The organism is Acinetobacter sp. PW68 (assembly GCF_020982655.1).
Taxonomy (GTDB): domain Bacteria; phylum Pseudomonadota; class Gammaproteobacteria; order Pseudomonadales; family Moraxellaceae; genus Acinetobacter; species Acinetobacter towneri_A.
This window is the reverse complement of the sequence record NZ_JAHZSX010000001.1, coordinates 865071-980413: the sequence shown is the minus strand read 5'-3', so window position 1 is coordinate 980413 and position 115343 is coordinate 865071. Positions and strand designations below refer to the sequence as shown.

101 protein-coding genes, 2 tRNA genes and 2 pseudogenes (2 of these 105 cut by a window edge) are annotated in these 115343 nt (G+C 41.0%); 33 read left to right on the top strand and 72 right to left on the bottom strand.

From position 1 onward, the window contains the following. Positions 1-774, top strand: partial view of a SulP family inorganic anion transporter gene (locus tag K1T76_RS04610; RefSeq protein WP_230244316.1) — the 3' portion only. It extends 678 nt beyond the left edge of the window; the window shows 774 of its 1452 coding nt (coding positions 679-1452); its start codon lies off the left edge, out of view; it ends in the stop codon at positions 772-774. Between the two features lie 190 nt (positions 775-964). Then, positions 965-1681, top strand: a complete 717-nt coding sequence (gene trmB / locus K1T76_RS04605) for a tRNA (guanosine(46)-N7)-methyltransferase TrmB (protein WP_230244315.1) — start codon at positions 965-967, stop codon at positions 1679-1681. 83 nt (positions 1682-1764) lie between these two features. Here trmB and K1T76_RS04600 read toward each other — a convergent pair whose 3' ends face one another. The 8 genes from K1T76_RS04600 to K1T76_RS04565 form a co-directional block, all read right to left on the bottom strand. Beyond that, positions 1765-2541, bottom strand: a complete 777-nt coding sequence (locus K1T76_RS04600; protein WP_230244313.1) for a Rossmann-like and DUF2520 domain-containing protein — start codon at positions 2539-2541, stop codon at positions 1765-1767. 104 nt (positions 2542-2645) lie between these two features. Further along, on the bottom strand, positions 2646-3443 hold the full coding sequence (locus K1T76_RS04595) for a thioesterase family protein (protein WP_230244311.1): 798 nt from the start codon (positions 3441-3443) through the stop codon (positions 2646-2648). Between the two features lie 111 nt (positions 3444-3554). Then, entirely contained in the window at positions 3555-3833 is a 279-nt protein-coding gene (locus K1T76_RS04590; protein WP_230244309.1) for a hypothetical protein, read from the bottom strand. A 663-nt stretch (positions 3834-4496) separates the two neighbouring features. After that, complete coding sequence (locus K1T76_RS04585; protein ID WP_230244307.1) at positions 4497-5981, bottom strand: OmpA family protein; 1485 nt, start codon at positions 5979-5981, stop codon at positions 4497-4499. Positions 5982-6173: 192 nt separating this feature from the next. Then, a protein-coding gene (locus K1T76_RS04580; protein ID WP_230244305.1) for an IS3 family transposase occupies positions 6174-7396 on the bottom strand; the annotation gives its coding sequence in 2 pieces (ribosomal slippage) (positions 6174-7060 and positions 7060-7396; 1224 coding nt in all). 117 nt (positions 7397-7513) lie between these two features. Beyond that, the gene (locus tag K1T76_RS04575; protein ID WP_004971548.1) at positions 7514-8749 is read right to left on the bottom strand and encodes a dihydroorotase; all 1236 of its coding nucleotides are present in this window, start codon (positions 8747-8749) and stop codon (positions 7514-7516) included. A 10-nt stretch (positions 8750-8759) separates the two neighbouring features. Continuing rightward, a complete protein-coding gene (locus K1T76_RS04570; RefSeq protein ID WP_230244303.1) occupies positions 8760-9776 on the bottom strand; it encodes an aspartate carbamoyltransferase catalytic subunit in 1017 nt (338 codons plus the stop codon). Positions 9777-10082: 306 nt separating this feature from the next. Continuing rightward, positions 10083-10463 (bottom strand): hypothetical protein, encoded by a 381-nt coding sequence (locus K1T76_RS04565; RefSeq protein WP_230244301.1) that lies wholly within the window; start codon positions 10461-10463, stop codon positions 10083-10085. A gap of 325 nt (positions 10464-10788) precedes the next feature. Between K1T76_RS04565 and rlmKL the strand changes: the two genes are divergently transcribed. Continuing rightward, entirely contained in the window at positions 10789-12993 is a 2205-nt protein-coding gene (gene rlmKL, locus K1T76_RS04560; RefSeq protein WP_230244299.1) for a bifunctional 23S rRNA (guanine(2069)-N(7))-methyltransferase RlmK/23S rRNA (guanine(2445)-N(2))-methyltransferase RlmL, read from the top strand. 73 nt (positions 12994-13066) lie between these two features. On the opposite strand, the gene K1T76_RS04555 is transcribed toward rlmKL, so the two are convergent. The 3 genes from K1T76_RS04555 to K1T76_RS04545 all read right to left on the bottom strand — a co-directional run bounded on the left by K1T76_RS04555 (position 13067) and on the right by K1T76_RS04545 (position 17891). After that, positions 13067-14350 carry a DUF945 family protein gene (locus K1T76_RS04555; RefSeq protein WP_230244291.1) on the bottom strand — a complete coding sequence of 428 codons (1284 nt, stop codon included), beginning with the start codon at positions 14348-14350 and terminating at the stop codon, positions 13067-13069. 227 nt (positions 14351-14577) lie between these two features. Further along, on the bottom strand, positions 14578-17157 hold the full coding sequence (gene clpB / locus K1T76_RS04550; protein WP_230244289.1) for an ATP-dependent chaperone ClpB: 2580 nt from the start codon (positions 17155-17157) through the stop codon (positions 14578-14580). A gap of 311 nt (positions 17158-17468) precedes the next feature. Continuing rightward, the gene (locus K1T76_RS04545; RefSeq protein WP_230244287.1) at positions 17469-17891 is read right to left on the bottom strand and encodes an OsmC family protein; all 423 of its coding nucleotides are present in this window, start codon (positions 17889-17891) and stop codon (positions 17469-17471) included. A gap of 148 nt (positions 17892-18039) precedes the next feature. Here K1T76_RS04545 and crp point away from each other — a divergent pair, with 148 nt between their 5' ends. Both crp and K1T76_RS04535 read left to right on the top strand, forming a co-directional pair. Next, the gene (gene crp, locus K1T76_RS04540; RefSeq protein WP_070156043.1) at positions 18040-18744 is read left to right on the top strand and encodes a cAMP-activated global transcriptional regulator CRP; all 705 of its coding nucleotides are present in this window, start codon (positions 18040-18042) and stop codon (positions 18742-18744) included. 205 nt (positions 18745-18949) lie between these two features. Beyond that, positions 18950-19999 (top strand): NADP(H)-dependent aldo-keto reductase, encoded by a 1050-nt coding sequence (locus K1T76_RS04535; RefSeq protein ID WP_230244285.1) that lies wholly within the window; start codon positions 18950-18952, stop codon positions 19997-19999. A 100-nt stretch (positions 20000-20099) separates the two neighbouring features. On the opposite strand, the gene K1T76_RS04530 is transcribed toward K1T76_RS04535, so the two are convergent. From K1T76_RS04530 to K1T76_RS04505, 6 genes are all read right to left on the bottom strand, one after another. Next, positions 20100-20882 carry a M48 family metallopeptidase gene (locus K1T76_RS04530; RefSeq protein ID WP_230244276.1) on the bottom strand — a complete coding sequence of 261 codons (783 nt, stop codon included), beginning with the start codon at positions 20880-20882 and terminating at the stop codon, positions 20100-20102. 156 nt (positions 20883-21038) lie between these two features. Beyond that, entirely contained in the window at positions 21039-21347 is a 309-nt protein-coding gene (locus K1T76_RS04525) for a hypothetical protein (RefSeq protein ID WP_230244274.1), read from the bottom strand. A 238-nt stretch (positions 21348-21585) separates the two neighbouring features. Beyond that, the gene (locus K1T76_RS04520; RefSeq protein ID WP_230244272.1) at positions 21586-22905 is read right to left on the bottom strand and encodes an adenylosuccinate synthase; all 1320 of its coding nucleotides are present in this window, start codon (positions 22903-22905) and stop codon (positions 21586-21588) included. Positions 22906-22974: 69 nt separating this feature from the next. Then, positions 22975-24141 carry an ATP phosphoribosyltransferase regulatory subunit gene (locus K1T76_RS04515; RefSeq protein ID WP_230244270.1) on the bottom strand — a complete coding sequence of 389 codons (1167 nt, stop codon included), beginning with the start codon at positions 24139-24141 and terminating at the stop codon, positions 22975-22977. A gap of 164 nt (positions 24142-24305) precedes the next feature. Further along, positions 24306-24620 (bottom strand): hypothetical protein, encoded by a 315-nt coding sequence (locus K1T76_RS04510; RefSeq protein WP_019837624.1) that lies wholly within the window; start codon positions 24618-24620, stop codon positions 24306-24308. Between the two features lie 134 nt (positions 24621-24754). Continuing rightward, positions 24755-25789: a type I glyceraldehyde-3-phosphate dehydrogenase gene (locus tag K1T76_RS04505; protein ID WP_019837625.1), complete on the bottom strand. Its 1035-nt coding sequence runs from the start codon at positions 25787-25789 to the stop codon at positions 24755-24757. A gap of 463 nt (positions 25790-26252) precedes the next feature. Here K1T76_RS04505 and alaS point away from each other — a divergent pair, with 463 nt between their 5' ends. From alaS to csrA, 3 genes are all read left to right on the top strand, one after another. Further along, a complete protein-coding gene (gene alaS, locus K1T76_RS04500) occupies positions 26253-28946 on the top strand; it encodes an alanine--tRNA ligase (RefSeq protein WP_171257448.1) in 2694 nt (897 codons plus the stop codon). Positions 28947-29010: 64 nt separating this feature from the next. Further along, positions 29011-30291: an aspartate kinase gene (locus K1T76_RS04495; protein WP_019837627.1), complete on the top strand. Its 1281-nt coding sequence runs from the start codon at positions 29011-29013 to the stop codon at positions 30289-30291. A gap of 251 nt (positions 30292-30542) precedes the next feature. Continuing rightward, positions 30543-30803, top strand: coding sequence for a carbon storage regulator CsrA (csrA, locus tag K1T76_RS04490; protein WP_019837628.1), 261 nt, complete (start codon positions 30543-30545; stop codon positions 30801-30803). Between the two features lie 155 nt (positions 30804-30958). Here csrA and rnhB read toward each other — a convergent pair whose 3' ends face one another. The 12 genes from rnhB to efp form a co-directional block, all read right to left on the bottom strand. Beyond that, positions 30959-31534: a ribonuclease HII gene (rnhB, locus tag K1T76_RS04485; protein WP_070156051.1), complete on the bottom strand. Its 576-nt coding sequence runs from the start codon at positions 31532-31534 to the stop codon at positions 30959-30961. Positions 31535-31626: 92 nt separating this feature from the next. Further along, a complete protein-coding gene (locus K1T76_RS04480; RefSeq protein WP_019837630.1) occupies positions 31627-32013 on the bottom strand; it encodes a hypothetical protein in 387 nt (128 codons plus the stop codon). A gap of 538 nt (positions 32014-32551) precedes the next feature. Continuing rightward, positions 32552-33565, bottom strand: a complete 1014-nt coding sequence (locus K1T76_RS04475) for an adenosine deaminase (protein WP_070156053.1) — start codon at positions 33563-33565, stop codon at positions 32552-32554. 97 nt (positions 33566-33662) lie between these two features. Then, positions 33663-34985: an NCS2 family permease gene (locus K1T76_RS04470; RefSeq protein ID WP_026438181.1), complete on the bottom strand. Its 1323-nt coding sequence runs from the start codon at positions 34983-34985 to the stop codon at positions 33663-33665. Positions 34986-35401: 416 nt separating this feature from the next. Further along, a complete protein-coding gene (locus tag K1T76_RS04465) occupies positions 35402-35581 on the bottom strand; it encodes a hypothetical protein (RefSeq protein ID WP_070156055.1) in 180 nt (59 codons plus the stop codon). 519 nt (positions 35582-36100) lie between these two features. Continuing rightward, a tRNA-Val gene (locus tag K1T76_RS04460) sits at positions 36101-36177 on the bottom strand. Positions 36178-36209: 32 nt separating this feature from the next. Further along, positions 36210-38240, bottom strand: a complete 2031-nt coding sequence (locus K1T76_RS04455; protein ID WP_442780693.1) for a transglutaminase family protein — start codon at positions 38238-38240, stop codon at positions 36210-36212. Between the two features lie 2 nt (positions 38241-38242). Next, positions 38243-39148, bottom strand: a complete 906-nt coding sequence (locus K1T76_RS04450; RefSeq protein WP_442780692.1) for a DUF58 domain-containing protein — start codon at positions 39146-39148, stop codon at positions 38243-38245. A gap of 10 nt (positions 39149-39158) precedes the next feature. Continuing rightward, entirely contained in the window at positions 39159-40154 is a 996-nt protein-coding gene (locus K1T76_RS04445; RefSeq protein ID WP_230244264.1) for an AAA family ATPase, read from the bottom strand. A 116-nt stretch (positions 40155-40270) separates the two neighbouring features. Next, complete coding sequence (locus K1T76_RS04440) at positions 40271-40576, bottom strand: YbdD/YjiX family protein (RefSeq protein ID WP_019837636.1); 306 nt, start codon at positions 40574-40576, stop codon at positions 40271-40273. A 10-nt stretch (positions 40577-40586) separates the two neighbouring features. Further along, positions 40587-42686 (bottom strand): carbon starvation CstA family protein, encoded by a 2100-nt coding sequence (locus K1T76_RS04435; RefSeq protein WP_230244262.1) that lies wholly within the window; start codon positions 42684-42686, stop codon positions 40587-40589. 168 nt (positions 42687-42854) lie between these two features. Continuing rightward, a complete protein-coding gene (gene efp, locus K1T76_RS04430; protein WP_230244260.1) occupies positions 42855-43424 on the bottom strand; it encodes an elongation factor P in 570 nt (189 codons plus the stop codon). A 314-nt stretch (positions 43425-43738) separates the two neighbouring features. On the opposite strand from efp, the gene epmB reads away from it, so the two are divergent. Genes epmB through K1T76_RS04415 form a run of 3 tightly spaced genes read left to right on the top strand, consistent with a single transcriptional unit; the run spans position 43739 to position 48620 of the window. Continuing rightward, positions 43739-44755, top strand: coding sequence for an EF-P beta-lysylation protein EpmB (epmB, locus tag K1T76_RS04425; protein ID WP_230244258.1), 1017 nt, complete (start codon positions 43739-43741; stop codon positions 44753-44755). A gap of 14 nt (positions 44756-44769) precedes the next feature. Beyond that, positions 44770-46515: a GTPase gene (locus K1T76_RS04420; RefSeq protein ID WP_230244257.1), complete on the top strand. Its 1746-nt coding sequence runs from the start codon at positions 44770-44772 to the stop codon at positions 46513-46515. Further along, complete coding sequence (locus K1T76_RS04415) at positions 46497-48620, top strand: EAL domain-containing protein (RefSeq protein ID WP_230244255.1); 2124 nt, start codon at positions 46497-46499, stop codon at positions 48618-48620. Before K1T76_RS04420 ends, K1T76_RS04415 begins: the two co-directional genes overlap by 19 nt. An 86-nt stretch (positions 48621-48706) precedes the next feature. On the opposite strand, the gene rpmE is transcribed toward K1T76_RS04415, so the two are convergent. From rpmE to K1T76_RS04395, 4 genes are all read right to left on the bottom strand, one after another. Then, a complete protein-coding gene (gene rpmE, locus K1T76_RS04410; protein ID WP_004971624.1) occupies positions 48707-48931 on the bottom strand; it encodes a 50S ribosomal protein L31 in 225 nt (74 codons plus the stop codon). Positions 48932-49134: 203 nt separating this feature from the next. Beyond that, positions 49135-50133 carry a bile acid:sodium symporter family protein gene (locus K1T76_RS04405; RefSeq protein ID WP_230244253.1) on the bottom strand — a complete coding sequence of 333 codons (999 nt, stop codon included), beginning with the start codon at positions 50131-50133 and terminating at the stop codon, positions 49135-49137. Positions 50134-50320: 187 nt separating this feature from the next. Continuing rightward, the gene (gene gloA / locus K1T76_RS04400; protein WP_230244251.1) at positions 50321-50722 is read right to left on the bottom strand and encodes a lactoylglutathione lyase; all 402 of its coding nucleotides are present in this window, start codon (positions 50720-50722) and stop codon (positions 50321-50323) included. A 17-nt stretch (positions 50723-50739) separates the two neighbouring features. Next, positions 50740-52920: an AmpG family muropeptide MFS transporter gene (locus K1T76_RS04395; protein ID WP_230244249.1), complete on the bottom strand. Its 2181-nt coding sequence runs from the start codon at positions 52918-52920 to the stop codon at positions 50740-50742. Positions 52921-53114: 194 nt separating this feature from the next. Between K1T76_RS04395 and K1T76_RS04390 the strand changes: the two genes are divergently transcribed. After that, positions 53115-55784, top strand: a complete 2670-nt coding sequence (locus K1T76_RS04390; protein ID WP_442780669.1) for a Lon protease family protein — start codon at positions 53115-53117, stop codon at positions 55782-55784. A 124-nt stretch (positions 55785-55908) separates the two neighbouring features. Here K1T76_RS04390 and grxD read toward each other — a convergent pair whose 3' ends face one another. Beyond that, entirely contained in the window at positions 55909-56250 is a 342-nt protein-coding gene (gene grxD, locus K1T76_RS04385; protein ID WP_230244247.1) for a Grx4 family monothiol glutaredoxin, read from the bottom strand. A 161-nt stretch (positions 56251-56411) separates the two neighbouring features. On the opposite strand from grxD, the gene K1T76_RS04380 reads away from it, so the two are divergent. Beyond that, positions 56412-57623, top strand: a complete 1212-nt coding sequence (locus tag K1T76_RS04380; RefSeq protein WP_230244245.1) for an aspartate aminotransferase family protein — start codon at positions 56412-56414, stop codon at positions 57621-57623. Between the two features lie 77 nt (positions 57624-57700). On the opposite strand, the pseudogene K1T76_RS04375 reads toward K1T76_RS04380, so the two are convergent. From K1T76_RS04375 to surE, 3 genes and pseudogenes are all read right to left on the bottom strand, one after another. After that, positions 57701-58611, bottom strand: a pseudogene (locus K1T76_RS04375) (LysR family transcriptional regulator). Positions 58612-58707: 96 nt separating this feature from the next. After that, a complete protein-coding gene (locus K1T76_RS04370) occupies positions 58708-59535 on the bottom strand; it encodes a peptidoglycan DD-metalloendopeptidase family protein (protein WP_230244243.1) in 828 nt (275 codons plus the stop codon). A gap of 106 nt (positions 59536-59641) precedes the next feature. Next, on the bottom strand, positions 59642-60418 hold the full coding sequence (gene surE / locus K1T76_RS04365; protein ID WP_019837651.1) for a 5'/3'-nucleotidase SurE: 777 nt from the start codon (positions 60416-60418) through the stop codon (positions 59642-59644). Between the two features lie 211 nt (positions 60419-60629). On the opposite strand from surE, the gene K1T76_RS04360 reads away from it, so the two are divergent. The 9 genes from K1T76_RS04360 to K1T76_RS04320 all read left to right on the top strand — a co-directional run bounded on the left by K1T76_RS04360 (position 60630) and on the right by K1T76_RS04320 (position 68218). Beyond that, complete coding sequence (locus K1T76_RS04360; RefSeq protein ID WP_026438185.1) at positions 60630-61001, top strand: MCR_0457 family protein; 372 nt, start codon at positions 60630-60632, stop codon at positions 60999-61001. 315 nt (positions 61002-61316) lie between these two features. Then, positions 61317-61709 carry an MCR_0457 family protein gene (locus K1T76_RS04355; RefSeq protein WP_230244241.1) on the top strand — a complete coding sequence of 131 codons (393 nt, stop codon included), beginning with the start codon at positions 61317-61319 and terminating at the stop codon, positions 61707-61709. A 116-nt stretch (positions 61710-61825) separates the two neighbouring features. After that, positions 61826-62974: a D-alanyl-D-alanine carboxypeptidase PBP5/6 gene (dacC, locus tag K1T76_RS04350; protein ID WP_230244239.1), complete on the top strand. Its 1149-nt coding sequence runs from the start codon at positions 61826-61828 to the stop codon at positions 62972-62974. Between the two features lie 105 nt (positions 62975-63079). After that, positions 63080-63610, top strand: coding sequence for a gamma carbonic anhydrase family protein (locus K1T76_RS04345; RefSeq protein WP_230244232.1), 531 nt, complete (start codon positions 63080-63082; stop codon positions 63608-63610). Positions 63611-63680: 70 nt separating this feature from the next. Then, positions 63681-64166: an NUDIX hydrolase gene (locus K1T76_RS04340; RefSeq protein WP_019837656.1), complete on the top strand. Its 486-nt coding sequence runs from the start codon at positions 63681-63683 to the stop codon at positions 64164-64166. A 4-nt stretch (positions 64167-64170) separates the two neighbouring features. Beyond that, entirely contained in the window at positions 64171-65304 is a 1134-nt protein-coding gene (gene mnmA, locus K1T76_RS04335; RefSeq protein ID WP_230244230.1) for a tRNA 2-thiouridine(34) synthase MnmA, read from the top strand. A 12-nt stretch (positions 65305-65316) separates the two neighbouring features. Then, a complete protein-coding gene (gene hflD, locus K1T76_RS04330; RefSeq protein WP_004971659.1) occupies positions 65317-66048 on the top strand; it encodes a high frequency lysogenization protein HflD in 732 nt (243 codons plus the stop codon). 55 nt (positions 66049-66103) lie between these two features. Beyond that, a complete protein-coding gene (gene purB, locus K1T76_RS04325; protein ID WP_019837658.1) occupies positions 66104-67492 on the top strand; it encodes an adenylosuccinate lyase in 1389 nt (462 codons plus the stop codon). Positions 67493-67582: 90 nt separating this feature from the next. After that, the gene (locus K1T76_RS04320) at positions 67583-68218 is read left to right on the top strand and encodes a DUF2238 domain-containing protein (RefSeq protein ID WP_230244228.1); all 636 of its coding nucleotides are present in this window, start codon (positions 67583-67585) and stop codon (positions 68216-68218) included. A 63-nt stretch (positions 68219-68281) separates the two neighbouring features. Here K1T76_RS04320 and K1T76_RS04315 read toward each other — a convergent pair whose 3' ends face one another. From K1T76_RS04315 to K1T76_RS04275, 9 genes are all read right to left on the bottom strand, one after another. Continuing rightward, positions 68282-68521: a hypothetical protein gene (locus tag K1T76_RS04315; RefSeq protein WP_230244226.1), complete on the bottom strand. Its 240-nt coding sequence runs from the start codon at positions 68519-68521 to the stop codon at positions 68282-68284. Positions 68522-68548: 27 nt separating this feature from the next. Beyond that, the gene (locus K1T76_RS04310; RefSeq protein WP_230244224.1) at positions 68549-69010 is read right to left on the bottom strand and encodes a hypothetical protein; all 462 of its coding nucleotides are present in this window, start codon (positions 69008-69010) and stop codon (positions 68549-68551) included. A 109-nt stretch (positions 69011-69119) separates the two neighbouring features. Further along, entirely contained in the window at positions 69120-70082 is a 963-nt protein-coding gene (gene sohB, locus K1T76_RS04305) for a protease SohB (protein WP_230244215.1), read from the bottom strand. Positions 70083-70298: 216 nt separating this feature from the next. After that, complete coding sequence (gene pstB / locus K1T76_RS04300; protein WP_230244213.1) at positions 70299-71225, bottom strand: phosphate ABC transporter ATP-binding protein PstB; 927 nt, start codon at positions 71223-71225, stop codon at positions 70299-70301. Between the two features lie 15 nt (positions 71226-71240). Continuing rightward, positions 71241-72629, bottom strand: a complete 1389-nt coding sequence (pstA, locus tag K1T76_RS04295; RefSeq protein WP_230244211.1) for a phosphate ABC transporter permease PstA — start codon at positions 72627-72629, stop codon at positions 71241-71243. Continuing rightward, positions 72629-74008: a phosphate ABC transporter permease subunit PstC gene (gene pstC / locus K1T76_RS04290; protein ID WP_230244203.1), complete on the bottom strand. Its 1380-nt coding sequence runs from the start codon at positions 74006-74008 to the stop codon at positions 72629-72631. The genes pstA and pstC overlap by 1 nt, the downstream gene beginning before the upstream one ends. Positions 74009-74107: 99 nt before the next feature. Further along, complete coding sequence (locus tag K1T76_RS04285) at positions 74108-75133, bottom strand: substrate-binding domain-containing protein (protein ID WP_230244202.1); 1026 nt, start codon at positions 75131-75133, stop codon at positions 74108-74110. 474 nt (positions 75134-75607) lie between these two features. Beyond that, positions 75608-77140, bottom strand: a complete 1533-nt coding sequence (locus K1T76_RS04280; RefSeq protein WP_230244200.1) for a pyridoxal phosphate-dependent decarboxylase family protein — start codon at positions 77138-77140, stop codon at positions 75608-75610. Between the two features lie 4 nt (positions 77141-77144). Further along, positions 77145-78518 (bottom strand): diaminobutyrate--2-oxoglutarate transaminase, encoded by a 1374-nt coding sequence (locus K1T76_RS04275; protein ID WP_230244198.1) that lies wholly within the window; start codon positions 78516-78518, stop codon positions 77145-77147. 494 nt (positions 78519-79012) lie between these two features. Here K1T76_RS04275 and K1T76_RS04270 point away from each other — a divergent pair, with 494 nt between their 5' ends. Then, positions 79013-79717, top strand: coding sequence for an SIMPL domain-containing protein (locus K1T76_RS04270; protein ID WP_230244190.1), 705 nt, complete (start codon positions 79013-79015; stop codon positions 79715-79717). A gap of 137 nt (positions 79718-79854) precedes the next feature. Here K1T76_RS04270 and proB read toward each other — a convergent pair whose 3' ends face one another. Together proB and cgtA are read right to left on the bottom strand one after the other, a co-directional pair. After that, a complete protein-coding gene (gene proB, locus K1T76_RS04265; RefSeq protein WP_230244188.1) occupies positions 79855-80988 on the bottom strand; it encodes a glutamate 5-kinase in 1134 nt (377 codons plus the stop codon). Between the two features lie 27 nt (positions 80989-81015). Next, on the bottom strand, positions 81016-82230 hold the full coding sequence (gene cgtA, locus K1T76_RS04260) for an Obg family GTPase CgtA (RefSeq protein ID WP_230244186.1): 1215 nt from the start codon (positions 82228-82230) through the stop codon (positions 81016-81018). Between the two features lie 153 nt (positions 82231-82383). On the opposite strand from cgtA, the pseudogene K1T76_RS15025 reads away from it, so the two are divergent. Then, positions 82384-83109, top strand: a pseudogene (locus tag K1T76_RS15025) (MFS transporter); the annotation flags it as partial. On the opposite strand, the gene K1T76_RS04250 reads toward K1T76_RS15025, so the two are convergent. The 5 genes from K1T76_RS04250 to uvrB form a co-directional block, all read right to left on the bottom strand. Continuing rightward, entirely contained in the window at positions 83110-83463 is a 354-nt protein-coding gene (locus K1T76_RS04250; protein ID WP_230244182.1) for a winged helix-turn-helix transcriptional regulator, read from the bottom strand. Between the two features lie 198 nt (positions 83464-83661). Next, a complete protein-coding gene (locus tag K1T76_RS04245; protein WP_168418170.1) occupies positions 83662-85119 on the bottom strand; it encodes a glyceraldehyde-3-phosphate dehydrogenase in 1458 nt (485 codons plus the stop codon). Positions 85120-85467: 348 nt separating this feature from the next. Next, positions 85468-86391: an EamA family transporter RarD gene (rarD, locus tag K1T76_RS04240; protein WP_230244180.1), complete on the bottom strand. Its 924-nt coding sequence runs from the start codon at positions 86389-86391 to the stop codon at positions 85468-85470. Between the two features lie 261 nt (positions 86392-86652). After that, positions 86653-87261, bottom strand: coding sequence for a lipocalin family protein (locus K1T76_RS04235; RefSeq protein WP_168525707.1), 609 nt, complete (start codon positions 87259-87261; stop codon positions 86653-86655). 165 nt (positions 87262-87426) lie between these two features. Further along, a complete protein-coding gene (gene uvrB, locus K1T76_RS04230; RefSeq protein WP_154320884.1) occupies positions 87427-89454 on the bottom strand; it encodes an excinuclease ABC subunit UvrB in 2028 nt (675 codons plus the stop codon). A 233-nt stretch (positions 89455-89687) separates the two neighbouring features. Between uvrB and K1T76_RS04225 the strand changes: the two genes are divergently transcribed. Beyond that, a complete protein-coding gene (locus tag K1T76_RS04225; RefSeq protein ID WP_230245618.1) occupies positions 89688-90476 on the top strand; it encodes an A1S_2505 family phage non-structural protein in 789 nt (262 codons plus the stop codon). Positions 90477-90532: 56 nt separating this feature from the next. Here the strand turns inward: K1T76_RS04225 and K1T76_RS04220 are convergent, their stop codons facing one another. Further along, positions 90533-90712, bottom strand: coding sequence for a hypothetical protein (locus K1T76_RS04220; RefSeq protein ID WP_168418167.1), 180 nt, complete (start codon positions 90710-90712; stop codon positions 90533-90535). Positions 90713-90929: 217 nt separating this feature from the next. On the opposite strand from K1T76_RS04220, the gene K1T76_RS04215 reads away from it, so the two are divergent. Continuing rightward, positions 90930-92165, top strand: a complete 1236-nt coding sequence (locus tag K1T76_RS04215) for a pyridoxal phosphate-dependent aminotransferase (protein ID WP_004971708.1) — start codon at positions 90930-90932, stop codon at positions 92163-92165. A 198-nt stretch (positions 92166-92363) separates the two neighbouring features. On the opposite strand, the gene K1T76_RS04210 is transcribed toward K1T76_RS04215, so the two are convergent. Together K1T76_RS04210 and K1T76_RS04205 are read right to left on the bottom strand one after the other, a co-directional pair. Continuing rightward, entirely contained in the window at positions 92364-93191 is an 828-nt protein-coding gene (locus tag K1T76_RS04210; protein ID WP_230244179.1) for a DMT family transporter, read from the bottom strand. Between the two features lie 139 nt (positions 93192-93330). Beyond that, positions 93331-93789, bottom strand: a complete 459-nt coding sequence (locus K1T76_RS04205) for a hypothetical protein (protein WP_230244178.1) — start codon at positions 93787-93789, stop codon at positions 93331-93333. Between the two features lie 249 nt (positions 93790-94038). Here K1T76_RS04205 and K1T76_RS04200 point away from each other — a divergent pair. Then, a tRNA-Asn gene (locus K1T76_RS04200) sits at positions 94039-94114 on the top strand. A 275-nt stretch (positions 94115-94389) separates the two neighbouring features. Here K1T76_RS04200 and K1T76_RS04195 read toward each other — a convergent pair. The 11 genes from K1T76_RS04195 to K1T76_RS04145 all read right to left on the bottom strand — a co-directional run bounded on the left by K1T76_RS04195 (position 94390) and on the right by K1T76_RS04145 (position 103853). After that, positions 94390-95043 (bottom strand): tRNA-(ms[2]io[6]A)-hydroxylase, encoded by a 654-nt coding sequence (locus K1T76_RS04195; RefSeq protein ID WP_230244177.1) that lies wholly within the window; start codon positions 95041-95043, stop codon positions 94390-94392. A 45-nt stretch (positions 95044-95088) separates the two neighbouring features. Beyond that, positions 95089-95814 carry a pyridoxine 5'-phosphate synthase gene (gene pdxJ / locus K1T76_RS04190; protein ID WP_230245617.1) on the bottom strand — a complete coding sequence of 242 codons (726 nt, stop codon included), beginning with the start codon at positions 95812-95814 and terminating at the stop codon, positions 95089-95091. 11 nt (positions 95815-95825) lie between these two features. Beyond that, complete coding sequence (gene recO / locus K1T76_RS04185) at positions 95826-96539, bottom strand: DNA repair protein RecO (RefSeq protein ID WP_230245616.1); 714 nt, start codon at positions 96537-96539, stop codon at positions 95826-95828. Positions 96540-96547: 8 nt separating this feature from the next. Then, entirely contained in the window at positions 96548-96748 is a 201-nt protein-coding gene (locus tag K1T76_RS04180; RefSeq protein ID WP_230244176.1) for an NF038104 family lipoprotein, read from the bottom strand. A 22-nt stretch (positions 96749-96770) separates the two neighbouring features. Beyond that, a complete protein-coding gene (gene era, locus K1T76_RS04175; RefSeq protein ID WP_168418160.1) occupies positions 96771-97799 on the bottom strand; it encodes a GTPase Era in 1029 nt (342 codons plus the stop codon). Then, positions 97796-98497, bottom strand: coding sequence for a ribonuclease III (gene rnc, locus K1T76_RS04170; RefSeq protein WP_230244175.1), 702 nt, complete (start codon positions 98495-98497; stop codon positions 97796-97798). The genes era and rnc overlap by 4 nt, the downstream gene beginning before the upstream one ends. Further along, positions 98469-98840, bottom strand: a complete 372-nt coding sequence (locus tag K1T76_RS04165) for a DUF4845 domain-containing protein (protein ID WP_230244174.1) — start codon at positions 98838-98840, stop codon at positions 98469-98471. Before K1T76_RS04165 ends, rnc begins: the two co-directional genes overlap by 29 nt. A 24-nt stretch (positions 98841-98864) precedes the next feature. After that, positions 98865-99692 carry a signal peptidase I gene (lepB, locus tag K1T76_RS04160; protein WP_230244173.1) on the bottom strand — a complete coding sequence of 276 codons (828 nt, stop codon included), beginning with the start codon at positions 99690-99692 and terminating at the stop codon, positions 98865-98867. Positions 99693-99712: 20 nt separating this feature from the next. After that, on the bottom strand, positions 99713-101530 hold the full coding sequence (gene lepA, locus K1T76_RS04155; protein ID WP_230244172.1) for a translation elongation factor 4: 1818 nt from the start codon (positions 101528-101530) through the stop codon (positions 99713-99715). Between the two features lie 309 nt (positions 101531-101839). Continuing rightward, positions 101840-102295 carry an acyl-CoA thioesterase gene (locus K1T76_RS04150; RefSeq protein ID WP_230244171.1) on the bottom strand — a complete coding sequence of 152 codons (456 nt, stop codon included), beginning with the start codon at positions 102293-102295 and terminating at the stop codon, positions 101840-101842. A gap of 175 nt (positions 102296-102470) precedes the next feature. After that, a complete protein-coding gene (locus K1T76_RS04145) occupies positions 102471-103853 on the bottom strand; it encodes a Do family serine endopeptidase (RefSeq protein ID WP_230244170.1) in 1383 nt (460 codons plus the stop codon). Between the two features lie 330 nt (positions 103854-104183). On the opposite strand from K1T76_RS04145, the gene nadB reads away from it, so the two are divergent. Next, positions 104184-105818, top strand: coding sequence for an L-aspartate oxidase (gene nadB / locus K1T76_RS04140; protein ID WP_230244169.1), 1635 nt, complete (start codon positions 104184-104186; stop codon positions 105816-105818). A 178-nt stretch (positions 105819-105996) separates the two neighbouring features. On the opposite strand, the gene mtlD is transcribed toward nadB, so the two are convergent. The 5 genes from mtlD to pabC all read right to left on the bottom strand — a co-directional run bounded on the left by mtlD (position 105997) and on the right by pabC (position 111361). After that, complete coding sequence (mtlD, locus tag K1T76_RS04135) at positions 105997-108126, bottom strand: bifunctional mannitol-1-phosphate dehydrogenase/phosphatase (RefSeq protein WP_230244168.1); 2130 nt, start codon at positions 108124-108126, stop codon at positions 105997-105999. Between the two features lie 194 nt (positions 108127-108320). Further along, positions 108321-108731, bottom strand: coding sequence for a PaaI family thioesterase (locus K1T76_RS04130; RefSeq protein ID WP_268259884.1), 411 nt, complete (start codon positions 108729-108731; stop codon positions 108321-108323). A 140-nt stretch (positions 108732-108871) separates the two neighbouring features. Then, positions 108872-109468, bottom strand: coding sequence for a dTMP kinase (gene tmk, locus K1T76_RS04125; protein WP_179990080.1), 597 nt, complete (start codon positions 109466-109468; stop codon positions 108872-108874). Between the two features lie 2 nt (positions 109469-109470). Then, positions 109471-110535: an endolytic transglycosylase MltG gene (gene mltG / locus K1T76_RS04120; RefSeq protein ID WP_230244167.1), complete on the bottom strand. Its 1065-nt coding sequence runs from the start codon at positions 110533-110535 to the stop codon at positions 109471-109473. Continuing rightward, positions 110528-111361, bottom strand: a complete 834-nt coding sequence (gene pabC / locus K1T76_RS04115; RefSeq protein WP_230244166.1) for an aminodeoxychorismate lyase — start codon at positions 111359-111361, stop codon at positions 110528-110530. The genes mltG and pabC overlap by 8 nt, the downstream gene beginning before the upstream one ends. A gap of 159 nt (positions 111362-111520) precedes the next feature. Between pabC and K1T76_RS04110 the strand changes: the two genes are divergently transcribed. The 5 genes from K1T76_RS04110 to K1T76_RS04090 all read left to right on the top strand — a co-directional run. Then, entirely contained in the window at positions 111521-112528 is a 1008-nt protein-coding gene (locus K1T76_RS04110) for a sulfate ABC transporter substrate-binding protein (protein ID WP_230244165.1), read from the top strand. 319 nt (positions 112529-112847) lie between these two features. Further along, on the top strand, positions 112848-113453 hold the full coding sequence (locus K1T76_RS04105; RefSeq protein ID WP_230244164.1) for an alpha/beta hydrolase: 606 nt from the start codon (positions 112848-112850) through the stop codon (positions 113451-113453). A gap of 87 nt (positions 113454-113540) precedes the next feature. Then, complete coding sequence (gene cysT, locus K1T76_RS04100) at positions 113541-114374, top strand: sulfate ABC transporter permease subunit CysT (RefSeq protein ID WP_230244163.1); 834 nt, start codon at positions 113541-113543, stop codon at positions 114372-114374. Beyond that, positions 114371-115264 carry a sulfate ABC transporter permease subunit CysW gene (gene cysW, locus K1T76_RS04095; RefSeq protein WP_230244162.1) on the top strand — a complete coding sequence of 298 codons (894 nt, stop codon included), beginning with the start codon at positions 114371-114373 and terminating at the stop codon, positions 115262-115264. The genes cysT and cysW overlap by 4 nt, the downstream gene beginning before the upstream one ends. Before the next feature lie 11 nt (positions 115265-115275). After that, a protein-coding gene (locus K1T76_RS04090; protein WP_230244161.1) for a sulfate/molybdate ABC transporter ATP-binding protein crosses the window boundary here: on the top strand, positions 115276-115343 show its beginning. The gene runs 994 nt beyond the window's last position; 68 of the gene's 1062 nt are visible here — the first part of the coding sequence; it begins with the start codon at positions 115276-115278; the stop codon falls past the right edge of the window.

The following is a 115343-nucleotide window of genomic DNA, read 5'->3' as shown; positions in this document are numbered from 1 at the left end:
ATGACATTAGCCACAGTCGGTTTGCTTGAAACCATGATGACCACGACGATTGTCAATGAAGCCACAGGCACAGAAGCAGATCGGCATCAGGAATGTCGTGGTCAAGGTTATGCCAATATTGTCAGTGGCTTTATGGGCGGTATGGCAGGTTGTGCCATGATTGGACAATCCATTATCAACGTCAGCTCTGGGGCGCGCACACGTCTATCTACACTTACGGCAGGCGTGTTTTTACTGTGCTTGGTGGTGTTTCTCAAAGATTGGTTGGCATATATTCCTATGGCAGCACTGGTTGCGATTATGATTATGGTGTCATTCACGACTTTTAACTGGGATTCAATCCGTAACTTCAAAAAGCATCCGAAACAAAGCAATATTGTTATGTTCGCTGTGGTGATTGTGGTGTTAGCTACCCACAACCTTGCTTTGGGTGTTTTTGTTGGCGTACTGCTTTCTGCTTTATTTTTAGTGAATAAACTGGAAAGTGAAGTTAAAGTCAGCTCATTTTTATTGGGCGAACATACTCGCCAATATGTAATTTCAGGGCAAATTTTCTTTAGCAGTTCTGAAAAGTTTTATCAATTTTTTGATTTTTCAGAAGACATCAGCAATGTCACCATCGACTTAACGCATGCACATATTTGGGATATTACCTCTGTAAATATGCTAAATACCGTGGTGAACAAATTTAAAGCCCAACAAATTAAAGTGCATATTATTGGATTGAATGAAGCCAGTCATACCTTAATTGATCAATACAGTACCCGTTCGTAATTGCTGCAAAATATTCAAACACCATTAAAGACCCAAAATGCTGAATCTTAATGATTCAACATTTTTTATGCTCAAAAGATGCAGATGGATCGCAATCTTGCGCGGTGCTGCGAAAAACCGCGAAAAAATTTGACTTCAATGGCTCAGGACTTAAAATACCGCATTCGAATTTATTAGATTTGCCAAAATTATGTCGAACGATCAATTAGACCAGCACGTTGTCGAGCTGGACAACCTCAACGAGCATCGTGAAATTGTAACGTTCATGCGCCGTTCTTCACCATTGAATACGTCACAACGTAGCGCCTTGGAACAATACGGCAACTTAATTTTGGAATATCCTGTTGGCGATTTACGTCAGCATTTTGAACACCCTGAACGCCCGCTCACCGTTGAAATTGGTTTTGGGATGGGGCGTTCTTTAGTATTGATGGCGCAGGCCAATCCTGAACGTAACTTTGTCGGGATTGAAGTCCATATTCCAGGGATTGCACAGTGCGTTTATGAAGCAGGTACAGCAGGTTTAAGCAATTTACGTGTATTAGATGCCGATGCAATTCAAGTTCTACGTGAAATGCCAGACAACAGCATTGATACGGTTCAACTCTATTTCCCAGACCCATGGCAGAAAAAACGTCACTTCAAACGCCGTTTCGTTGCCCATGAACGCATGGAATTGGTAGAGCAAAAATTAGTGTTAGGCGGTACGTTCCATGCAGCAACTGACTGGGAGCCGTATGCAGAATGGATGCTGGATGTCTTGGACAATCGTTCACGTTTAGAAAACTTAGCGGGGAAAGGCAATAGCTACCCTCGCCCTGAATGGCGTCCACAAACCAAGTTTGAACGTCGTGGAATTGAAGCAGGTCATAAGATTAATGACTTTATCTTCAAGAAAATTAACTAGTTTCTACAATAAAAAATGCTTCCCTTTGGAAGCATTTTTTTCTAGGATGGTTTTATGGCATAAGTCCAAAGATTAAGAAACGACTAAGATTGATGACGTTCTAAAATCTGTTGGCTCATCAGTGTATAAACTTCGGCAAGTGCATATTGCTGCCCTGCTGCCAATACGTCTTGATGCATGTTTAAAATATTGCGATCGCCCCGCATAGCAGGTCCTGTTTGCATTTTACGCGGATCATTCTGGGTCGCTTTATGCGCAGTTTCCATCATAAGAGGATACAGCAAACTAAAATCTACTTGCTGGTCATCCACCACTTGCTTCGCCATGTCATAACAATAATTACTAAAATTACAGGCAAATACCGCAGCCAAATGCAAACTCAAACGCTGCTCTGAAGTATAGGCATAGACTTTTTTGCTTAGGCTATTTGCCAAAGTCATTAAAAGCTGCTGATCTTCAGCAAATGCAGCTTCTATGAATAAAGGTGTTTCTGTCCAGTCAATTTCACGCTCTAAACTAAAGGTTTGTAAGGGATAAAATACCCCTGAACGTGCATGATGCTGTTGCAATACATCTAATTTGGTACTGCCAGAGGTATGCACTATCAACACATGATTTAAGTCATGATGAATTTCCTGAATCACCTGTGCAATCGCCTGATCACTCACTGCGATAATCAGTAAATCTAGGTCTGAATGAAGCTGTTCTACTTCTGCAATCGCTTCTGCGCCAACCTGTGCAGCCAAATCCTGTGCCTTGTCCAGACTACGGCTATAAATTTGCACAATTTGATGCTGTGCGTTTAAAACATGAGCCAAATGATGTGCAACTCGCCCTGCACCAATCAAACCAATTCGCATAATATTTTCAAATAAAATAAGATGAAATAATCTGCACACAGCATGCCAATAAAAAAAGGACGAAGCAATTCGTCCTAAGATTTTTTGTTTAATTCTGAATCAATTTAGAATTGACGCAAAGTTAAAATTTGCTCACTGCGTCCAAATGGCCCTTGAGTATCATGCAAGACTGCACTCGTTAAGCCAATACCATCTTCACCATATTGTTGTGTCACTTCCAAACCCAGCCATTCGCCTTGCGGTAAACGGTGTAAATGCATTTGCAAATCCAAATTTGGAAAACCCCAACCCGCATTCGGGTCTAAGCGTGGCACTACGCCATTGGCGGTATCCACCATCCCCAATAAACGCACAAAACTGGATGTGCTTTGATTTTCGACCATATCAAATTGGTTTCTTAACCAAACGATACCCTTACCTGCACGACGATCCGGATGCGCACGTGTTTCAATACTTTGAATATAGCCGCCTGGCCAACAACGCATACCATCCCAATGGGACAAATATTCAGGGTTTTCTATGGGTAAATCTTCCAGTCCTGCAATCGCGCGTGTATCTGAGGTCTTCATTTTCCATGCGCGCGCCACAATACAGGTTTTTCCTTCAGCGCACATTTCCGCTTCAATCAACTCAATGGTTTTACCTGGTCGGATCATACGGGTAGTGATACTAAACTCCCCAAAGGCAATCAAGCCAAAAATATCTAAACCAACCCGACCAATGCGCATATCATCACGCAGCATAAATTGCTCAAGCTCTGCACATAATATACCCGTTGCAGGTGCCATGTGTTGTTCATGCGGGTTCCACGCACCTTGTGCATGAATGTTGCAACGATAGTACGCAGTACAGCAACCATCGGCATGTTGTTCACGTTTAAGTAAAGTGTAATATGCTGACATTCTTTCTCTTTCCCTCATCTGACTTTTCTTGTGCTGATACTTTTACTACAAAGATTACTGATTGAATCTAGCTCAACTATTTCTACGCAAAAAACCATAATAACTCATGAGTTAACAATACCTTTTACACTGGCGGAAACCGACTAGAGCCAGCAATCCCGTCTGTGTATCTGCAGCAATTAAATGAAATTCTCCAGATAATCGTGCAAGCATTTTTTCTGCTTGTATTGCAGTTAAACCACAATCCAAAGCCAAATTCTGCATCCACCGCAATTCTATATTTTCAGTCTGCTGCATCAGATCATAGCTTAATAAAATCGCTACAGGTTTTAATGTTTGGTAAATATTTTGAAAAAATAATATTTTTTCTACTGGTACATAATGCGCCACAAATCGCCCTGGCCGCATCAAACTGCAAGTTTTCTAGCTGTGCTTGCTGGGCAAATTGATGTCTATCTGCTTTTATAAAACGTATTTGCTCATGCCATAAATGCGAGTGCCTGGTCTGAGTCAGATAATCACTCACGCCCTGCCGATAATCGATTGTAGCTGTTTGGGATAATAAGACGCATCGTAAAATAGTACGAATCCACTCAATCACATCCAGCTTTTCGACTTCAGCCAAGGAGTGTCTTCCATTTGAACCAACATATTGATTGGCAAAGATTCGGTTTGCAATGGCAAAGTTTTCAACTTAATGTAATAAACCAATAGGGTCTTGGGTGTTTTCACCTTAACCGTCAGTACCAGCACTACACACTTTCATACTTTTTGACGAACACTATCCAAAGTATTTAGTTGATCATCAAAGTTTCAGGTACTCATTCCATTAGGATAATATTCGCGCAAAGTATCGAGATTCTGGTTATTATAATAAACCTGCATCTTTTTAATCGTTCCACTTGAGATTGCTTAAGATCCCGAAAGTCATACAAGCTTCTAAGCCCAATGCTTTGACTTTACGCACCATTTATGAACAATGCTTCGGGATTGATCCGCAATAAAAAAGCCTTCACTTTGCAAAGTGAAGGCTTACAAGAAAATAGACCTATTTTAAGATTGAGGCGCCTTTTGCTCTACCACGCCTGCATCTTCCACACTACGCACTGTGCCTGTATCTACATTCAAGACTTCAAACTCAATACGGCGGTTTTTAAATTGGCCTTCTGGGGTTGCATTTGACGCAATCGGCTGCTCTGAACCAAAACCAATGGCTTGCAGCTGACCTGGGTTTACACCACGTGATACTAAATAATCGACCACGGCTTGCGCACGTTGTTGTGACAAAGTCTTGTTGGCATTGGCATCACCTACGGCATCGGTGTGCCCTTTCACAGTTAACTGCACTTGTGGCGCGCGCTGCATCAATACCGCAGCCTGATCTAAAATAGATTTATTGGCTGCTGGAATTTCAGTCGATGCAGAATCAAAATTAATGATTTGCATATTGAGTGCCGTCGCAACATCTAACGCGCGGATATTGTCAGGATTAATTGCAGCCAAAGCCTGCTCGGCATTACTAATACTGCTGGTTACAGCCTGATTGACATCGGTTACTGTGGTTTCTGCAGGTTGCTGAGTCACTACAGTCATGTTTTTAGCCAATGGACGAATTTGACTGGCTAAACGCTCTGCATCGGCATGGTTCGCTGCTTGAATAGACAGTTGATTACCCACCCAGTTTAAATTGACATTCGGTACACCTTTCAGCATTTTCAAAACACTTGGAATCACATCCTGATCAATAAATTCTGAATGATAGTTGGCATAATTTTCTGCCCCACAACCTGTTGGATGATTAAAAATTTGCTTCACTTCATTTTGCAAAATTTCCATATAGCTTGGATTATTTAACAAAATTTGACAGGTCACCAAATTACCATCACTGCCGGTACTGACTTGTAACATTGCAGCCTGATTCGCTGCGACTTGGGTCTCGGTGGTTGTAGGTGCTTGGTTGCGGTCACTGCATGCACGGAATAAAAATGCCAATAAGCCAATTAAAATAATTAAAGCTAAAATAGGCAATAACCACGAACGGCGTTCTTCTACTGGCTCAGTCACAAAAACTTCAGGTGCTTGATGTACGGTTTGTCCTGCAGCATTATTTACCCCCAATGCAGCCAATAAAGCTGTTGCCCACTGCGGCAAAGCTGCCTGAATTGAATCTAAATTATTTTGCAATAAATGTTGAATCGCAACTGGGTCTGATGAACCTGCCTGATTTTCAAGAAAGTTTAGACTAGGTGCAATTGAACGATTCAGTGTATTTTCAATTTCATCTTGTGGTGCTGTGCCACTCACCATATCCATAAATTGCTGTTTTAAAGATAGATTTGCGCCAAAGACATCCCCCACACGCGGATTTAGTTGTCGCTGCAGAATATCTATCAGTTCAGGACGTGAATTTAAAATAGACAATAAAATGGGATAAAAACTACTCAATGCCTGATTTTTTTCAAGCAAATGCTGAGTTTCCCCTTCCAATACAATGGATGACACACTTTGTTTGAGTAAGTCTATTAAATCTGTTTGCATATATATGTCCTCTTTTTTGTCTTTGTTTTCATGTTGTTTTTTAATATATATGCTTAAAATTTAAACAAATGTAATAAATTGTGGTGTTTTGATTTTGTTGTGAAATTTGAGTCAACGGAATGTAGAGTTTTCTATTTTGGGATTGTTTGTCTTGTCCTGAAATAGATTGACAGTATTCCACTTCAAACCGAGTTAAGCAATTAGCTCGGTTTTTGTTTGCTCATACATCTGATTCGGGGTGTTCATATTTAAACTTAAATGCGGTCTATAACAATTGTAAATCATGATAGATTCCGCAATTAAGTGATCTAACTCCTTCATGGTTTGACATCGCGTGGTTAAAAACTCCTGCTTTAATATTCCATTAATTCGCTCTGCTAATGCATTCTGATAACAGTCCTTGCCATCTGTCATGGAAGGACATATCCCATAATGGCGCAATGCCGATTGATATAGCTCAGAGCAATATTGAGCACCTCTATCTGAATGATGAATCATCCTAGTCGCTCGATCTGTCGCTTGCTGCATCGCCATATGTAGAGCCTGCACAACATTCTCCGCACGCATATCATTCGATAACTTATAACCTTTAATCTGTCGGGTATAAGCATCTGTCACCAAGGATAAATAATGCACACCTTCAGCACTCTCAACATAGGTAATATCACTAACAAAGACTTCATTGGCTTGCACTGCTGAATAATCCTTTAATAAATTTGGATGCTTCTTCATCCAATGCTTGCTATCCGTAGTTTTTGTATAGCGACGCTTAGGGCGAATCAATAAGTTATTTTCTTTCAATATTTTAAATAACTGATCCCGTCCACACTTTAAACCACGTTGCAACAATTTGCCTTTAATAAGCCAATACAGCTTACGTGTTCCGATACTTGGCATGAGACAGCGATATTCCATAACCAACTCAAGTATTTGTTCAGTTGCTTGTGCAGTCATTTGAGCACGTTTTTCTGCTTGATAATAAGCTTGTCGGGTGATTCCCAACCACTGACAATAACGTGAAACGCTTAGTCTTCTTTGGCTTTGCCAATCTTTGAAACGTGCTCGGTATACTTTTTTCCAAGATCAGTCCCACATTCTTTATCAATGTGATAAATCACATCCTGAATAAATTCAGTTTTAAGCTTTTCTGCGGCTAACTGCTTTTCTAATTGGCGGATTCGTTGTTGGGGTGTCAATTGGCGTTTAGAAGAAGTCGGCATATTCGAAGTCCAGTCCTGTTGTCCGTGCTTGCGTAACCATACCAGCACAGTTGATCTTCCTTGAATACCATATTTTGCCTGAGCTTGCTTATAAGTAATTTGCCCTTTTTCTACTTCATGTACCACCATCATTTTAAAGGCAAAGCTATAGTCACGTTGTGTACGTTTAACTCGTTGTTCTCGTTTATGTTCCATAAAATAAGTCTCTTAAGGTGTAAACTTATTTCAGGACGGGACAGTTAAAATTCAAAAAAAAGCCAGTCGAAGCTGACTTTTATTTAAAGTTGAAAATCAAATATCAATCAGAGCATATTAAGCAGTAAAGACGCGTACTGCTTTGCCTTTTACAACTTGATTAATCAAAGGCGTATTTTTGCCTTGTGACACAATCGTTTCTTTGTTCAGTGTCCATTCCACTTCTGGATCAACCAAGACCCAACCCGCTTCCTGTTCCCAACGACTTTGCATTTTTGCCACACGCGCAGGTGCAAGTGTCACTTTTTCTACCCATTCCAATGGACTGAACAGACCTTCCTGAATCAGTTGAATCCCAAATGGAATATAAGTATCAAATGCAGTAAAACCTGACAAAGTATCTGCAAATGGTGCCATTTTTGCAGAGCTATTTAACGGCTCATGATGAGTACAAATCGCATCAATCACACCATCTTTTACACCTTGACGCAGTAATGCTTTGTCTTGCTCTGAGCGCAGTGGCGGACGTACATGCGCTAACGAGTTAAAACCATCAATAATTTGATCGGTTAAATGCAGTTGATGCATCGCCACATCGCAAGTGACAGGTAAACCTTTGGCTTTAGCTTGTTGAATCAATTCAACTGATGCACCACAAGACAATAAGCCAAAATGCGCACGTACACCTGTGGCTTCAATCATCAGCAAATATTTGGCAATCGCTACGGTTTCTGCCAAAGTTGGAATCATAGGCAAGCCCTGACGCGATGCAATAAAACCTTCATGCACACAGCCATCTTTAGCAATTTGCGGTTCTTCGGCATAGAACACCACGGTCATGTCCAAACCTGCAGCATATTCCAGTGTGCGAATCACGACATCATCATCTTCAAAAGGTGCATTGGCATTGGACACTGCACTACAGCCGCCTTTTTTCAGTCCCGCCATATTGGCAGGCTGCTTGCCGTTTAAACCTTGAGTTTGTGCACCAATCACTTCTAAATAAATGCCACCATCCAACATGGCTTTTTCGACCAAACCATGAATGAGTGCACCGTTGTCTTGCACGATTGGTTTAGAATCGGGTGGCGTAAATAAGTGCAGAATTCCGTTTTCACGTGCGGCCTTGCCTTCAGATTTGAGCGTGCCATGTTGTTGCTGACCAGGTTCACGTAAACGTGCGCATAAATCGACCATAGTTGGCATGAGCCATTGACCTTGGGCATCTATGCTTTCGCTAATATCTGCACTTTCTGCAACCAACTTGCCATTTTCAAGATATACCGTTTGCACTCGGTCAATTTGCTGGATTGGGTCAAGCACACGTACATTTTCAATTTTTACAATCGCCATGACTTTTTCCTTATACCGCAATCGCGTCAATCAAACCTTGTTCTTGCAATTGACCTTGCATCGCCAAAGCCAATACCGCCATACGCACCGCAATACCGTTAGTCACCTGATTTAAAATCACCGACTGAGGACCATCGGCAATGCTTGAATCAATTTCGACACCACGGTTCATTGGTCCTGGATGCATTACAATACAGTTTGGTTTGGCAAGCGCCAAACGTTCTTTGTTTAAACCATACATTTTGTAAAATTCAGCTTGTGAGGCAAGTGCAGGCGAATCAATACGTTCATTCTGAATACGCAGGGTGATAATCACATCGCAATCTTTAATGCCTTCTTCCATTTTGTTAAATAAACGCACGCCTGCGCCATATTCCTCAAAACCGTACGGCAATAAGGTGTTCGGTGCAATCACGCGAATGTCTTTACAGCCCAGTGTTTGCAAGGCAGCCACATCGGAACGCGCCACGCGTGAATGTTTAATATCGCCAATAATCGCCACACTTAATTCTGCATAAGGGCGTTGGGTTTCACGGCGGATAGTCAACATATCCAACATGGCTTGAGTCGGATGCGCATGACGACCATCGCCTGCATTAATAATGGCAACCTTTGGGCAAACTGTTTTGGCAATAAAATGTGCAGCACCTGAAGATGAATGGCGTACCACAAAAATGTCGGCAGCCATCGCCTCTAAGTTCCACAAAGTGTCACGCAAAGTTTCACCTTTAGAGGTACTTGAACGGGCAATATCAATATTGAGTACATTGGCAGAAAGACGCTTGGCTGCGGCTTCAAATGTGGTGCGGGTACGAGTAGAGTTTTCGAAGAACAAATTCATCACCGTGCGCCCTTCGAGCAAATTATTGGTGATCAGTTGGTTTTGTTCATTGAAAAAGGACTGTGCTGTGTCCAGAATTTGGGTGAGGGTTTCTTTGGAAAGACCTTCGATGGTTAAAAAGTGTTTTAAATGCCCATCTTTATTCAATTGAATCTGGCTCGGAGTATGCAATGCCGCCAAATGCATGAGAGATTCCTTATACGTTAAGTTAACGCATTATACAGAAATTGATTTGGCAAAGCAGTGCAACTTGGCATGATTTAGTCAAAAGAAACTTATGATTTTAAAAATTAAGTCATGCAGAATCATTTACACTTTCTTTCATGCTTAATACTCTACAAAACGATGTGAAAGGATGGCACGTATATTTAACTACAATGCTACCCAATCATATTGATATGAGCTTAATGAACATCTGCTTGATCAATCTTCGCCTACAACAACCTACACAACATTAAGGCTGTGTAGGCAAAACCCGTACTATTCCCCCACTTAACGCAATGCACCAATATAATGATGCGACACCTGCGCCCGATAAATTTCTTCAGCTGTCGGTTCAGTCAAGTCATCTATATTTTCTACTGCATCTGATTGCTGCACTTCAGTCTGCGAAGTCGTTATTTCTGCATCAGCATCCATTAAGTTAGCCAATATACTGTTTAAGCGCAGCGCATAACGGCACAATTCCTCATCGTGTGTAGCGAGCGCCAATTGCAGCACAGCACGTGCATAGTCTGAATTTTCAACCAGATACATGACATCAATCACACGTCCACTGACCCGTCTTAATCGCGTATAAATTAAAGTGGCAACTGAAAAAATCTCGTTATTTGCTGTTAAAGCCTGTGCCGTGTTTAAAGTAGCCGTGGTCATTTAAATATTCCCCTTATCGCTTCATTGTTGTTTTGCAGTGTTTGATGCTCATCTGCAAAATGTTCACCATCACAACAATGTATGAGCAAAATACATACCAATCATGTGAATATTCAGGTTTTTATTCTTGCGCAATACAATCACTCAAAATTTTATGGGATGTCATTGCATCCTCACTGCATTTTTAGAAAAAAAAAGTAAAAATACCCTGAAACTCTTCAAACCAAGACCTTTAAAATTCTGCACGATTCACGCTAAATCACTAAGTTTTCTAGCACAAAATACGGTAAAATAGTCGATTGCTGAATTGCTTTTGGAAATTTTCATGAATTCGAAACCCCGTCTTTCTACATATTGGGTCACCTGTGCAGATGGACTTGAAACCTTATTGCAAGAAGAAATGCAAGGTTTAGGTATTCAAAATATCGAACGTTTACCGGGTCGTTTAATTTTCAAAGGCACACTCGAAAATGCCTATCGTGTCTGCATGTGGTCACGTTTAGCCTCACGTGTCCTTACGCCAATTCACACACACGAAATTGAATTCAGTCACGACGCGCGCGATGTAGCCGAAGAGCTTTATGAAGGTGCGCTTAGCTTTGACTGGTCACTCATTTTTGCCCCACAAAGTACATTTGCAGTGCGTTTACACATTGAACGTGACATCAAAGTAAATAGCCAGTTTGCGACCTTGCGCGTTAAAGATGGTGTGGTCGATTCATTTATGGATGCAGTGGGCAAACGTCCAAGCATCGACATCAAACAGCCAGAAATTACCTTATACGTGTTGGCAGGCAAAAAAGAACATACATACTGCCTTGATTTATCGGGCGATTCATTGCATAAGCGCGGCTATCGTCGTTTTATGACCGATGCGCCAATCAAAGAAAATCTTGCAGCGGCAATTCTGCAAAAAGGTCAATTACAACACATTCAGCCTGACATCATTTTAGATCCGATGTGTGGTTCAGGTACCTTTATTATTGAAGCTTTAATGATGCTGACTGACCGTGCGCCAGGTCTAGTACGTCGTTTTGGTTTTAATGGTTGGCAAGGCCATGACCATGAATTATGGATGAACATTAAAGCTGAAGCAGCAGAACGACATCAGACAGCATTACAACAACCGCTGCCAAAATTCTATGCTTTTGATGCAGACTGGGAAGCAGTCAAAGCCACCAAGCAAAATATTATTGCTGCCGGTTTTGAACACTTGCTCGATCAGATTCAAATTGAAGAACGTACTTTGGCCGACTGGCCAGATTTTCAGGCTGAAGGCAAAAAAGCCTTTATTGTCACCAACCCACCTTATGGTGAGCGTTTAGGCGATAAAGCCTCGAACCGTGCCTTGTATTTGGGTTTATCTGCCCTATTGCAAAAACATTTCCCAAATCAAAAAGCAGCTGTAATTGCCGCACAGGTCGAACAAGCCGATGTACTGGCATTTAATGACCCTCAAATTCTACGTTTGATGAACGGTAAACTACCAATTTATGTCCGTTTTGGCACGATCAAACCTGCAACAGTAGCACGTCCATTCTTAGCTGACTGGCAACCTCAGCAATTTGAACCGATTGAAGGTGCAGAAGACTTCACCAACCGCTTACAGAAAAATATGCAAAGCCTGAAAAAATGGGCTGTGAAAGATAATGTCTATTGCTTACGTTTATACGATGCAGACTTGCCTGATTTTAATGTCGCAGTCGATTTATACGGCGATCGTTTGCACGTACAAGAATATGCACCACCGAAAAAAATTGATCCTGAAAAAGCCAAAAAGCGTTTTAATCTTGCATTACAAGCAATTCGTGCTGTAACAGGCTTAGGCCGTGATGCGGTATTCATTAAGACACGTGCCCGCCAAGAAGGTAAAAATCAGTACACCAAACAAAGTACTGCTTCTAAGCGTTTTATTGTGCAAGAAGGTCAAGCGAAAATTTTGGTCAACCTGACGGATTATTTAGATACAGGTTTATTCCTAGACCACCGTCAAATGCGTTTACGCATTGCCAAAGAAGCTCGTGGCAAGCACTTCCTGAATTTATACAGTTACACCTCAACTGCAAGTTTGCATGCTGCACTTGGCGGGGCTGCAAGTACCACCAGTGTCGATTTGTCCAACACCTATTTAAACTGGTCTAAAGAAAACTTTGTATTGAATGGTTTAACGGTAGACCATGCCGATGAGCAACATCAATTCTTTGCCAGCGATTGTTTTGAATGGCTCAAAGAAGGTCATGAACAATATGATCTGATCTTTATTGACCCACCAACTTTCTCTAACTCTAAAAAATTCTACGGAACGTTTGACGTACAACGCGACCACGTTTCTTTAATTAAACGTGCCATGAACCGCTTAACCACAGGCGGTACGCTGTACTTCTCCAACAACTACCGTGGTTTTGAAATGGATGAAGAAATTGAAGCCATGTTTGATGTGCAGGAAATTAGCCATGAAACTATTGGCCCAGATTTCAAACGCAATACCAAAATCCACCGTGCTTGGAAAATTCAGCACCCACCTGTTTAAATAAACGATATGGTAATACAACAAAGCCTGTTCAATTGAACAGGCTCTGTTTTTTCGTAGGTCAGTATCTAGCTTATTGACCAGTTAAAAACTTCTTTTCACCATATTGATAATGCATCGACAGTTTAAATTCATCACCATCACGTTCAATTTGCTGATTGCCTTGCATCGCACTGAGCATCTGCTCTAATTCTTGATCAGACATGCTTTTACCCGCAGCATTCATATAATTATTCATAATAGTTTTGACCACTTGCTTGTTAAAGCTCACATCGGTTTGCACTTCTAGCAAACTTGGGAACATTTTTGCTAAGCCTTCTACAGTGGTTTGATGCCCTGGCATCACTTTACCGACCAAATCTGCCCGAATACTGCCTGTGCCTAACTTCAACTGATTCTTCTTCGATTCAAACTGAAAACCCTCATTAATCACCGCCACTAAGGCTTGTTGAACTTCCTTCTTAAAGTTTTCTGCTTCTAAGCAGGAATTGCTTTGTTTTTGAATAATATCAAAAAAGGTCTGCATTTTTGTGCGTTGCAAATCATTAACATCCCAATTTAACTGCAAATCTTGCATGGCAGGCACATTATTTAAACCTAACTCGGCAATTTTAAATTTTGAATGAATATCAACCGTACGCTCATGCAGTTGAGTATCCATACGCCAACTGAAGTCCTTCATTTTGCCTGAACCCACTGCTTTTGGGTCTTGACGCTGCATTTCTGCAATACTGAATTGGAAATAGCCCGGCTCTAAAGACTGTGCATTCAAAGCCTGATTGGTTTTAAACTGCATACCTTTTACTTGAAGATGTCCAAATTGATCGCGTACCGTCAATTGAGGCACATCAAAACTCATATTTACAATTTGCTGCTGCCCTTGACTTTGTTTCCCCTGAAACTCAATCTGCATAGGCGAAAATTTAGCTTCAAGTCCTGCTTCTTTTTTCTCTATGGCAGGTATGCTCAATTTCGTGGTTGATACGCCCAACCAATTTACTTGTGTTGTCATATTTAAAGGCTGCTGAAAGAACTCGGAAAATTGGCCCTGCCCTTGTTCCAGATTCATTTTAGAATCAATTTGGTAACCTTTCCATGTCCGCTGAATTTGATCTTGTCCGTGAAACACCAATTTTTCTTTAGCATTACACGGGTCTGAAATAATGGTCATTTTCCATTTGGCAGTACCTTTTAAAGTCCCCATGTCGTAGTCTGTATATTGCACGCTAATATTAGGTGCAGGATTTGAATTTTGTTGATAATGCTCACGCAGGCTCTTATCTGCATATAAATTTCCCGCAGCGGCAGCTCCTGCTAACACTGCAACCCCCATTCCACCCCATACTATTTTTGACATAGATTCTGCTCAGAATTTATCTATTTTTATTGAAAAAAAATTATAATTAATCTTCTTTAAAAAAGATAATTGTTTTGCAAATAAATCACTTAAATAAAATATTTATCACAAAATATTTAAAATAGCTGTCACTTTTGACCAAAAATTTTACTAATGTGACCTGAATTGTCAGTCATAAAAAACCCAGCCGAAGCTGGGTTTCTTGAAAGTTGCTAACATATAGCCAATTAGCTGAGTTTCATTTTTTCAAACAGCAAATGACCATTTTCAGCTTTAATTAAAATCGTATCGCCTGCAACAAAGTCGCCTGCTAAGATTTTTTGCGCCAACGTGTTTTCCACTTGTTGCTGAATCGCACGTTTCAATGGACGCGCACCGTAGACTGGGTCAAAACCTGCTTCAATCAATTGATCAAATGCAGTATCGTCTATCGACAAGCGCAAATCGCGTTCGCTTAAACGTGCACGTAAACGATCCAATTGAATTTCGGCAATGCCACGAATTTGTGCTTTTTCCAATGAATGGAACACCACCAATTCATCAATACGGTTAATAAATTCAGGGCGGAAATGTTGCGACACTGCTGCCATGACCACGGCACGTACTTCTTCACGTGTTGGATTGTCACCTAGTTCACGTACATCGTGAGAACCCAAGTTAGAAGTCATCACAATTACAGTGTTTTTAAAGTCCACCACGCGACCTTGTGAATCGGTCAGGCGACCATCATCCAACACTTGTAATAAGATGTTAAATACGTCCGGATGGGCTTTTTCCACCTCATCAAACAACACCACACTGTACGGTTTACGACGCACTGCTTCGGTTAACACACCACCTTCTTCATAACCAACATAGCCCGGAGGCGCACCGACTAAACGGCTAACCGAGTGTTTTTCCATAAATTCAGACATATCAATCCGAATCATGGCATCATCACTGTCAAACAAGAAGTTTGCTAATGCTTTTGTCAACTCTGTTTTACCTACCCCTGTTGGGCCAAGGAACAGGAACGAACCACTTGGACGGTTAGGATCAGACAAACCTGCGCGTGAACGACGTACCGCATTCGATACCGCTACCACAGCTTCGTCTTGTCCCACCACACGGTTATGCAAGAAATCTTCCATGTGCAGCAGTTTTTCACGCTCACCCTGCAGCATTTTCGATACAGGAATACCCGTTGCAGCACTGACGACTTCTGCAATTTCATTGTCCGTAACTTTGTTACGCAATAATTTTGGTTCTTCTTTCTCTTCAACCAACTCATCTTGTGCCAGTTGTTTTTCCAACTCAGGAATCACGCCGTATTGCAAACGTGACATTTCTGCCAAGTCGTTCTCACGCTGCGCCTTTTGCAATGCCATACGTGCCTGATCTAACTGAGTCTGTATTTGCTTAGTGCCTTCAACCAAGGTTTTTTCGGCTTTCCAGACTTCTTCCAAATCATTGTATTCATTCTGAACTTCAATAATTTGTTTTTCTAGATGCGCAACTTCGGCACGGCTGCCTGCATCTTCATCTTTCTTCACGGCTTCAAGTTGCAGTTTCAATTGAATTAAGCGGCGCTCTAATTTATCTAAGGCTTCAGGCTTAGAATCTAGCTCCATTTTAATCCGTGACGCTGCCTCATCCACCAAATCAATTGCCTTGTCGGGAAGTTGACGGTCAGTGATATAACGGTGCGACATTTTAGCGGCGGCAATAATCGCCGAATCTAAAATTTTAACCCCGTGGTGCACTTCGTAGCGTTCTTTCAGACCTCGTAAAATTGCAATGGTGTCTTCTACACTTGGCTCATCGACCAATACTTTTTGGAAACGACGCTCTAAAGCCGCATCTTTTTCAATATATTGACGATACTCATCTAAAGTAGTGGCACCGACGCAGCGCAATTCGCCACGCGCCAATGCAGGTTTCAACATATTGCCTGCATCCATGGCACCGTCGCCTTTACCTGCACCCACAAGTGTGTGTAATTCATCAATAAATAAGATGACTTCACCTTCTTGTTTCGCCAAGTCTTTTAAGACCGCTTTTAGACGTTCTTCAAACTCACCGCGATATTTCGCACCTGCCAACAATGAACCCAAATCTAAAGATAAAACACGTTTACCTTTTAAACTTTCTGGCACTTCACCATTCACAATACGCTGCGCCAAACCTTCAACAATCGCAGTTTTACCCACACCAGGTTCACCAATGAGTACTGGGTTGTTTTTGGTACGGCGTGACAACACCTGAACGGTACGACGAATTTCATCATCACGACCAATTACAGGGTCTAGCTTGCCCGCCAACGCACGTTCGGTTAAATCGATGGTATATTTATTGAGTGAGTCACGTTGATCTTCGTGATTATTGCTCATGACTTTTTCATCCCCTCTAATTTTGTCAATCACGCTACGCAAACTGGCTGAAGTCACGCCTACACTGTTCAGTAGTGTTTTGGTCGCGCCCACTTCGGTCAAACCCAGCATCAACCAATCGGTTGACAAGAACTCATCACCTGCTTTTTGGGCAAAACTGTCAGCCAAATTCAAGGCTTTAACCGCATCTGGACTTAAGTTGATATCGCCTGTTGGATTGGCCAAAGTCGGTGCATCGGCAATCGCTTGCTGTAATTTGCTTTGCAAATCACGTAGGTTGGCACCTGCTTGTTGTAATAAACTGACATTGGAGGCTTCTTCGAGCAAAGTCGCCAATAAGTGAATGCCTTCAATGGCAGTATGATCTTTCCCTATCGCGAGAGATTGGGCATCGGATAAAGCTTGCTGTAGGCGGTTGGTAAACTTTTCAAAACGCATTCTTGTTATTCCTCACAACAAATTGTGTACTTGATGGATATATTGGAACGCAGGCGTAAATTTCAATTAAATTTTTATATATTTTTCAAAATCTTAATTAAAATTAACGGTTAGATTTCAATTATAATATTGGACTGATTAAAGTAAATTTCAAGTTTAATCTGGTAATTTTTTTATAGTGAGTTGAATTATTGACATACACTTGTATATCAACAAATTAAAGGCTTCTGATTATTATTCATGCAAATAGAAATATTTAGTTACAATGATTGGCAAATATACCAACCATTGTATGACCTATCAGTCAACGCTTAATCTTGTTCAATAATTTCAAAATCATGGCTAATTTCAACACCACCATCAGATAGCATTTTACTGGCAGAACAGTATTTTTCTGCTGAAAGTTCAGCCGCCTTCGCGACCTGCTTTTCCTTAACAGCCTTGCCTTTGACCACAAAATGCAAATGAATTTTGGTGAACACTGCAGGGATGCTATCGGCACGTTCTGCTGTTAACTGACATTCAACATGCGTCACTTCTTGGCGTGATTTTTTTAAAATAGTCACAATATCGAATGAAGCACAACCACCAAGTCCCATTAAGATTAACTCCATAGGACGTGGACCACGGTTTTCACCGCCATATTCTGCGGATCCATCCATCACTACAGAATGACCACTTTCTGATTTGGCTTCAAAAGCAACGTTCTCTAACCATTGAACACTTGTTTGCATTGCAACTACCTAAAAAAAACTATAAATTGACACGGGTATTTGTACACTAACATAACTTGAGTTGATAAGGAATTTCATCTCTACTGTGTGACAAGTTCAGCTTAGGTCTTGTGCGATCTATTATTTATCCATTTTCGGAACCGTTAGCATGACTTCCAACTTTTCACAGCTGAGTACTGATGCATTGTCCCCAGGACAACTGCCTGAATCAGTCAAAGCATTATTAAAACGTGCATACATCAACCGTTATCCAAAACGGACAACTATTGTTGATGCAGGGACTGAATCAAAATCATTATATTTGATTCTAAAAGGTTCAGTATCAATTATTCTTCGCGAAGATGATGATCGCGAAATTGTTGTGGCATATTTGAATCCAGGCGACTTTTTTGGGGAAATGGGTCTGTTTGAATCGAATCCGCAACGTACTGCAGAGGTTCGTACTCGTGATGTCTGTGAAATCGCAGAAATTACTTATGAAAATTTCCACGAACTCAGCAAACAATATCCCGATTTAAGCTATGCCGTTTTTGCACAGCTGGTACGTCGTTTAAAAAATACTACACGTAAAGTGACTGACCTTGCCTTTATAGATGTGTCTGGTCGTATTGCACGTTGCTTGATTGATCTTTCTGCGCAGCCAGAAGCCATGATTTTGCCAAACGGTCGTCAAATTCGTATTACACGCCAAGAAATTGGTCGTATTGTCGGCTGTTCACGTGAAATGGTCGGGCGTGTTCTAAAAACACTTGAAGAACAAGGCATGATTGAAACTGATGGTAAAGCCATTCTGATTTTTGATGCTTCTTTGGAGCAAAATGAATCCACTGATGGCAACTTTGATGACGAGTAAACCATCTATATGCTCATTAAAAAAAGCAAATCTTCGGATTTGCTTTTTTATTACCAGCTGTTAACTTTTTACCATTTTCAATTATCAAAATACCATTATTGCTGTAACTACAATGAAGTAGCAATTTTCGCAGCCACAAGTGGCGCAAAATGGTTTCAGCTCTTGTAACATCAATATATACATATAATTTTGAGCGAGAGACAATATGCAATTTAAACCATTGGCAAAGACGGGGATTTTAGTTCCAGAAATCTGCTTGGGCACCATGACCTTTGGTGAACAAAACACGCAATCAGATGCCTTTGAGCAACTGGATTATGCCTTAGAGCGTGGCGTGTATTTTTGGGATACCGCAGAAATGTATCCCGTACCGCCCAAAATAGAAACTCAAGGTGCAACTGAAACTATCATTGGTAATTGGTTACAGCAACATGGCGGACGTGATAAATTATTTTTAGCCTCTAAAATTGCAGGCCCATCGCAAGGCGGCAGTCATATTCGAGATGGCAAAACTCGCTTTAACGCGCAGGATATTCAATCTGCGCTAGATGGCAACTTAAAACGCCTTCAAACCGACTATATTGACTTATACCAACTGCACTGGCCGCAGCGTCCGACCAACTTTTTTGGCAAACTCGGTTATGGCAACCAAGAAGCACAAAATACGCAAGAAGTAACCGACCTTGCTGAAACCTTAACCGCATTGCAACAAGAAATTCAAAAAGGGCGGATTCGCTATATTGGCCTATCGAATGAAACCCCGTGGGGCACCATGAAGTTTTTACACTTGGCAGAACAGTTGGGATTAAGCAAATTTGTCAGCGTACAAAATCCGTATAATCTGCTGAATCGTACTTACGAAATCGGCATGTCTGAAATTGCCCATTATGAAGGTATTGGACTACTCGCCTACTCACCTTTGGCTTTTGGTTATTTAACTGGTAAATTCCGTCATGGTGCACGCCCTGCCAATGCCCGTGTCACGCTATATTCACGTTTTAGCCGTTACAGCAATCCACAAAGCGAATGGGCGACCGAACAATATGCCCAACTTGCAGAACAACATGGCTTGAGTTTGACGCAACTGGCGTTGGCCTTTATCAAGCAGCAATTTTTTGTGACCAGTACCATTATTGGCGCGACCAATATGGCACAACTCAAACAAAATATTGATGCTTTTGAGATCAACTTATCTGATGAAATTTTACAAGACATTGAAGCGATTCACCGTCAGCAGCCCAACCCGGCACCTTAATTTTATTTTTAAACCCTGTTTTAAAATGAAATTAAAAAAGGATGCGCATTTCCATACGTATCCTTTCTTTTATTTATCTGTCTAACTGACTGATGTCATCTTAACGACGGTTTTGGTTATATACCGCTTGTGCTGCTGGCAAGTTTTTACGCATTGCTTCAATACGCTGACTATTCGATGGGTGTGTAGACAAGAACGATGCACCGCCACCGCCTTCAAGCTTGTTCATTTTTTCCCACAATGTAATAGCAGCTTGCGGGTTATAACCTGCACGCGCCATCAGCATTAAGCCACCCTGATCGGCACGACCTTCCAAATTACGCGAATAGGGCAAGCCAATCCCAATTTGAGTACCTAATTGTGCTGCAGCAGCGCCCAATTGACCGACATTGTTCCCCGCTGCACTTAGGCCAACATTTAGTGCCAAGTTTGTTAAAGCTTCTGCACCGATTTTACTTTTAGCATGCTCTTCTAGCGCGTGCACCATTTCGTGCCCCATAATTGCGGCAATTTCAGCATCGGTCAAATTCAATTTGTTGACAATACCTGTATAGAACACCACTTTACCGCCAGGTGCAACAAAAGCGTTTACCTGATCAGACTTAAGCACCGCCAATTGCCATTGGAAAGGCTGCCCAGTTTGGTTCATTTGGTTGGCATATGGAATCAAACGCTGAAACACGGTATTAATACGTTTATACGTGGTTGAACTCGTGTCTAACTGATTTTTATTGCGTGCATCTTGTACCATTTCGTTATAACTTTTAGATGCAGTTGCATTTAAGGTGGCAGTATCTGCACCCGCCATGTCTGCAACAGTCGTACACCCTGAAACAGTGATTGCGCCTGCGGCACATAAACTTAACATCAGTTTTTTGTTCATTATAATAATCTCCGCCTTGCGAGCTATCTTCATACCAATCAATTATATGAAATCAATTCAAGGCTTTAAATCTAAAATCACTTCATAATCATATCATTTATGTAAACAATCCCTAAGCTGTGTACAGATTGTATGTCTAAGCAATCAATCACTGCCTTAGTAAAGAAATTGATAAGACAACCAAAACACTAAACAGAAGATATTTAAACCCAAGTAAATTTTAGACACTACTTCTATTTTTTCTTCCATTTCTGGATTTTTACGTTTGTAGAGTAGGTACGCATTTTGAATCAGAATCAGCGGCACCAAAATACAGGCAAAAATAACGCTCAAACCCATAAATGCTTGATACATAATATTCGGATCATGCTTTTGCGATAAAATCAGCATCATGGCAATGGTCGGTGCGCCGCCCATCGCAAACAATAAAGAATAAAAAATCGTACTGGTAATATTTTTATGCATCCTGCATAACCTTAATTAAATTTAATTTTCTAAAGCCATTGTAACAAGCCACCCTGCTCTGCACAGCGCCAGTCATCTGCAACTTTAGTCTTGAAAAAACAACTCACTCAGCATCATCTATAATGTTTCCAAAAATGAGTCGCTATTGAAACTGAAACAACAGCAATAAAAAGCCCCATCATTTAGACAGGGCTGAATACATCATCAGAGCTTAAATGCTATGCTAAAGCACAACGACTTAAGCATCAAATGGATGACGTAATACGATAGTTTCTGCGCGGTCTGGACCTGTAGAAATAATGTCGATTGGACATTCAATTAACTGCTCAAGACGTTTGATGTAGTTCACTGCATTTTCAGGCAATTGTTCTACACTGGTCGCGCCCACAGTTGATTCAGACCAACCTGGCATTGTTTCATAAATTGGCTTTAAGTTTTCGTATGCAAGCGCATCAGAAGAACCTACGCAACCTGAATCGGTATTTTCATAACCTACGCAGATTTTGATTTCTTCTAAACCGTCCAATACGTCTAACTTGGTCAAGCAGATACCAGAAAGTGAGTTTACATCGACTGAACGACGTAAAATTTCGGCATCAAACCAACCACAACGACGCTGACGACCTGTAGAAGCACCAAACTCGTGACCCACGGTACCTAAGTGTTTACCAATCGCATCACCTACGTCATTTGCTGCGTCATACACCAACTCAGTTGGGAATGGGCCTGCACCAACACGTGTGGTATAAGCTTTGGTAATCCCTAAAACATAGTCTAAATGTAATGGCCCTAAGCCTGAACCTGAGCTTACACCACCGGCAGTCGTGTTCGATGAAGTCACATACGGATAAGTACCGTGGTCAACATCAAGTAATGAGCCTTGCGCACCTTCAAACATAATGTTGTCACCGTTATTACGGTAATTATGAATTTCAGTGGTTACATCAACAACTAATGGTGCAATAACTTCACGCCACTGTTCACACAATGCCAATACTTCTTCTAACTGAACAGCTTCTACACCGTAGTATTCTGTTAATTGGAAGTTATGGTAGTCCAGCAATTCAGCCAATTGGGTACGTAGTGCTTCACCACCACGAACCAAGTCTGCAACACGGATTGCACGACGTGCAACTTTGTCTTCATAAGCAGGGCCAATACCGCGTCCTGTAGTACCAATTTTGGCATTACCACGTTTTTTCTCACGTGCTTGGTCAAGCGCAATATGGTTTGGCAAAATAAGCGGACAGTTTGGTGAAATACGTAAACGCTCTTTCACTGGCACGCCTTCTTGTTCCAGAATACCCATCTCTTTAATCAGCGCTTCTGGAGAAAGTACAACACCATTACCAATTAAGCACAGTACGTTTTCACGTAAAATACCTGATGGAATGAGGTGTAATACAGTTTTCTTACCACCAACCACGAGAGTATGACCTGCGTTGTGTCCGCCTTGATAACGAACGACTGCAGCCGCCTGATCTGTGAGCAGGTCGACGATTTTACCTTTACCTTCGTCGCCCCATTGGGTACCAAGTACCACAACATTCTTGCCCATAATAGCCTCATTACATCATGCTGTTAAAATTGAAAACCAAGACCTGCGACATGAAACATTCCTTGGCGATTAAATTTTTTCGACAGTCCACTCACCATTTGCAAGTACCAATTGGTGCGTTGCGTATGGAACTGAGTTTAAATCATCATTGCCCAACAATTGAATTACACTAAAGCCTTGCGCACGAGTTTGCTGAACTGCAGCAAGCAAATCTGCCTGAGTACCTTTAGGTGCAACCACAACTGCTGCTGATTCAAAACGGCCTGCGCTTAAAACAAACAAGTCACATGAGAAACCTGTTGCAGGGCGTGCACGACCAAAGTGTTGACCAATACCATCGTAACGGCCACCTTGAGCCAATGGCGCAGCACGATTTGGCACATACACTGCGTACATTAAGCCAGTGTGATAGTGATATGAACGTAGCTCTACCACATCAATACCAATATGTAGATTTGGCCAGCGTGCCTGAATTTCAGCCTGTGTTGCTTTCACTGCATCAAAAGCCTGCTTAAACTCAGGATTTTCCAATACTGTAGCACTTAAATTGGCTTGCAAGGCATCTAAATCACTGGCAAAGCGACCTAGAGCATAGAAATCTGAACCAAAGTTTAAATCTTGCGTAAAGTCAGCCAGTTCTGGCAATGCTTTACGCTGATATAAATCTGACAATTGGCGTTCAGTCGCTTTGCTTAGCTCTGCCTGTTGAACCAAGCTCCGGAACATACCGACATGACCCAAGTCTAAATGCACACCTTCTGCCAAACCTGCTTCTTTGAGCAAGCTGAGCATCAGATCAACCATTTCTACATCGGCATCAATGCTGTCTGAACCAAATAACTCTGCACCCAATTGCAATGGTGCACGTGTGGTATTAAAACCTTGTGGTTTAGTATGTAAAACCGTACCAGCATAGCAGTAACGTGCAATACCATCTACAGGATGTACATGTGCATCGATACGCGCTACTTGGGGTGTCATATCGGCACGAACACCCAGCAAACGACCTGAAAGTTGGTCAATCACTTTAAATGTGGCAAGGTCTAAATCTTGATTCGATTCTGAAAGAGAAGATAGAGATTCAATGTATTCTATGAATGGCGTGTACACCAACTGATAACCTCGAGATGCGAGGAAATCCAGTGACTTACGACGCAAGTTTTCAATCACTTGCGCTTGTTCTGGTAATACATCAGCTACACCATCAGGTAATAACCATGTCTCTGAAATGGGCATGTTGTAAACCTAAATTCTTGTTTGCGCGGAACGAATCCGCATAAAAAAATCGGGAGGACACCCGATTTCTCCTAGTTTAGCATGATACTTTTGCGCATGCACCTGACTTTTTCTGAAATATGCGGTAAAAAACATGAATACACGACATCTTTCAAAACCACCATTTAAAAGTCCTGATTTGGTTTAACTGCCTTTGCCAATAAACTGACCAACTCGGCGTTTTGCATTTCAAGCTGTGCTGTTTTTTGCACGGTTTTATCCAGCGCTTCTTGCTGAACCTGCATCTTTTTGGCCAAGTCTTGCATAATTTCTAAAGTCTTTTTCAGATGCTCTTCTAAATGTAATACTTTTTGCTCGACTTGCTGTTGATGCCGCATATCGTTGCTACTGTCTGCCTGATTTTTAAACTGCAACCAAATCAGAAAAATGACGGCAAGTGCGAGCAAAAAAATAAATCCCCACAACAAAATAATCATCATGCTACTACTCTATTCAAATTTTCTATGCAAACTTTGTTTTATCAATTAGCGAATTAACCGTGAATACGAATTATAAAGTTATTCAACACTATTACATGCTTTTTAGACTTTGTATATGTCTTTAAAAGTAGCGCTTACTCTACCCGCTGACTAAAAGATTCACATAAATCCAGTAACCGATTGGCATAACCCCACTCGTTGTCATACCAGGCAAAAACTTTGGCTTGATGTCCTACCACCATGGTTTGGCTTAAATCGACAATTAACGAATAAGGTGAATGATTAAAGTCACTCGATACCAAAGGCTCATCGGTCACTTGCATTATTTCGGCATAATCATGCACAGCCGCAGCACATAACACCTGATTCAATCTGTGCACCGTAATTGGTGACTGCGAAATAAAAGTTAAATCAATAGCTGCAACATTAATGGTTGGCACACGAATCGAATAACCATCAATCCGCTCTTCCATTTTTGGCATGACTTGTTTTAAAGCACCCAAGGCAGATGAAGTTGTCGGAATAATATTTTGTCCTGATGCGCGCGCACGACGTAAATCGCGATGCGCCTGATCCAATACAGTTTGATCGGCTGTCACTGCATGAATTTCAGTCATTAATGCAGTATCAATTCCGAAAGCATCATCAATAATTTTAACCAGTGGTACTAAAGCCTGCGTGGTGCAAGACACACTGGAAATAATTTGGTCAGTATTTTTGACTTCGTGATGATTGACACCATAAACAATCGCAGCATCTACAGTATCGAATGGTGCAGCGCCAATAATCACACGTTTGGCGCCCGCAGTAATATGCTGCGTTGCCGCCTCGCGGGAACGAAACAACCCTGTGCATTCCAATACCACATCTACATTTAAAGCTTGCCACGGCAACTGTGCAGGTTGAGCCTGATTCAACACCTGAACTTTTAATTGCGCCAAACCTGCAGAAATATTCAAAAAAATCTGTTCATTTTCAAGGCTAATTTCCACCTGCCCTTTAAAACGACCATGGGTACTGTCGTATTTAAATAAATGAACCAAGGTTTCTACATCGGCAATGTCATTTATGGCGACGATTTCAAAATGAAAGTCTTTGGGATTTTCAAACCAAGCCCGCAGCACATTGCGCCCGATTCTACCAAAGCCATTGATTGCCACTCGTTGCATGACCGATCCTTTCATAATGAAATCAAAATTTAAGCACAGACTATGTTAATAGATTTTGAGGCCTTACTGAAAAAAATCAGATCAATGCTGCGAATTTTCACGCAATTTGTTGTTTAATTCGGCAAATCAAAAATATCAGCTTTGACTTTCTAGCTTACATTTACGTTTTCTTAAATTTTGTATTCTACTTTATGGCAGTTCGGCATACTCCGTGACCTACAGTAAACGCTTATTTTGAATATAAATATTCATCATCTTCTAATGCAAAGATTTATTCTGCGTAATCGCAACCAAGTTTGCGTCAGAATTGTCATCTATTCACACTAAAATGATTGGTGATAGTGGCTTTTTCCGTTATAATTTGGCGTTTTTAAAATTTTAAGCCTGCATGACAGCAAAAGAATTATTTTTTGTCAGACTGTCTTGCATTTAGCCAAATCAGAATTTATGGAGTGACTTGGTTGTGAGTACTCGTTTTATGACATCAGCTGAAATTCGTGAAGCATTTTTGCGTTACTTTGAATCGCAAGGGCATACACGTGTCACATCGAGTTCTCTAGTTCCTGCCAACGACCCAACCTTATTATTTACCAATGCGGGTATGAACCAGTTTAAAGACTGTTTCCTAGGGCTGGAAAAACGTGATTATGTGCGGGCTGTATCGTCACAAAAATGTGTACGCGCAGGCGGTAAACACAACGATTTAGACAATGTCGGTTATACTGCTCGTCACCATACATTCTTTGAAATGCTAGGTAACTTCTCGTTTGGTGATTATTTCAAACGTGATGCAATTAAATTTGCTTGGGAGTTTCTAACAGGCGAACAATGGTTAGCGCTACCAAAAGACCGTTTATATGCCACGGTTTACCACACCGATGATGAAGCATTTGACATCTGGAACAAAGAAATTGGTTTAGATGCTTCTCGTATTATCCGTATTGGCGATAACAAAGGCGGCCAATATGCTTCAGACAACTTCTGGGCAATGGGTGATACAGGTCCTTGCGGTCCGTGTTCTGAAATTTTCTATGATCATGGCGATCATATCTGGGGTGGCTTACCAGGCACACCTGAAGAAGATGGCGACCGTTTCATTGAAATTTGGAACAACGTATTCATGCAGTTCAACCGCACTGCAGATGGTGTATTACACCCGCTTCCAGCACCTTCTGTAGATACAGGTATGGGCTTGGAGCGTATTTCTGCAGTATTGCAACACGTCAACTCAAACTACGAAATTGATCTGTTCCAGCACTTACTCAAAAATGCAGCAGAAATTATTGGTTTAGATACTACTGAGCTTGAAGCAACGGCACAGCAAACTGGTAAACCTGTCGACTACCCTGCTTCACTCAAAGTAGTTGCTGACCACGCTCGTTCTTGCTGCTTCCTAATTGCTGATGGCGTAAATCCATCGAATGAAGGTCGTGGTTATGTTTTACGTCGGATTATTCGTCGTGCAGTACGTCACGGCAACAAATTAGGCGCAACAGGTTCATTCTTCCATAAAATGTTGAAGCCACTCATTGAAGTCATGGGTGATGCCTATCCTGAACTTGCAGCACAACAAGCACGTATTGAAGCACAACTTCTGAAAGAAGAAGAACAATTTGCCAAAACACTTGAGCAAGGTTTGAAGTTGCTTGAGGGTGAATTAGCACAACTGAAAGGTTCCGTAATTCCAGGCGAAGTAGTATTTAAACTATATGACACTTACGGCTTCCCGACTGACTTAACAGCAGACATCGCACGTGAACGTGAATTGACCATTGACGAAGCAGGCTTTGAAGTTGAAATGGCAGCACAACGCCAACGTGCACGTGACGCAGGTAAGTTTGCGGTTGACTACAACTCAATTGTGAAAGTTGAGGGTGACACGCAATTTGATGGTTACGATGCGACTTCAGGCGAAGGTCAAATCATCGCCATCTATAAGGATGGTGAGCAAGTTGATGAAGTCGTTGAAGGTGATGAAGCTTTAATCGTACTCAATCAAACTCCTTTCTATGCAGAAAGCGGTGGTCAAATTGGCGATACAGGTATCTTCAAAAACGATACCGGTATCTTTGAAGTTCAAGACACCAAAAAATCTGGTGGTGCCTTTGTACATCAAGGTATTGTCACCATGGGCAGTTTAAAAGCTGCGCAAATCGTCGAAGCCATTGTAAAAGCAGACATCCGCGAAGCAACTGCGCGCAATCACTCTGCAACACACCTATTACACGCTGGCCTACGTCAAGTTTTAGGCGCACACGTACAGCAAAAAGGTTCATTAGTTGCTTCAGACATTTTACGTTTTGACTTTGCCAATGATCAACCTGTGTCATTTGAACAATTACAAGAAATTGAGCGCTTGGTCAATGCAGAAGTTATTGCCAATACCGCAGTTTCTACTGAATTACTGGATATTGAAGCAGCCAAAGCCAAAGGTGCAATGATGCTATTTGGTGAAAAGTATGGCGATGAAGTTCGCGTACTTTCAATGGGTTCTATTATTGAAGATAAAAACTTCTCAATTGAACTGTGTGGTGGTATTCACGTAAAACGTACAGGTGATATTGGTCTATTCAAAATCATTTCTGAAGGTGGTGTTGCGGCTGGCGTACGTCGTATTGAAGCAATTACAGGCAGCAAAGCTATTGAAGCTGTTCAAAAGACTGAACGTGACATCAACAGCATCAATGCCTTGTTGAAAGCACAAAAAGACCAGACTTTAGAAAAAGTGAATACATTGGTCGATACAGCATCTAGCCTTCAAAAGCAGATTGAACAGCTCAATCAAAAATTAGCGCACTTCCAAGCAAATGAACTTTTAAGTCAAGTACAAGAACTTGCTGGGCGTACTACGCTCATAACGACTGTACAAAATATGGATGCAAAATCACTGCGTAACTTGCACGACGGTGTAAAATCCAAACTCGACCAAGCAGTGATTGTACTTGCAGGTGTAGAGGGCGATAAAGTCAGCTTGATCGCTTCTGTTGCACCAGACTTTACTGCTACGATTAAAGCAGGAGACATCATCAAACACTTGGCGACAGAACTAGGTGGTAAAGGTGGTGGTAAACCTGATTTGGCACAAGGTGGCGCGCCACTTAACGAGAACTTTGCATCGGTGATGGCAGGTTTAACTGCTTGGCTTGCGGCAAAATAATCTCACTTTTTGTGTAACTGACCCTGCACCGGTAATTCAGGGTCATGGCTTATATGGAACAACTATGGCACTAATCGTTCAAAAATATGGCGGTACCTCAATGGGTACTCCCGAGCGCATTTTAAATGTTGCTCGTCGTGTGAAGCGCTGGCATGATCATGGCCACAAAATAGTGGTTGTCGTTTCTGCCATGAGTGGCGAAACCAATCGCCTACTCGCTCTCGCGAAAGCCATTACCGAAACCCCTGATCCGCGTGAATTAGACCAAATGGTGTCTACAGGCGAACAGGTGACGATTTCGATGTTAGCGATGGCGCTGAATTCTATTGGTGTTGAGGCAAAATCACTAACAGGTCGCCAAGTTGGTATTCAAACTGACAGCGCATTTACCAAAGCACGTATTGAATCAATCAATACCGATGTATTGACTGAAAACCTAGACGCAGGCCGTGTGATTGTGGTTGCTGGTTTCCAAGGTTTTGATGCCGAAGGTAACACCACTACTTTAGGTCGTGGTGGTTCTGATACTTCTGGCGTTGCACTTGCTGCTGCATTGAAAGCTGATGAGTGTCAAATTTATACTGACGTAGATGGGGTTTACACCACAGACCCACGCGTCGCACCAAAAGCTAAAAAAGTAGATCGTATTTCTTTTGAAGAAATGCTAGAAATGGCATCTTTAGGTTCTAAAGTATTGCAAATTCGTGCGGTTGAATTTGCAGGTAAATACCAAGTTCCTTTACGTGTATTATCAAGTTTTGATAATGACGATGATGGCGCATTCGACGAAGATTTTAAACAAAATGTCGGCACACTCATTACTACTGAATTGGAAGACAACATGGAACAACCTATCATCTCAGGTATCGCGTTTAACCGTGACGAAGCAAAATTAACTATTTTAGGTGTGCCTGACGAGCCAGGTATTGCATCTAAAATCTTGTCACCTATTGGCGCTGCCAATGTTGAAGTCGACATGATCATCCAAAACGTAGAAGAAGATGGTACTACTGACTTTACCTTTACCGTAAACCGCGGTGAACTTGCCAAAGCAAAATCAATTCTTGAAGCTACTGCAAAAGAAATTGGTGCGCGTGAAGTCGCGACACGTAGCGACATTGTCAAAGTATCTATCGTAGGTGTAGGTATGCGTTCACATGCGGGCGTTGCAAGCAAAATGTTTACTGCCCTTGCTGATGAAGGCATTAACATTCTCATGATTTCTACCTCTGAAATTAAAATTTCAGTAATCATTGAAGAAAATTACCTAGAGCTTGCAGTTCGTAGTTTACACACTGTATTTGGTCTAGATCGTGAAAGCGGCGAGTCTAGCGCACGCGCTTAATGACTCCCTGTCAGAAAATGTAATTGTCTGACAAATTTTGCGAAAAAGTACAAAAAATTAGAGCCACTATAGTTTTTTTTATAGTGGCTCTGTTATATTGAGCAATATGCTTTCATAAATTTTGACAGCGCTGTATCTTATAAAATAAATAATGATACGTGCCGTAAAAATTTACTGGTTTTTTATTTGGTTGTGACTTTTAAATTGCTTTAAAAATCAATGCAGGTTTAGCATTTTGCAAGGAGATAAACATGCTGATTCTCACCCGACGTGTCGGAGAAACATTAATGATTGGGGACCAAGTCAGCGTGACTGTGCTGGGTGTCAAAGGTAACCAAGTTCGTATTGGGGTAAATGCGCCAAAAGAAGTATCGGTACATCGTGAAGAAATCTATCAACGTATTCAACACGAGCGTGCCATGCATGAGCATTTGCAACACTTAGATCAAGATTATCAACCTTCATTTGAAGAAGATAACTACTCGCATAATGACTTTGACGTTAAACGATGAAGTTTATTGAATATAAAGCGGCTCATTTGCCGCTTTAATTTTCTTGCTGAATGCTTTTTTTAAAACTTGCCCAATCTCTAAGTCGCTCGCTGATTCTAATTATATACAGAATCTTTTATCTACAACTCAGCAATAGATTTACTTTTAAGTTAATGTTATTTTTCCATCAATTCCAAAGCCTTACGCACAGGTGCAAAACTTCGTCGATGTGCCGCAATTACGCCATGCTGCGCAATGGCTTCAAAATGTGCTTTGGTTGGGTAACCTTTGTGTTTGGCAAAACCAAATTGCGGAAATGCTTGGTCAAGCAACACCATTTCACGATCACGCGCCACTTTGGCTAAAATACTGGCTGCCGAAATCTCTGCATGTAATGCATCGCCCCCAACAACTGCATCACACGACATTGCTAAACCTTGCGGAATTTTATTGCCATCGACCAAGACATGCTCAGGTTGAATAGACAAGGCTTCTACCGCTCGACGCATTGCCAATAACGACGCTTGCAAAATATTCAGTTCATCAATTTCGGCTGCTGATGCTTCTGCAATTGCCCAAGCTAAAGCTTTTTCCTGAATTTCAACAAACAACTTTTCACGCTTTTTTTCAGTCAACTTTTTAGAATCATTTAAACCTTCAATCGGGTTATTCGGATCTAAAATAACTGCCGCAGCGACAACAGAACCCACTAAAGGCCCACGCCCTGCTTCATCTACACCTGCAATTTTCATCATCTTTTTCCATAAAAAATAGGCTGAAATATTCAGCCTAACTCACGGTGGGCGTCATCACGGCGCCTTTTTAATTGTTCAGATTCACTAAATTATTTTACTGCTTCTGCCACACATGCATTAATGGTTCGAGATACTGCATTGCTCACAATAGTTGCACGGGCAGCAGGGTCAATTGCTGCAGTGGCTAAATCTACTGCTGTCACGTTTTGTGGTGCTTTTTCACTGACACAGCCACAAATTTCAGCTTGAACATTTTGCTTTTGCGTTGTTGTCATCATACGTGTCGCAGTGTGCCATGCAGGAATGTTATTCAGTTCAGTGACACATTTCGCGTTGATGGCAATTTTAATCGCCGCCATACCCAATTGTTGAGTTGCTGTCGGTGCAGTTGTCGTTCCTGTAGTAGTACCTGTAGTTGTGGTACATGCAGATAAGGACAAAGCGATAGGTGCAAATACAGCGAGTAGTTTTTTCATGGATATTTCCTGTATTTAATATTCAAGTCATTTGGATGAAACAATGTCGCTATTGTGCCTAAACTTGTTTGGCGAAGGAATAGCTTTTTGCAATTTCTACATTCGTGTGCTTAGGCTTAAGGTCATAGTGGGGTTCAGCCCCAGATTGAAACTTAAAACAAGATCAAAGGGGGCAATTTTGAATGCCGTTGACAACATATAGAAAAATAATTTAATCATGCAGAGCAAGGTAAGCTGATAAATGCAGGTTTATCGAGTAATGGGAGCGATCATTTTCTGGCTTAGTATCAATTGAACGTATCCATTTATATAGAAGATTTGCATTCTATCGATGTTGCAAAGCGACTGAAGCAATTGAAACATTCACTGCTTTACAAGCCTGAACAATTAGCTATTTAAATTCAGCGCGGTATGGCCTTCGTTTTTCGCATGAGAAATAATAGCTGTCTGGTTATTTGTAGACATTTATTTAAATCCTCACTTCGGTATTTAAGTGAGGATTAAATTTAGGCTTAGAGGACAAGTGCATAAGATGTGTTCAGTGGGTGCTTGCCTGTAATGTCTGAATTTGTTCAATCCATTTTTGCTTTTCTTCAACCGAAATAAATGATGCTTCAAAAGAGTTGATCGCCAATTGTTTTAATTCAGCATTGCTTAAATCTAAAGCTTGGCTAATTGCAACAAAGTTATCATTCATATAGCCACCAAAATAAGCTGGGTCATCTGAATTGACGGTTACTTTAACACCCTGCTGTAACAAACGACGAATATTGTGCTGTGCCATATCATCCACCACACACAACTTTAAATTACTCAATGGGCAGACCGTGAGCGGCATTTTTTCTTCAATTAAACGTTGCATTAACACAGGGTCTTCTTCAGAACGCACACCATGATCAATACGGTTTACTTTCAGTAAATCTAATGCTTCCCAGACATATTCAGCAGGCCCTTCTTCGCCCGCATGAGCAACGACCAAAAAGCCTGCTTCACGCGCTTTGGCAAAGACACGCTCAAACTTTGAAGGTGGATGCCCGACTTCGCTTGAATCCAAACCTACTGCAATAATTTGGTCTTTATAAGGTAAAGCCTCTTCTAGCGTAACAAATGCAGCATCTTCACTTAAATGACGCAAGAAACACATAATTAAATGTGAACTGATGCCTAATTTTGTTTGTGCATCTTCGCAAGCACGTTGTAAACCATTAATCACGGTTGCAAATGCCACACCACGCTCGGTATGGGTTTGCGGGTCAAAAAACATTTCGGTATGTACCACACGGTCTTCAGCACATTTTTCAAAATACGCCCAAGCCAAATCGTAAAAATCTTGCTCATGCACCAACACTTGTGCGCCTGCATAATAAATATCTAAAAAAGACTGCAAGTTATGAAAATTATAGGCTTGTTTGACTTCTTCTACAGACTGATAAGGGATGTCAATTTGGTTGCGCTGCGCAATAGCAAACATCAATTCTGGTTCAAAAGTACCTTCAATATGCACATGCAGTTCTGCTTTAGGTAATGCTCGGATTAGCTCAAGTTGATTCATGTTCTGTCCTTTTTGCTATTGAATGGGAGAGTTTTAAAAACTGATCAAAATAAAAAAGGGTGCAAACTGAGTTTACACCCCTTTTCCGTTTAAAATATTAACCGCCAAACATGGCAAATTTTAATGCCCAAAGTACAGCAATAATCCAAACCATATAAGGTACAGATTTCGCTTTGCCTGTGAGTAGTTTAATCAGCGCATAGCTAATAAAGCCCATGGCGATGCCATCGGCAATGGAATAGGTAAATGGCATGAACACGAGGGTTAAGAAGGCAGGTACTGCTTCGGTAATGTCATCCCAATCAATATGCACAATGCCCTGAATCATCAATACACCCACAAATAACAAGGCAGGTGCTGTTGCAAAACCAGGTACCGATTGCGCGAGCGGCGCTAGAAATAAACAGGCAATAAACAACAAGCCAACAATCACTGCGGTTAAACCAGTACGACCACCCGCTGCAACACCTGCAGATGATTCAATATATGGCGTTGTTGAAGATGTACCCAATGCCGCACCTGCTACAATGGCAGAAGAATCGGCAAAAAGCGCTTTTTTCAAACGAGGTAATTTACCATCTTGTAACAAGCCTGCGCGGTGTGAAACACCCACTAAAGTGCCTGTAGAGTCAAATAAATCGACCAAGAAAAATACGAAAATTACACCAATTAAACTTGCTGTAAATAGACCTTCAAAGTCCATCTGCATAAAAGTAGGTGCAATAGATGGAATTTCACCAACCACTCCTTTAAATTCGCTTAGACCTAAAGCTGTTGAAATCGCAGTTAGCACCAAAATACTGATGATAATTGCACCACGCACTTTAAAGTGATGCATCACCACCACCATTAAAAACCCCAATAGCGCTAAAAGTACAGTGGGTTGTTTTAAGTCACCTAAGCCCACCAAAGTCGCAGGATTATCGACAATAACACCAGCATTTTTAAGTGCGATTAAAGCAAGGAATAAACCAATACCACCGCCAATGGCTAATTTTAATGACATAGGAATGGCATTGACAATTGCTTCACGGATTTTAAACATGCTAATGGCAATGAAGATAATCCCTGATACAAAAACTGCAGCCAAAGCCGTTTGCCAAGGCACTCCCATGCCTAAACACACCGAGTAAGTGAAATAGGCATTTAGCCCCATGCCCGGTGCCAGTGCTATTGGGTAGTTAGCAACAATTCCCATCACCAAACAGCCAATTGCTGCGGCTAAGCAGGTGGCGACAAAGACAGCTCCATGATCCATTCCTGTTTCAGATAAAATCATTGGATTGACAATAATGATGTAACACATAGTTAAGAAGGTGGTTACACCCGCCAAAATCTCGGTACGGAATGTAGTCTTGTTTTCGCTTAATTTGAATAAGCGCTCAAGCATTCCTGCTGAGGATGGATTAGGAGTCGTCATGACCTAGCCCCTGTAAATAAACTTAATTTGCAGCATGACTGAATTTTAAGTCAGCACTTAAAAGCCTGTGTCAGTTGCAACAATGGATTTGCCCAATAAGCATGTAAAATTACAAAAAAAAGATAAACTTAATTCACAATCAAGCATTTGATTTTATCAAAATCAAAATTTCGGAATGCTAAATAAAAAAGCCGCATAAATTTTATGCAGCTTTATTCATCTTTTTTACTTCAGGCACTCTCAAAAGTAATGCAATTGAGTTGTGATGAAGCAGTTTCAATTGGCAAATTATATCATAGGGATTTTTTTTAAATTCTAGTTTTTTGAATTAAAGATAAAATTTTACGATAAAGTGAACCACATAAAAGAGTGATGAATAAGACAATTACCAGACAGCATGTTAGAAATTTCTAGGTTTATTCTGTGACTTGCAAAGCGTGAGGTGTAGCGACTTCTGTTTTTTCTAGCGATAAATTTGCAGATTCAGTCAAAACTTGGTTCAGTTCTGCCTGCTTTCTCGTTTGCTCTTCCAAGTAAACAAGATAACCTAATAAAACGACCAACACCACCAAAATTAATACAAGATTATGTTTCATGTCATTTACTTTTAGTGAACAATTTTAATACATAGTATCAAAAATTATGTACAATGTAACTCTTAATGTGCCCACATCAAAATTCGCTCATGAGCCATTAACTTCCCCTCATTGCGCCATTGTCTGATTGATGTTTTTAAAGTGTTTTAAGAAACATAGAAAAATGTTGTTGCAATGGCACTTAACCATAGAAACGAAGCCCAAACCACATCCAATCCTGCATTCATTGTGCTGAGTTCAGTTGTTTGATTCAAAAAATACGGTGGATAAAAGCTGAGGAAATCCGCTCAGTTAGTGTTGAATGATCTTATTGCGATTGAACTAAACTCCCAATAAATATACACACTAGAAAATAAAGTGTAATTGATGAAACATGTCAGTTAGCTACCGTTAGTTATTGTTTTAAATTTAAATAAATGACTTGTGACACAGTTGAAACGCGTGATTCCCCGAAAAGACCCTAAAACAAAAAAACCACCTAACAAGGTGGGCTTTAAGTCACTGATTACTCAGTAAATATGGTAGGCATATCCAGACTCGAACTGGAGACCTCTACGATGTCAACGTAGCGCTCTAACCAACTGAGCTATACGCCTAAAGTGCTTCGCATCATATTCAGTTTTGGTTTTTAAGACAAGCCCTTTCTGTGTTTTTTCAGCACATCCGCGCAAGTTTTAAGCAAATCCAAAACTACCTGCTCTGAAGTAGAGTCATGCTCAGGCGCATAAGTATATTGTTGATAGCAGACACTTAAACATTGAAATACATCTTGCTCATTTTCATCTAGCTGCGCTGCTAAACGCTGCATCCACACACTCACTGTTTCCGCATCCTGTTTTTGCAACTGAGCGGGCAATCTTTTAGAAAATTTTTCTAAGGCACGATTCACACGAGAACCTTGCTGACGTTTTTTCCAAAAAATCCAGCCAAAATACCCTGCTAAGACTATGAGAATACTTGAAACCAATACCGCTGCCAAAGCATAGTTAGAATGTAGACCTAAGCGGCCAAACCAGTGACGCTGTGACTCGGCATCATACCCCACGACCTTACTTTGCCATTGATAACTCGCATAATCACTCCACACCCGTAAAGAACGAATAAAATTAGAATGTTGGTATTGCCACATTTGTGTGTCAGTACCTAAAACGGCTCGATCATCTGCCATTAGGTTTTGCATGCCATCATCTATACGTTGAGGTGCAATGATAGCTGTCGGGTCTATGCGCACCCATTGTTGATTGAGCAACACTTCTGTCCAAGCATGTGCATCTTGCTGTCGTACTTCCCAGCTTTGTCCATCGGGAGCAAGTTCCCCACCCTGATATCCCACGACTACACGCGCTGGAATCCCAACATAGCGCATCAGTAAGGCAAAACTTGAGGCATAATGTTCACAAAAACCTTGCTTACTCTGAAACAAAAACTCATCGACCCGATTTTGTCCGAGCGTTCCAGGTTTTAAGGTATAACTAAAGCCATTATTGCGATACCACTGCAATATATTCTGCACGTAGCGTTCGGGTTGTTGCTGACTTTGGGCAAACATCTGCAGGGCAAATTGCTGAGCTTTTGGGTCAGATTGCGTCTGCACCTGAACATTTAAACGTTGGCTAAAGCGTCGATAACGCTCGTTCTGTGCATCATCCCTTTGAATATGTGCGGATTCCCCAACCCACTGCAAAGCAATGGGCTGAATCCGACCATTTTGACGCTGCGGCACTATACTCCAATCACGGCGCAATATATATCCCTGCTGATTTGGCACGGATTTTTCCAATGCCATAATCCATTGGACACGTGGATCTGCTGCAATGTATTGATACTGAAAATCGACTTGCTCTGGCTGTAATTGTGCTGCCTGAACAGGTTGTTGATTGCTAAAATTGCTTGTCCATGTACGACCATCATATTGATCCAGCACCATCGCCCGCCAATATAGTTTTGAGCGTGGCGGCAGTTGCTGCATATTCCCCACAATACGAAATGCCAAAGCAGAAGATTGTGATAATTCAGCTATATCGCCTGGCGACATCGTGTCACTAATGCCTGTCACGCCTTTGGCATCTGGAATAGGCACATGCCATAATGGCGGCAAACGTGGAAAGAATAAAAATAATAATAAAAAGAATGGCAAAGCGTATGAGATAAACTTGCCTACATTTTTAAGGTCATGCTTTGCATCTTGGCTGCTCGAATGACGCGACGCATAATCTGCAAATGCGGTTTTTTGAATTCGATATAATCCAATTAAACAGCTGATCAAACATAGAATGACCAGCACGGTCATCCACATGCTTTGGCTGTATAAAAACGAACTAGCACTCACAAAGAGTGCAAAATTAAATAAAATAATCAGGTCGCGTTGGGTATGACTTTCTAAAGCTTTGGCAAACAAAAAGGTGCTTAATAAGGCAACCCCTGCCTCTATGCCTATCAGGCTTTGATAACTCAAATAAATGCTGGCTAAGGCACAACAGGTCAATCCATAAGTCCAAACTTTAGAAATACGCGCTGTCTTGTTTTTATAGTGACGATACAACAGCAACAACATGAGTCCGAAAATGACACTCAATGCCACAGGGCTAAACAGCATGTGAGCAGCCAAAATTAAGATCAGGCTAAGCAGAATAGATTGCTGAATCGAATTGTGCATGATCATCAAGCCTGTGCCAAAAGAATTTTTGCCTGTTTCAACTGCCGCTCACCCACACCTTTTTCAAGGGTCGCATGCGGCAAAAACATGGCATAATTCAACTGTTGTTGTTCACATTGCTCAACTAAACCCATCATCAAACTTAATTTTTCTTCGTGGGTCGGTGCAGGCATGTGTTCATAATAAATATCGATACTCTGTTGATCCTGATATTGTTCAAATACTTTTACATATAAGCCCTGACCGCGTGCAGCTTGCTTCCATGACACGGCTTGCAAGGAATCGCCCAATTGAAAATCACGCAGCTCACGAAACTCGTCTAAATCGGGTTGAAAGCTGTGTAGATGCTGTTTGTTTTCTGCGCTATATATGTCGGCTTTTGGCGCCACCCAAGTGATACGTGACAAATTCAAGTAAGTCCATGCACGTACTAGTCCAAAAGGATAAACCGAATAAATGTGTAAATGAGGGTAATGAAACTGCCCACGTTGTGCTGCAAAAAATGTCAAAATATACTGCTGTTGGGTGTCTTGAATGAGAACCTTTGCTAATTGATGATCGGCTTTAATCCATAAATAACGTGTCTGGGCGAGCTGTTGTTTGAAATGCAATTGTAATTGCAATACTTCGCCCACTTGCCCAACTTCCGGGGTCACAATTTCAATCTCTAATTCATGCAGCTGCTTAAAGGTCAAATAAAAACTGATACACAAAATGGCGCTGATCAAAAAGCAAAAGCCTAGAATCAAGTTATTACCATAATTCACGCCAGCAATAAACGTGATCAAAATCAGTACTAAATACAGATAACCCTGTTGGTAAGTAAAAACCAAAATATCTTTTTGTTTTAAGATTTTGTGCCGATCAAACTGAAAACGTGTCTTGATCCAGTTTTGCCATACCTGCTTCAACATGCGTGTACTAACTCACTTTAACCTGTTTCATCACCTGCAAAGTTTCTGCATCACTCAATCCAATACGATGTGCCGCAACGGCCACAAATACCGCTTGAATATCATCGGCAGTGGCAAAACTGCGTTGCTCGATTAAGGCATGTGCTTGCGCTGCTTTTTTTAGCGCCAAAACACCACGAGTAGATAATCCGTGACGTGCTTTACGGGTTTCTGCGGCTAAGTCGAGTAAGTAGTCTAACGCAGTATCTGATACGTGAATTTCTGTGACCAATTGCTGTAAGTTTAAAATTTCTGTTTCAGTAAAAATATGTTTCAAACTAGCAATCAGCGCATGTCTTGAGTTTTGTTGCAACAGCATTTTTTCAGCAAAACGCGATGGATAACCCAAAGACAAACGCATTAAAAAGCGATCAAGCTGTGATTCTGGCAGCGCATAAGTACCACTTTGAAACAGTGGGTTTTGTGTGGCAATCACCCAAAAAGGTTGCGGTAAGCCATAACGCACACCATCCACCGTGACTGCCCCCTCTTCCATGGCTTCTAATAAGGCACTTTGAGTTTTAGGCGAACAACGGTTAATTTCATCGGCCAATAAAATTTGGGTAAAAATAGGACCTTGCTTAAACTCAAATTGATGTTCTTTTTGATTGAACATATTTACACCAATCACATCACTAGCCAGCATGTCATTGGTAAACTGAATGCGCTGAAATTGTAGACCTGCCAAGTGGGCTAAAGCACTCGCTAAGGTGGTTTTGCCTAATCCGGGTAAATCTTCAAAAAGCACATGCCCTCCTGCTAACAAACAACCTAGCGCCAATTTGGTCTGCTGTTCTTTATCTAAAATAATGGTATTAATTTCTGTCAAAAAAGCCTGAATTTTGCCAGCATAAGATTCAATTTGTGCATTGAGCGGTTGCTGCGCTTGCGTCAGTTGTTTTTGAACTTTTTCTGTACCCCAAATCACAGTAAATCCCCTTATCCTGAAAATAAAACGGCGCATGTTTAAACATACACCGTTTTTCTAAATTTCCAAAGAAATCCTAAAGATATTCTAAGCTGCCTAAACATTGAGGGTTAAGCAGCCCATATCTCTATACTTTTCATCCTGATGCGAGATTAACACGGACACTTTTTCAAACCACCTTTTGCCGATGGATAACGCGCATCGACACAATAACGATAAAAAGTCTTCGCATCCATGGCTTCTAAATCTGGATGATGCTTACGCATGTGTTCCAAATAGTTCTGATAATCCGGTACACCAACCATTAAACGAAAACTTTGTTGCAAACGCTGCCACAAAGTAGCGATACGCGACCAGTTTTTCGGATTCAAAATCAAATCCTTTTGCGACATGATGGTCATTTTAATGATGTTGTAAATCACTGTTTTGCCCTGTTGGGCAAATTTCAGCTTAATCATGTGCTGACTCCTAATGACTGCTATTTGGCTGAATAGTTTCAGGATCACGATAAATCGCTTCGGCTTCATGTACGGTTGGCGTTGGGCTTGCCAATGCACGGCGAATTACCCTAATAGCAGCGAACAACATCACAAATGCCACAATCATAAAGAATGCACATAACACGGCGTTAATTTGATTCGACATCACAATGGTTTGCATTTCGGTGACTGTTTTAGCAGGTGCTAAAATTTCATTGCGTTGAATTGCGGCACTGAAACGATCTGCTTGCGCCAAGAAACCAATTTTTGGATTGTCGTGGAAAATCTTTTGCCAGCCTGCGGTCATGGAAGTAATGAACAAGAATACGGTTGGGATAATCGTCACCCAAACATACTTTTCTTTTTTCATTTTAAACAAAATCACTGTACCTAAAATGAGCGCCATCGCTGCCAAAATTTGGTTACCAATACCAAACAGTGGCCATAAGCTGTTAATACCGCCTAAAGGATCGACTACCCCTTGATAGACGAAAAAGCCCCAACCTGCCACTGCGACTGCCGTGCCAAGCAAGTTACCAAAGAAGTTATGAGAATTTTTCACCGCAGGAATAACAATCCCCACAGTATCCTGCACCATGAAACGGCAAGCACGTGTGCCTGCATCTACCGCAGTTAAAATAAATAAAGCTTCAAATAGAATGGCAAAGTGATACCAGAACGCCATCATCGAGCGGTTATTAAAAATCTCGGTGATGATATGTGCCATACCAATTGCAAAAGTTGGCGCACCGCCCGTACGTGAAAGAATAGAACTTTCACCCACTTCTTTTGCCAAAATAGTTAATGCTTCAGGAGTTACTACAAAGCCTAAATTTCGTACCGCTTCTGCCGCACTTTCCACCGTTGTACCTAAAACTGCAGTGGGTGCGTTAATAGCAAAGTACACGCCTGGGTCTAGCACCGTGGCACAAATCATCGCCATGATTGCCACGAAAGACTCCATCAACATGCCGCCATAGCCAATCATCCGAATGTCTTTTTCGTTATTGACCAGTTTTGGCGTCGTACCTGAAGAAACTAAGGCGTGGAAGCCTGAAATCGCACCGCAGGCAATGGTAATAAATAAGAATGGGAACATTGAACCCGCAAATACTGGCCCTGTACCATCAATAAAATGGGTCACCGCAGGCATCTTCATTTCAGGCATTGCAAACACAATCCCGACAGCCAAGCCTGCAATAACACCAATTTTTAAGAAGGTCGATAAATAATCGCGTGGTGCTAATAACAACCACACTGGCAAAACTGAAGCAATAAAACCGTAGGCAATTAAACACCACGTTAATTCTGTGCCACTTAATGTAAACAAAGGTCCCCAGGTTGGATGCTGTGCAACATTTTCACCATAAATAATACCTAACATCATCAGTACAAAACCGATAATGGACACCTCAGCAATTTTCCCTGGGCGAATAAAACGCATATAAATGCCCATGAAAATCGCAATTGGGATGGTGGCAGCGATACTAAATACGCCCCACGGACTATTAGTTAAAGCTTTCACAACAACCAAGGCGAGTACAGCGAGAATGATTACCATCACGCCCAGCGCACCTAGCATGACAATCACGCCAGCAAATGAACCCAGCTCTTGCTTTGCCATTTCTCCCAGAGAACGCCCATCACGACGTGTAGAAATAAACAAAACCAAAAAGTCTTGCACTGCACCAGCCAACACCACTCCAACCAAAAGCCAGATGGTGCCGGGTAAATAGCCCATTTGTGCTGCAAGAATAGGTCCAACTAAAGGGCCTGCGCCTGCAATTGCGGCAAAGTGATGACCAAACAATACACTTTTATTGGTGGGAACATAATCTAGACCATCTGCTAGACGATGCGCAGGTGTTAAACGCCGAGCATTTAACTCGAATACTTTGGTGGCAATAAATAAACTGTAGAAGCGGTATGCAATGCTATACACACAGACCGCAGCTAAAACTAACCAGACTGCATTGACGTGTTCGCCTCTACTGACTGCCAATATCCCAAAAGATACTGCACCCAATATGGCGACCAAAAGCCATATAATTTTTGAAGTCAGAGTTGACTTCGGCTGAACAGATTCCATTTCAATCCCTCATATTTGTTGCATTCAATCAGCGTCTTTAATTATTCGAGGTACTGCTGTTTTCCTTTGCGACTTTACTCTGCATCTCCTTGTTTTGATCTAATACTTTGGCATAAAAAAAGGGATGATTTTCATCATCCCTTGCGATAATAGTCTATTTTTAAACCATTATGCACGTTCCAAATAATCGCCAGTACGAGTATCTACACGAACGCTTTCTTCTTGCTGTACAAATAATGGAACACGAACTACAGCACCTGTTTCCAATTTTGCAGGTTTACCACCACCACCAGAAGTATCACCACGTACACCTGGATCAGTTTCTACAATTTTTAATACCACGAAGTTGGGTGGGTTTACAGTTAAAGGCACACCGTTAAACAACATAATGGTACATTTTTCGTTTGAATCATCTTTTAACCATTTTGCAGCATCGCCCATTGCTGTTTTATCAGCAGCGATCTGTTCGAAGGTTACAGGATCCATGAAGTTCCACATTTCGCCATCGTTGTAGAGGTATTCCATTTCTACTTCTACAATGTCAGCTGCTTCTAATGAATCACCAGACTTAAATGTTTTTTCTAAAACTTTACCAGAACGAAGGTTACGAAGTTTTACGCGGTTAAACGCTTGACCTTTACCTGGCTTTACATATTCATTTTCCATGATTGAACATGGGTTACCATCAAGCATAACCTTAAGGCCTGACTTGAAATCATTCGTAGAATAATAGGCCATGACTGGCACACTCCAAACTGACTAACTTAACTTTATATGCTACAAAGCAATGACCAACGCAGCTTTGCGATGCTCGCCATCTTGCAACATCTTTTTTTCATCGGACGTATTGTAAATGAGCAAGCTATAACGAAGCAATGAAAATCCACTACCGATCGCCTCAAGATATCGGTAAAATCAGCTGTTTTATAATGATTCTGATTCAAAGCGATCAAATCATTCGCGGCATTCACGCTCAATGAACACAGAATTCTTCTAGGCTATACAGATGTGTGCTTGGTTCATTTCACCTTATATTTAAAAACTTTTCTGGCATGATCAATTACCTGTACCAAGAACAAAACTGGCAATCTCAACTCAGTGACTTGATCACCGACCCGCGCGAATTATTAAATCTTTTAGAGTTGTCTGAAAAGCAGTTGCTGTCAGGTGCATTACTGGCATCAAATCAGTTTAAATTGCGTATCCCAAGGGCATTTGTTGCCAAAATGCAAAAAGGCAATCCGCTCGATCCCTTGCTGTTACAAGTTTTGCCGCATCATTTAGAACTTGAAGATCATCCCGGATTTGTCACCGACCCTTTGGGTGAGGAACAAGCCAATCAACAACCTGGAGTCTTACACAAATATAAATCACGCTTTTTGCTCACCCTGACGGGTGCTTGCGCCGTACATTGCCGTTATTGTTTCCGAAGACACTTTCCTTATCAAGAAAACCTGCCAAAAACTGAAGATTGGGACAATATCCGTAATTATATTGAAAGCCAGCCCGATATTAATGAAGTGATTTTAAGTGGTGGTGACCCACTCACTTTGTCAAATCGTAAATTAAATATCTGGATTGAACGCTTAGCATCTATTTCGCAAATAAAATTTTTGAGAATTCACTCACGAGTTCCGATTGTTATTCCCAACCGTATCGATGAATCGCTGATTTTCTTACTAAAAAACAGTAGGCTGCGTATTATTCTAGTGGTACACTCGAATCACGCATCAGAATTAGATGACTTTACGTGTTCGCAACTCACCAAGTTAGTTGAGCAAAATTTCACCGTTCTGAATCAGGCAGTCTTATTAAATGGGGTCAATAATTCTGCTCAGGTCTTGACCGATTTAAGTTATCGTCTTTTTGATGCGGGGGTGATGCCTTATTATTTACACGTGTTAGATAAAGTAAAAGGAGCGCATCATTTTGATTTAATGCCGCAAGACATTGATCACATCTATAAAGAGCTTTTAGCGAACTTACCTGGCTATTTAGTTCCTAAACTCGTTAGGGAAATTGCGGGCGAAAAAAACAAAACACCTTTATTTGGGGTTTCAACTTATTGAGTTAAATAATAATCATGAATATAAATACTTCAGATCTTTTTCTAGTTCCCAGCGAACTAAAGCTGGAGCAATTGAGTTTTTGTCAAAATACGGTTAAAAGCATTCAAGCATGGGCAACGGATTTATCCATTTTACAATTGGGTGATTCTTCCCAAGCCCTGTTTAATGCACTGTTAGAAATTTCACAACTGAAATGTCAGGAAACATTACGTTTTGACTTAATTCAAGCTATTCATCCAACACTTGAAAATGTACTCACCAGCCTAGAAAAGCATTTTTTCAATCAGGCCTTAATTAGTAATGACCGCAACGATCATATTGTTGAACTCGCGCTGTTATTACGCAGTCACTTCGCCAAAGTGTATATTGATATTTCCCGACGCAGTCACCAACAACTCTCTCAACAAAAGTTTTCTTTATTTGCCTTTAATTTAAAGAAGAATTTACAAACTGCACGAGTTCTATCTAGCTATTATGCTTTACAGCAATTGGCTCTACTGCGCTATCAACAACACATGCTTTATAGCCCCGCCTTGCCAAATCAGTGGCTAATTGCACACCAACTTTTAGATACTGCAATTCAACAACATTATTATTTAAATAATATTAATCAGTTACAAGGTACACAACATCAACTGATTAATATTGCACAAGCCTATGCACAGCTGATTTTATTGGAAATTTTCAATACCCATCAAATTCGACCTGCAGAAATTCAAGGTTTATATCTTTGTAGCTTTGACTGGGCAAAATTGATTCAAGTTTTACCCAAAGAAACGACATTTTCACGTTACGTGGTCGATGCAAGTAAAGATCATCCCCCTATTTACAATACGCACCAAAGCCAAGGCTTTCAGGCCAACATTTTTATTGCAACTCAATCCCTGCTTGATCATTTAAATGAAGCTCAAGGTCGTAAAGGTGTAAATTTATCACGCAATGAAAAACTGTTCTTAACTCCTGCCTTGCATTTCCACTTGCATAATATTTTGACCAATACGGCAGAACGTGTGCATGAGCGTTATGAATATTCGGCACGAATTAAAATTTGCTTTGGGTTAACTGTGGCACATTTTTATCTCTCTAATGGTAAAAACTTCAATGAAACATTGGCTTTGAGAGATAACTACCAATTCCAGAATGAAAGCCAGTTTGTCAACGCCATGCATACCAATTCTACGGTAGATATTAGCGCTGTTAAAACTTTAGACCGTCAAGCCAAACAAATTCACAATGCCGATGTTTTAGATATTAGTGTCAATGGCTATCGTATTAAATGGACGGGTGAAACACCAAAAAACCTTAAAACTGGTGAATTTATTCTCGTTCAGGAAAATAGCCAAAGTCCGTGGCGTGCTGGTGTAATCCGTTGGATTAAACAATCAGTTGAAAAAAGTTTAGAAGTTGGTTTGGAAATTTTAACTCAAGATATTTATCCTTGTTCTGTTTTTATTAAAACAGATCGACATACGGGAAATTATCATCCAACATTATTGGTACAAAGTACACAGGTTGATGAAGTCAATAACACGTTGATTTTGCCAAATCTGCAAATTTTACGTGATAAAAAAACCATACAATTACGTTTAGGTGAAGAAGAACTTAAAGTGTTCTTAATTAAACCGTTACTGATTACCCAAAGCTTTATTCGCTTTGATTTTGAGTTGTTAAATGATCAACAACAGCCTTTAATTGATGGTTTTATTCAGAAACAAGTGAATGAAGTTAAAAATCACGATATATGGGAAGCATTAAAGTGAGAAATCCATTATTATCTAAAAAGCTCAAACGTACCGAAACACGTTTACTCATAATCGATGACAACCAAATACGTTTTAATCAAATTTGTGAGCAACTCACTGCAAATGAGCACCGTGTTCAAGCTTATCTCTTAGATGACATAAAAAATTTTGAAAAACAATTACATTTAACTTGGGATTTGGTGATTTTTGGTCGTGCTTATGATATGAAAGTCGATCAGGCCCTTACTTTAATTCGTGCATCACAGCAACCGAATCTTCCGCTACTGTTACTCAAACCAGATGATTACGATGCCACACAATATACCAGTTATGTGCGCAAAGGCATCTATGACATTATCAATTTAGATTATCCTGAACGCTTCTATTTTGGCTTAATTCGCGCATTGTCTTTTAGTCGCTTACAACAGTCACAAGAACAACTTATGACTGAACTTGATAATGCGCAATCACAAGCACAGGCGCTAGTCGAAGACAGTAGCAAAGCTGTGGCAATTATTCAGGAAGGAATTCATGCACAAGCCAATGCTGAATATTTACAGCTATTTGGTTTAAAAAGTGAAGATGACATTATTGGCTTGCCATTATTAGATTTATTACAACCCCAAGATATTACAGATTTTAAATTCCGCTTTAAGAAAGTCAGTCAAGGACAGTTTGAACACGGCCATTTTGATATTCATAGCCAAAACCCGCTTCTGGCACAACAAAACCCACTCAAAATTGAATTCATTGCAGCAGCTGACGACGCCATACAAATCACCATAGATATTGAAAATACTGCGCATAATACAGCCCCTACTCAAACCACCTCAGACAAAGCGACAGCAAAGCCTAGCGCCTACCAATTGGTGAATCGTACTTTAGCCAAACAGCCTTCTAGTGATAATGCTTTGGTGGTGTTTTCGTTGGCGAACTGCCCAGATTCAATTTTCCAATCCGACTGGCAAACCACAAAAAATTACTTTGCCAACATTAAAAACTTTTTAAAAGAACAGACCAATGTACCTTTATTTAATGTGAGTAATGGTTTAGTCGTTGGTTTGTTCCAAGCAGAATCGCCTACAATTTTAGAATCAAAACTGATTGGCTTAAACTCACTCACGAAACCCCAATTACTCACGGTAGATCAACACAGCTATCCGCTTAATTTGCGTATTGGTTATGTCCCGCTCACTCAAGATATTCAAAATGAAAGCAATTTTGAACAACTGATTAGCCAAGGTTTTGCCAACGCATTACCAAAACCACAAGAACAACATAACTCAGGTTTAGCCTTAGACTTATCATTCGGTGAATCTAATTTACTTGTAATTGAACCTGCCGTTGCTGTACCACAATCCTACAGCGAATCAGCAATTATTGCTGCTATACGTCAAAGCCTAGATCGAGGTGAAATTCATCTGAAATATCAACAACTTTACGACAAGCAAGATACTAACTTATATACCTACGAAGTAACCAGCGGCTTTATTTTCAATAACGAATGGCAACCACTGACTTGCTTAATTGACTTGGCAGAAGACCCAGAATTAGCCATTAAACTGGATCGTTGGATTTTGGTTGAAGCCTGTAAACAATTACACAACTTCATTACCCAATACCCTGAAGCGAAGTTGATTGTCAATTTAAACAAATTTGTTTTATTACAAGACCGTAGCTTCCCTGAGTTTGTGTCTAAACTGATTACGATTATTGGTAGCCGTATCAGCCATCCATTAATTTTACAATTCTCAGAAGAAGATATCAGTCAAAACTTAGGTGATGCACAGAAACAAATCAGTTTATTGCGTCAGCACGGTGCTGAAATTTCTCTACGTGATTTTGGTCATTCGATTTATAGTGAATCCATCTTGAAACAAGTTGATATTCACTACTTAACCTTACACAGCGCACTGACTGAAAAACTGGCTTCAGATGACTCTACGCAAGAATTGCAGGAACAATTGAGCATTTATAGTGAAATTAAACCTGTTGAAGTGTTATTGCGTGACTTAAATGATATGAACCTGTTTGCAAATGCGTGGAATGTCGATGCACGCTTTATTCAGGGTGATTATTTCCAGAAAAAACTCGATCATTTAATTGATGTGCAAGACCAATAAAGTCTTGTGCATTAGGGTCTATATTTTTAGATCCTAAATCTAAGGCAAAAAAAACGGGCAATTGCCCGTTTTTTTTGTACTGGAGATTAACGTTTGATAGAACGTGACATACCAGCAAAACGTTGTTTGAACTTGTCGATACGACCGCCAGTGTCAACATTCTTTTGCTTACCAGTGTAGAACGGGTGGCATGCAGAACATACGTCAAGATAAAGAGTTTCTTTACCAACTGCTGAACGAGTTTCGATTACGTTACCGCAAGAACAAGTTGCAACTAATTTTTCATATTTTGGGTGAATATCGGCGCGCATCGTCGATTACTCCTAAGATTTAAGAAGGCTTAAGCTGTCATCGCAATTGGTCACTCTCATTAACAAAAATGAGGAAATGCTTTATAGCAGACCAACACCACAACAGACCATTCTTTTGGCCCACCGAGACGGATACCGTCAGAGCTAAGCACAACAAGTTGGGCAATATTATACGGAATAAAATATTTTAAAGCTAATTATTCTTAGGAATTTAATTCTTGCGGGTCAGTCGAATCTGGTTGCTTCTCAAGATAATTGGCAATCACGCCACACACCATTAACTGAATTTGATGGAAAATCATGATAGGTAAAACAATCATCCCCAAAGGCTGACCAATAAATAAAATTTGTGCCATTGGTACACCACTGGCCAAGGTTTTTTTGGAGCTACAAAAAAATGCGGCAATTTGATCTTCACGTGCAAAACCCAACCATTGCGGTACAACCCACGCCAACCACATCACAAGGGTCAATAACACGGAACAGGCAATAATCAACAGCAATAAAGTCATGCCACTGACTTGATGCCACAATCCTGCTACCACTGCCCCACTAAATGCGCCATAAACCACCATCAAAATCGAACCCTGATCAAACACCTTGACCAATTTTGGCAATTTCAGCATCTGTGGAAAAACATAAGGACGTAATAATTGCCCCAAGATAAATGGCACCAATAACAATAACGTAATTTGAATAATCGAGTTTGTCGGGTCAAAACCGTGCTCAGACTGCCCTAAAATAAAGATTCCTACTAAAACCGGGGTAATAAACATCCCAATTAAATTAGAAAAAGACGCACTGCAGACTGCGCTGGCAACATTGCCTTTTGCCACTGAAGTAAAGGCAATTGAAGATTGCACGGTTGAAGGCAAAAAACACATGAACAAAAAGCCCCAATACAACTCCTGCCCAAGAATTGGCACTAAAATTGGCTTAGCTAGCAAACCTAAAATCGGAAATAACGCAAAAGTAAAAGTAAACACCAACGCATGCAATTTCCAATGCATCATGCCTTGAATTACGGCTTCACGTGATAATTTCGCCCCATGCAAAAAGAACAAAATTGCAATGGCAACCGTCGTAATCACACTAAAAACTTCGGCGGCCTGCCCTGACACAGGCACGACACTGGCGAGGATCACCATCACAAACAAAAGAATGGTAAAACGGTCCAATGCCAATAACTTCAACATAAACACATCCTGTATTTTTTACTGTTGCAAAAAAAGCCCAGTAATTTTTACCTTTCGATAAAGGTATATTACTGAGCTCTATTCAAAAAGCGAGCATTTTAAGGTGATGTTCAATATTTTTAAAATGAATACTGAACAATATACAGTTTATTGTGTAATAAACGTTTATTTTTTACTGTTGCACAGATAAAGATTAATTATTGCGTGCGTTCTGATCTTGCTGAATCAGTTCAATCTTATAACCATCTGGGTCTTCAACAAAGGCAATGACCGTCACGCCACCTTTCATTGGTCCTGCTTCACGTACCACCTTACCACCACGTGCTTTAATTTCTTCACATGCTTTGTAGACGTCTTCCACCCCAATTGCAATATGACCATAGCCATTACCCAAATCATAACTTTCTGTATCCCAGTTATGGGTCAGCTCCAAAACGGTATGATTTTCTTCATCGCCATAACCTACAAAAGCAAGCGTAAAACGACCTTCTTCGTAATCACGCTTACGGAGCAAAATCATACCCAAAACTTCTGTATAAAATTTTAATGATTGCTCTAAATTACCAACACGTAACATGGTATGCAGCATGCGCATGACATTCATCCTTTTATTCAATCGGTTTTGCTTGTACGTTGATGCTCACCCAACAGTTTCGCTACCCACACCACTAAAATTAGAATAGGTATTCCAATTAAAGTGGTCATAAGGAAAAAGTTCGGATAGCCAATATTCGTCACTATAGTACCCGAATAACCGCCTAAAATCTTAGGGGTCAGGGTCATAAGTGAGCTAAAAATTGCATATTGCACTGCAGTAAATGATACACTGGTTAAACTCGATAAAAAAGCAATAAAAGCTGCACCTGCCAAACCTGAAGCCAAGTTATCGACAATAATGGCAAAATATAACCATGCTGTACTATATGGTTTAATCACCTTGCCCTGAATTTCAACCATATTGTTTGAAGATGATTGAACGATCGGCAAAGGTTGAATATCTACATCCAAAGGATTGGCTTCATGAGTGCTTAAGTCCACCTGATAGGTTTGACTGTGTTGCTGTATTGTTTGCTGCCCATTCCACAATACGACTTGTAGTTGTTTGCTTGGTGAGTCTGCCAAAAGCTGTCCTGCAATCGCTGCAGTAAAAATCCCTTGCGCATCCAGTTTTGCATCAAAACTTTGCCCATCTAGTTGTAGTACAATTTTTTGCTGTTCGGTTAAGGCAGGCCCTGCATATTGCCCACGTACGACAATACTGTTACTGGTTTCATTTGCGCTAATACGATTATCCGACGTCAGTGGTAAAAACTGAAGTTGCGCAGTTTCGGCCTCAGTTTGATGCAAATACGGCATCGCCACTAAACGTGACGGCATATCGCCCGTTTGGTATTGTGCACGCACCTGAATTTCATCCTGAGTTGCTAAAACCTGACTAGGCACAGCCACTTTCCAATATCCAACTTCATCGGCTTGGGTTTGATATTGTTGCTGCCCCACATAAACTTGCACATCGCTCAGTTGCTGTCCTGACTTCACCAGACCAATAAAAATAAGATTAGTGGATGATGCCAACACTGCACCGACAAACATTAATTTCATAATGTTCATGCGCTGTGCCAGTAAGCCACCCAAGAAGCCACCCACCAAGCTAAAAATAACCCCATAAACCTTAACCGCTTCGGCAATTTGTTCTTTGCTAAAGTTTAGATCCTGATAGAACACATTAGAAATTACACCTGCAATAATGTCTGAAACTCGATAAAAACCAATTAAGAGTAGTAACACCAGTGCCAGTTTCATGCCGTAGCGTTTAAAAAAATCTGCGACAGGATGCACCCATGTTTCAAATGCCATCTGTTTATTGACTGCGCCCAATTTGACCAAAATTGTGCCCATACCTACAGCCGCTGCACCCGATGCAATAAATCGTAAAGCTTCTATCGAAAATAATAAAAATGCATCTTTGAGTTGGAATTGTTGTTTTAAGGTTTCGGTTAAATTACCCGAAAAAACATAGCAGAACACAAAACTTAGTACCGCAACAAAAAACACTGCAACTAGACGGAAATAGTCACGTCGTTGATAATGCTTGTTGACCCGATTGACTTGTGGTTCACGAATCACCAGAGTCGTGATAATGCCAATCAGCATCACCGAAGCCATCGCCAAATAAGTCATTTTCCATGCACTATAAATATAGTTGCCTTTGGCTGTACCTAATGATGCTGCCAAAAATAAAGCACCTGCCCCCGCGACAATCATCCCAATGCGATAGCCCGCGTTATAGGTCGATGCCAATACGGTTTGCATTTGAGTTTCAGCCAATTCAATACGGTATGCATCAATCACAATATCTTGCGTAGCAGCAGAAAAACCCAGTAATACTGCTCCAAATGCCATTTGATATAAATGTGACTGTCCCAACGCAGGGTCAGAAAATGCCATCACGGCAATTGCACAGACAATTAAACATTGGGCAATGAGAAGCCATGCCCGACGACGCCCCAGTTTTTTAGTTAAATAGGGTACAGGCAATTCATCAATTAATGGCGCCCAAACAAATTTAAAGGAGTAACCCAAAGCGGCCCAGCTAAAGAAGGTCACTGCACTTTTATCAATACCTGCTTCGCCCAACCATAAGGATAGACTGGAAAAAATCAGTAAAATTGGAATACCTGCAGAGAAGCCCAAAAACAGCATAATTAGCGCACGACGGTCTAAAAATGTCGTAAATGCCGCTTTCCACCCTGTGTTTTGTGCTGAAGTTTGCTCAGTCTGTTGTGTGGTCATTCGATTATTATTTTCTATCAAGTCAAAGTGTTGTTATTCAATCGCGGAATAGCTTCTGTTTCAACAGTATTTATGAAATTATCCACCATAGCCTTATCATTATGTAGTAAAAATTATGGCTTTGCTTGAATTTTCCGCTTAAACCTGTATACCTTTAAACTTCTAACTGCACTATTTCGTTTTGGATTTCTACAGTGACCCAAAGACTTGATCAAATCACCCCATCAATGACAACCAGCACAACAACAGCAGTGCCAGACGCACAACAACCGCTTCTCAGCTCTGCCTTTGAACAAAGCGAAATACAAACCACATTAGAAAATACGCGACTCACAGCAACACAACTCACCCATATTCCAAATTACGATAACATTCCCGCTTCGACCCGACGAATTAAACCGCTGAATAATTTTTTAGGACAAGATCGGGCACGTGCTTCAGTGGAAGCAGGTATTTCCCTGCCATATTCTGGCTATAATATTTTTGCAGTGGGTACAGCAGGATTAGGCAAACGCACCATGATCAAGCGTTTGCTACAGCAACATGCTAAGAGCATGCCGACTCCAAATGACTGGGTTTATGTCAATAACTTCAAACACCCGCGCCAACCAATTGCCTTACAATTGCCTGCAGGTCAAGCGCCTAAATTCCAAAGCTTGTTACATCAAACTTGGCAAACTATTTTAAAGCAACTTGAACGTCGTTTTACAGCAGAAACCTATCACAACCGCATTGAAATGATTCGTCAACAAGCGGGTGATGAACAGCAACAAGCCTTAATTGAGCTGACCAGTGAAGGTGAAGAACTCGATTTAAAACTGATTGCGCAGGAAGATGAACATTGCTTTGTACCCGTGCATCTGAAAAATGACAAAATGCAAGAAATGTCTAAGGAAGATATCAATGCTTTAGACAGCAAAACCCGTGCAGAAATTGCGTCCAATATTCGTTATATGAATAAAAAACTGGAGCGTTTAGGTTTGCATTTGGGCGATTTAGAAGATGATGCACGTGACAAAGTGCAAGACTTGAACCGTGATATTGCCAAACAAGTGGTGATGCCACGTATTGATATTATTGAAAATAAATACCCTAGCGTCGAAGGTTTGACTGAATATTTACAATATTATGCCGAAGACATCATAAATAATGTCGAGTTTGTTTTAGAACAGGAAGAGGATGATTTTCGTCCTGGTACGTTTAGCCGTATTCCTGCACGCTATCAAGCTAATATTATTGTGACTCACAAACCTAACAGCGGCGTACCTGTTATTTTTGAAGATTTTCCAACCCATTACAATTTATTGGGGCATGTGGAACAACTCACGCAAAATGGCACCATCACCACTGACTTTACCTTAATTCGTGCTGGCAGCTTACACAAAGCCAATGGCGGCTTTTTGATGCTCGAAGCAGAGCAATTACTTGAACAACCTTATGCATGGCAAGGACTGAAACGCGCCTTAAAGTCAGGACAATTGAAACTTTCATCATTGGAGCACATGCTGACCTTAACAGGCAGCATTTCCATTGAACCGCAAGCCATTCCACTGAATATTAAAGTGATTCTACTGGCAGAACCTGAAATTTATTATGAAATTTTAGAGTTAGAACCCGAACTGGGCAGCGTTTTTAAAATCCGTGCCGATTTTACCGATACATTACAACGTAATGACGAAAACGAGCAAGCGTATATGCAACTGATTGCCGACTATGTGCAATCTGACAAATTATTGCCTTTTGACCGTTCTGCTTTGGCAGCATTACTTACTGACTCAAGCCGTCAAGCTGAAGATCAAAGCTCACTTTCCTTACATGCCCTCACCTTGGGTGATTTAATTCGTGAATCGCATCACCATGCAGCACAAGCAGGTGATAAAACTGTTTCCGAACAACATATCAATACTGCGCTCGATCATCGCAAATATCGCTTAGGCTATTTAAGAGAGCTGTACTGGCAAGATTTATCACGCGGTACGCAGTTAATCGAAACACGTGGGCATCGTTTAGGGCAAATTAACGCCTTGTCAGTGATTCACTATGCCGATGTCGAATTTGGCTTGCCTTCGCGCTTAACAGCTTCGGTCTACCAAGGCGGTGGCGATATTTTAGATATTGAACGCAGTGTAGAACTAGGCGGTTCTTTACATGCCAAAGGCGTATTGTTAATGGCCAGTTTCCTTAAAGCACATTTTGGCCGTGAACAAATTTTGCATTTTTCTGCTGCCCTCGCCTTTGAGCAAAGTTATGGTCAAGTTGATGGTGACAGCGCAACGGTGGCTGAGCTTTCGGCTTTGATTTCTGCAATCAGCCAGTTACCTATTGATCAATCTTGGGCCATTACAGGTTCAATGAATCAACTTGGTCAGGTACAGCCCATTGGTGGCGTGAACGCAAAAATTGAAGGGTTCTTTGATGCCTGTAAACTGCACGGTTTAACGGGTAAGCAAGGTGTAATTATTCCACGTCAAAATATGCAGCACCTCATGTTGCGTAAAGATGTGATTGAAGCCGTAGAACAAGGTCAATTCCACATTCACGCCATTGATACCATTGACCAAGCCTTAGAAATTTTAATGGCGCGTCCTGTGGGTAAACTCACTAAAAAAGGACGTTACAGCAAAGGTTCAATTTACGCTGCAGTCATGGAACAACTTGAGTATTGGCAAGCCATTGAAGATGGTGCAGAAATTGAAGAAGAGCCGAAGAAAAAGAAAAAGTCCAAGAAAGAAAAGGACAAAGCACAAAAAGCCAAAAAAAAACAGAAAACGGCTGAACCATCTAATGCAGCACCTTCGGATGAAGTCACTGCCGAGTCAGCTGAAACAACTGAACTTACAACAGAAAATTCTGTAGCAGACTAAGCGTAGTGATTCGAGTCAGTTATTCAAGTTCATTCCAGATATAAAAAAAGCGCCAAGGCGCTTTTTTTATATCAACTTTTTTGTACGGATGACTTGGGTTTGATTTGACCCAAGTCCAATACTTTTAAGCTTCAGTTGCTGGGCTATATTGCTCTACCAAAGGTTTTAACTCACCTTTTTGGAACATATCCAACATAATATCGCTACCACCAATCAGCTCGCCATTAATCCACAATTGTGGGAACGTTGGCCAGTTCGCAATTTTTGGCAAAGTGGTACGAATATCTTGGTTTTCTAAAATATTCACATAGGCAAAAGGACGACCAATTTGACTGAGTGCTTCTACTGCGCGCGCAGAAAAACCGCATTGTGGAAATTGTGGTGTGCCTTTCATATAAAGAAGAACAGCATGTTTAGCAATTTGTTCACGAATTAACGCTTCGGTATCACGTACTTGTTCAGTCATTGGTAAATCCTCAACTCATCTGTGTGGCATTATACCCAAAACCGAGCAAAACAGTACGTCTAAAGCAATAAATCCAATTTTATTTACAATTAGGCTTTCCATCTGCAGTAGATTTTGCTTATATAAGTTTTTTCCTCCAACCTAACAGATAAGAGTTAGTCATGAATAACATTACCCTTGCTCCTGTGCAAACTGATCAACCATCACATTTGATGCCTGTATTTGGCCGTCAGCCGATCAGCTTTGTCCGCGGTCGAGGTTCTTATCTTTATACTGAAAATGGCACAGAATACTTAGATGGACTTACAGGCATTGCTGTATGTGGTTTAGGTCACGCACATCCTGCGATTACCGAAGCAATTGCCGATCAAGCGGCAACTTTAATTCACACCAGTAACTTGTTTGAAGTGCCATGGCAAACTGCTGCTGCACAAAAACTGGCTCAAGTTGCAGGCATGGAAGAAGTGTTCTTCTCAAACAGTGGTGCAGAATCTAACGAGGGTGCAATTAAAATTGCACGTAAGTTTGGTCATATGCAAGGCGTTGCTAACCCTAAAATCATTGTTGCCGATCATTCTTTCCATGGTCGTACCTTGGCAACCCTCTCTGCAACAGGCAATAAAAAAGTTCAGGAAGGTTTTGCACCGTTGGTTGAAGGTTTTATTCGTGTGCCTTTTGGTGATATCGAAGCCATTGAAGAAGCTGCGATTCAGCATCCTGATATTGTGGCTATTTTAGTCGAGCCGATTCAGGGCGAAGGCGGTGTGAATACTGCTCCACAAGGTTTTAGCTACCTAGAAGATATCCGTCGTATTTGTAATCAACACAACTGGCTGATGATGCTGGATGAAGTACAAACAGGAAATGGGCGTACAGGTAAATTCTTTGCTTATCAGCATACCAACATTGTGCCTGACGTACTGACCACCGCCAAAGGTTTGGGCAACGGTTTCCCAATTGGCGCGGTGATGACGCAAGGTCGCGGTGTAGGCGTTCTTACTGCAGGAAATCATGGTTCTACCTATAGCGGTAGCGCGCTTGGTTCACGTGTCGTTTATACCGTGATTGACACCATCCAGAAAGAAAACCTAGTAGAAAATGCAGCAAAAATGGGTGGCTATATTGTGGAACAATTGCGTCAGCAATTAGCAGACCAAAATGTAAGCGTGCGTGGTTTTGGCTTGATGATTGGGATTGAATTACCAAAACCATGTGCAGAATTGGTCGATATTGCCCGCGATGAATACAAAATGATTATTAACGTAACTGCAGGTTCTGTAGTGCGTTTATTGCCAACTTTAAACATTACACAGGCTCAGGCAGATCAAATGATTGAACGCCTTGTAGTAATGATTAAAAAATTCTTGGCTTAAATAATTTGCTAAAAAAAGCCGCAGTTAAAACTGCGGCTTTTTGCTAACTCATCGATCAAGCACATTATCAACATTCATTAAGATGCTTCTTGAAACACTCGCCCACTTGGCAATTGAGAAAAATATTGTTTTAAGGCTTCCAAACAACGATGTACTTTCATCGGTTGTTGCTCATGTTTGGAAATGATTGCATATAAGGTAAATGCAGGTAATATCGACTCAGGCAAAATTTCAACCAAATTGCCATTGAGCAAATCTTTTTGAATATCCAAATACAAAATTCGCGCAAGCCCATGCGCTTGCATACACAAAGATTTAGACATCAATACATTATTGGTCGATAGACGCGAGTCCAACTCTACCTCACATTTTCTAAAATTCTGATATGCTTAAAATTGAGTTGCGGAAAATTTTTCAACATGGTTAATGCAATGAACTCATGATGTTTTAAATCTTCAGGTCGTGAAATAAGTGCAGTTTGATTTAAATAGCTAGGTGATGCGACTAAAATTTGGTCAATATGTGCAATTGGAATCACATGCTGGTTTTGATCTTCAATTTTTGGGCTCATATGCAGCTCAATACCAATGCGACCATCAATCAGATCAATGTGTTGATTGTGGATTCTAAATGCACAGATAAGCCTCGATGGGCAGATAGCTAAGGAGAAAGTACGGCAATCACATGATTCGCGCCTAATTCTGACGTGGTGGCAATACTTAAATCACCCACCAAATCATCTCTAAATTCATTAATGCGTATTTTACCACGCTCAGCAGCAAGCATTTCTTGACAACTGGGTAAAAAAACTTGTCCTACTTCAGTCAAATTCAGTTTTCTAGTAGAACGATACAGAAGTCTGACTGTTTATCTTGCTCTAGTGAACGGATTTATTGACTGACAGCACTGGTGGTGATCCCTAGCACCGCTAAAGGTGTTTTTCAACAACACAAGCAAATAGACCCATTGCTCGTAGTTGATCTAACATCAATTCCCTCTAAAAATTATAATCGTTGCCTTCATCTATAGATAAAAGCAACTTATTATATTATAAGGTGAAATTTATAGTTTGTATTCGTGAAATTTAATTTATTGGTAAAACCTGAGTCGGATTAATTGGCTTGCCATCTAGACGTACCTGAAACTCCAACATGGTACGTGTTGCACCTGAAGAACCCATTTCGGCAATTTTTTGACCTGCAGTCACATTCTGACCACTGCTCACATTCATCTTACTGTTATGCGCATAAGCAGTAATGTAACCATCAACATGTTTAATTAAAACTAAATTACCATATTCTTTCAGACCATCGGCTGCATAAACCACTTGGCCATCGGCAGCGGCATAAATTGGATCACCGACATTGCCACCGTAACGAATACCTTTAACATTAGTTGCTAAATTAAAATGCTCAATGATCGCACCTTGCGATGGTTTCACCCAACGTAATGTGCTGCTACTCACAGGTGTACTTGGTGTCGTTGAGCTGCTGGTTGTGGTGGTAGTCGATGTTACCGGTGCAGGTGTTACAGGAGTCGTCGGCAAAGTGACTGTTTGACGCTGAATTGGTGCGGCCTGCGTTACAGGGCGTGTGGTTGTGGTACGTGGTGCATTACCGCTTTTTAGGCGAATAGACTGCCCGACATAAATACGATAAGGCGGTGCAATATCGTTCATCTCTGCAATGCTGAGGTAGCTCAAACCATAACGCGCGGCAATACCACTTAAAGTATCACCCGAACGTACAGTATAAAAATTCGGCGCTGTGGCAAAACGTGCAGAATTATTTACTTGAGGTTTAGAGGCACAACCACTCAACACAATGGTAGCAACAATAGCACTGGATAAAACTAAGGTTTTCAACAATCCTGTTGGTGTGCTAAATAAACGATATTGAAACACCACGGGCATTCTTTCCTCTCTACAAATTCTAAATACTTTCTATTGCGCTTAGAGTAGCAAAAAAGTCCTTGAAATGAGGCTTACAAGCTACTTTTTCACAAAGTTATAACATTAGTTAGCCAATTGGGGGAAATTGACTGTGCAATGATTGCAAAACGTCATAATTAGTGGCGTCCATCTGAATTGGCGTCACGCTGACATAGCCATTCGCTACCGCAAAAAAATCGGACTCAATTTCTGTTAAGCCTTTTTTCGGTGCAGCCACTGCCTCGCCCGATAAACCAATCCAATACACTTGACGTCCACGCGGATCGACCTGACTGGTAATAGGTTTGGACTGGGTGCGTTGCCCTTGATACGTTACTTTTGTGCCCTGCAAAACAGGCACATCTGGAATATTGACATTAAAAATATGACGAGCTGGTAAACTTGGCAAACCTTGAGCAATAAAGTCATGCACCCACTGCGCTGCCTGCATATAATCTTGTGGATGCTGATAAGCACGTACATTATGCCCTGCAAGTGATACCGCAATCGCAGGCTGTTTCATCAAACGTCCTTCAAAAGCCGCACCAACTGTGCCTGAGTAGAGCACATCATCCCCCAGATTTGCACCACTGTTAATGCCGCTGACCACTAAATCAAACTCAAAATCGAACAATCCATTCATCGACAAATAGACACAGTCTGCAGGTGTGCCATTGACTGCCCAAACATCTTCAGAAATTTGCACAGGGCGTAATGGTCGGTCTAAAGTCAGTGCACTCGAAAAACCACTGCGTTCACTTTCGGGTGCGACAATCACCACACGACCCAAAGGTTTTAGGGCTTGCGCCAAAGCTTGAATACCGGGTGCAAACACGCCATCATCATTGGCTATTAAAATATTCACAGAAAAATCTCAAATAAAACAAATATAAAGGTTATTTACGAAAATATAGCAATGTCGTTTCAATCTTAAAGTTGTTTATGATTGTCTTATGCCTAAGCACATTTCATAAGCACACGACAACAAAATGACTGATCAGCACATTTCATTGAAATATACAAAAGATTATATATATTTAGCGCTTAACATCCACCCAAAAATATATGTGATTCTCATGATTTTAGCTTTACCATTTCGTCGTTTATTGGGTCTAGGTTTTGCTGTTGTAATGACTCAAGCTGTTGTTGCCAGTGATCTAACGGCTGAAGAAGCCAATACGATTGTGAAAGAAGATGTTGCCGCAGCACAAGTCATGACTGAAATGTGTCCTGCATTGATTGGCAAAAATGCAAAATTAGATGCCAACATTCAAGCACTGATTCAAACGTATCTACAAGACTATTCTGAATCCAACATGACGCTTGCCAAACTACAAGCCGATGCAGAATATCAAACAGTTTTAGCAGAAGCGCGTGAAGCAGCAAAAGATACAGCCAAAGAAGAGCAAAAAGTGGTGTGTCAGGAAGCTTTAGAATTGGCACTTTAAATCACATGATTTAAATACTATTTTGGGCCTGTAAATAATTTGCATGTTCACCTTTTAAGGCAAACGCTCAGCGTTTGCCTTAAATTTTATGCTTAGTTTTATATCGGATATTTATCCACCCCTCATTTACACCTGATATCAAGCCACAAAATTTCAAATTTCAGACCTCAATCTTCACATTTAATACATGAATTGCGCTCAGATCACACAGCTTTAATACATTTTCACTCTTTCAATTCTGAAATAAATGAATCATCTTATAAGCACTTAAATGAATCTCAAGATTCTGTTCAAACCATATTTAAGGTATTTTATATGCTATTTTCTGGCTTAAAAAATTCACGTGCAATTCATTTTTTTGGCGCAGTTGCGCTCAGTTTGGGTTTAAGTCAAGCCGCAATTGCGCAAGAAGAAAATATTGAAGTGACACCATTACAACAAGTGACTCAGCAAGAATTGGCAGCTATTTACGTGTTATCTGAAGTTTGCCCTTCGCTAGTCAAAGAACAAAATCAATTTCATCAGGGTTATGCAAAACTTGCCCAAGAATATATGCCTAAAGAAAAAGATGCTGTTGCTGCCTTAAATAAACTTAGCAAACAAAAAAGCTTCCAACCAATGTTAAAAGAAGCCCGTGCCGATGCCAAAACTGCGGGAACAGCCAAAAACAAAGCAATTTGCCAAGAATTGACAGCATATAGCCGATAATACAATTTGGTTACAATACTTTTATCAATAAGCCGATATCTCCCATAGAAGTCGGCTGAGCTTTGCCCTAAAATGCTAGCTCTTTGTGCATACATCAAGTATTGGAACCCCTTAGAATGACCCGAAAAAGCGCCCTTGCTGCATTATTACTATTACCAAGCTTTTCTTATGCAGCAACTGTCTTAGCCACACCACCAGAACTCAATAACAAATCATACGTTTTGATGGATTATGAGACGGGACAAATTTTAGCTTCAAAAAATGAAAATGAAAAACTCGCCCCTGCCTCAATGACTAAAATGATGACCAGTTTCATCATTGAACAAAAGTTATTAAAAGGCGAACTCACGGAAGATGAACAAGTCCGCATGAATGAGTCTGCATGGTGTCGTGGCAGCAGCACAGAATCATGTATGTATGTTCCTTTAAATGGCACTGCAACCGTACTTGAAATGCTGCGCGGGATTATTGTGCAATCGGGCAACGATGCATCTAAAGCCATGGCTGAGCACATTGCAGGTAATGAAGGCACGTTCGTTCACATGATGAATGAAGAAGCCAAACGTATTGGCATGAGCAACACTCAGTTTATGAACTCTACGGGTATGCCTGCCGATGGTCACTTTTCTACCGCAAAAGATATGGCGACTTTGGCACAGCACATCATCCATGACAGCTCAAAATACTACCCAATTTATTCTGAAAAAGAATTTTCTTTTAATGGAATTAAACAAGGCAATCGTAATGCCCTGTTATATACCGACCCAAGCGTAGATGGTCTAAAAACAGGTCACACCAATGAAGCAGGTTATTGTTTAACCACTTCAGCTAAACGTGGCCCAATGCGTTTAATTTCGGTAATTTTTGGTGCGCCTACCATGCAGGCTCGTGCAACTCAAACCCGTGAATTACTGGCTTGGGGTTATGCAAACTACGAAACTGTTCGTGTACAGCCTGCCAACCAAGTCTTGGCCAAAGCCAAAGTATGGTACGGTAAAAGCAAAGAAGCTCAAATTGGTTTACCAGAAAACTTTAACGTGACCATGCCAAAAGGCAAAGCCAACCAAATAAAAACCCAATTGGTGGTTCAACCTAAATTGACTGCACCTTTGAAAAAAGGTCAGGTGATTGGTAAATATGTAGCGACTTTAGATGGTAAAGTGATTGCTGAAAAACCGTTGGTGGCTTTGCAAGAAGTGGAAGAAGCTGGTTTCTTTGCTCGTATGTTAGACCATATCAAACAATTCTTTAGCAACTTATTCTAAGATTTATACCTTAGACTAAAGCGCAAAGCACACATGCCCGCCTGTGTGCTTTTTTATTTTATACTGTCCTTAATCCCCAATTTATAAGCTAAAGATTTGTGCATTATGAAAAAAAATGTGCGTGCTTATTTAGAGCATACTCCAAAAATTGACGCAAGCTGTTATGTAGATGAATTGTCAATTGTGATAGGTGATGTGCATTTGGCTGCCAATGTATCGGTTTGGCCTTTTGCCGTAATTCGTGGTGATGTCAACCATATTCGAATTGGTCAAAATTCCAATGTGCAAGATCATGCCATGCTCCATGTCAGCCATAAAAAAGCCGACAAACCTGAAGGTTCACCTCTGATTATTGGCGAAGATGTCACGGTTGGGCATGGTGTGACCTTGCACGGCTGCACCATTGGTAATCGGGTATTATTGGGCATCAATACAATTGTTTTGGATGATGTCATTATTGAAGATGATGTGATGATTGGCGCAGGGTCTTTGGTGCCACCGCGTAAGCGTTTGGAAAGTGGCTATTTGTACGTGGGTAGTCCTGTGCAAAAAGTTCGCCCTTTAACTGACAAGGAAAAAGAGTTTTTACCTTATTCTGCACGGCACTATGTAAAAGTAGCGGGGAATTATCAATAATCCTCTATTAACATAGCCACATCCCCCTAAATTTTGTAGAATATGCGTTTTACCCCATGGGTGCTTTTCAATGACCGCTTGGACTGCTCACGTTACTGTCGCCACCGTTATCGAAAAAAACGGAAAATTTCTGTTTGTTGAAGAACATACAGAGGGTGTGACGCATAGCGTGTTTAATCAGCCTGCAGGGCATGTTGAAGCAGGCGAAAGCTTAATTGAAGCCGCAGTACGTGAAACCATGGAAGAAACTGGGCATCTAGTTCAAATTAAGGCATTACTTGGCATTTATAGCTATACTCCGCCCATGTTTCCTGACCGCACCTATTACCGTTTCTGCTTTCTAGCCAAATCTCTGCAACACGATGTTCAAGCCCAGCTTGATCCCGATATAATCGGTACTGTGTGGATGTCTGCAGATGAACTGGCTGAATCGGCACGTGCCCGAAGTCCGTTGGTAATGAAAGCAGTGCAAGATGCACTCAGTGGTCAGTCTTATCCTTTATCGCTCATTTACGAGCACCAAAATTCTCCCTTGATTTCTAATTTGGATGCCTAATCCTATGCAACAACGTGTCATCGTCGGTATGTCAGGTGGTGTAGATTCATCTGTTTCTGCTGCACTTCTACTTCAACAAGGTTATCAGGTTGAAGGACTTTTCATGAAAAACTGGGAAGAAGATGACGGCACTGAATATTGTACCGCAATGGAAGACCTTGCCGATGCGCAAGCGGTGTGCGACAAGCTCGGCATTAAGTTGCATACAGCCAACTTTGCGATGGAATATTGGGACCGAGTTTTTGAGCATTTTCTTGCCGAATATGCCGCAGGACGCACGCCAAATCCCGATATTTTATGTAATAAAGAAATTAAGTTCCGTGCCTTTTTAGATCACGCCATCAATTTGGGTGCAGATTTTATTGCTACAGGGCACTACGCACGCCGTGGTGAAACGCAATACAACTCCAAAGGCGAAGCCTACGCTCCACTGTTACGTGGTTTAGATAAAAATAAAGATCAAACCTATTTCTTACATGCAGTGCATGGTCGTGAAATTAACAAAACCCTGTTCCCTGTGGGTGAAATTGAAAAACCACAAGTCCGAAAAATTGCCGCAGAACTCGATTTAGTTACCGCCAAGAAAAAAGACTCGACAGGGATTTGCTTTATTGGCGAACGTCGTTTTAATGACTTTTTAAAACAATATTTGCCTGCTCAAGCTGGAAAAATTGTTTTAGACAATGGTAAGGAAGTTGGTGAACATCACGGCTTAATGTACTATACGCTCGGTCAGCGTGGTGGGATTGGCATTGGCGGCTTAAAAGGCGTGGCCGAAGGCGCGTGGTTCGTCCTGCATAAAGATATTGAAAACAATCGATTAGTGATTGGTCAAGGTCACGAACATCCACTCATGCAAAGCACTATTTTATGGAGCGAAGCAATTGATTGGGTTGCAGGTGAACAAGAAATTCCAGCCTCGGGCTTCCGTTGTACTTGCCGCACTCGCTATCGCCAAGATGATCAAGATTGTGTAATTTTCAATGATGACAGCATGCCTGGCGGTGTACGTGTGGAATTTGATGAACCACAACGTGCAGTCACTCCTGGTCAAAGTGTCGTATTCTATTCAGGCGAAATGTGTTTAGGCGGTGGTGTGATTCACCATACCAATGCACCTAAACCCGATTTTATTTAAGGATTGTTTTGGATGACAGAGTTACCGTTTCAACAGTCACCAACTCTGAATGTTCGCCAAAATCGTGCCTTGGCGTTAGCGGGTGTGTTTCAAGCGACCCAGCTCACGCACATGACTGCACTCACAGGCAGACAAAGTATTGGTGAAAGCGGTAACTTTTATTTTGAGCAATTAATTAAAGCCAGTTTAAATATCCGTCCAAGTAGCAATCACAGTTCACAAACTTTGGATTTTTTTAATCATTTGGCCGATATTTCTTTGGGTTTAAAAACGCTAGAAAGCAGTATCAACCAGCCTTTTAATACAGCCCCTAAATCGCGTTTACCTAAATTATCCAATACTAAATTACCTATGTCATATGCGATGGCTCTCTTACAATTAGAAAAAAAAGTGTATAGCAATCCTAAATACGTCGAAATTATTGAGCAATCCCAGCAAAAAATTTTAAAACAACTTTCATTTTTTGATCATAACTATTTGCATCCCAGTATTATTGCCAATTTAGCCCAAACCTATGTCGATACTGCGGGACAGATTAACCCGCGCATTATGGTACGCGGCAATGCAGAAGCATTTAAGGATTCTGCACACACCAACCGAATTCGAGCTTCGCTTTTTACAGGCTTACAAATGGCACACCTTTGGCGTCAACTTGGTGGCAGTTCATGGGGCATGGTATTTAGCAAACGTAAATTATTACGTGATATTCAAGATCTGGCGCGTTTACAGTATCAGGTGGTTTAAACCATGCTGAACACGCTTTTGTTTTAGGTTTAATTCCAAAGTTTAAGGAATCGATATGAACGCTTTAACCGCACTTTCGCCATTAGATGGGCGCTATGCAAGCAAATGTGATGCTCTCCGCCCTTTCCTATCTGAGTTTGGTTTAATCCATGCTCGTGTGACTGTTGAGGTGCGTTGGTTACAAGCGCTTGCCAATCGTCCTGAAATTACCGAAGTGCCCGCTTTCAGTGCGGCAACCAATGCTGCATTAGATGCAATTGTTGCAGATTTCTCTGAAGATGATGCCAATCGCATTAAAGAAATTGAACGTACCACCAACCATGACGTAAAAGCCGTTGAATATTTCTTAAAAGAAAAGATTGCCAACATTGATGAATTGAAAAATGCAGGTGAATTTATACACTTTGCTTGTACTTCAGAAGATATTAACAACTTGTCACATGCGTTAATGCTCAAAAATGGTCGTGAAGTATTGGTTGCAGCGATGCAGCAAATCATTGATTCGATTGTTGCATTGGCAGAAAAACACGCCGATCAACCAATGTTGTCACGTACTCACGGTCAAACTGCAAGCCCGACAACGTTGGGTAAAGAAATGGCAAACGTGGCATATCGTCTGGCACGTCAAATCAAACAGTTCAAGCAAGTTGAGCTTTTGGGCAAAATCAATGGTGCAGTAGGTAACTATAACGCTCACCTTTCTGCATATCCAGAAATCAACTGGCCTGCGCACTCTCAAGCATTTGTAGAATCTTTAGGTTTAAGCTTTAACCCATATACGACTCAAATTGAGCCACACGACTATATGGCAGAATTGTTTGATGCGCTACGTCGCTTCAACACTATTCTAATCGACTTCAACCGTGACGTTTGGGGCTACATCTCACTTGGTTTCTTCAAGCAAAAACTGAAAGAAGGTGAAGTTGGTTCTTCAACCATGCCACACAAAGTAAACCCAATTGACTTTGAAAACTCTGAAGGTAACTTGGGTATCGCGAATGCAGTCTTGGCTCACTTAGGCGAAAAATTACCCATTTCTCGCTGGCAGCGTGACTTAACTGACTCGACTGTATTGCGTAACATGGGCGTTGGTTTTGCACAAAGTTTGATCGCTTTTGAAGCTTGCTCTAAAGGTATTGGTAAACTTGAATTGAACGCGCAACGTATTCTAGAAGATTTAGACAATGCTCAAGAAGTATTGGCTGAGCCAATTCAAACCGTTATGCGTCGTTATAACATCGAAAAACCATACGAAAAACTAAAAGCCCTTACACGCGGTCAAGCCATGACACGTGACATGATGGTAGATTTCGTGAATGGTAACGAGTTGGAAGGCGTTCCTGCAGCAGATCGCGCACGTTTAGCAACAATGACACCTGCAACTTATACAGGTAATGCAGCTGAACAAGCGAAACAAATTCAAGATTTAATTGCTAAAATCTAAGTTGTAAAAGTGGCAACCTAATACAAAAATGCGAAGCTTCGGCTTCGCATTTTCATTAGAATAAAACAAATCTTCCAACTTAAACATCACATGGAAAATCAATTCCGCATTCAACATTACTGTGCTTTAGGCTTGGTTATACTCGCCATGCTTGTTGCCAGTATTCAACCACTGGAATTTGAGTCTTATTTACTACATCAGGCAGGCACAGTTTTTATGCTCGCGGCTTTACTGATTGCATTTAAAAAAGTAGGACTGAATTTTTCTAGCTTTGTGCTGTATTTAATATTTTTACTAGTTCACATTGTCGGGGCACATTATCTGTATTCTTATGTGCCCTATAATGATTGGATTTTGCACAGCTTTGGATTTAACTTAGATCAGAGCATGGGCTGGTCACGCAATATGTATGACCGCTTTGTGCATTTGGCTTATGGTATTTTGCTCTACCCTGTTTTATTGCGCTTGTTTGAAGTCTGGTTTCCAAAAAACAAACCGATCGTTTTATATCTTTTAGTCATTCAATTTGTCATGGCAAGCAGTTTGATTTATGAATGGGTGGAATGGCTCATTGCGCTTGGCTTATCGCCTGAAGATGCTGAAAATTATAATGGTCAGCAAGGTGATATTTGGGATGCACACATGGATATGCTTTTAGCAACGATAGGGGCAATGTTTGCGGGTGTTCTAATGTGGATTTCACAAAAAAAAAGCTCATTAAAGTGAGCTTCTTAGATCGTCCTGAATTAAAGTTTGAATCATGCAATTAATTATCTTCATATTTTTCAATTATGGAAGTGGACAATATCGCTGCCAATCATCTTTCATTTTTTGCAATTCATTACCAGTCAATATCTCAATATAATAAATAAAATAGGTGGCATCAGGATATTGAATCTCATGTCTGTACATGACTCCACGTAGAGAAACAGAAAACTCTTCTGGGAAGTTATCCGCTTTATTCAGCTCTTCAAATTCATAGTTAAAGTAACAATTTTGCGTTGCAAGATATGCTTCAGCGACAGCCATATTTCTGCTCTAATCATAAAATATACTTTATTTTATCTGATTCGCTTCAATACTGGTCTGTATTTCGGTGGGTTCAATCCATTTCAGCAGCTTAGATTCTGACAAATGTGGGTATTTAAACCTGTCCAAGTATTCAAAGCAGACCTTGTGTCCTTTCGGCACTTTCTCTAAGTTCTGGCCAAACAACAAATGCCGACTGTATTTATCACCCTCAAATCGAATACTGACACGCTCAAATGCTTCACGACGACGAACCTTATGTAACTGATAAAACTGCACTACGCCACAGTGCTGAGATGCAATCACAGGTGAATCATTTGGCTTTAAAACACCATACAATAGAAAAATGCAGACACTGGGTAGAAAGCTCAGCCAAAATAAAACTTTCTTTGAATCATGGTTAATGAGTTTGTTTTCAGCATAGAGCATTGCGAACATCGGAATAAACACGATGCTTAAGAATCCCAGTAACAAAATAAACGTAAGCATATGCGTCCAGGATAAATCAAACTACTAGCCTTATATCATAATGATTTGATTTGAAGAAATAAAAAAGCCCACAGAAGTGAGCTTTCCCTATCATTTGTAGAGGAATAAATTAAAGTTTCGGATCACGCATTTGGACTAAGCTTGAATTTGCTTTACTTAAACTTTCTATGACTTTATTCATTACAGTTGGAATCAGACTATCTGCCATTTGTGCAGCTTGTAAACCCAGCTTTTCACCCAAAGTTGGCTTTTTACGAGTTTGAATCACATAGATATCATGCTGTGGCAACAAACTCAGCAAATATTCATCTGAGGTTTCCAACTTGTCTATCAAGTTTAGCTCCAACGCATCCTGACCATACCAATGCTCACCTGTTGCCACTTTTTCAACATTCAGTTGTGGACGGTATTTTTCAACAAAGTGTTTAAATAGCACGTGAGTTTGTTGTAATTCTTCTTCAAACTTAGCCTTGCCTGCTTCGGTATTTTCACCAAACATGGTCACGGTGCGTTTATATTCACCTGCGGTGTACATCTCAAAATCTATATTTTTTTCTTTCAGCAAACGATTAAAGTTCGGTACTTGTGCCACTACTCCAATAGAACCCAAAATGGCAAATGGCGCTGACACAATTTCTGAACCAATGCATGCCATCATATAGCCACCACTTGCCGCAACTTTATCGACACAAATGGTTAAATGAAATCCTGCATCACGTAAACGTACCAATTGCGCAGCAGCAAGTCCATAGCCATGTACCATGCCACCAGGGCTTTCTAGGCGCACCACCACACGGTCACGACCTGCTTTTGCTGTTGCCAAAACCAAAGTGATTTCTTCACGTAATTGCTCTACTGCTGATGCGGCTGTATCGCCTTTAAAGTCAAGTACATAAATTTTTTGATTGTTCTTTTTACGGGCTCGTGCTTCACGTGCCATTTGTTGGCTAAGTTGCAACAACTCAAGTTTAGATGCCGTAGTTTGCGCAATTTTTTTTCGTTGTTCGTTAATTCGCGCATTTAAATGGCTAATACGAATTTCGGCAGGTAATTTAGGTAAATGAAATAACATAGATCCGCAATTCTCAATTTTATTTGTGCTTAGCTTAAGATGAGGGCTGAACTTAAAAATTCAATATCACCTTGTTGATTTGCTTAATTTAATCGATTTTAAATCTCATTACCGTTTAATTTGTGCAAAAGCAAAATCATGCTAGGTACTAAACATTCGTCATAAAAAAACCGCAAATCGGTTTGATTTGCGGTCCTTTTATACAGATTTTGAAAATTAACCAAAACGACCTGTAATATACGCTTCTGTTAATTGATGGTCTGGCTGAGTAAATACTTTTTCAGTTGCATTCACTTCAATCAAATCACCTAAATGGAAGTATGCGGTACGGTCAGATACACGCGCTGCCTGTTGCATTGAGTGCGTTACAATCGCAATCGTATATTGAGTAGAAAGTTCAGAAATTAGCTCTTCTACTTTTGCTGTTGCAATTGGGTCAAGTGCCGAACATGGTTCATCCATCAAAATTACTTCTGGACTTACCGCAATGGTACGCGCAATACAAAGACGTTGTTGCTGACCACCAGAAAGACCTGTGCCTGGTTGATTCAAACGATCTTTCACTTCATCCCACAAACCTGCTTTACGCAAGCTGTTTTCTACAATTTCTTCTAAATCGTACTTATCACGTGCTAAACCATGCAGTTTAGGGCCATAAGCCACGTTTTCAAAAATTGATTTCGGGAATGGGTTTGGCTTCTGGAACACCATACCCACTTGCGCACGTAATAACACCACGTCAAGGTTAGGGTCATAAATATCTTGGTTATCCAACATGACTTTACCCGTTACACGGCAGCTATCAATGGTGTCGTTCATACGGTTTAAAGTACGTAAGAATGTAGATTTACCACAACCTGATGGACCAATGAAGGCAATCACTTCATTTTCATAGATATTTAAATCAATACCTTTAATCGCTTCAGATTCACCATAGTACACATGCACGTCACTGGTGCTTAACTTTACATTTGAAGATTTCGCTTCTTTTTTGCTCGAAGTTTGCGTATCAAATTTTGAAACAAACGAAGTCGTTGATTGCTTCTGTTCTACATCTGTAGATGTAAATTGGCTTTGTTGTGGATTCACTTGTTCATCCTGTTCTAAGGAATTCGGTTTCTCTGTGCTTGCTACAGTATTCATATTCTTTGCCCTCAATTACCAGCGTACTTCAAACTTCTTACGTAACCAAATTGCAAGGCTGTTTAAGCCAATCATTAGCGCAAGAAGAACGATAATGGCTGCAGCGGTACGTCCCTCGAAGAAGTTACGCAATTCATTACCCTGCCATAAGAAAATTTGCACAGGTAACGCAGTAGATTGATCAAGTGGAGTTGCTGGTACACTGGCAACGAAAGCACTCATACCAATTAATAACAATGGTGCGGTTTCACCCAAAGCTTGTGCAACACCAATAATTGCACCCGTTAAAATACCTGGTAATGCAAGTGGGAGTACATGGTGAAATACAGTTTGTAAACGAGAAGCACCCAAACCTAAAGCAGCTTGACGAATAGACGGTGGCACCGCTTTTAATGATGCACGCGTGGTGATAATCACGGTTGGTAAGGTCATTAGACTGAGTACCAAACCACCAACCAATGGTGCAGACAATGGTAAATGCATCCAACCAATAAAGATCGCAGCACCTAACAAACCGAATACAATAGAAGGTACAGCAGCCAAGTTATTGATGTTCACTTCAATAATATCAGTAATCGCATTTTTTGGCGCAAATTCTTCTAAGTAAATTGCCGATGCAACACCAATTGGAATCGAAATAAAGATCACAATGAGCATCATGAATAATGAACCCATGAATGCACCCGCCAAACCAGAAGTTGCTGGAGAACTTCGTGAGTCTGGGCTAACAAAAATATTGGTATTGAAGGTACTTTCAATAATACCTTGTGACTCTAACTTGTCTGCCAATTGACGTACTTCAGGGCTTAACTGTTGCTGCTCATCTGGCAAGCTACGGTCAATATTACCTTCTAACCATACATCTACGTTAGCATCTGCAAGTACTTTAACATCTTTAGTTTGACCAATCAGTGATGGATCAGCCAACACCATGTCACGTACACGGTACGCTTCAGAACTGGTATATAAATAGCCAAGATCATCACGCTGTGCTTCTAGCGCTTTATCTTTAGCAATAATGCCGTTCACAATGAGGGCATCCCAATCGACCATGCCCATTTCAGTTTGCCACGCAATCATACGGTCTTCGTATTGAGCTGGTGACTCACCTGCAATTGCTTTCGGTTTTGGACCTGCATTCACAACTGCTGGATCGAAATAAATTGGAAGGCTCATGCTGCTTTGCCAAAATGCTGGCAAGCCTTTGGCCAAAATACTGCCAAAAAGCAACACGACAAAGAATAAACCTGCGATAACTGCCGACAGCCCCATAATACGGAAAGTTTTTTCCTTACGATGACGCTTACCCAATGAACTGGCGATGGTTTTTTTACGTTGTTCACGTAATTCGGCAGCAGCTTGTGGATCTAACTGATCCAAAGACGATGTATTTGAAGTACTCATTAGTCGTATTGCTCACGATATTTACGCACGATGTATAGTGCAACAATGTTCAAACCTAAGGTAATCACGAACAGGGTCAAACCAAGTGCGAAAGCAACCAATGCCTGCGGACTTGCGAAATCTGTATCACCTGTTAATTGGTTCACAATCGTAATCGTAACCGTAGATACCGCTTCTAATGGGTTTGCGTGTAGTAAAGGACTATTACCTGCAGCCAACACCACAATCATGGTTTCGCCAATTGCACGTGACGCAGCAAGTAAGAATGCACCAATCACTCCTGGTAATGCAGCTGGCATCACCACGCGACGAATGGTTTCAGATTTGGTTGCACCCAAGCCTAAAGAACCATCACGCAGCGCACGCGGCACTTGCGTAATAATGTCATCAGACAATGAAGATACAAAAGGAATAATCATGATGCCCATCACTAAACCAGCGGTTAATGCACTCGTGGCATTAATATCTAGTCCAATGATTGCACCCGCAGTTTTAAGGAACGGGCCGATGATCATCATGGCAAATACACCGTACACAATGGTCGGAATACCTGCTAAAACTTCAATGGTCGGCTTTGCCCATGCACGGAATTTAGGCGATGCATATTCTGCAAGGTAAATGGCGATCATTAAACCAATAGGTACTGCAACCAATAAGGCAATACCACTCACCATCAATGTACCCCACAGTAATGGAAGTAAACCATAACTGCCATCTGCACTACCCGAGGTGCTAAAACCAGGATTCCAGACTGTACCAAAGAAGAAATCCAGTGGGCTGACGAAACTAAAGAATCGCATCGCTTCACTGAACATAGACATCACAATACCAATCGTAGTTAGAATCGCAACACCAGAACATAATGCCAAAGAAATGTTGATGATTTTTTCAACTTGGTTACGTGCGCGGAATTGTTGTGAAATACGTTTCTTTGCCCACAGCAAACCAAATAAGGCCGCACAGATCACCACCGCAAGTTTGGCATAAGAACCAATGGTTTCAATTTTCGCTAATTGCTCTGCCGCTGCAATTTCGTATGCAGCAGGTGTATCACTCACACCAAAACCAGATGCAATGGCTTGTACGCGATCAACCAAAACACTTGTACTTGCAGGGTCTAGGCTTGCAGCAATGTGCGCTGGCACATTATTTATTACCACTTGCTCTAGAATACTTGGCTCTACCAAGTTCCAAACAATCAAAATTAAAAAAGCGGGGATACCACACCATAATGCTACCAACGCGCCATAATATCCTGGGCGTGAATGTAACATTGCAGAGTTATTTCCCTTACCTGCTAGGTTACGGCTCTTGCTTAACCCGATTTGATAGGCTATGGCGATAATGGCCAATAACACACCTATGAGTAGCAGATTCATGTATTCTCCACTGTTTTTTCAATTTCAGTCTTTGAAAAAACATTTCTTAGCAAAAAGCCGATGGCAGGTCATCCCTGCCATCAGCTGTTTTAACTCAAATTACTTAACCGCTTTACCAGCTTTGAAGTTAGCAAGAACTTGTGCACGCTCTTTGTCAGACATAGAAATTAAGCCTGCTTTGTCTAACTTAGAACCTTTACCAGATACTTTTTTGCTCAAGAAGTATTCAGTAAATTCTGGTAAGCCTTTGATTGATTTAAGGTGCTCACCTTTCACGTAGAAGAACAATGGACGTGATACAGGGTAAGAACCATTTAAGATTGTGTTTTCAGATGGTGCTACGTTGTTTACAGTTGCAACACGTAAACGGTCACGGTTTTGGTCATAGAAGCCTAAGCCAAATACACCTACTGCGCTTGGAGAAGTTTTCAAACGTGCCAGTGTTTCTGTGTAGTCACCCGCGATTTCGATTACACGACCATCCTTACGGAAAGTAGTACACGCTTTCTTTTGCGCATCTTTGTCTAATGCTTTGATTGCAGCATAAGCTTCACAGCCTGCATCAACCATTTTCTCTTGGAACACTTCACGTGTACCGTGGTTAGACGCTGGAATTACAAGTGTAATAGGCTCGTTTGGAAGTGTTTTGTCAATTTGGTTCCAACGTGTATATGGGTTAGCAACCATTTTACCTTTAGATGGTAATTGAGCTGCAATTGCTGCATATACATGGTAAGGCTTTAATTTGTAAGCCGCTTTGTTTGCGTTAGAAGCAAATACGATACCGTCGTAACCAATTTTAATTTCTAAAACTTGGTTTACGCCTGCTTTTTTACAAGCAGCTAATTCTGAATCTTTAATTTTACGAGATGAGTTCGCGATGTCGATAGTGTTGTCACCCACACCTGTACAGAACTGCTTCAAACCACCTGAAGAACCGCCAGAACCAACAACTGGAGTTTTAAATTGTGGGAAAGTATTACCAAATTCTTCTGCTACAATACTAGCGTATGGTAGAACGGTTGAAGAACCCGCAATTTGGATGGTGTCACGAGCTGCGTTTGCAGTTGTTGCTACAGCTGCTGCAGATACGGCTAAAGCAATGGCGATGTTAGTAAAGCGCATTCTGTTCTCTCTCATTTATGCAAATTCGGAGTACGTCACTTATTATTAAGTTTTGTACTTATTTCGATAACTGCATTGTGGTTTTATAATATGACAGGCATGTTACAGCTTTGTTACGCTTTGGTGATATTTGCTTTTCGTATCTAGAATAATTTTTAAATCATTTAAAATCAAAAACTAACAAAACATTAGAGTGCTTATTTTTTTCAGTATTTAAATTTCAAATTGTAATAATTCATGCCAATGTCATCATTAGTTATAGTTTTTTCTTCCAAAACTGATGATTTATTCGCCAATTTCGTAATTTTTATGACATCTGCAGTGCATTATTTAAGCCAAAAACACCTAATCCATCACAAAAATTCCAGCAAGAACGGTACAACACTTCACTGCAACATTTTTAATCAGACACAAAAAAAGCCACCGTAGTGACTTCTTTTGTTGTATTTCATAACAATCTGAATAATGAAAGCATTAGTCGATTGCTGGTGTATATGTACCTGCAGCAATTGCATCTTTAATACGTTCTGCTTCAGTTAAGACCAAACCAAGTAAGTTCTTCACGTTGTCTAATGTTGCAACAGGGCTTAAAGTCGTCATTTTCAATGATTGGACATTGCCTACTTTGGTTACACCAATATTAGCTTCACCACGCGCAAATAATTCATCTGCCACGTTTTGGTTCAAGCTATCCAAGTACTCTACAGGATAAGCTTCAGGCACAACACGGAACAATACAGAAGCAAACTGAGGCTCAACCAATAACTCTAAACCTGCCGTTGCTTTAATATAGTCAGCAACATCACGAGTTAAGGTCACACCATGGTCAATCATTGAACCGTAGAGCTCTTCACCTAAGGCTTCAATAGTCATCCAAAGTTTCAACGCATCAAAACGACGTGTCGTTTGTAGTGACTTAGACACAAGGTTTGGTACACCGTGTTCTTCATCATACGCAGAGTTCAAATATTCTGCTTCATAGTGCATGAAACGATAGTTCGCTTCATCTTTCAGCAAGAACGCACCGCACGAAATTGTTTGGAAATAATGCTTATGGAAATCAAGTGTTACAGAATCTGACAACTCAATACCATCAAGCATGTCACGATGACTGTTAGAAAGAATTAATGCACCACCCCAAGCTGCGTCAATGTGCATCCACGCGCCGTATTGATTGGTGATGTCACGAATCTTTCTGAGTGGATCAATCGCACCTGCATCGGTTGTACCCGCAGTCGCAACCACACACGCAACGATCTTACCTTCAGCTTTTAAATGTGCCATGGTTTGCTCAAGTGCAACTACATCCATTTGCGCATTTTCATTGACCGGTACAGTCACAACTGACTGGAAGCCCATACCCATCATCGCCATGTTTTTTTGCACAGAGAAATGTGCATTTTCAGAACAGATGACTTTCACATTACGCATTGCATCGCTTGGAATACCATCACGCTGAACAGACCACGGATTACCATTTTCGTCTTTCCAGTTCTTTGCAATACACGCATCACGCGCTAAGAGTACACCCATCAGGTTAGACTGCGTACCACCTGAAGTGAACACACCTGCTTGACCTGCACCATAGCCAACTTTTTGACGTAACCAGTCAATCAATTGTACTTCCATCAATGAACCTGCAGGGCTTTGATCCCAAGAGTCCATAGATTGGTTAGTTGCATTGATTAACACTTCTGCAATTTGACTTGCCACCATAGTTGGGCAATGCAAATGTGCCAAAGAATGTGGATGATGAACTTTTAAACTTTTGTTTAAGAAAAGCTCAACCATGCGTTCCAATGACTTTTGTACACCCAAGCCTTCTTTTGCAGGTTGGAAAGAAATCGCTTCACGCAATTCTTTAATGCTGCCGCCTGTGTACATTTTGTCATTTTGCAACCATGCCGCGACTGCTTGAGTCGCTTGCTCCATTGCTGCACTGTAGTCAGCAATGGATTGAGCATCATTGCAGAGTAACGCTTTACGATGTTCTGCAAAATCTACCATAAACTTATGCGCCTCGAACTGCGACTAACGCTTCAGCAACTGCTTTCTTGAAGCGAGCGATAACTTCTACACACTCTTCTTGAGTAATGATCAATGGGCAAAGTAAACGGATCACCGTACCACCACGACCACCTTTCTCAAGCAACAATTTATTGTCAAAACATGCAGCCTGAACAGCAGCAGCCAATTGAGAATCTGCTGGATAAGCACCTAAACGATCTTTTTCTTGGCGTTCATCTACAATTTCGATACCAATCATTAAACCGCGACCACGCACGTTACCAATACATGGGAATTCAACAGCTAATTTTTTCAATTCAGCTTGTAAGAACTCACCACGCTCTTGTGCGTTTTGTGCCAAGTTTTGTTCTTTAATGGTTTTAAGTACCACAAGACCTGTACCCATTGCCAATTGGTTACCACGGAAAGTACCCGTGTGACCTGCTGGCTGCCATGCGTCAAACTTACGTTTAATGGCAAGTACAGCTAATGGCAAACCACCACCAACAGCTTTAGACATGACAACAACGTCTGGCTCAATACCTGCATGTTCAAAAGCAAACATTTTACCTGAACGTGCAAAGCCCGCTTGAACTTCGTCTAAAATTAAAACAATGTTGTGCTTTTCAGTCACTTCGCGGATTTTTTTCAACCATTTAACTGGTGCAGTTACTACACCGCCTTCACCTTGAATTGCTTCAAGAATTACAGCTGCAGGCTTAGTTACACCGCTTTCTACATCTTCAATGAAGTTTTCAAAATAATACGTTAAAGCATCTACACCCGCTTCACCGCCAATGCCAAGTGGGCAACGGTATTCATGCGGATATGGCATAAATTGAACGCCAGGCATTAAACCATTGACTGCGTTTTTCGCAGACAAATTACCTGTCATTGCCAATGAGCCATGTGTCATGCCGTGATAGCCGCCTGAGAAGCTGATGACTGAGCTACGACCTGTATAGGTTTTTGCAAGTTTGATTGCCGCTTCTGTGCCATCTGCACCAGTTGGACCACAGAACTGTAAGCAGTATTCTTCTTGACCACCCGGCATATGTGAAAGTAACGCTTCAGTAAAAGCATCTTTCAAAGGTGTCGTTAAATCTAGGGTATGTAATGGTAAGCCACTCGCTAAAGTGTCTTGGATGCTTTGAACCACCGCAGGATGATTATGGCCCAATGCCAAGGTTCCTGCCCCAGCCAAACAATCTAGGTACTCAGTACCTTCAACATCGGTAACCCAACAACCTAGTGCTTTCGCTATCGCTAACGGTAATTTACGAGGATAACTACGCACATTCGATTCCATCTGACTTTGGCGAGTCAAGTAGTATTCGTTTGTGGAATGGTTGGCAGGGTTTACAGAAGTAACGCTCATATCGAATTACCATCTCTGATATGGGTTGAAAGAAATAAGTCTGGTGACTTGCGGTCCTTTGACTCGGTGCTTTTTTGATCTAGCGAGATAGAGTTTTGCTCTTCAAGACTAGGAAGCGGGATAATACCTAATTTTTATAGAAAATAAACAGGTTTAACCCAAATAATGCCTAATTTCATCGAAAAAACATATCTTGCAAATGCTTCGATTGAATTATCATCTTAGATTGTGACAAAGGAAAGAAAATATAACTCTTTCCACTTCCTTTATACGTTTTTTTGCACAATCTCTCAAGTCATGCGGCATTTATTTTCAAAACAGTATAGATCATTATTTTTATTGAATTTTATACAACAATATGCACGTCAATTTTTAACATCTACTTTACAAAGCCACCACAAATTCAGCTAAATATCCTCACAAAGCAAAGTTAGAATTTAAAACAGTTAAAAAACGCTTTTAAAATCTCGATAATTTGAACAAAAGGTCAGAATATGCGCTTACTTTCTCTCGCTGCTACCCTGTGGGCTGTTGGTGCTGCAAGCACTGCTTTTGCCCAACAAAATGAATCTTTAAATTACAATATTGTCAATGTTCAAGCCGAAGCTACACGCGAAGTTTCAAATGATCAAATGCACGCTGTGTTATATATTGAAAAAAGTCACAAACAGCCTGCCGAACTTGCATCACAAATTAATCAGTTAATGAGCCAAGCCATTGCAACTGCACGTAAGTATCCACAAGTGAAAGTTGAAACCGGTTCGCAAACCACCTATCCAATTTACGACAATGACAGTCGTAAGTTAAAAGAATGGCGTGGTCGTGCAGAAGTGCGTGTGCAAAGCACCGATTTTAAAGCGGCAAGCCAATTGGTGAGTGAGCTACAACAAAACTTCCAAACCCAATCAATTAATTTTAGCGTGTCGGATGCACAACGTAAAAAAGTTGAAAATGAGCTGATGGTCGAAGCGTCTAAAAACTTCCAGCAACGTGCGCAGATGTTAAGTCAGGCATGGAATAAATCGGGCTATAACTTAGTGAATTTAAACCTGAATACCAATTCTTATTTCCCACAACCTGTGATGCGTGCCAGCATGGCTAAATTTGCAGTCGCAGAATCGGCAGTAGCTGATCAAGATATGGCAGCGGGTGAATCTAAAATAACCGTTAATGCGAACGGAACAATTCAGTTTAAATAAAAATTTGAATTTACCTAAAACAGCTCATCAAGATTCATTTACTTGAATCATCTGAGCATATAAAAATCCCGCGAGGCAAACCAAGCGGGATTTTTTAAAACTTAAATTTAATTCAAAGCTTAAAATGTAAGCAAAATTTAGTAGATCGCCATGTGGTTGCGGTGAATCATCTCCAGTGAACGTGCTTCACCTAAGACTTGATACACCTTGTCCGATGCCAAACCTTTGACCAAGTCTGCAGAGCGCGAACTAAAGTTTACACGTCCCACTGCGACACGATGGCCTTGTGTATCTACACATTCCACCACATCACCACGGTCAAAATGCCCTTCTACCGCTTTCACACCCACTGGCAATAAACTACGGTGGTTTTCTTTAATGGCTTTTACTGCACCATCATCAATCACCAAACGACCTGCGGTTTGCAAGTGAGCCGCCAACCATTGCTGATGCGCCGCAATACGGTCATTGTCGGTAATGAATAGCGTCCCCAACATTTCACCCGCCATTAAACGCGCCAACACGTTATCACTTTCACCACTGGCAATTAAAGTTGGACAACCCGATTTAGCCGCTAAACGCGCTGCACGGACTTTGGTTAGCATGCCGCCACGCCCGAACTTGCCGCCACCGCCTGCCATATCAAACAGACTATCATCCAAAGCACGTACAGTATGGAACAGTTTCGCATTAGGATTAGAACGTGGGTCGGAGTCAAACATGCCTTGCTGATCGGTCAAAATAATCAACAAATCGGCATGTACCTGTCCTGCGACCATTGCAGCTAGAGTGTCGTTATCGCCAAAACGAATTTCATCGGTAGAAACCGTGTCATTTTCGTTGATAACTGGAATCACGCGCCATTCAATCAGGTTTTGCAAGGCATCGCATGAGTTTAAATAACGACGACGATCTGCCAGATCATCGTGGGTTAATAGGACTTGTGCAGTTTGAATCTGGTGCTTTTCCAGCACACTTGACCACGTCTGAATTAGCCCCATTTGACCAATCGCAGCGCAAGCCTGAAGACTGGGTAGATCGGTGGGTCGCTGATTAAGTTTCATTCGCACCATCCCTTCAGCCACAGCTCCCGATGACACCAAAATAATTTCGTGTCCAGCATTGTGTAGATCTGCGATTTGTCCCGCCCAATGCGAGATGGCATCCAAATCTAAACCTTGCCCATTGGCTGTGAGTAAAGATGATCCGATTTTAACAACGATTCGTTTACAACCCTTGAGCTGACGTTGCCCATCTACCACTTCTATCATCTTGTCCTCAGTCACTTTTTATAGCGCTTAGCGTACGTAGTACACTTCTACTTCGCCATCTTCACCATCATCGTCTTCATCCTCATCGCCCAAAATACCTGCAAGACGTTGCTGACGACGCATCTCACGATACGCTTCTTTCGCGGCAATGGTTTGTTCACGTGTTTCAGCTTCCAGCTGATCACGGAATGATTTCATTTCAGCTGCGTACTCAGGATCTTCAATTTCGCGTTCACGTTGTTGCTCAATTTGATCCATCAAGTAATATACGACTTGTTGTGTACCCTCAGACATTAAGCCTGAAGTTTTGAACACAGGGCCATCCCACTGCAATTCTTCCAGAATGTGTTTACACCATTCTTCACGTGAATCTTCAGGGATTTGATCAAGTTTATTCAACACCAATACGATTGGTAATTTGGCCAAAGTTGGTGAGAATTTTTCCAACTCTTGCAGAATCGCTTTGGCATTGTACACAGGATCAGAACCATCAATAGGTTGAACATCCACAATGTGCAACAAAATACGAGTACGCGCCAAGTGTTTCAGGAAGCGAATTCCCAAACCTGCGCCTTCTGCTGCACCTTCAATTAGTCCTGGAATATCTGCCATGACAAAAGAACGATGACGATCTGCATCCACCACGCCTAAATTTGGCACCATGGTGGTAAATGGATAGTCAGCAACTTTTGGTTTTGCCGCAGACACGGCACGAATAAAGGTCGATTTACCTGCATTAGGCATGCCCAGCAAGCCTACATCGGCAAGGACTTTCAACTCCAGACGGATTTCACGGAATTCACCTTTCGCGCCATGCGTGAATTTACGCGGTGTACGGTTTGTAGATGATTTAAAGTGAGTATTCCCTAAACCACCATCACCACCTTGAGCGACCAATACTTTCTGACCACTTTCGACTAAATCTGCAATAATATCGCCAGAGTCTGTATCTACAATGGTTGTGCCCACTGGAACGGTCAAAACGACAGATTCACCACCACGGCCTGCACAGTTTGCGCCCGAACCGTTTTTACCACGTTCAGCACGAAATTTACGGGTATAACGATAATCTACAAGGGTGCTTGCGTTGTCGTCAGCTTGAATAAAAATGCTGCCGCCACGACCACCATCACCGCCATCTGGTCCACCAAATGGTACAAATTTCTCTCGGCGAAAACTGGCTACGCCATTGCCACCGTCGCCAGCCTCTACGGTAATGACTGCTTCATCAACAAAGCGCATCTTGCCAATCCTCTAAAAACTTTAAAAGCCGTATATTCTGCCATATTTTAGAGAATTTCTCGAATTATATTTATGCAATCACATACACAACTACTTTTTCATGCTTGGTTGTTCAAAACACTTGTTGCTTTGGGCAATGAGAAGATCGTTTTTTCTTATACAGGTTTTGTATCGACGTATTAGTCTTGGGAAGCAGTCTATTTCGGTAGCGGCATCATCACCCTACTTTTATGCGGGCTTATTATGGACAAAACTTCGCTTTACAGCTGCCAATAAAAATTTGACTATGGCAGGTATTTATCGTTCTTTGATTCAGTTAGCTGTGACCCAACCATATTTAATTCATAGCGCGTGCGGATGTGCTTTGGTCTTTGCCATTTTGTCCTTGGTTTTTACTTCCATAACTTTTGTTTTAGTCAATCTGCCTTATCATTTTAGTGATTTTCTAGTTAGGCTTTTGGTTTATTGGGTGTGATTGGAATTTTCTCGTCAAGTTGGTCTAGTGAAACGGTAGGCAAATGTCATGAGAATTTTGTCGCAATGTTATGTATTGGCTTGATGTTGTTTTCTTGCATTCCACTCTTTTTTGCACAGCAGAATATTATGGCTTATGCAGTGGGCGTATTGATGAGTTATTTTGGCCTCACTGCATTTCACGTACTGAATCAGAACTTGGTGTATCGAATTGATGCTACCGCACGCTCACGTATTAATGCCGTATATATGACCATTTATTTTTCTGGTGCAGCACTTGGTTCTCTGACGGCGGTCTACGCATGGCAGCACTGGGGTTGGATGGGCTGTGTCGCGAGTATTTTAATATTTGCCGTAGGTATTTTATTGATTGATCGTTATGATTTTAGACAGCAAGAAAGATAATTATTCTGACAGAGTCTGATTGATATTTTTTTCAAAATAATCAATCAACTGATTAACTTTTTCTGCAATTTGTGAACCTTCAAACGTAAGTTGATACTCCACTTTAGGTGGTACGGTTGGATAGACAGTGCGTAAAATCAAACCATCTTGTTCTAAAATTTTCAGGGTTTGTGCCAACATTTTTTCACTCACCCCTTCAATGCGCTGTCTTAACTCACTAAAGCGATGTAAACCCTCACTCAAACAATGCAGCACCAACATCGACCATTTATTGGCAAGGTGTTCTAACAAAATACGAGATGGACAATCTTTGGCAAGGACTTGTCCGAGTACATGACTGCTGGCATATTGCATAACTTAATCCTTGTGTAGATTGACCTTAAAAGTTGAATTAAAAATCAAGCTTACTTTTAAACATAGACTTTATTTTTGTAAGTTTAGAATAACTTATTTTTCCAAAACTTCAAATATCTATCATACGCTTTAAGCATAGAAAAAATGTATAAAAAAAGAGCCTTAAAAAGGCTCTTTTTCAAATTCTGATGTTACAAATTATGCATTTGTTTCAGCAGGAATTTTTGGATAACTTACGCCGCCCATTTGCTCAGCGATACGTAATACTTGACAGCTATAACCCACTTCGTTGTCATACCAAACGTAAGCAGTTAAACGGTTGCCAGAAGTAATGGTTGCTTGCGCGTCAAATACACCCGCAGTACGTGAACCAATGAAGTCGCTTGAAACCACTTCAGTCGAGTTGGTATAACCAATCTGACCTTGAAGGTTAGAGTGAATTGAAATTTGACGAATATATTCGTTTACTTCTTCACGATCTACTTCTTTCTCAAGCGTTAAGTTCAAGATAGCAAGTGATACGTTTGGCGTTGGAACACGTACAGAGTTACCTGTTAATTTACCTTGCAATGCAGGCAATGCTTTCGCAACTGCTTTTGCTGCACCAGTTTCAGTAATAACCATGTTCAAAGTTGCCGCACGACCACGACGATCTGCCTTGTGGTAGTTATCAATCAAGTTTTGGTCATTGGTAAATGAGTGCACAGTTTCAACGTGACCATTCACAACAGTGTATTTGTCATGCAACACTTTTAAAGTTGGTGTGATTGCATTCGTTGTACAGCTTGCTGCAGAAATAATGGTATCTTCATCAAGAATGTCAGCTTGGTTTACGCCGTAAACCACGTTCTTCATGTCGCCTTTACCTGGTGCAGTTAAAATTACGCGTGCAGCACCTGGGCATTGAAGGTGTTGAGCAAGACCTTCTGCATCACGCCATTTACCTGTGTTGTCAATGACTAAAGCATTGTTGATGCCGTAAGCTGTGTAATCTACTTCAGATGGGTTAGATGCATAGATCACTTTGATGAAGTTACCATTTGCGATAATGGCTTCATTTTCTTCATCTACAGAAATAGTGCCTGCAAACGGACCGTGAATAGAGTCACGACGTAGCAAAGATGCACGTTTTTCTAAATCACCGTCAGATGATTTACGTACCACAATAGCTTTAAGGTTTAAGCCACGACCAAGACCTGATTGACCAATGATTAAACGTGCAAGAATACGACCGATACGACCAAAACCGTAAAGAACAACATCTTTGCTTTCTACAGTTGTTGGGTTACCTGCTAAAGATTTCACAGCGTCTGCAACAAATGCATCTACATCGCCGCCTTTTTCTTTATATTCAACAGCAAGTTTACCCAAGTCAACTTCTGCTGAACCAATGTTCTCTACTTTGGTTAAAGCTTCAAGAATTGGGAATGTGTGAACAACTGAAAGTTCTACATCCATCATACGAGTACGACGGTGTGCTTTCAAAATTTGGATCACAGAACGGTTAACTAAAGAACGACCAAATACTGAAACCATGATATTTTTTTCACGGTACAACTGACCGAGTAAAGCAATCATACGTTCCGCGATTTCTTCACGGTTTTTCCAGCGACCTTGGTGCTCTGCGTGTAGGGCGATGATAGTCTCTTTGCTCACAGATACGTCCTCTAATTAATTGTATATCTAGGCATGAATTTCAAAACCCGATAATTGTAATGGAATTGTCGTCAAGATTGAATCAAAAGCTGGCATTGACCCGACTATTTTCTTATATATTCACTATAAATCCATAAAATAGTTGTAATTATTTTTGTGATTTTACTTTTTTCATTCAAAGTTCAGTTTTTCAGGCCAAAAACTTGGCAGGTATATTTAAGCTTTATCTGCATTTTCTATACCTTAAATTCAAAAATGATCTTTTTTTCAAACTAAGATGTATCGGCAAACCTTTAAACCATCTTCTTTGTATGTCTACAGAAGTATGCCAATAGATTTTTAAGATATTTATCGCTCTGATTGCTGCTCTATCTTCTGCTGTAAATCTTGCTGATTCTGTTTTTGCTTTCTTAAATGCAAACAACCTTCCATTACCAGCAACGCCACCGCCAACCAAATTGGAATATAGGTCAGCCATTCCCCTGCTTCTATTCGCTCACCCAATAACATTGAGGCAAAAGCCAACAGCACAGGTTCTAAATAACTCAATAAGCCAAAAATCACAAAAGGCAAATAACGACTGGCCAAAATATAACTACCCAGCCCTAATGCACTTAAAAAACCCAGTCCCAATACCGCCCAAATTAAATGGGTAAAATTTGCAATGACTTGCAAACTGTCACTATAGACAAAGGCCAAATACAGCGAAATAGGAATCACGAGCAGCAAATCCCACCAAAAACCACCCAACTGATCGGTTTGAAAGACACGACGTAAAAAGAAATATAAAGGATAGGCAAAAGCGACATATAAGGTTTCCCACGCCACACTGCCAATCCGCCAAATTTCGTGACTGACACCCAACACCGCCAAGGCAACTGCTGCCATTTGCCAAGTTGATAATTTTTCTTTATAGAGCACGCAACCGACCAAGACCATCACCAAGGGTAATAAGAAATACCCGAGAGATACTTGTAGACCTCGCCCGTTAATAGGTCCCCATAGAAATAGCCATAATTGCGTGGTGCATAAAAAAGAACTGGCAAGCAACCACAACAGTAAAAGTGGTTGTTGTTTAATGCGTGAAAAAATAGCGAAAATATGCTTAAAATCTCCCGACCACCACATAAATACGGTCAGGAATGGCAAGGTTGCCAACATACGCCACGCAAACGTTTCTTCGCTGTCTAAAGGCTTTAAGAGTTGGGTATAAAAGTACAACAGTCCAAAAGTGACCGATGCCAAAACCGATAATGCTACGCCTTTATACATCTACCCACTCCTGCCCAAGTGTGCATTATACCGATATTGTAATGACAGCATATTGACTGCTTAAAATTTTGCAAAGAAGTGCATCATTTTTCTACATTTTTAATAGAATTATTTTACTGCATGTTCAAATCTAAGATTTTTTTCACACATAAAAAACCACGCAGTCTGTGCGTGGTCCATCCATCTTTAAATTATTAAGCTCGCTATTTAACTGAGCAGGTTATCATGCTTTTAGCTATGGCTTAGCTCTTCTATTTCACTTTATTCTTCAGCTGACTTTTTCTTTGGTGTATGTTGGGTATAAATCACATCCCCCAAATCATAGCCCAATGATTTAGCATAATTCAGATATTCCGTAACCACAGCCTGATCGGGCTGCGCGGTGCGCGACAGTACCCATAAATATTTACGGCGTGGCTCACCTACCAATACCGTTTGGTAATCTTCATCAAGTTTTAATACCCAATAATCACCGCGTCCTACAGGTAACCAGCGTACAACTTCAGGTAAAAAGCTGACTTTAAGTTTGCTGTTAAAAGGCGCATTTTGCACAAAAGCTTCACCCAATGCGCGCATTTGTTTGCCATCTTTTCCAGTACAACGGTTATCGACCTGCACATTGCCATTTTCATTTAAGGTATAGGCTGCGGTTACATTGGAAGCACATTTATTCTGAAAATAGAGGGGTTTTCTCGCCACTTCATACCAAACGCCTAAATATTTATCTAATTCGACTTTTTCTACCGTTTTCATCGGCTCATTGGTTTTGGAATAGGCCAAAGTGGCTGCACCTAAACCTATTAGTACCGCTCCACCTAGGGCAATTTTGGCGAGTCGTGCACCTGCAAACGGGAGTTTTTTAGCAGTCATACAATACCTCTAAGCTCTAATTTTAAAGTCAATTTCATTTATCTTCTTCAAAATAACCGCAAGCTTTTCAATTTACTGTATGGATATGTAAATATTGAAACTCAAATTTACATGCACGTAGTTGGACGCATAAAGCATTTACAATAATAAGGTAAAGCTGAAGATTTAGCCCGATTGCAGCATTTGTGCTTTTAAACGCAGAATTTCATCTCTTAAACGTGCCGCCTGTTCAAATTGCAATTCTTTAGAGGCTTTTAGCATCTCTTTTTCAAGCTTAGCAATGTGTTTTGCATACAGTTTAGGATCGGCCAAAATATGCTGTTCATCGGCACTCAAAGCACGGGTTTGTGCATTGATTTTTTCATCGACCTGTTCATCATTCAGCACTTCGCCCGTATCAATTTCTTTAATGACCTGACGCACGGCACTGCGAGGTGTAATACCGTGTAAGGTATTAAATTCAATCTGTTTAGCACGACGACGGTCTGTTTCATCTATGGCTTTTTGCATAGAGTCCGTAATGCGGTCTGCATATAAAATTGCTTTGCCTTTTAAGTTACGTGCTGCACGTCCAATAGTTTGAATCAATGAACGTTCCGAGCGTAAAAAACCTTCTTTATCGGCATCTAAAATAGCCACTAAAGAGACTTCTGGCATATCCAGACCTTCACGCAACAAGTTAATGCCAACCAGTACATCATGCACACCTGTACGCAATTCGTGAATAATTTTAACCCGCTCCACGGTATCAATATCTGAGTGTAAATAAGCCACTTGAATACCGTATTCTTTTAAATATGAGGTTAAATCTTCAGCCATGCGTTTGGTTAAAGTCGTGACCAACACCCGCTCATTCAGTTCTTTGCGTATATTAATTTCTGAAAGCACATCATCCACTTGCGTCAGCACAGGACGAATTTCTATTTCAGGGTCAATCAACCCTGTTGGACGCACCACTTGCTCTACAATTTGCTGTGATTTTTCCAATTCATATTGTGCAGGTGTGGCACTCACATAAATTGTGGATGGCACGATGCGCTCCCATTCTTCAAATTTCATGGGACGGTTGTCCAACGCACTTGGCAAACGGAAACCATAATTAACCAAGTTTTCTTTACGGGAGCGGTCACCTTTATACATTGCGCCTATTTGCGGCACAGTCACGTGTGACTCATCAATAATTAGCAAAGCATCATCAGGTACATAATCAAACAAAGTTGGTGGAGCTTCGCCTGCGGGACGGCCAGACAAATGTCGTGAATAGTTTTCAATGCCATTGGTATAACCCAATTGTTGCATCATCTCTAAATCATAACGGGTACGCTGTTCTATACGCTGCGCTTCCAGCAATTTGTCGTGTTCACGGAAAAACACCAAACGCTCTTTCAACTCTTCTTTAATGGTACCAATCGCGCGTTCCAGATTATCTTTAGGCGTAACATAGTGACTTTTAGGATAAATAGTCACGCGCGGCACTTTACGCACCAATTTGCCTGTTAATGGATCAAACCAACGAATCGAATCGACTTCATCATCAAATAATTCTATGCGAATAGCATGCTGATCAGATTCAGCAGGGAAAATATCTAAAATTTCACCACGAATACGGTAAGTACCGCGCAAAAACTCTAGCTCATTACGGCTATATTGCATTTCCACCAAACGACGGATCAAATCATCACGATTCACCCGATCACCTTGCACCACATGCAGCAACATGCTCATATAAGCATTGGGGTCACCCAAACCGTAAATTGCAGATACCGATGCGACAATAATGGCATCACGACGCTCTAGCAAAGCACGTGTGGCCGAGAGTCGCATTTGGTCAATATGATCATTAATAGCCGCATCTTTTTCAATAAAAGTATCGGAAGATGGTACATAGGCTTCAGGCTGATAATAGTCATAGTAACTGACAAAATATTCGACTGCGTTGTTCGGAAAGAACGCTTTAAACTCACCATACAACTGCGCTGCCAGCGTTTTGTTATGTGCCATAACAATGGTTGGACGCTGTGTTCGGGCAATTACATTGGCCATGGTATAGGTCTTACCTGAACCAGTCACCCCCAGTAATAGCTGATCGTGATAGCCCTGTTCTATCCCTTGAACCAATTTTTCAATGGCTTGTGGTTGGTCACCCGCAGGTTGATAGTTGGTGACTAAATCGAAAGGTTGCTTATCACTCACAAAGGCAGCTCTTTTGTTTGATGCGAACCTGACATTTTAGCAGACTTGCCTGCTGCCGGGGCAGCCGAATATGTAGGTGGGATGTTGCGCTTCTGCATGCAAAGCTCCTATTGCTGTTTCTGCCCTAAAATGTGCTATGACGAATTTAGCACTAAGCGCTGCTTTAAGGCTTGACCCATAGGCTATTCAAAGGCAACATGAAATTTCAGGACGACAACCATAAAAGCACACTCATGACTTACCAATATCACGACGAATCAATTATCAAAAGCCTCCCTGAAGATACTGTTTTCGTATTTGGCAGTAACATGGCAGGACAACATGCGGGTGGTGCAGCACGAACTGCCAAAGAATTTTTTGGTGCAGTAGATGGTGTGGGACGCGGTTGGGCAGGACAAAGTTTTGCCATTCCTACCATGAATGAACATTTACAACAAATGCCCCTTTCACAGATTCAGCACTATGTAGATGACTTTAAAACCTATGCCAAAAATCATCCTAAAATGAAGTATTTTTTAACTTCAATTGGCTGTGGTATTGCAGGTTATACCGTTGAAGAAATTGCCCCGATGTTTAAAGGCATTGCGCACAATGTAATTTTCCCTGCCTCATTCCGTCCTTTTGTTGAAAAAGCACTGCCTAAACTGACGCAAAAACTATTACATACCATTTACCGCGATTCAGTTATTTTCACCCCTGCCACCGATGAATTAATTGAAGTCTTGGCTTTGAGTGAAAATGAAAAAGCTTTAGCCAAAATTATACTGAACACACAAATGTACCCAACCGACAGTAATGGTCGTGATCGGGTCTTTGAAATTCAGGATATTTTGCACAACTTAAATGGTAAGGTATTTGAATTCCAGAGCAATTCTGAAGGGCCTATGCTATTTGGTGCCGCCATTTTAGCCTTATTGGAGCTGTATAATATCAATGAGCAAGACTTTAGCGATGTTTGGCAGGGCGTGCGTGAAATTTCACCACCTAAGCCTGCCAACAAAGCCCGTAAACATGTGCGTTAATCTGATAATTTAAAATTTTAAGACCATAAAAAATGCCACAACAATGTGGCATTTTTTTAGCGCTTACCCATAGAACGACGGGTTCCACGTGGTGGTGGCCAAGTTTTATCGGCATATTGCTCAGGTTTAGGACGCACCGAATTATGCACCGCCTCATCATTGTCTTGTGCTTTGTTCGGCATTGGGAATGGGAGATTCACCAATGGTTTTTTTGAAGTAGGCTGCTGCTTACCCATGACCATCACTCTAATAAAATTTGGCTTATTTTAAAGTTTTTTGCCGCATGATGCGAGAAACTTCCACATCACTTTCAATTTAAGCCGGTTTTTATAAGAAATTGGTCTAATTTGGTGATTTTTTATTAATTTGATAAATTTTAAACGACGTAGCCATCGAATTTAGGCTAAGATAATATGCTTTTTATTTTTTTATCCCTATAAGAAGGAATATGCCGTGGACGTACGTCTCTCTGATCGTGTCAATGCCATCAAACCGTCCCCAACACTTGCAGTAACCAATAAAGCCGCTGAACTTAAAGCTGCGGGTCATAACGTTATTGGTTTGGGTGCAGGTGAACCGGATTTCGATACACCACAACACATCAAAGATGCAGCTATTGCAGCAATTAATAACGGTTTTACAAAATATACTGCTGTTGACGGTACGCCTGGTCTTAAAAAAGCCATTATCGCAAAATTAAAACGTGACAATAATCTTGACTACCAAGCGAACCAAATTTTGGTGTCTTGTGGTGGTAAGCAATCATTCTTTAACTTGGCGTTGGCTTTGTTAAACAAGGGTGATGAAGTGATTATCCCTGCACCGTTCTGGGTAAGCTATCCAGATATGGTGATTATTGCTGAAGGCGTGCCAGTCATTGTGGAATGTGGTGAAGAACAACGTTTCAAAATCACGCCTGAACAATTAGAAGCTGCGATCACTGACAAAACACGTTTAGTGGTGTTAAACAGCCCATCTAACCCTACAGGTATGATCTACACCAAAGCTGAATTAGAAGCTTTGGCTGCTGTACTACGTAAATACCCTGAAGTATTCATTGCATCTGACGATATGTATGAACCAATCCGTTGGGATGATGAGTTCTATAACATCGCAACAGTTGCACCAGACCTTTATGACCGCACAATCGTATTAAACGGTGTGTCTAAAGCTTATGCAATGACTGGCTGGCGTATTGGCTATGCAGCGGGCCCTGCTAAACTAATTGGTGCGATGAAGAAAATTCAATCTCAATCGACTTCTAACCCAACTTCTATTTCGCAAGTTGCTGCAGAAGCTGCATTGAACGGCCCACAAGACGTACTTGAGCCAATGGTTGAAGCATTCAAACGCCGTCACGACTTAGTTGTAAATGGTTTGAATGACATCAAAGGTATTTCTTGCTTACCTGCAGATGGCGCATTCTATGCGTATGCAAACATCAAACCATTGATTCGTGCGAAAGGCTTAAAATCTTGCACAGAATTCTCTGCTTGGTTATTGGAAGAAACTGGTGTTGCCGTTGTTCCTGGTGATGCGTTCGGTTTAGGCGGTTTCATGCGTATTTCTTATGCAACTGCAGACGAAGTGCTTGTAGATGCGCTTGCACGTATCAAAAAAGCTGCTGAATCAATTGAAGGTGTAGATGAAGCGATTGCTTCAATCGAAGCTGAAAAAGCTGCCAAATAATCTAAACCTGTTTAGATGAACAAAACCCACGATTGAATCGTGGGTTTTTGTTTTAATTACGTTTTTTCACTCATCATTTTTCCTCATTTCTGAGGAGAGAGATCACAAATAACGCTTTTAAAAAGCCTCAAGATCATTTCTTGATTGATATAAAAATTCCAATACAAAAAAATCAAAACAACAGCAATCTAAACGGTTTTATACACGAGGTTTGGTTAAAATCACCATCAAAATACCACACAACACGATCAAGGTTGCCACGACCATCAACAGGGTGAGTTGTTCACCTAAAAAAATCACACCGCCTAAAATCGCCAAACACGGTACAGAAAGTTGCACAGTACTTGCGGTAATGTGATCAATTTTTTTCACAATGCTGTACCACAACACATACGCGCCAGCCGAAGCCAATGCACCCGACAACACTGCCAAAACCACACCCTGCCAAGTGATAAAACTTTCAGGTAAATGCCAAAGAAAAAATACAGCAACAAGTGGTGTCGCCAGAATGAAATTAGATAGAGTATTGGTTAAAGCATGCTGCATCATCTTTGCAGCAATACTGTAAAAACCCCATGCAATACCTGCCAGTAACATCATCAATGCATATTTGAATGTTGGCGTACTGGCTTCAGGCAATAGCAACAAAGCCATCCCCAATATAGCACAACCTAACCCGACCCAGCGCGGCAAAGTCATACGCTCACCATGCAAAATCGCATAACTGATCATGGTGATTTGCACTGCGCCAAATAGAATTAATGCCCCGATGCCTGCATCAATATGCAAATATGCCAACGAAAAACCAAGTAGATATACAGCAAGGCTTAGTGCAGATTTCCATTGGAATTGAATTGGTTGTTGAACTTGCAAAACAACATAGAATAGTCCTAAGCACACCGCCCCGCTGCCAACTCGGAGCAAACTAAAACTCATAGGATCAATTTGCTGTTGAGCCAATGCCAAACGACACAGCAAAGAATTTGCAGCAAATGCGAGCATGGCAATGCATATTTTAATCCACACGGCTGAATATCCTTTTCAAGCTGTTTGCAAAACTTTACCGCAGTTAATAACACTATTTTAGTCCCAGTCATTTAGCTCGATTCAATACAAATCTATTTGGCTAACAATGACGAATCATCTAGATTAAACCCTTTTTAGATTAAACACCGTTTTTCAACGCAGCAATTAGTTCTGATTTAGACACTGCAGGTTGTGATGTCGCTTTATATTCACATAAATAGCGAAAAGCAGAGTCTAATTCTACACGCAATGGTTTTTGTTCAGACACAGACCATACACGTGAACGGTTGCTCCCCGAAAGTGCGCTGCCCGCCAGTTGGTACAAATACAAATCATGATCACGCTGCAATGGTTTTTTGGTGCCGTTGTCTGGATGGTCTGAAAGCAATTGGCAGGTTGATTGAATGAGCCATTTTTCACTAAACCACAATTGTAATAAATCGCCCAGATACAAATCTTGAGGTGCAAAAGGCCAGACGTGAATATATGCACCTTTTACAGCAGTATAGTATTGTTCAGGCGTAGACAGGATAGAAAGATAATGTTCTTGATAATAAGAAAATTGAGAAAAAACATCAGAAATGCTGAGCGTATTCATTCGCTTACTCCGATTTAGCCATTTTAGTGCTGGCAAGTTGGGTTAAATCCACACTGTTTAAGATGCTACTTAAACGCTTCGTTCTGTTACTCAGACTAACAACCGATTTTGTGTAACGCAAGTTTTATGGGTGATTTTTTTATAAAAAATTTTTTTTGTTCAAATAAAAAGCATATAAAATTAAAATGAACGAAACATGACAATTTATGCTTGACCCTTGCTTAAATCTGCTTATAATCGCATTCAGATTCTCCCATAGCTCAGTCGGTAGAGCGACGGACTGTTAATCCGCAGGTCCCTGGTTCGAGCCCAGGTGGGAGAGCCAAATTCTAAAAAGCCCAAGCATAATGACTTGGGCTTTTTATTTCCTATAATTGATCGATGATATGGTCTGTAAATACCTAAGCAGCAATTCATGCCCTATACAAAAAAGATGAATTTTGCTTCCTAATATAGCAATACATTTTAATACGATTCCTAATCTTAGCCTTGATCATTTCTAAATGGCTTAGGCAAACCACAATCAAAATATCTCAGCGACAAATCGACTGATAAAAAACGGGACCGAAGTCCCGTTTTCTATTTAAAATGATCAACGGTTTAAGCTGCTTGTACTGGCACACCACTATGAAAACGAAACAGATGATCTGGACTCATAATTAAGTTCTTTTCCACTTCCCGTATATGTTGAATTCGCCCCTGAATATCTTCTTCTGGGTTTTTCAGTTTTGCCGTTTTTGCCACATCCAAAGCCAGCGCCAAATAATCTTCATAATGACGTGATTCTGATTTAAGCAAATAACGGTAATACTTTCCTAATTCTTCATCCACCAGTGGCGCAAGCGCATAAAAACGCTCGCATGAACGTGCTTCTACAAAGGCACCAATCACCAAAACATCAATCAATGCTTCGGGTTCATAGGTGCGGATTTCTTTACGTAAACCACCTGCATAACGCCCTGCACTTAAACCTTGCCACGTTTGCCCACGCTTTGCCATGAACTCTAGCACCTGCTCATAATGCAACATTTCTTCGCGTACCAACTGTGCCAGTTTGACCTGCAATTCGGTAAAAAAGCTGTAACGAAACATCAAGTTCATGGCTGTGCCTGCTGCTTTTTTCTCACAGTTGGCATGATCTTGCATCAAAATATCTAAATTATTTAATGCTTCGTTCAACCATTCTTTAGGTGTTTCACAGCCTAAAAATGCAATTACAGGCTGCATCAATTCATCATAATTTATGCTAGACATAACTTTTCAAATTTTATCTTTCAATCTTAAATATACAGATTCAAATTAACGCGCTGCATCAATTGCAGCTTTCATGCGTTTTACGGCTTGTTCCAAACCGACAAATACTGCATCACCAATTAAAGCATGACCAATATTTAACTCATGGATGTGCGGGATCGCAGCAATTGGGCCTACATTCTCTAAATTCAATCCATGTCCTGCATTAATCACCAAACCACGACTGGCTGCATATTCAACACCTTGCACAATACGGGTCAATTCAGCTTGCTGTGCAGCTTCATTTTCTGCATTGGCATACGCGCCTGTATGGATTTCAATGGTCGGTGCACCACACGCAACAGCCGCATCAATTTGTGCTAGGTCTGCATCAATAAAGAGTGATACATCACAACCAATCGCTGTTAATTCCTGGGTCGCCGCCTTAACTGCTGCAAAATTTCCCACTACATCCAAACCACCTTCAGTGGTTACTTCTTCACGACGTTCTGGCACCAAACACACATGCTGAGGACGAATTTCTTTGGCAAAAGCAATCATTTCTTCAGTCACGGCCATTTCCAAATTCATACGGGTTTTCAGCAATGGACGCATACGACGTACATCATCATCCTGAATATGACGACGGTCTTCACGCAAATGCAAAGTAATTCCCTCTGCACCTGCCTGTTCACAAACTAATGCGGCCTTCACAGGGTCTGGATAGTTCGTGCCACGCGCTTGTCTTAAAGTTGCCACATGGTCAATATTGACACCGAGTAAAGCCATAATAGGTTCCTAAATTACGCTTGGGTTTGAGAATTCTGAATCCACAATTGGCGACTTTTTAAGGGCCGATCACCCAACAGTGAACTAATCATTTGTCGATACAGCCGAGACAGTAATTGTAACTGCTCTGGGTTAAAATCCCTACCTTTTTCATAGTCGCACATACTCAGGATCTCTGCGCCAAGCAAATTTGCTGGTGATGCTTGCGCGGTTGGGATAAAACCATCATTCAGTTGAAAATGATAATACATGTTTGGCTGAATCGGCTCTTGGTTCGCATCGACCGAAAAATCAATGGCATAGCCTAATTCTTCCAATAAAGTATGTTCAAACTGACGCAAAATTTGTCTTAAGAATAGATTGGGATTTTCTTGACTAGATAAGTGTTGTAAATGCACCAAAGTCTGGTGATATTGCACAAAGGTTTCAGGCATTTCCACTTCGGCAGAACACAAGCGCAACACGATTTCATTTAAATAAAAGCCCGAAAAAAATGCATCGCCAAAGAAAAAAACGGGTTGATTAACAATTTCGAGTTTAGTGAAATTTTTAAGGTCTGATTTTCCTGAAGCTTGTATGCGAATCGGTTGATATTGTGGCGGTGGCATTTGTCTTAAAATACCATCGACCCGCCCATGTTCACGGGTAAACAAATGTACAATATGGCTACGTTCACGGTATTTTCGATGATGTATTAAATAACCATGCAAGATTTCATTACGCATGATTACGTTAATTAATCCTGTTCTTTAGAATGTTTTTGTTTTGATTCTTCTTCGTCATCACCATCTGGAATGACCGCGCCGACCACAGCAGCAGTGCCTTTCACCACGCCTTTTGTAGTTTTGTAGGCGACTTTTACGGGAACTGTCACAACTTTGTGAATACAACCTTGCAAGACCAACATACATGCCACAATGGCCAAGACTTTCATCATCACAGTTCCCTTTTCGTCAAACTTAGATATCACTATATCCTAAGCTTTTTAATGCACGTTCATCATCAGACCAACCACCTTTGACTTTCACCCAAAGCGTCAGCATGATTTTTTGCTCGAACATTTTTTCCATGTCAACCCGCGCATCCATACCAATTTTTTTCAGCTTTGCGCCTTTTTCACCAATCACAATGGCTTTTTGACCAGGACGATCAACAAAAATAGTGGCATCAATATAGGTACAAGGCGCTTTCATACGACCTGTCTTTTCATTTAAAACCGCATCTTCAGTTTTAAATGATTCGATTTGCACGGTTAAATCGTAAGGCAGCTCTTCGCCCAGTTGGCGCATAATCTTTTCACGGATAATTTCAGACGCTAAGAAACGCTCAGAACGATCTGTGATTTGATCTAGCGAATACAACGGCGGTTGGAATGGCAAATAGCGTTCAATCGTGTCACGCAAATGATCTAGGTTCGCACCGCGCAATGCCGATACAGGAACAATTTCGGCAAAGTTCATTAACTTGGCACGTTCTTGAATAATCGGCAAAGCCTGATTTTTATTTTCAAAGGTGTCGAGTTTGTTAATCACCAGAATCACTGGCATTTCTGCATTTTTCAGTTTTTCCAAAACCAGTTCATCATTTTGAGTCCACTTTTGTGCATCCACCACAAACAGAACTAAATTTACATCGCGCAAAGCAGAAGATGCAGCACGGTTCATCATTTTGTTGATGGCACGTACTTCTTTTTTGTGCATCCCAGGTGTATCTACAAACACAGCCTGAGATTTTTCACGGGTATCAATACCCACAATTTTATGGCGAGTGGTTTGTGGCTTACGTGAAGTAATTGAAAGTTTTTGCCCCAATAAGTGATTCATGAGGGTAGATTTACCCACATTCGGGCGACCAACAATTGCAACAAAACCACTGCGGAAATCAGATGGAATTTCAGTTCCCTGACCGCTAAAGAACTGGTTGATTAAGTCATTGGCGTCGTTATTCGACTCGTGATCAGCATCTACGTGATCGGAATGGATGGTCATTCAGACTTTTGCTCCAAGAATTTTAAAATATCTGCCGCTACTGCCTGCTCGGCAAAGCGACGGCTTGAACCTTCACCCTTCATTACAGGTAAACTATCGACTCGGCATTCCACAATAAAATGCTGATTCGGTGCATCACCCTGAATATCTACAACCTCGTAAACCGGGAGAGGTTTTTTACGTGCTTGTAAATACTCTTGTAAGCGGGATTTTGGATCTTTGAGTTGATCGGTTGGCTCAATGTGATCTAAATACGGGCTATACCATTTTAGCACAATGGATTGCAGCAAATTTAAATCGCTACTATCGACATAAATAGCACCAATAATCGCCTCTACGGTATCTGCTAGTATAGACTCACGATGATGACCGCCAGATTTCAATTCACCAGTACTGAGAATTAAATTTTGGCTGAGCTTTAAATCATTGGCGATTTTGCCTAAGGCTTCCTGACGAACCAAGGTTGCCCGCATACGCGTTAAACGACCTTCATTTTCGTGAGGATAGGCCTCATATAAATAATTGGCGATAATCATGCCCAATAATGAATCGCCTAGAAATTCCAAACGTTCATAATTGTGTTTATGACTCACCGAACGGTGAGTCAAAGCCATTTTAAGCAATTCAGGTTGCTTAAACTGATAACCGATTCGGTTGGCTAGACGGGTCTCATTTAGCTTGGACTGAGCTTTGATCAAAACTTTTCTCGAACTTCATTACAATATCAATATTCAATAAGAAAGGTTTTCTTATTTCATATTCTTTTTTCACTTCTAAACCATCTACGTTGGTCACTTGAGCCACATCTGCAAATTTAATATCGCGAATGTTGTTCATGCTTAAACGTTTGTCCATTTCACCAATAAACTGTTGTGGTGATAGATTTTTTGGCCCATTCAACAATTGCTCTTCAATTTGATTGTCCAACATTCGATCATCGAAATATGGTCCCCAAACTGCAACTGCTACTTTTGCCATAAATGCAAAACCAATAATTGCAATTAAAATTGCAATATACGATGCCCCTTGTTGATGACGCATTTTTTATTTTCCTAATCTGCTGCATTAATCAATTTTGCCGTTACGACTAAATGACGGCAAATTAAACCCAGGCTCTTTATGCATCCAAACATAGAACGCACGACCTGTTAGGTTTTCCTCTGGTACAAAGCCCCAGAAACGACTGTCAGCACTTTGATCGCGGTTATCCCCCATCGCGAAGTAATGACCTTCTGGAACTTTAACTTCCCAATATAAACCATTTTCTGCTGAATATTTACCATTGTCTACATAGTTCAGGAATGGTGCCTGACGCGCCACGTTGACACCTTCAAGCTCGCGCATGGTAAATGTATGCGTGCCTAAAGTTTCCTGATGGTAAATTGATGTAGGTGTATCTAAACTGTCTTTTTCACGGGTAAACTGGATTGGAGTTTTGGTTACTTTTTCACCATTGATGCTCAACTGACCATGATCATAAACAATATGATCACCTGGTAAACCGACAATACGCTTAATATAACTAATACTTGGTTGTGGTGGATAACGGAACACCGCAACCTCACCACGTTCAGGCGAACCCACATCTATAATTTTGCTGTTGATAATTGGCAAACGCACACCGTATTCAAATTTGTTCACCAAAATAAAATCCCCCGTTTCTAAAGTTGGCACCATAGAATCTGAGGGAATATTAAATGGTTCATACAGGAATGAACGCAGTACCATCACTACTGCCAAAACAGGCCAAAAATCATACGCCCATGTGATGATGAAGTTTTCATTGCCTCGTCCTTTGGTTGCTCTTTGCTTAAATACAAATTTATCGAGCAGCCACACCACAATAAAAAATAATGTGGCAGGAACGAGAATCAAATTAAAATCAAAATCCATGGGTTTTTATCCTTATAATTTTAGCGTTCGACTTTGAGTACGGCCAAGAAAGCTTCTTGCGGGATTTCAACACTTCCCACTTGCTTCATGCGTTTCTTACCTTCTTTTTGCTTGGCAAGCAGTTTCTTCTTACGTGAAACATCACCGCCATAGCACTTCGCGAGTACGTTTTTACGCATCGCTTTCACAGTTGAACGTGCAATAATTTGCGCACCAATGGCAGCCTGAATAGCCACATCAAACATTTGACGCGGAATCAAGTCTTTCATTTTTTCAACCAAGGCAATACCACGGTGACGTGCATCTTGACGGTGGCAAATCATCGCTAAGGCATCAACTTTTTCACCGTTAATTAGTACGTCTACTTTAACCAAAGATGAACTTTCAAAACGAACAAAGTTATAATCTAAGGATGCAAAACCACGTGAACATGACTTCAATTTGTCAAAGAAGTCCATCACGACTTCCGCCATTGGAATTTCAAAAGTAATGGATACTTGGTTACCCAAGAATTTCATGTCCTTTTGCACACCACGACGTTCAATACACAAAGTCATGACGTTACCCAAGTATTCTTGTGGCACTAAAATATGACATTCTGCAATCGGTTCACGCAAATCTTCTACCGTTGAACCATCAGGCATTTTAGATGGACTGTCGATATACACCGTTTCACCATTTTTCATCACGGCTTCATAAATAACCGTTGGTGCCGATGAAATCAGGTCTAAATCGTACTCACGCTCTAAACGCTCTTGTACGATTTCCATGTGCAACATGCCCAAGAAACCACAACGGAAACCAAAGCCTAAAGCATCTGAACTTTCAGGTTCAAAGAACAAAGCTGAGTCGTTAATTTGTAGTTTATGCAATGCTTCACGGAACGGTTCAAAGTCGCTAGCATCAATTGGGAATAAACCTGCATAAACCTGCGGCTTAACTTTTTTAAAGCCAGGCAAGGTTTCTACTTCTGGTGTCGTTGCGAGTGTAATGGTATCGCCCACTGGCGCACCAAAAATGTCTTTAATACCCGCAATGACAAAGCCAACTTCGCCTGCTTCCAAAATACCTGTTTCGGTATGTTTTGGATTAAAAATACCAACTGAGGTAATAATGTGCGTTTGACCTGTCGATTTCATCAACATTTTATCGCCTTTACGCACACGACCTTGCTTGATACGTACTAACGACACAACGCCTAGATAGTTATCAAACCATGAATCAATAATTAAGGCTTGCAAGGGCGCATCACGATCACCTTGTGGTGCAGGAATGACACTCACCAAGGTTTCTAATACATTGTCGATGCCTAAACCAGTTTTAGCCGAACAGGTAGGTGCATCTTGCGCTTCGATACCAATAATTTCTTCAATTTCATGAATCACACGCTCAGGTTCTGCCTGTGGTAAATCAATTTTATTCAGTACAGGTAAAACCTCTAAGCCTTGCTCGATTGCGGTATAGCAGTTTGCAACAGATTGCGCTTCCACCCCTTGTGCCGCATCCACCACCAATAGCGCACCTTCACAAGCGGCTAAAGAACGTGACACTTCATAAGAAAAGTCGACGTGTCCTGGGGTATCAATGAAGTTTAATTGGTATTCCTGACCATTTGGATGGTTGTAGTACAAAGTCACCGAGGTGGCTTTAATGGTAATCCCACGCTCACGCTCAAGCTCCATAGAATCCAACACCTGCGCTTGCATCTCACGATCTTGTAGACCGCCACAGGTTTGAATGAAACGATCTGCCAGAGTCGATTTACCATGATCGATGTGCGCAATGATCGAAAAGTTACGGATGTTTTTAATATCAACAGATTTTTTAGCTTGCGCCATGGGTTACCTTAAAAAATAACACGCCCTGCACCTTAAAATTCATGCAGAGCAAAAGCCGAATAGAAATTGCGAAGGATTATAGCAGATGGATTTTTCAATGTATCCATAATAATGAGTTCCTTTTGCAGCCTCACGCATTTTTCTTTTTATTCGAGAGTTTCAGGCTGTTTATGTAAAGAATTACGTCTTAATTAAGCTGAGAATTGAAAGCCACGTCATACTGTTTGAAACAGGTGAATACCTTCTTTAACAACATCTCTAGCAATAATATGCAGCAACTTTCAATGATGCTTTATTGGTTGATTCCACTCATCTTAATGAATCATACTCACTAAAATCTAAAGGATTTACATCAGCAGTAAGCGGTTGATAGGCCTGCGTAAATGTCGGTGACATGCGTTTTGGACGACCTGTAGCAATTTCCACACAAGCCCATTGCGTATTGCCCATAAACAGCAGACTTTTATCTTGAGGGCGATAAAACGCATATTGGCGAAAAGAATACAACGCATTCAAGTCGCTTAACCATGTACGCAAAATCAGCTCCTCACCTTCGAGTGCCGCTTTACGATATTGCACATGATGTTCCACCGCCACCATCGCATGTTTTAGTTTTAAGTATTCCTGCACACCCAAACTTAATGTTTCGATATGTGCCGATGCTACATCCTGCATCCATTGCACGTACACCACATTATTGACATGCCCTAAAATATCAATATGTTCTGGCTGTACGGTGATTTTTACATCAAATATGCTGCTCATGTCATCCTTTTAACTAAAACGGCGATGTCGGTGTAGTCTAACAAAAATACCAATTTACAAAATAAAAGTCGCCCTAATTCAAGAGCGACTTTCTTAAAAAATAAGTGACTATCTAAAGTTTAGCAAGATTCTAAATTTTAGTTTGATTCACTATTTGATTTCATGCTGCATCAACTTATTGAATACGCATGCCTATAATCGCACGTTGCCCTTGACGGATAATCACCACACGTGCAATAGCGCCTTGTTTCAAGGTAGACACTGTTTCAACAAATTGGTTGGCATTTTGGATAGTGGTGTTATTCAATTGCACAATGACATCGCCTGGCATCATACGCGCCTGAGCAGCCGAACCACCACGACGCACTTCCTGAATCAGCACACCGCCTTTAATATCTAATTGGCGTTGTTCTGCAACACTTAAATCGCGAATCGACACCCCTAAAACAGGACCTTTAGCTGCTGTGTCAGGGTTATTTTTGGCAGGAGTGTCATCAGGTGCAGTGCTTACCGTAGCGGTAATATTACGGCGTTTATCATCACGTAATACTTCAAGCTGAATACTTTGATTGGGCACTGAGCGGTTTAAATAGTTCAACAATTCAGAGGTTCTGGAAATAGCTGTGCCGTTGTATTTAAGAATCACATCCCCTGCACGCAAACCTGCACGTGCAGCAGGTGAATTTGGTGAAACTTGAGTAATTAATGACCCTTCAGGTTTACTGAGTTTATAAGATTCTGCCAGATTGCGATCAATATCTTGCAAACTCACCCCTAAATAAGAGCGGGTCACTTTACCATTTCGTTTTAACTGATCGGCCACGTCCATTGCTACATCAATAGGAATAGAGAATGACAACCCCATATAACCACCCGTACCACTAAAAATACGGGAGTTCACGCCCACAACCTCACCACGCTGGTTGAACAGTGGCCCACCTGAGTTACCTGGGTTTAAAGCTACATCGGTCTGAATAAAGGGTACTGAGGTTTCACCCATCATATTCCGCATTTTTGCACTAACAATCCCTGCCGATGCAGAATAGTCAAATCCAAATGGAGAACCAATTGCAAGCACAGGCTCACCTACACGCAATTGATCGACATTGCCTGTACGCAACTCTGGGAAACTAGCACCTTGCACTTTTAATAAAGCAACATCAGTACGTTCATCACTACCCACCACAGTTGCATCTAATTCACGGCGGTCATTCAGTACAATTGTAACTTTTGAAGCATCTTCCACCACGTGGTGGTTCGTTAAAAGGTATCCATCTTTACTAATAAAAAATGCACTGCCATAACCTGTTTTTTCTTGTGGCAATTGTTGTTGTGGAATAATGACTTGATTGCCAAAAAAACGGCGTAAAATTTCTGGAACTTGTTGTTGTAAGAGTTCTTCCTGACTCATTTTTTTGACAACATTGACACTCACAACAGCAGGACTCACCTGCTCAACCAAATTAGAAAAGTCTACTGGTGGTGCTGCTTGAGTCTGCACAGTTGCCATAGTAAAAACAGCCGCATATAAACCTTTTTTTAAATTGCGATTTTTCATAAATAGCATTCACTCAATAATAATTATGACTTTGAACCCATCTTATTTATCACAAAATTACTCGGTTTTGCGTAATAAAATGTTGAATCTTTTCAGTTTCAGCTTTTAGTTTATTGCAATTAAATCAGTTTGATGAGATTGAATATTTAACCATGCTGAATCTGACTTAAAGCTCAACATCTGAAATAGATTGGACAAAATTGTCATAAAAGTTGGAATATTCCATAAAAGTTTCCCGTTTATTCTTTTTTTTCATTATTCATGCCCACTTCGCACTTGCGTTTTTCTGCAAAAAGGGGTGTCATTATCCAACTTTTTTCAAATTAGCTGATGGACATGTCTAATTTAAACACAACACATCAATTTGATGTGATTATTGTGGGAAGTGGTGGTGCAGGTTTGAGTTTAGCGCTCTCATTACCCCAGCATTTCAAAATCGCCGTTTTGGCAAAATCTACCCTAACTGAAGCCAGCACCTTCTATGCGCAAGGTGGTGTTGCTGCAGTCCTTGATAAAACCGACTCAATTGAACAACATATAGATGACACCATGATTGCAGGTGCACATTTATGTGAAATTGACGCCGTAAAACAAACGGTGGAAGGCGGTAAACCTTCGGTAGATTTTCTGCTCAAACATGGTGTGCAGTTTACCTTAGACGAACAAGAGCAATTGCATTTAACCCGTGAAGGTGGCCATTCTCAGCGCCGTATTATTCACGCTGCCGATGCAACAGGTCGTGCAATTTCCACGACTTTGGTCCAACGTGCTCAAGAACAGCAAAACATCACGATATTTGAAAACTATATTGCCATTGACCTGATTACCTCACAAAAGCTTGGTTTAAACGAAGCTAATCGCTCATTGGGCTTATATGCACTAGATGAAAGTACTCAAAAAGTACATACCTTCCTTGCTCCATTTACTGCACTTGCCTGCGGCGGCGCAATGAAAGCCTACCTTTACACATCAAACCCAGACATTGCCACAGGTGATGGTATGGCCATGGCATACCGTGCAGGTTGCCGTGTAGCCAATATGGAATTTAACCAATTCCATCCAACCTGTTTGTATCATCCTCAGGCGCGTTCTTTTTTAATTACTGAAGCCATGCGTGGTGAAGGTGCATATTTACGTTTACCTGATAGCGAACGCTTTATGCTGCGTTTTGATGAACGAGCAGAACTCGCTCCGCGTGATATTGTGGCACGTGCAATTGACTATGAAATCAAGCGTTTGGGTATTCGTCATGTATGGCTAGATATTACCCACAAGCCTGCAGAATTTGTCAAGGAACACTTCCCTACACTGTATGCACGTTTGCTGGAATTAGGCATTGATATCACTACAGATATGATTCCGGTTGTACCTGCTGCCCACTACACTTGTGGTGGTGTGATGGTGGATGAACATAGCCAAACCGATATTGCAGGTTTATACGCGATTGGTGAAACGTCTTATACAGGTTTGCATGGCGCTAACCGCATGGCAAGTAACTCTCTTTTAGAATGTTTTGTATATGGAATGGCAGCGGCCAAACATATTGAAGCACATCACACCGCAGATTATAGCTCGCCTGAAGTCCCTGCTTGGGATGATTCTCAAGTCACTAACCCTGATGAAGATGTGGTGATTTTACAAAACTGGGATGAGCTACGTGCAACCATGTGGAACTACGTCGGTATTGTACGCACCACCAAGCGTTTAGAGCGTGCCTTACACCGTATTGAAATGCTAAAACGTGAAATCACCGAGTATTATCAGGACTATCAAGTCAGTAAAAACTTGATTGAGCTGCGTAATTTGGTTCTGGTTTCTGAAATGATTGTGCGCTGTGCCATGCAACGCAAAGAATCGCGTGGTTTACACTTCACGCTAGATTATCCTGAACTCGCACCTGAATTGCGTAAGACTGTGCTTATTCCACCAAATTTCCAAGTGGAAACCCCATTGGTGAATGAGTGATCTGATTGCTTGTTACACAACAGCATTTGCATAAAAGTATCTGTGAATAAAGTGCATTTGAATTCTAATGCAAGAAAGCACCGAATCGTGTTCCATAACACGATTCGGTATTTTATCATTTTGAATATGATGACGTTAACTTACTAAACCTCCCCCCAAGAATTCATCAAGTTGAGTTTTAGATTACGGCTGCAACTTGAGTACCATCTTGAATAAATGCTTCTAAGCGAACTTGACCAGCCAATAGTTGCTGTAATTGGTGGCTAATTGTGTACTGCAATTGCTGCCGTGTCTGTTCGTCTATAGGCGCATTTTGCAATTGTTTTGACAAATGCTGTAATGCTGCTTGAGCCCCCAACTGCTGCATTTTAATTGCATACAGATAGCCCAACACCACTCCTTTCTGCACATAATTTGCAGCTAAATCATGCTGCAGATGATAAATCAAAGCACCCATCACCCGTTCATTGGCTGAGAGTTTACGCAAAGGGTCACGTGCCACACGCTGACACGGGTCTTTATAGGCATGTTCACATGAGTCCAGAAAGCTCTGTGCCAGATGCTTTAAGTTTTGCTGACGATGCGGCAACTGTGCAGCTAATCCCAACGCTACTTGTGCCGAAACAGCGCGGGTAAAATCTGCAACCAATGGGTCTGCCATTGCGACACCAATACTGTTATGCCCTATTAAACTGGATAACCAAGCCATCATGGCATGTACACCATTCCATAAACGATTTTTAATGAGTTGGATTTCGGCAATATCATCTACCAAAATCATTTGACGCATGTGTTGCAATAATGGACTGGCATTTTCCACATAAATAGGCATGTCACTTTCAGCATGAAATAAAATTAAATCCATACTTTGCAAAATGTGACTGGGCTGAAAATTGCGTCTTAAATCTTCTACATATAAGGTGGCTTGACGCTCTTGCTCAGGCTGCAATCGAGTATTGTCTTCAATTTCAATTGGCTCTGCTTCGTCATCCAACTGAAATTGCTTAAAAATATTATACTTGATGCGTAATTGGCGATATAAGTTTTGATCGCTTAATTTAGAGACCATTCTATTTACGACAGTATCGCAAAAATAATGCTGCGCCATAATTTTGGCTGCCGTATCGGGATCCAACAACGTCTCTAACGCCTGATGAATATGCGTCATCAAGAGCTGTTTTGCCCCAACTTTATTTAAAATTACCAAAATAGTTAAAGGCTGATGGAGTTCAACTTGCGCTATAAAACGGGCATATAAGCCCTGCGCAATTACTTTAGCCTCTTGCTGTAAAGCATGTTCAGGCAAACATAATGCAATGAGGCTCGACTCCACATACATTTGCTGCATCTGCTGCAAGTTCTCCGCATCAATGATGTGCATATTTTCAATTCGTTCATCATAAGAACATTGTCCATAACGAATTGAATACGTTCCAAAGGCGTTTACTGCAGAACGATATAAGGTATTCCGTGTAGAAGCATAAATACGTTTAGGACGGGTATAGCCATCCCAGTGCGATAAAATTTGGGCCAAATAGCCCCCACCTATTGCACCAAAACCATGAATCCCCACACTCAACTGATTTAAAGTTTGCGGGAAGGCCTCTTGTAAACTCGGCATTTCCAATACAGGAATAACTTGATTTAAGTCATCTAAATAAGCTTGCATACTTGCGTAATAATGCTGCGTGAGTGACAACATATTAGCATTAGGTTTTTTTATATCCCGAAATAGTATGGTTATGCCACCCGCTGCATGTGCAGATTTGATTCCATTTTCAGAATCTTCCAGCATGAAACATTCGCTAGGTTCTAGATTAATTTTTTGTGCGGCTGTTATAAAAATTTCAGGATGTGGCTTGCCCTGTTGCACCTCATCGCCACAAACTAATACATCAAAAAACTTATAGACATTGGCATTAATCAAATATTCTTCGGCAATGGCACGACGACTAGACGTAGCAACCGCCATTCTCAAGCCAGACTTTCGTAACCGCTCTAATACCTGCAACAAACCTTTTTTAATGGGCACACCAAAATTGCGCACACTTTCTAATTCTAGTTCATCAGCACGCTGACGGATCTCACGGTAAGGAATGTCTGCACCATATTCTGCTTGCGCCAGTTGTTCAGCGCTCTTTGCACTCAAACCCAAACATTGCATGAGGTATACGTCTGAAAATTCAACGCCAATGAGCTCCTGAGATGCCTGCTTCAATGTTTGAAACCGTAATCGTTCAGTATCAAACATTGTTCCATCCATATCAAAGATTGCTCCATGAACAATATTGTTCTTAAATTTAAGCATTTAGCTCCCTTGTTTTATCACTTACGGGTTGCTAGCTTAGACAAAAGCAGATTTGATCTATATGAAAAACATAAAATGAAATATTTGTGATTATTTTTTAACCAATCAAACCCTGATTTTCATGTAGTATGTGTACATATGTAACTACATGGTAAATATAAGTAACTAAAATTAAGATAAAGCTGACTTTATTCTCAGCCAATCTGTGGAATCGAATACGTCCCTGTGACATGCGCCACGGCATCATCTACACCTTCGGAATATACCCAAACCTCACCGACCACGAGGTTTTTCCCTACTTTCATTAAGCGACATTCACCACGTAAATTACGCCCTGCTGCGGGCTTGCGTAAAAAGTTGATGTTTAAATTACTGGTCACCGCCAAAGCCACCAAACCCAACTCCCCTAAAATGGCGATATAAAGTGCATAGTCTGCAACAGTCATCATAGTCGGCCCTGATACTGTGCCACCTGGGCGTAAATCACGTTCATCAATGTGATAATGTACCAATGCGCCACGTGGCGTGATGGACACAATTTCACATTTTTCCAGACTTTGCGGAAACTCTACTTTTAAAAATTCAATAATTTCTTCTTTGGTCATACTTATTATTCGCTATTTTTTTAAAAAATCTTCTAAAGCGTTTCCACTATAGAAGATTTTTCCATTCAATCAAATGTCTAACTACAACCCAATGGCTTGTTATGCCTTTTTGTGTATGCCTTTGCGTTTTATGCCTTCGCTTACAAATAGTGCATCGCTTGTGCAAATACTTGATCTGGACTTTGTGTTGCATCTAAGCGCTTCACCCGCTCAGGATGTCGCTCCCACAAAGATTGATAGCCACCCCTTACTTTCTCAAAAAAAGTGGCTTTCTCTTGCTCAAAACGATCAAGCGCTCCACGCGCACGTGCACGGGTCATACCCAGTTCAATCGGTGCATCGAGCCAAAAAGTTAAGTCAGGCATACGTGCGACAAAGTTATTATTTAAAGTCATCAACTTGCTTTCACTTAAACCACGTCCCGCACATTGATAAGCAAAACTGGCATCGCTAAAACGGTCACATAGTACAGTTTTTCCTGCAGCCATTGCTGGTAAAATCACCTGATCTAAATGCTGAGCACGCGCTGCATACATCAACAATAACTCAGTGTCTGAACACATTTTTTCTTCATGGTTGACCGCGAGTAACAAAGCACGAATTTGCTCTGCCATAGGGGTTCCACCTGGCTCACGGGTTAAAACCACCTCTTGACCTTGTGCAGTAAAATAATCATGAATACGGCGAATGAGTGTCGTTTTGCCTACCCCTTCGGTGCCTTCAAAACTGATAAACATGCTTATTCCCCCGATTTTTTCGCGCGCAGTACATTTAAATATTCCTGCACGGCACGGTTATGATCTTGCAAATTGGTGCTAAATTTATGTCCACCATTACCTGTCGCGACAAAATAAATGTTGTCAGATTGGTCTGGATGCATCGCCGCTTCAATGGCTTTTTGACTTGGCAAGGCAATTGGTGTTGGCGTTAAGCCACTCATGGTATAGGTGTTGTATGGCGTTGGAGTGCGTAAATCCTGACGGGTGATATTACCCTGATAACGATCTCCCATACCATAAATGACGGTTGGGTCAGTCTGTAAACGCATACCCAGTTTTAAACGACGTACAAACACACCTGAAACTTGCTCTAATTCCGCATCAACATTAGTTTCTTTTTCAATAATGGATGCCATGATTAAAGCTTCATATTTATTTTTATAGGGCAAATCTGCTGCACGATTATTCCAAGCATCATCCAATGATTTCATTTGACGCTGATACAGATCGGTTAAAATTTTACGGTCAGTTTCACCTTTGGCAAAGAAATAGGTATTCGGTGCAAATAAACCTTCGGGATGTGTAAAAGGAATATTTAAAGCTTTGAGCATTTGATCATACGGCAAATGCGACACTTCTTTAGTCACCAACTCATCTTCCTTCAACGCATCAATTAGTTGTTTGAAAGTCGTACCTTCGATCACCAAAATACGGTTCATTTGTGCATTTTCAGCATTGGCGATCATTTCCAAAACCTGACGTACACTCATACCCTGACGGACCTCATACACGCCTTTTTTCATAGTGTCGTGAATCATCACCCGTTGATAGAGTTTTAAAACAATTGGAAAATTCACATGATCTTGTTCTGCCAAACGATCAATAAAACGTGAGTAAGTATCACCATCATTAATCGCCAATAATTGTTTTTTTCCTTCAACTGGATAATCTTTAAATAAGCTTGACCATAAGATCAAGCCAACAACCAAAAATAGTCCGAGTATAAAAATAAGCGCACCTTGAATAGCACGCTTAGACCGCATAGTTTTGGTTTTCTTTTTAGATTTTGATGGACGCTTAGACATAAGAATGAATCTGATTTAGTTGAAGTTGCTTAAATAGTTCCACACACGGCTGCACATCTAAAACCTGCTGCCCTAAATGGCTGACAATTTTCATGGGCGTTAAAGCATTACAGAAAAACAAACTTTGAATCTGCGCAATTTCCGAAGCATGAACATCACGCTGTTCACAATGCAAATTCTGCTGTTGCATGCGCGATAAAATTTCTGCCCGCATGACACCGTGCACGCCATTATAACCAAGTTGCGGAGTAATCCATGTATTGTTTATACGAATGAAACAATTACTACTCACACCTTCAACCACACTGCCCTGTACATCAGTAACCAAAGCTTCTGCCCAGCCTTTTTGATCGGCTTCTTGTTTGAGCAATACCTGTTCAAGCCGGTTTAGACTTTTCAGTCCAACTAAATTCGGCATGCTCAGCCCTATCGCTTGCGTCAAGACGCCACTATGAATGATGTCATAATGATATGCTGTATCTAAAGATGCTTGCACTTGTGGATAGAAAAACACCCAAACATCGGCAGGATGATCAGGCAAACTGTAACCTCGCTGCCCCACACCACGACTTATAATAATCTTTAAAGTGCCATTTAATTCGCCATGCGCCTGTTTTAAAAGTGTCAGCGTTTCAGTGATCAACTCAAGATTGGCATTTAAAAAAAGTTGATGATTGGCATATTGCAAACGCGCCAAATGACGGTCAAATAATTCAATTTGATTTTGGTGAATACGTGCAGTGCTAAAGCATCCATCGCCATAATGAAACGCGCGATCTAACACATGAATCTGCTCGGTAGGCTTGGCATTTTTATAACACTGCATAGAAAAGTACTCGTTATTTATCTCTAAATATAGAAAACAATGAAGAAATTTATATTTATCATTTACTGATATCCAGCGCATTTTAAATTATTTTTTCAGCAAATAGACTACCGATATGCTTGCCTCATTCAACAACATATTTAATACATGAGGTCAAAAATGAACTTTACAAAACTGAAAATTGGACTACTGGCAGCCGTACTTTCGGCAACAACTCTGAGCGTATCTGCAAAAGACTTTCTGAATGTGTCTTATGATCCAACCCGTGAATTATACGATAACTTTAACAAAGATTTTGCTGCGTACTGGAAAAAAGCCACTGGGCAAAACATTAACTTTAAACAATCACATGGTGGTTCGGGCAAACAGGCACGTGCGGTAATTGATGGTTTGGGTGCCGATGTCGTGACTTTGGCGCTAGCTGCCGATATTGATGAAATTGCCAAACGTGGTCTACTCCCTAAAGACTGGCAAAAGAAATTTCCGCACAACTCGACCCCTTATACATCCACAATTGTATTTTTAGTGCGTAAAGGCAACCCGAAAGCGATTCAAGATTGGAGTGATTTGATCAAACCAGGGGTAGAAATCATTACCCCAAATCCAAAAACATCTGGTGGTGCACGCTGGAACTATTTGGCAGCGTGGGCATGGGCAAAACATCAACCTGCGGGCAGTGATGCCAAAGCACAAGAATTTGTGCGCCAAATTTATAAACAAACCAAAGTATTGGATTCAGGCGCACGTGGTGCAACCACCACTTTTGCAGAACGTGGCATTGGTGATGTTTTGTTAGCTTGGGAAAATGAAGCCTATTTAGCCGTGCGTGAACAACCAGGCAAATTTGAAATCATCACCCCATCCTTATCCATTTTGGCTGAACCACCTGTGGCAATTGTAGAGAAAAATGTGCAAAAAGATGGTAATCAACACTTAGCCAAAGCTTATTTAAACTATCTCTATTCACCTGCGGGTCAAAATATTGCTGCAAAGCATTATTATCGACCACGTAATGCTAAGGTATTGGCACAATATAAGTCGCAATTTAAACCATTAAAACTTGTAACCATTGACAAAGAGTTTGGTGGATGGAGCAAAGTTCAGAAGCAACACTTTGAAAATGATGGCATTTTCGATCAGATTGTCAAAGCCAACCAAACCAAATAATACTCCGAAAGGTAAATCATACCAAAGCTCTAGCTGAAAACACCCAAATTGAAAAATGCGGGTGTTTTCACAAACGCATTTTTACCTGATTCACATATATCTCTTTTATTCATATAAAATTCATTTTTAATTATTTTTTTTGCATAGAAACTCTAGTTATCCTTGTTGCAGATTATTTAAAACATGAATTTTACAGCATTATCTTACTGAGTTTTGAATCCAAGTGATCACAGCCAAAGCTGAAAATGATGGGTTCAATTCATATTCAAGCGTTATTCAGATCATTATTTCAGGCTGAAATATGCGAAGGAGCATCGACATGATTCATACCGTAATTGTTCCAGGTGTAGGTGGCAGTGAATATGCGCACTGGCAATCTTGGTTACAACGACAACTCATGTCTTGCTCGCGTGTACAACAGTCAGACTGGAATAGCCCAATTTTACAGAACTGGGTTGCTGAATTTGTCAAAACAGTTGCCCCAATTCAGAACGATATTCAAATTGTGGCGCACAGCTTTGGTTGTCTGACCACAGTGGCAGCCTTAGCACAGCAACCTAAATTGCAGGCGAAAATTAAAAATGTGGTTTTGGTTGCACCTGCTAACCCTGCCCGTTTTGGTGAATCTGGTTTTGCACAACACAGCCAAAGCAATTATTCGGCTTATTTTCAGCAACTTAAATTGACTGTACCGACACGCTTATTGATCAGTGAAAATGACCCGTGGCTAAGTTTTGCAGATGCACAGGCACTTGCCCAAGCATGGCAATTAACACCGATTAATTTAGGACAAGTGGGTCATATTAATGTTGCATCAGGCTTTGGGGCATTTCCTGAAATTTATGATTATTTGATTGCAGAAAATATGCAATCACATATCAGTATTTCTGATAACAACAAGTATTTATTCAAATTTGCAATTTAATCTTCGCAAATTATGCTTGTGCCGAATTTATCTTTTACTTTTATCTGTTTGTTTTCAAACACTCATTCTCTCTTTTGAGGAGTCATCATGTCGCAGCGATCCAAAGTGCTGCCAGGATTTGGTCTTTCTCTAGGCTTTACCCTAGCGTATTTATCCTTAATTGTTCTTATTCCCTTATCGGCTGTATTTATTAAATCGCTGGGTATCGGTTGGGATGGTTTATGGGAAATTTTAAGTTCAGAACGTATCCAAAAATCTTTGCAACTCAGTTTTAGCGCTGCGCTCATTGCAGCCTTTATTAATGTCGTCTTCGGCTTATTATTGGCATGGTGTTTGGTACGATACAGCTTTCCGGGCAAACGTATTATAGATTCTTTGGTCGATTTACCTTTTGCATTGCCTACTGCAGTTGCGGGTATTGCCCTGACTTCTTTATACGCACCCACAGGCTGGATTGGACAATATTTAGAACCACTGGGCATTAAAGTCGCCTATACCCCTATCGGGATTACCCTTGCCCTGATTTTTATTGGTATTCCATTTGTTGTGCGTACCGTACAACCTGTACTCAGTGACTTAGAAACCGAATTGGAAGAAGCAGCATCTGCGCTGGGCGCGAACCGCTTTCAAATTGTCAGCAAAGTGATTTTTCCCATTTTACTGCCTGCACTGATTACAGGTTTTGCCCTCGCATTTGCGCGTGGCGTGGGTGAATATGGCTCGGTGATATTCATTGCGGGTAACCAACCATTTAAAACTGAAATTGCACCCTTAATGATTATTTCCCGTTTGGAAGAATATGACTATGCGGGTGCAACCACAATTGCTGTGGTGATGTTGCTGATTTCTTTTGTCATGCTGTTCCTGATTAACTTATTACAAGCATGGGCAAGTCGTCGCACAGGGAGAACAGCACGATGAGTTTAAATACCAACAGCAATGCTTTGGCTGAAAAACTGCAATCACGCGATGCAACACGTGAGCCGACTTGGGTACGCTATACCCTGATTGCGATTGCTTTGACTTTCTTTTTAAGCTGTCTGATTTTGCCGCTGATTTTGGTTTTTGTAGAAGCGCTTAAACAAGGCGTCGGTGTCTATGCCCAAGCTTTAGTACATCCTGACACTTTATCGGCAGTGAAATTAACCTTACTCACCGCAGCGATTGCCGTGCCTTTGAACGTGGTATTTGGTATTGCAGCAGCGTGGGCAGTGGCGAAATTCAATTTCCGTGGTAAGGCAATTCTCACCACCTTAATTGACATGCCTTTTTCAGTTTCCCCTGTCATTGCAGGTTTAATGTTAGTCCTAATTTTTGGTACACAAGGCTGGATGGGTGGCTGGTTGATGGAAAACGACATCAAAGTTTTATATGCCGTGCCTGCAATTGTGATTGCCACGATCTTCATTACTGTACCTTTTGTGGCGCGTGAATTAATTCCTTTAATGGAAGCACAAGGCACAGAAGAAGAAGAAGCTGCAATTGTATTAGGTGCATCTGGTTGGCAAACCTTTTGGAAAGTCACTTTGCCAAATATTAAATGGGGTTTAATTTACGGCGTAATTCTGTGTAATGCCCGCGCGATGGGTGAATTTGGCGCAGTATCTGTGGTATCGGGGCATATTCGTGGAGAAACCAACACCCTACCGCTGCACGTCGAAATTCTCTACAACGAATACACTTTTAGTGCTGCGTTTGCGGTGTCCTCTCTCTTGGCACTTCTTGCAATTGTGACCCTAATTTTAAAAACTTGGGTTGAAATTCGCCAAGAAAAGCAAAACCAACGCAATGAAGATTTAACTGTTTCTTAAGGAATGACCGCATGAGTATTCAAGTTAAAAATATTGAAAAAAATTTTGGTGCATTCCATGCACTGAAAGACATCTCCCT

Bases quoted from the DNA above. Each gene is read 5' to 3' on its own strand.
- trmB (WP_230244315.1), top strand. From the start codon at position 965: ATGTCGAACGATCAATTAGACCAGCACGTTGTCGAGCTGGACAACCTC.
- K1T76_RS04600 (WP_230244313.1), bottom strand. From the start codon at position 2,541: ATGCGAATTGGTTTGATTGGTGCAGGGCGAGTTGCACATCATTTGGCT.
- K1T76_RS04595 (WP_230244311.1), bottom strand. From the start codon at position 3,443: ATGTCAGCATATTACACTTTACTTAAACGTGAACAACATGCCGATGGT.
- K1T76_RS04585 (WP_230244307.1), bottom strand. From the start codon at position 5,981: ATGCAAACAGATTTAATAGACTTACTCAAACAAAGTGTGTCATCCATT.
- K1T76_RS04575 (WP_004971548.1), bottom strand. From the start codon at position 8,749: ATGGCGATTGTAAAAATTGAAAATGTACGTGTGCTTGACCCAATCCAG.
- K1T76_RS04570 (WP_230244303.1), bottom strand. From the start codon at position 9,776: ATGCATTTGGCGGCATTGCATACTCCGAGCCAGATTCAATTGAATAAA.
- K1T76_RS04565 (WP_230244301.1), bottom strand. From the start codon at position 10,463: ATGACCACGGCTACTTTAAACACGGCACAGGCTTTAACAGCAAATAAC.
- rlmKL (WP_230244299.1), top strand. From the start codon at position 10,789: ATGAATTCGAAACCCCGTCTTTCTACATATTGGGTCACCTGTGCAGAT.
- K1T76_RS04555 (WP_230244291.1), bottom strand. From the start codon at position 14,350: ATGTCAAAAATAGTATGGGGTGGAATGGGGGTTGCAGTGTTAGCAGGA.
- clpB (WP_230244289.1), bottom strand. From the start codon at position 17,157: ATGCGTTTTGAAAAGTTTACCAACCGCCTACAGCAAGCTTTATCCGAT.
- K1T76_RS04545 (WP_230244287.1), bottom strand. From the start codon at position 17,891: ATGCAAACAAGTGTTCAATGGTTAGAGAACGTTGCTTTTGAAGCCAAA.
- crp (WP_070156043.1), top strand. From the start codon at position 18,040: ATGACTTCCAACTTTTCACAGCTGAGTACTGATGCATTGTCCCCAGGA.
- K1T76_RS04535 (WP_230244285.1), top strand. From the start codon at position 18,950: ATGCAATTTAAACCATTGGCAAAGACGGGGATTTTAGTTCCAGAAATC.
- K1T76_RS04530 (WP_230244276.1), bottom strand. From the start codon at position 20,882: ATGAACAAAAAACTGATGTTAAGTTTATGTGCCGCAGGCGCAATCACT.
- K1T76_RS04525 (WP_230244274.1), bottom strand. From the start codon at position 21,347: ATGCATAAAAATATTACCAGTACGATTTTTTATTCTTTATTGTTTGCG.
- K1T76_RS04520 (WP_230244272.1), bottom strand. From the start codon at position 22,905: ATGGGCAAGAATGTTGTGGTACTTGGTACCCAATGGGGCGACGAAGGT.
- K1T76_RS04515 (WP_230244270.1), bottom strand. From the start codon at position 24,141: ATGCCCATTTCAGAGACATGGTTATTACCTGATGGTGTAGCTGATGTA.
- K1T76_RS04510 (WP_019837624.1), bottom strand. From the start codon at position 24,620: ATGATGATTATTTTGTTGTGGGGATTTATTTTTTTGCTCGCACTTGCC.
- K1T76_RS04505 (WP_019837625.1), bottom strand. From the start codon at position 25,789: ATGCAACGAGTGGCAATCAATGGCTTTGGTAGAATCGGGCGCAATGTG.
- K1T76_RS04495 (WP_019837627.1), top strand. From the start codon at position 29,011: ATGGCACTAATCGTTCAAAAATATGGCGGTACCTCAATGGGTACTCCC.
- csrA (WP_019837628.1), top strand. From the start codon at position 30,543: ATGCTGATTCTCACCCGACGTGTCGGAGAAACATTAATGATTGGGGAC.
- rnhB (WP_070156051.1), bottom strand. From the start codon at position 31,534: ATGAAAATTGCAGGTGTAGATGAAGCAGGGCGTGGGCCTTTAGTGGGT.
- K1T76_RS04480 (WP_019837630.1), bottom strand. From the start codon at position 32,013: ATGAAAAAACTACTCGCTGTATTTGCACCTATCGCTTTGTCCTTATCT.
- K1T76_RS04475 (WP_070156053.1), bottom strand. From the start codon at position 33,565: ATGAATCAACTTGAGCTAATCCGAGCATTACCTAAAGCAGAACTGCAT.
- K1T76_RS04470 (WP_026438181.1), bottom strand. From the start codon at position 34,985: ATGACGACTCCTAATCCATCCTCAGCAGGAATGCTTGAGCGCTTATTC.
- K1T76_RS04465 (WP_070156055.1), bottom strand. From the start codon at position 35,581: ATGAAACATAATCTTGTATTAATTTTGGTGGTGTTGGTCGTTTTATTA.
- K1T76_RS04445 (WP_230244264.1), bottom strand. From the start codon at position 40,154: ATGCGCCGTTTTATTTTCAGGATAAGGGGATTTACTGTGATTTGGGGT.
- K1T76_RS04440 (WP_019837636.1), bottom strand. From the start codon at position 40,576: ATGATTAAGCTGAAATTTGCCCAACAGGGCAAAACAGTGATTTACAAC.
- K1T76_RS04435 (WP_230244262.1), bottom strand. From the start codon at position 42,686: ATGGAATCTGTTCAGCCGAAGTCAACTCTGACTTCAAAAATTATATGG.
- efp (WP_230244260.1), bottom strand. From the start codon at position 43,424: ATGGCCTATTATTCTACGAATGATTTCAAGTCAGGCCTTAAGGTTATG.
- epmB (WP_230244258.1), top strand. From the start codon at position 43,739: ATGATCAATTACCTGTACCAAGAACAAAACTGGCAATCTCAACTCAGT.
- K1T76_RS04420 (WP_230244257.1), top strand. From the start codon at position 44,770: ATGAATATAAATACTTCAGATCTTTTTCTAGTTCCCAGCGAACTAAAG.
- K1T76_RS04415 (WP_230244255.1), top strand. From the start codon at position 46,497: ATGGGAAGCATTAAAGTGAGAAATCCATTATTATCTAAAAAGCTCAAA.
- rpmE (WP_004971624.1), bottom strand. From the start codon at position 48,931: ATGCGCGCCGATATTCACCCAAAATATGAAAAATTAGTTGCAACTTGT.
- gloA (WP_230244251.1), bottom strand. From the start codon at position 50,722: ATGCGCATGCTGCATACCATGTTACGTGTTGGTAATTTAGAGCAATCA.
- K1T76_RS04395 (WP_230244249.1), bottom strand. From the start codon at position 52,920: ATGACCACACAACAGACTGAGCAAACTTCAGCACAAAACACAGGGTGG.
- grxD (WP_230244247.1), bottom strand. From the start codon at position 56,250: ATGACTGAACAAGTACGTGATACCGAAGCGTTAATTCGTGAACAAATT.
- K1T76_RS04380 (WP_230244245.1), top strand. From the start codon at position 56,412: ATGAATAACATTACCCTTGCTCCTGTGCAAACTGATCAACCATCACAT.
- K1T76_RS04370 (WP_230244243.1), bottom strand. From the start codon at position 59,535: ATGCCCGTGGTGTTTCAATATCGTTTATTTAGCACACCAACAGGATTG.
- K1T76_RS04360 (WP_026438185.1), top strand. From the start codon at position 60,630: ATGATTTTAGCTTTACCATTTCGTCGTTTATTGGGTCTAGGTTTTGCT.
- K1T76_RS04355 (WP_230244241.1), top strand. From the start codon at position 61,317: ATGCTATTTTCTGGCTTAAAAAATTCACGTGCAATTCATTTTTTTGGC.
- dacC (WP_230244239.1), top strand. From the start codon at position 61,826: ATGACCCGAAAAAGCGCCCTTGCTGCATTATTACTATTACCAAGCTTT.
- K1T76_RS04345 (WP_230244232.1), top strand. From the start codon at position 63,080: ATGAAAAAAAATGTGCGTGCTTATTTAGAGCATACTCCAAAAATTGAC.
- K1T76_RS04340 (WP_019837656.1), top strand. From the start codon at position 63,681: ATGACCGCTTGGACTGCTCACGTTACTGTCGCCACCGTTATCGAAAAA.
- mnmA (WP_230244230.1), top strand. From the start codon at position 64,171: ATGCAACAACGTGTCATCGTCGGTATGTCAGGTGGTGTAGATTCATCT.
- hflD (WP_004971659.1), top strand. From the start codon at position 65,317: ATGACAGAGTTACCGTTTCAACAGTCACCAACTCTGAATGTTCGCCAA.
- purB (WP_019837658.1), top strand. From the start codon at position 66,104: ATGAACGCTTTAACCGCACTTTCGCCATTAGATGGGCGCTATGCAAGC.
- K1T76_RS04320 (WP_230244228.1), top strand. From the start codon at position 67,583: ATGGAAAATCAATTCCGCATTCAACATTACTGTGCTTTAGGCTTGGTT.
- K1T76_RS04315 (WP_230244226.1), bottom strand. From the start codon at position 68,521: ATGGCTGTCGCTGAAGCATATCTTGCAACGCAAAATTGTTACTTTAAC.
- K1T76_RS04310 (WP_230244224.1), bottom strand. From the start codon at position 69,010: ATGCTTACGTTTATTTTGTTACTGGGATTCTTAAGCATCGTGTTTATT.
- sohB (WP_230244215.1), bottom strand. From the start codon at position 70,082: ATGTTATTTCATTTACCTAAATTACCTGCCGAAATTCGTATTAGCCAT.
- pstB (WP_230244213.1), bottom strand. From the start codon at position 71,225: ATGAATACTGTAGCAAGCACAGAGAAACCGAATTCCTTAGAACAGGAT.
- pstA (WP_230244211.1), bottom strand. From the start codon at position 72,629: ATGAGTACTTCAAATACATCGTCTTTGGATCAGTTAGATCCACAAGCT.
- pstC (WP_230244203.1), bottom strand. From the start codon at position 74,008: ATGAATCTGCTACTCATAGGTGTGTTATTGGCCATTATCGCCATAGCC.
- K1T76_RS04285 (WP_230244202.1), bottom strand. From the start codon at position 75,133: ATGCGCTTTACTAACATCGCCATTGCTTTAGCCGTATCTGCAGCAGCT.
- K1T76_RS04280 (WP_230244200.1), bottom strand. From the start codon at position 77,140: ATGGTAGATTTTGCAGAACATCGTAAAGCGTTACTCTGCAATGATGCT.
- K1T76_RS04275 (WP_230244198.1), bottom strand. From the start codon at position 78,518: ATGAGCGTTACTTCTGTAAACCCTGCCAACCATTCCACAAACGAATAC.
- K1T76_RS04270 (WP_230244190.1), top strand. From the start codon at position 79,013: ATGCGCTTACTTTCTCTCGCTGCTACCCTGTGGGCTGTTGGTGCTGCA.
- proB (WP_230244188.1), bottom strand. From the start codon at position 80,988: ATGATAGAAGTGGTAGATGGGCAACGTCAGCTCAAGGGTTGTAAACGA.
- cgtA (WP_230244186.1), bottom strand. From the start codon at position 82,230: ATGCGCTTTGTTGATGAAGCAGTCATTACCGTAGAGGCTGGCGACGGT.
- K1T76_RS04250 (WP_230244182.1), bottom strand. From the start codon at position 83,463: ATGCAATATGCCAGCAGTCATGTACTCGGACAAGTCCTTGCCAAAGAT.
- rarD (WP_230244180.1), bottom strand. From the start codon at position 86,391: ATGTATAAAGGCGTAGCATTATCGGTTTTGGCATCGGTCACTTTTGGA.
- K1T76_RS04235 (WP_168525707.1), bottom strand. From the start codon at position 87,261: ATGACTGCTAAAAAACTCCCGTTTGCAGGTGCACGACTCGCCAAAATT.
- K1T76_RS04225 (WP_230245618.1), top strand. From the start codon at position 89,688: ATGACTTACCAATATCACGACGAATCAATTATCAAAAGCCTCCCTGAA.
- K1T76_RS04220 (WP_168418167.1), bottom strand. From the start codon at position 90,712: ATGGGTAAGCAGCAGCCTACTTCAAAAAAACCATTGGTGAATCTCCCA.
- K1T76_RS04205 (WP_230244178.1), bottom strand. From the start codon at position 93,789: ATGAATACGCTCAGCATTTCTGATGTTTTTTCTCAATTTTCTTATTAT.
- K1T76_RS04195 (WP_230244177.1), bottom strand. From the start codon at position 95,043: ATGTCTAGCATAAATTATGATGAATTGATGCAGCCTGTAATTGCATTT.
- K1T76_RS04180 (WP_230244176.1), bottom strand. From the start codon at position 96,748: ATGATGAAAGTCTTGGCCATTGTGGCATGTATGTTGGTCTTGCAAGGT.
- era (WP_168418160.1), bottom strand. From the start codon at position 97,799: ATGACCATCCATTCCGATCACGTAGATGCTGATCACGAGTCGAATAAC.
- K1T76_RS04165 (WP_230244174.1), bottom strand. From the start codon at position 98,840: ATGCGTCATCAACAAGGGGCATCGTATATTGCAATTTTAATTGCAATT.
- lepB (WP_230244173.1), bottom strand. From the start codon at position 99,692: ATGGATTTTGATTTTAATTTGATTCTCGTTCCTGCCACATTATTTTTT.
- lepA (WP_230244172.1), bottom strand. From the start codon at position 101,530: ATGGCGCAAGCTAAAAAATCTGTTGATATTAAAAACATCCGTAACTTT.
- K1T76_RS04150 (WP_230244171.1), bottom strand. From the start codon at position 102,295: ATGAGCAGCATATTTGATGTAAAAATCACCGTACAGCCAGAACATATT.
- K1T76_RS04145 (WP_230244170.1), bottom strand. From the start codon at position 103,853: ATGAAAAATCGCAATTTAAAAAAAGGTTTATATGCGGCTGTTTTTACT.
- nadB (WP_230244169.1), top strand. From the start codon at position 104,184: ATGGACATGTCTAATTTAAACACAACACATCAATTTGATGTGATTATT.
- mtlD (WP_230244168.1), bottom strand. From the start codon at position 108,126: ATGCTTAAATTTAAGAACAATATTGTTCATGGAGCAATCTTTGATATG.
- K1T76_RS04130 (WP_268259884.1), bottom strand. From the start codon at position 108,731: ATGACCAAAGAAGAAATTATTGAATTTTTAAAAGTAGAGTTTCCGCAA.
- tmk (WP_179990080.1), bottom strand. From the start codon at position 109,468: ATGTTTATCAGTTTTGAAGGCACCGAAGGGGTAGGCAAAACGACACTC.
- mltG (WP_230244167.1), bottom strand. From the start codon at position 110,535: ATGTCTAAGCGTCCATCAAAATCTAAAAAGAAAACCAAAACTATGCGG.
- pabC (WP_230244166.1), bottom strand. From the start codon at position 111,361: ATGCAGTGTTATAAAAATGCCAAGCCTACCGAGCAGATTCATGTGTTA.
- K1T76_RS04110 (WP_230244165.1), top strand. From the start codon at position 111,521: ATGAACTTTACAAAACTGAAAATTGGACTACTGGCAGCCGTACTTTCG.
- K1T76_RS04105 (WP_230244164.1), top strand. From the start codon at position 112,848: ATGATTCATACCGTAATTGTTCCAGGTGTAGGTGGCAGTGAATATGCG.
- cysT (WP_230244163.1), top strand. From the start codon at position 113,541: ATGTCGCAGCGATCCAAAGTGCTGCCAGGATTTGGTCTTTCTCTAGGC.
- cysW (WP_230244162.1), top strand. From the start codon at position 114,371: ATGAGTTTAAATACCAACAGCAATGCTTTGGCTGAAAAACTGCAATCA.